121 protein-coding genes, 2 tRNA genes, 1 rRNA gene, 1 other RNA gene and 1 riboswitch (1 of these 126 running past the window's edge) are annotated in these 115,343 nt (G+C 29.6%); of the genes, 90 read left to right on the forward strand and 35 right to left on the reverse strand.

The window, feature by feature from the left end; all coding sequences use genetic code 11:
• The first annotated feature begins 192 nt into the window (after positions 1-192).
• The 15 genes from ACTTAU_RS06315 (at position 193) to ACTTAU_RS06385 (ending at position 11,598) form a co-directional block, all read left to right on the forward strand.
• On the forward strand, positions 193-378 hold the full coding sequence (locus tag ACTTAU_RS06315) for a hypothetical protein (protein WP_440632924.1): 186 nt from the start codon (positions 193-195) through the stop codon (positions 376-378).
• 374 nt (positions 379-752) lie between these two features.
• Positions 753-2,450 carry a hypothetical protein gene (locus ACTTAU_RS06320; RefSeq protein WP_438304387.1) on the forward strand — a complete coding sequence of 566 codons (1,698 nt, stop codon included), beginning with the start codon at positions 753-755 and terminating at the stop codon, positions 2,448-2,450.
• Positions 2,440-3,171, forward strand: a complete 732-nt coding sequence (locus tag ACTTAU_RS06325) for an FkbM family methyltransferase (protein WP_438304386.1) — start codon at positions 2,440-2,442, stop codon at positions 3,169-3,171. The genes ACTTAU_RS06320 and ACTTAU_RS06325 overlap by 11 nt, the downstream gene beginning before the upstream one ends.
• The gene (locus ACTTAU_RS06330; protein ID WP_438304384.1) at positions 3,155-3,943 is read left to right on the forward strand and encodes a glycosyltransferase; all 789 of its coding nucleotides are present in this window, start codon (positions 3,155-3,157) and stop codon (positions 3,941-3,943) included. Before ACTTAU_RS06325 ends, ACTTAU_RS06330 begins: the two co-directional genes overlap by 17 nt.
• Entirely contained in the window at positions 3,936-4,733 is a 798-nt protein-coding gene (locus ACTTAU_RS06335; RefSeq protein ID WP_438304382.1) for an NAD-dependent epimerase/dehydratase family protein, read from the forward strand. The genes ACTTAU_RS06330 and ACTTAU_RS06335 overlap by 8 nt, the downstream gene beginning before the upstream one ends.
• 58 nt (positions 4,734-4,791) lie before the next feature.
• Positions 4,792-5,838, forward strand: a complete 1,047-nt coding sequence (gene gmd / locus ACTTAU_RS06340) for a GDP-mannose 4,6-dehydratase (protein WP_438304381.1) — start codon at positions 4,792-4,794, stop codon at positions 5,836-5,838.
• Positions 5,825-6,775, forward strand: coding sequence for a GDP-L-fucose synthase family protein (locus ACTTAU_RS06345; protein ID WP_438304380.1), 951 nt, complete (start codon positions 5,825-5,827; stop codon positions 6,773-6,775). Before gmd ends, ACTTAU_RS06345 begins: the two co-directional genes overlap by 14 nt.
• Positions 6,762-7,661 carry an NAD-dependent epimerase/dehydratase family protein gene (locus ACTTAU_RS06350; RefSeq protein WP_438304378.1) on the forward strand — a complete coding sequence of 300 codons (900 nt, stop codon included), beginning with the start codon at positions 6,762-6,764 and terminating at the stop codon, positions 7,659-7,661. Before ACTTAU_RS06345 ends, ACTTAU_RS06350 begins: the two co-directional genes overlap by 14 nt.
• 54 nt (positions 7,662-7,715) lie before the next feature.
• Positions 7,716-7,830: ribosomal RNA gene (gene rrf, locus ACTTAU_RS06355) — 5S ribosomal RNA — on the forward strand.
• 10 nt (positions 7,831-7,840) lie between these two features.
• The gene (gene ykgO / locus ACTTAU_RS06360; protein ID WP_438304377.1) at positions 7,841-7,966 is read left to right on the forward strand and encodes a type B 50S ribosomal protein L36; all 126 of its coding nucleotides are present in this window, start codon (positions 7,841-7,843) and stop codon (positions 7,964-7,966) included.
• A 4-nt stretch (positions 7,967-7,970) separates the two neighbouring features.
• A complete protein-coding gene (locus ACTTAU_RS06365; protein ID WP_438304375.1) occupies positions 7,971-8,081 on the forward strand; it encodes an aa3-type cytochrome c oxidase subunit IV in 111 nt (36 codons plus the stop codon).
• A gap of 15 nt (positions 8,082-8,096) precedes the next feature.
• On the forward strand, positions 8,097-9,185 hold the full coding sequence (locus ACTTAU_RS06370; RefSeq protein ID WP_438304374.1) for an NAD(P) transhydrogenase subunit alpha: 1,089 nt from the start codon (positions 8,097-8,099) through the stop codon (positions 9,183-9,185).
• Between the two features lie 3 nt (positions 9,186-9,188).
• A complete protein-coding gene (locus tag ACTTAU_RS06375) occupies positions 9,189-9,497 on the forward strand; it encodes a proton-translocating transhydrogenase family protein (RefSeq protein WP_438304372.1) in 309 nt (102 codons plus the stop codon).
• Between the two features lie 3 nt (positions 9,498-9,500).
• Positions 9,501-10,895, forward strand: a complete 1,395-nt coding sequence (locus tag ACTTAU_RS06380; RefSeq protein WP_438304370.1) for an NAD(P)(+) transhydrogenase (Re/Si-specific) subunit beta — start codon at positions 9,501-9,503, stop codon at positions 10,893-10,895.
• A 4-nt stretch (positions 10,896-10,899) separates the two neighbouring features.
• Entirely contained in the window at positions 10,900-11,598 is a 699-nt protein-coding gene (locus ACTTAU_RS06385; protein WP_438304368.1) for a transaldolase family protein, read from the forward strand.
• Here ACTTAU_RS06385 and ACTTAU_RS06390 read toward each other — a convergent pair.
• From ACTTAU_RS06390 to tkt, 12 genes are all read right to left on the reverse strand, one after another.
• The gene (locus ACTTAU_RS06390) at positions 11,583-12,674 is read right to left on the reverse strand and encodes an O-antigen ligase family protein (protein ID WP_438304367.1); all 1,092 of its coding nucleotides are present in this window, start codon (positions 12,672-12,674) and stop codon (positions 11,583-11,585) included. The two genes, ACTTAU_RS06385 and ACTTAU_RS06390, sit on opposite strands and share 16 nt — an antisense overlap.
• A 157-nt stretch (positions 12,675-12,831) precedes the next feature.
• A tRNA-Met gene (locus tag ACTTAU_RS06395) sits at positions 12,832-12,908 on the reverse strand.
• A gap of 6 nt (positions 12,909-12,914) precedes the next feature.
• Complete coding sequence (gene rpsU / locus ACTTAU_RS06400; protein ID WP_075484443.1) at positions 12,915-13,109, reverse strand: 30S ribosomal protein S21; 195 nt, start codon at positions 13,107-13,109, stop codon at positions 12,915-12,917.
• A gap of 63 nt (positions 13,110-13,172) precedes the next feature.
• Positions 13,173-13,754 carry a cell cycle transcriptional regulator TrcR gene (locus tag ACTTAU_RS06405; RefSeq protein WP_438304366.1) on the reverse strand — a complete coding sequence of 194 codons (582 nt, stop codon included), beginning with the start codon at positions 13,752-13,754 and terminating at the stop codon, positions 13,173-13,175.
• Entirely contained in the window at positions 13,755-13,985 is a 231-nt protein-coding gene (gene rpmE / locus ACTTAU_RS06410) for a 50S ribosomal protein L31 (protein WP_085114705.1), read from the reverse strand.
• Positions 13,986-14,020: 35 nt separating this feature from the next.
• Positions 14,021-14,761 (reverse strand): inositol monophosphatase family protein, encoded by a 741-nt coding sequence (locus tag ACTTAU_RS06415; RefSeq protein ID WP_438304364.1) that lies wholly within the window; start codon positions 14,759-14,761, stop codon positions 14,021-14,023.
• A gap of 4 nt (positions 14,762-14,765) precedes the next feature.
• Positions 14,766-15,326, reverse strand: a complete 561-nt coding sequence (gene efp, locus ACTTAU_RS06420) for an elongation factor P (protein WP_438304361.1) — start codon at positions 15,324-15,326, stop codon at positions 14,766-14,768.
• Positions 15,323-15,937 (reverse strand): thiamine phosphate synthase, encoded by a 615-nt coding sequence (locus tag ACTTAU_RS06425; RefSeq protein ID WP_438304359.1) that lies wholly within the window; start codon positions 15,935-15,937, stop codon positions 15,323-15,325. The genes efp and ACTTAU_RS06425 overlap by 4 nt, the downstream gene beginning before the upstream one ends.
• The gene (locus ACTTAU_RS06430; protein WP_438304356.1) at positions 15,927-16,934 is read right to left on the reverse strand and encodes a class I fructose-bisphosphate aldolase; all 1,008 of its coding nucleotides are present in this window, start codon (positions 16,932-16,934) and stop codon (positions 15,927-15,929) included. Before ACTTAU_RS06430 ends, ACTTAU_RS06425 begins: the two co-directional genes overlap by 11 nt.
• A gap of 2 nt (positions 16,935-16,936) precedes the next feature.
• A complete protein-coding gene (locus tag ACTTAU_RS06435) occupies positions 16,937-18,115 on the reverse strand; it encodes a phosphoglycerate kinase (protein ID WP_438304353.1) in 1,179 nt (392 codons plus the stop codon).
• Positions 18,115-19,122, reverse strand: coding sequence for a type I glyceraldehyde-3-phosphate dehydrogenase (gene gap / locus ACTTAU_RS06440; RefSeq protein WP_438304350.1), 1,008 nt, complete (start codon positions 19,120-19,122; stop codon positions 18,115-18,117). The genes ACTTAU_RS06435 and gap overlap by 1 nt, the downstream gene beginning before the upstream one ends.
• A 3-nt stretch (positions 19,123-19,125) precedes the next feature.
• Positions 19,126-21,084 carry a transketolase gene (tkt, locus tag ACTTAU_RS06445; RefSeq protein WP_438304348.1) on the reverse strand — a complete coding sequence of 653 codons (1,959 nt, stop codon included), beginning with the start codon at positions 21,082-21,084 and terminating at the stop codon, positions 19,126-19,128.
• Between the two features lie 53 nt (positions 21,085-21,137).
• On the opposite strand from tkt, the gene ACTTAU_RS06450 reads away from it, so the two are divergent.
• From ACTTAU_RS06450 to ACTTAU_RS06535, 18 genes are all read left to right on the forward strand, one after another.
• Positions 21,138-21,461, forward strand: a complete 324-nt coding sequence (locus ACTTAU_RS06450) for a 5-formyltetrahydrofolate cyclo-ligase (RefSeq protein ID WP_085114697.1) — start codon at positions 21,138-21,140, stop codon at positions 21,459-21,461.
• Positions 21,449-21,892 (forward strand): cell division protein ZapA, encoded by a 444-nt coding sequence (gene zapA / locus ACTTAU_RS06455; RefSeq protein WP_085114696.1) that lies wholly within the window; start codon positions 21,449-21,451, stop codon positions 21,890-21,892. The genes ACTTAU_RS06450 and zapA overlap by 13 nt, the downstream gene beginning before the upstream one ends.
• A gap of 6 nt (positions 21,893-21,898) precedes the next feature.
• The gene (locus tag ACTTAU_RS06460) at positions 21,899-22,444 is read left to right on the forward strand and encodes a 5-formyltetrahydrofolate cyclo-ligase (protein WP_438304346.1); all 546 of its coding nucleotides are present in this window, start codon (positions 21,899-21,901) and stop codon (positions 22,442-22,444) included.
• On the forward strand, positions 22,441-23,247 hold the full coding sequence (locus ACTTAU_RS06465; RefSeq protein ID WP_438304344.1) for a TIGR00282 family metallophosphoesterase: 807 nt from the start codon (positions 22,441-22,443) through the stop codon (positions 23,245-23,247). Before ACTTAU_RS06460 ends, ACTTAU_RS06465 begins: the two co-directional genes overlap by 4 nt.
• A 3-nt stretch (positions 23,248-23,250) precedes the next feature.
• Entirely contained in the window at positions 23,251-23,973 is a 723-nt protein-coding gene (locus tag ACTTAU_RS06470; protein ID WP_438304343.1) for a YebC/PmpR family DNA-binding transcriptional regulator, read from the forward strand.
• Between the two features lie 3 nt (positions 23,974-23,976).
• A complete protein-coding gene (locus tag ACTTAU_RS06475; RefSeq protein WP_438304341.1) occupies positions 23,977-24,471 on the forward strand; it encodes a crossover junction endodeoxyribonuclease in 495 nt (164 codons plus the stop codon).
• A gap of 51 nt (positions 24,472-24,522) precedes the next feature.
• The gene (gene tolQ, locus ACTTAU_RS06480) at positions 24,523-25,197 is read left to right on the forward strand and encodes a protein TolQ (protein ID WP_438304338.1); all 675 of its coding nucleotides are present in this window, start codon (positions 24,523-24,525) and stop codon (positions 25,195-25,197) included.
• Between the two features lie 8 nt (positions 25,198-25,205).
• Complete coding sequence (gene tolR / locus ACTTAU_RS06485) at positions 25,206-25,622, forward strand: protein TolR (protein WP_085114691.1); 417 nt, start codon at positions 25,206-25,208, stop codon at positions 25,620-25,622.
• 7 nt (positions 25,623-25,629) lie between these two features.
• Positions 25,630-26,439 (forward strand): cell envelope biogenesis protein TolA, encoded by an 810-nt coding sequence (locus ACTTAU_RS06490; protein WP_438304336.1) that lies wholly within the window; start codon positions 25,630-25,632, stop codon positions 26,437-26,439.
• 2 nt (positions 26,440-26,441) lie between these two features.
• Positions 26,442-27,794, forward strand: coding sequence for a Tol-Pal system beta propeller repeat protein TolB (tolB, locus tag ACTTAU_RS06495; RefSeq protein ID WP_438304335.1), 1,353 nt, complete (start codon positions 26,442-26,444; stop codon positions 27,792-27,794).
• Between the two features lie 84 nt (positions 27,795-27,878).
• The gene (gene pal / locus ACTTAU_RS06500; protein WP_438304334.1) at positions 27,879-28,358 is read left to right on the forward strand and encodes a peptidoglycan-associated lipoprotein Pal; all 480 of its coding nucleotides are present in this window, start codon (positions 27,879-27,881) and stop codon (positions 28,356-28,358) included.
• Positions 28,359-28,447: 89 nt separating this feature from the next.
• Positions 28,448-29,425, forward strand: coding sequence for a tol-pal system protein YbgF (ybgF, locus tag ACTTAU_RS06505; RefSeq protein ID WP_438304332.1), 978 nt, complete (start codon positions 28,448-28,450; stop codon positions 29,423-29,425).
• Entirely contained in the window at positions 29,388-30,410 is a 1,023-nt protein-coding gene (gene tilS / locus ACTTAU_RS06510; RefSeq protein ID WP_438304331.1) for a tRNA lysidine(34) synthetase TilS, read from the forward strand. Before ybgF ends, tilS begins: the two co-directional genes overlap by 38 nt.
• Before the next feature lie 43 nt (positions 30,411-30,453).
• A complete protein-coding gene (gene ftsH / locus ACTTAU_RS06515; RefSeq protein WP_438304330.1) occupies positions 30,454-32,343 on the forward strand; it encodes an ATP-dependent zinc metalloprotease FtsH in 1,890 nt (629 codons plus the stop codon).
• Between the two features lie 6 nt (positions 32,344-32,349).
• A complete protein-coding gene (folP, locus tag ACTTAU_RS06520) occupies positions 32,350-33,396 on the forward strand; it encodes a dihydropteroate synthase (protein WP_438304328.1) in 1,047 nt (348 codons plus the stop codon).
• Between the two features lie 6 nt (positions 33,397-33,402).
• Positions 33,403-34,728 carry a phosphoglucosamine mutase gene (gene glmM, locus ACTTAU_RS06525; protein ID WP_438304326.1) on the forward strand — a complete coding sequence of 442 codons (1,326 nt, stop codon included), beginning with the start codon at positions 33,403-33,405 and terminating at the stop codon, positions 34,726-34,728.
• Positions 34,729-35,541, forward strand: coding sequence for a bifunctional hydroxymethylpyrimidine kinase/phosphomethylpyrimidine kinase (gene thiD / locus ACTTAU_RS06530; protein WP_438304323.1), 813 nt, complete (start codon positions 34,729-34,731; stop codon positions 35,539-35,541).
• Positions 35,541-36,833, forward strand: a complete 1,293-nt coding sequence (locus tag ACTTAU_RS06535; protein ID WP_438304321.1) for an adenylosuccinate synthase — start codon at positions 35,541-35,543, stop codon at positions 36,831-36,833. The genes thiD and ACTTAU_RS06535 overlap by 1 nt, the downstream gene beginning before the upstream one ends.
• Here ACTTAU_RS06535 and rpoH read toward each other — a convergent pair.
• Both rpoH and ACTTAU_RS06545 read right to left on the reverse strand, forming a co-directional pair.
• Positions 36,830-37,711, reverse strand: a complete 882-nt coding sequence (gene rpoH, locus ACTTAU_RS06540) for an RNA polymerase sigma factor RpoH (RefSeq protein ID WP_438304319.1) — start codon at positions 37,709-37,711, stop codon at positions 36,830-36,832. The genes ACTTAU_RS06535 and rpoH overlap by 4 nt on opposite strands.
• A 52-nt stretch (positions 37,712-37,763) precedes the next feature.
• A complete protein-coding gene (locus tag ACTTAU_RS06545; RefSeq protein WP_438304317.1) occupies positions 37,764-38,744 on the reverse strand; it encodes an RluA family pseudouridine synthase in 981 nt (326 codons plus the stop codon).
• Positions 38,745-38,767: 23 nt separating this feature from the next.
• Here ACTTAU_RS06545 and ACTTAU_RS06550 point away from each other — a divergent pair.
• Positions 38,768-38,844: transfer RNA gene (locus ACTTAU_RS06550), tRNA-Arg, on the forward strand.
• Between the two features lies 1 nt (position 38,845).
• Here ACTTAU_RS06550 and ACTTAU_RS06555 read toward each other — a convergent pair.
• From ACTTAU_RS06555 to ACTTAU_RS06565, 3 genes are read right to left on the reverse strand one after another with little or no spacing between them, the layout of a single operon-like run.
• Positions 38,846-39,637 carry an ABC transporter permease gene (locus tag ACTTAU_RS06555; protein WP_438304315.1) on the reverse strand — a complete coding sequence of 264 codons (792 nt, stop codon included), beginning with the start codon at positions 39,635-39,637 and terminating at the stop codon, positions 38,846-38,848.
• A complete protein-coding gene (locus tag ACTTAU_RS06560) occupies positions 39,627-40,358 on the reverse strand; it encodes an ABC transporter ATP-binding protein (protein WP_438304313.1) in 732 nt (243 codons plus the stop codon). Before ACTTAU_RS06560 ends, ACTTAU_RS06555 begins: the two co-directional genes overlap by 11 nt.
• Entirely contained in the window at positions 40,348-41,289 is a 942-nt protein-coding gene (locus ACTTAU_RS06565; protein ID WP_438304311.1) for an L-threonylcarbamoyladenylate synthase, read from the reverse strand. The genes ACTTAU_RS06560 and ACTTAU_RS06565 overlap by 11 nt, the downstream gene beginning before the upstream one ends.
• Positions 41,290-41,309: 20 nt before the next feature.
• Between ACTTAU_RS06565 and ACTTAU_RS06570 the strand changes: the two genes are divergently transcribed.
• From ACTTAU_RS06570 to dxs, 3 genes are read left to right on the forward strand one after another with little or no spacing between them, the layout of a single operon-like run.
• Positions 41,310-41,555, forward strand: coding sequence for an exonuclease VII small subunit (locus ACTTAU_RS06570; RefSeq protein WP_438304310.1), 246 nt, complete (start codon positions 41,310-41,312; stop codon positions 41,553-41,555).
• Entirely contained in the window at positions 41,545-42,417 is an 873-nt protein-coding gene (locus ACTTAU_RS06575; RefSeq protein ID WP_438304309.1) for a polyprenyl synthetase family protein, read from the forward strand. The genes ACTTAU_RS06570 and ACTTAU_RS06575 overlap by 11 nt, the downstream gene beginning before the upstream one ends.
• A complete protein-coding gene (dxs, locus tag ACTTAU_RS06580) occupies positions 42,417-44,327 on the forward strand; it encodes a 1-deoxy-D-xylulose-5-phosphate synthase (RefSeq protein WP_438304308.1) in 1,911 nt (636 codons plus the stop codon). Before ACTTAU_RS06575 ends, dxs begins: the two co-directional genes overlap by 1 nt.
• Before the next feature lie 3 nt (positions 44,328-44,330).
• Here dxs and aroC read toward each other — a convergent pair whose 3' ends face one another.
• Entirely contained in the window at positions 44,331-45,413 is a 1,083-nt protein-coding gene (gene aroC, locus ACTTAU_RS06585; protein ID WP_438304306.1) for a chorismate synthase, read from the reverse strand.
• A 33-nt stretch (positions 45,414-45,446) separates the two neighbouring features.
• On the opposite strand from aroC, the gene pdxH reads away from it, so the two are divergent.
• Positions 45,447-46,073, forward strand: a complete 627-nt coding sequence (gene pdxH / locus ACTTAU_RS06590) for a pyridoxamine 5'-phosphate oxidase (protein ID WP_438304305.1) — start codon at positions 45,447-45,449, stop codon at positions 46,071-46,073.
• On the opposite strand, the gene ACTTAU_RS06595 is transcribed toward pdxH, so the two are convergent.
• The gene (locus tag ACTTAU_RS06595; RefSeq protein WP_438306234.1) at positions 46,070-47,083 is read right to left on the reverse strand and encodes a polyprenyl synthetase family protein; all 1,014 of its coding nucleotides are present in this window, start codon (positions 47,081-47,083) and stop codon (positions 46,070-46,072) included. The two genes, pdxH and ACTTAU_RS06595, sit on opposite strands and share 4 nt — an antisense overlap.
• Before the next feature lie 111 nt (positions 47,084-47,194).
• Between ACTTAU_RS06595 and ACTTAU_RS06600 the strand changes: the two genes are divergently transcribed.
• From ACTTAU_RS06600 to ppdK, 4 genes are read left to right on the forward strand one after another with little or no spacing between them, the layout of a single operon-like run.
• Positions 47,195-48,001, forward strand: coding sequence for a S49 family peptidase (locus tag ACTTAU_RS06600; protein WP_438304304.1), 807 nt, complete (start codon positions 47,195-47,197; stop codon positions 47,999-48,001).
• The gene (locus ACTTAU_RS06605; RefSeq protein ID WP_438306232.1) at positions 47,991-48,869 is read left to right on the forward strand and encodes a glycine--tRNA ligase subunit alpha; all 879 of its coding nucleotides are present in this window, start codon (positions 47,991-47,993) and stop codon (positions 48,867-48,869) included. Before ACTTAU_RS06600 ends, ACTTAU_RS06605 begins: the two co-directional genes overlap by 11 nt.
• 5 nt (positions 48,870-48,874) lie before the next feature.
• Positions 48,875-50,947, forward strand: coding sequence for a glycine--tRNA ligase subunit beta (gene glyS / locus ACTTAU_RS06610; protein ID WP_438304303.1), 2,073 nt, complete (start codon positions 48,875-48,877; stop codon positions 50,945-50,947).
• A complete protein-coding gene (gene ppdK, locus ACTTAU_RS06615) occupies positions 50,940-53,603 on the forward strand; it encodes a pyruvate, phosphate dikinase (protein ID WP_438304302.1) in 2,664 nt (887 codons plus the stop codon). Before glyS ends, ppdK begins: the two co-directional genes overlap by 8 nt.
• Positions 53,604-53,911: 308 nt before the next feature.
• Here the strand turns inward: ppdK and ACTTAU_RS06620 are convergent, their stop codons facing one another.
• The gene (locus tag ACTTAU_RS06620) at positions 53,912-54,928 is read right to left on the reverse strand and encodes a methyltransferase domain-containing protein (protein WP_438304301.1); all 1,017 of its coding nucleotides are present in this window, start codon (positions 54,926-54,928) and stop codon (positions 53,912-53,914) included.
• 103 nt (positions 54,929-55,031) lie between these two features.
• Positions 55,032-55,331, reverse strand: a transfer-messenger RNA (tmRNA) gene (ssrA, locus tag ACTTAU_RS06625).
• Positions 55,332-55,335: 4 nt separating this feature from the next.
• Here ssrA and thyX point away from each other — a divergent pair.
• Positions 55,336-56,283, forward strand: a complete 948-nt coding sequence (thyX, locus tag ACTTAU_RS06630) for an FAD-dependent thymidylate synthase (RefSeq protein ID WP_438304300.1) — start codon at positions 55,336-55,338, stop codon at positions 56,281-56,283.
• Here thyX and ACTTAU_RS06635 read toward each other — a convergent pair.
• On the reverse strand, positions 56,264-57,088 hold the full coding sequence (locus tag ACTTAU_RS06635; RefSeq protein WP_438304298.1) for an Mrp/NBP35 family ATP-binding protein: 825 nt from the start codon (positions 57,086-57,088) through the stop codon (positions 56,264-56,266). The genes thyX and ACTTAU_RS06635 overlap by 20 nt on opposite strands.
• Before the next feature lie 50 nt (positions 57,089-57,138).
• Between ACTTAU_RS06635 and hflK the strand changes: the two genes are divergently transcribed.
• From hflK to msrB, 19 genes are all read left to right on the forward strand, one after another.
• Positions 57,139-58,242, forward strand: a complete 1,104-nt coding sequence (gene hflK, locus ACTTAU_RS06640; RefSeq protein ID WP_085114664.1) for an FtsH protease activity modulator HflK — start codon at positions 57,139-57,141, stop codon at positions 58,240-58,242.
• Positions 58,243-59,115, forward strand: a complete 873-nt coding sequence (hflC, locus tag ACTTAU_RS06645) for a protease modulator HflC (RefSeq protein WP_085114663.1) — start codon at positions 58,243-58,245, stop codon at positions 59,113-59,115.
• Between the two features lie 3 nt (positions 59,116-59,118).
• Positions 59,119-59,310, forward strand: a complete 192-nt coding sequence (locus tag ACTTAU_RS06650; RefSeq protein WP_438304295.1) for a DUF2065 domain-containing protein — start codon at positions 59,119-59,121, stop codon at positions 59,308-59,310.
• A complete protein-coding gene (locus ACTTAU_RS06655; protein WP_438304294.1) occupies positions 59,307-60,710 on the forward strand; it encodes a Do family serine endopeptidase in 1,404 nt (467 codons plus the stop codon). The genes ACTTAU_RS06650 and ACTTAU_RS06655 overlap by 4 nt, the downstream gene beginning before the upstream one ends.
• A gap of 3 nt (positions 60,711-60,713) precedes the next feature.
• Positions 60,714-61,622 (forward strand): tRNA (adenosine(37)-N6)-dimethylallyltransferase MiaA, encoded by a 909-nt coding sequence (gene miaA / locus ACTTAU_RS06660; RefSeq protein ID WP_438304291.1) that lies wholly within the window; start codon positions 60,714-60,716, stop codon positions 61,620-61,622.
• Positions 61,623-61,675: 53 nt separating this feature from the next.
• Positions 61,676-63,442 carry an acetolactate synthase 3 large subunit gene (locus ACTTAU_RS06665; RefSeq protein WP_438304290.1) on the forward strand — a complete coding sequence of 589 codons (1,767 nt, stop codon included), beginning with the start codon at positions 61,676-61,678 and terminating at the stop codon, positions 63,440-63,442.
• On the forward strand, positions 63,442-63,990 hold the full coding sequence (gene ilvN / locus ACTTAU_RS06670; RefSeq protein WP_438304289.1) for an acetolactate synthase small subunit: 549 nt from the start codon (positions 63,442-63,444) through the stop codon (positions 63,988-63,990). Before ACTTAU_RS06665 ends, ilvN begins: the two co-directional genes overlap by 1 nt.
• 17 nt (positions 63,991-64,007) lie before the next feature.
• Positions 64,008-65,030, forward strand: a complete 1,023-nt coding sequence (ilvC, locus tag ACTTAU_RS06675; protein WP_438304286.1) for a ketol-acid reductoisomerase — start codon at positions 64,008-64,010, stop codon at positions 65,028-65,030.
• 76 nt (positions 65,031-65,106) lie between these two features.
• Complete coding sequence (locus tag ACTTAU_RS06680; RefSeq protein WP_438304284.1) at positions 65,107-66,678, forward strand: 2-isopropylmalate synthase; 1,572 nt, start codon at positions 65,107-65,109, stop codon at positions 66,676-66,678.
• A gap of 1 nt (position 66,679) precedes the next feature.
• On the forward strand, positions 66,680-67,714 hold the full coding sequence (locus tag ACTTAU_RS06685; RefSeq protein ID WP_085114656.1) for a rod shape-determining protein: 1,035 nt from the start codon (positions 66,680-66,682) through the stop codon (positions 67,712-67,714).
• Between the two features lie 5 nt (positions 67,715-67,719).
• Positions 67,720-68,928: a rod shape-determining protein MreC gene (gene mreC / locus ACTTAU_RS06690; protein WP_438304282.1), complete on the forward strand. Its 1,209-nt coding sequence runs from the start codon at positions 67,720-67,722 to the stop codon at positions 68,926-68,928.
• Entirely contained in the window at positions 68,929-69,435 is a 507-nt protein-coding gene (mreD, locus tag ACTTAU_RS06695; RefSeq protein WP_438304280.1) for a rod shape-determining protein MreD, read from the forward strand.
• Positions 69,428-71,302, forward strand: a complete 1,875-nt coding sequence (gene mrdA, locus ACTTAU_RS06700) for a penicillin-binding protein 2 (protein ID WP_438304278.1) — start codon at positions 69,428-69,430, stop codon at positions 71,300-71,302. The genes mreD and mrdA overlap by 8 nt, the downstream gene beginning before the upstream one ends.
• Positions 71,303-72,427 (forward strand): rod shape-determining protein RodA, encoded by a 1,125-nt coding sequence (gene rodA, locus ACTTAU_RS06705; RefSeq protein ID WP_438304277.1) that lies wholly within the window; start codon positions 71,303-71,305, stop codon positions 72,425-72,427. It abuts the gene before it with no gap.
• 50 nt (positions 72,428-72,477) lie between these two features.
• A complete protein-coding gene (locus ACTTAU_RS06710) occupies positions 72,478-73,719 on the forward strand; it encodes an NAD(P)/FAD-dependent oxidoreductase (protein WP_438304274.1) in 1,242 nt (413 codons plus the stop codon).
• Complete coding sequence (locus ACTTAU_RS06715; RefSeq protein WP_438304273.1) at positions 73,720-74,622, forward strand: DMT family transporter; 903 nt, start codon at positions 73,720-73,722, stop codon at positions 74,620-74,622.
• On the forward strand, positions 74,615-75,565 hold the full coding sequence (locus tag ACTTAU_RS06720; protein WP_438304271.1) for a D-2-hydroxyacid dehydrogenase family protein: 951 nt from the start codon (positions 74,615-74,617) through the stop codon (positions 75,563-75,565). The genes ACTTAU_RS06715 and ACTTAU_RS06720 overlap by 8 nt, the downstream gene beginning before the upstream one ends.
• Positions 75,566-76,462, forward strand: coding sequence for a histone deacetylase family protein (locus ACTTAU_RS06725; RefSeq protein WP_438304269.1), 897 nt, complete (start codon positions 75,566-75,568; stop codon positions 76,460-76,462). It abuts the gene before it with no gap.
• A 2-nt stretch (positions 76,463-76,464) separates the two neighbouring features.
• A complete protein-coding gene (gene msrB, locus ACTTAU_RS06730; RefSeq protein ID WP_085114647.1) occupies positions 76,465-76,836 on the forward strand; it encodes a peptide-methionine (R)-S-oxide reductase MsrB in 372 nt (123 codons plus the stop codon).
• Here the strand turns inward: msrB and grxC are convergent, their stop codons facing one another.
• Positions 76,837-77,091, reverse strand: coding sequence for a glutaredoxin 3 (gene grxC / locus ACTTAU_RS06735; protein ID WP_438304267.1), 255 nt, complete (start codon positions 77,089-77,091; stop codon positions 76,837-76,839).
• A gap of 3 nt (positions 77,092-77,094) precedes the next feature.
• Positions 77,095-77,391, reverse strand: a complete 297-nt coding sequence (locus ACTTAU_RS06740) for a TIGR03643 family protein (RefSeq protein WP_438304265.1) — start codon at positions 77,389-77,391, stop codon at positions 77,095-77,097.
• A gap of 116 nt (positions 77,392-77,507) precedes the next feature.
• Between ACTTAU_RS06740 and ACTTAU_RS06745 the strand changes: the two genes are divergently transcribed.
• The 16 genes from ACTTAU_RS06745 (at position 77,508) to ACTTAU_RS06820 (ending at position 90,806) form a co-directional block, all read left to right on the forward strand.
• Positions 77,508-78,122, forward strand: coding sequence for a LysE family translocator (locus ACTTAU_RS06745; RefSeq protein ID WP_438304263.1), 615 nt, complete (start codon positions 77,508-77,510; stop codon positions 78,120-78,122).
• An 82-nt stretch (positions 78,123-78,204) separates the two neighbouring features.
• Positions 78,205-79,446: an amino acid ABC transporter substrate-binding protein gene (locus ACTTAU_RS06750; protein ID WP_438304261.1), complete on the forward strand. Its 1,242-nt coding sequence runs from the start codon at positions 78,205-78,207 to the stop codon at positions 79,444-79,446.
• Between the two features lie 62 nt (positions 79,447-79,508).
• Positions 79,509-80,402: a branched-chain amino acid ABC transporter permease gene (locus ACTTAU_RS06755; protein ID WP_085114642.1), complete on the forward strand. Its 894-nt coding sequence runs from the start codon at positions 79,509-79,511 to the stop codon at positions 80,400-80,402.
• Positions 80,402-81,451 (forward strand): branched-chain amino acid ABC transporter permease, encoded by a 1,050-nt coding sequence (locus tag ACTTAU_RS06760; RefSeq protein WP_438304259.1) that lies wholly within the window; start codon positions 80,402-80,404, stop codon positions 81,449-81,451. The genes ACTTAU_RS06755 and ACTTAU_RS06760 overlap by 1 nt, the downstream gene beginning before the upstream one ends.
• A complete protein-coding gene (locus tag ACTTAU_RS06765; RefSeq protein ID WP_085114640.1) occupies positions 81,448-82,188 on the forward strand; it encodes an ABC transporter ATP-binding protein in 741 nt (246 codons plus the stop codon). The genes ACTTAU_RS06760 and ACTTAU_RS06765 overlap by 4 nt, the downstream gene beginning before the upstream one ends.
• Complete coding sequence (locus ACTTAU_RS06770) at positions 82,188-82,973, forward strand: ABC transporter ATP-binding protein (protein ID WP_438304258.1); 786 nt, start codon at positions 82,188-82,190, stop codon at positions 82,971-82,973. Before ACTTAU_RS06765 ends, ACTTAU_RS06770 begins: the two co-directional genes overlap by 1 nt.
• A gap of 1 nt (position 82,974) precedes the next feature.
• Positions 82,975-83,679 (forward strand): AzlC family ABC transporter permease, encoded by a 705-nt coding sequence (locus ACTTAU_RS06775; RefSeq protein WP_438304257.1) that lies wholly within the window; start codon positions 82,975-82,977, stop codon positions 83,677-83,679.
• The gene (locus ACTTAU_RS06780; protein WP_438304256.1) at positions 83,669-83,992 is read left to right on the forward strand and encodes an AzlD domain-containing protein; all 324 of its coding nucleotides are present in this window, start codon (positions 83,669-83,671) and stop codon (positions 83,990-83,992) included. Before ACTTAU_RS06775 ends, ACTTAU_RS06780 begins: the two co-directional genes overlap by 11 nt.
• Before the next feature lie 10 nt (positions 83,993-84,002).
• Positions 84,003-84,914, forward strand: a complete 912-nt coding sequence (gene glaH, locus ACTTAU_RS06785) for a glutarate dioxygenase GlaH (protein WP_438304254.1) — start codon at positions 84,003-84,005, stop codon at positions 84,912-84,914.
• Between the two features lie 150 nt (positions 84,915-85,064).
• Entirely contained in the window at positions 85,065-85,709 is a 645-nt protein-coding gene (locus tag ACTTAU_RS06790; RefSeq protein ID WP_438304253.1) for an outer membrane beta-barrel protein, read from the forward strand.
• A gap of 92 nt (positions 85,710-85,801) precedes the next feature.
• On the forward strand, positions 85,802-86,569 hold the full coding sequence (locus ACTTAU_RS06795; protein ID WP_438304251.1) for a pyrroline-5-carboxylate reductase: 768 nt from the start codon (positions 85,802-85,804) through the stop codon (positions 86,567-86,569).
• Between the two features lies 1 nt (position 86,570).
• Positions 86,571-87,356, forward strand: a complete 786-nt coding sequence (locus tag ACTTAU_RS06800) for an ABC transporter ATP-binding protein (protein WP_438304248.1) — start codon at positions 86,571-86,573, stop codon at positions 87,354-87,356.
• 1 nt (position 87,357) lies between these two features.
• Complete coding sequence (locus ACTTAU_RS06805; protein WP_438304247.1) at positions 87,358-87,720, forward strand: DUF2306 domain-containing protein; 363 nt, start codon at positions 87,358-87,360, stop codon at positions 87,718-87,720.
• On the forward strand, positions 87,720-88,427 hold the full coding sequence (locus ACTTAU_RS06810) for an ABC transporter ATP-binding protein (RefSeq protein ID WP_438304246.1): 708 nt from the start codon (positions 87,720-87,722) through the stop codon (positions 88,425-88,427). Before ACTTAU_RS06805 ends, ACTTAU_RS06810 begins: the two co-directional genes overlap by 1 nt.
• 1 nt (position 88,428) lies before the next feature.
• Positions 88,429-89,439, forward strand: coding sequence for a branched-chain amino acid ABC transporter permease (locus tag ACTTAU_RS06815; RefSeq protein WP_438304245.1), 1,011 nt, complete (start codon positions 88,429-88,431; stop codon positions 89,437-89,439).
• A gap of 35 nt (positions 89,440-89,474) precedes the next feature.
• Positions 89,475-90,806 (forward strand): branched-chain amino acid ABC transporter permease, encoded by a 1,332-nt coding sequence (locus tag ACTTAU_RS06820; protein ID WP_438306230.1) that lies wholly within the window; start codon positions 89,475-89,477, stop codon positions 90,804-90,806.
• Between the two features lie 130 nt (positions 90,807-90,936).
• On the opposite strand, the gene ACTTAU_RS06825 is transcribed toward ACTTAU_RS06820, so the two are convergent.
• From ACTTAU_RS06825 to ACTTAU_RS06845, 5 genes are all read right to left on the reverse strand, one after another.
• On the reverse strand, positions 90,937-92,133 hold the full coding sequence (locus ACTTAU_RS06825; RefSeq protein ID WP_438304244.1) for an ABC transporter substrate-binding protein: 1,197 nt from the start codon (positions 92,131-92,133) through the stop codon (positions 90,937-90,939).
• Positions 92,134-92,217: 84 nt separating this feature from the next.
• Positions 92,218-93,075 carry a DMT family transporter gene (locus ACTTAU_RS06830; RefSeq protein ID WP_438304242.1) on the reverse strand — a complete coding sequence of 286 codons (858 nt, stop codon included), beginning with the start codon at positions 93,073-93,075 and terminating at the stop codon, positions 92,218-92,220.
• A gap of 19 nt (positions 93,076-93,094) precedes the next feature.
• Positions 93,095-93,706: a YjbE family putative metal transport protein gene (locus ACTTAU_RS06835; RefSeq protein WP_438304241.1), complete on the reverse strand. Its 612-nt coding sequence runs from the start codon at positions 93,704-93,706 to the stop codon at positions 93,095-93,097.
• 62 nt (positions 93,707-93,768) lie between these two features.
• On the reverse strand, positions 93,769-94,260 hold the full coding sequence (locus ACTTAU_RS06840) for a tetratricopeptide repeat protein (RefSeq protein ID WP_438304240.1): 492 nt from the start codon (positions 94,258-94,260) through the stop codon (positions 93,769-93,771).
• Between the two features lie 2 nt (positions 94,261-94,262).
• The gene (locus ACTTAU_RS06845) at positions 94,263-95,036 is read right to left on the reverse strand and encodes a 5-oxoprolinase subunit PxpA (RefSeq protein ID WP_438304239.1); all 774 of its coding nucleotides are present in this window, start codon (positions 95,034-95,036) and stop codon (positions 94,263-94,265) included.
• A gap of 28 nt (positions 95,037-95,064) precedes the next feature.
• Between ACTTAU_RS06845 and ACTTAU_RS06850 the strand changes: the two genes are divergently transcribed.
• From ACTTAU_RS06850 to ACTTAU_RS06895, 10 genes are all read left to right on the forward strand, one after another.
• On the forward strand, positions 95,065-95,736 hold the full coding sequence (locus ACTTAU_RS06850; RefSeq protein WP_438304238.1) for a 5-oxoprolinase subunit B family protein: 672 nt from the start codon (positions 95,065-95,067) through the stop codon (positions 95,734-95,736).
• Positions 95,729-96,673, forward strand: a complete 945-nt coding sequence (locus ACTTAU_RS06855) for a biotin-dependent carboxyltransferase family protein (RefSeq protein WP_438304237.1) — start codon at positions 95,729-95,731, stop codon at positions 96,671-96,673. The genes ACTTAU_RS06850 and ACTTAU_RS06855 overlap by 8 nt, the downstream gene beginning before the upstream one ends.
• Positions 96,673-97,554 carry a DMT family transporter gene (locus tag ACTTAU_RS06860; protein WP_438304236.1) on the forward strand — a complete coding sequence of 294 codons (882 nt, stop codon included), beginning with the start codon at positions 96,673-96,675 and terminating at the stop codon, positions 97,552-97,554. Before ACTTAU_RS06855 ends, ACTTAU_RS06860 begins: the two co-directional genes overlap by 1 nt.
• 22 nt (positions 97,555-97,576) lie before the next feature.
• A riboswitch (glycine riboswitch) is annotated at positions 97,577-97,667 on the forward strand.
• A gap of 77 nt (positions 97,668-97,744) precedes the next feature.
• On the forward strand, positions 97,745-98,848 hold the full coding sequence (gene gcvT, locus ACTTAU_RS06865) for a glycine cleavage system aminomethyltransferase GcvT (RefSeq protein WP_438304234.1): 1,104 nt from the start codon (positions 97,745-97,747) through the stop codon (positions 98,846-98,848).
• The gene (gene gcvH, locus ACTTAU_RS06870; protein WP_438304232.1) at positions 98,848-99,228 is read left to right on the forward strand and encodes a glycine cleavage system protein GcvH; all 381 of its coding nucleotides are present in this window, start codon (positions 98,848-98,850) and stop codon (positions 99,226-99,228) included. Before gcvT ends, gcvH begins: the two co-directional genes overlap by 1 nt.
• Position 99,229: 1 nt before the next feature.
• The gene (gcvP, locus tag ACTTAU_RS06875) at positions 99,230-102,088 is read left to right on the forward strand and encodes an aminomethyl-transferring glycine dehydrogenase (protein WP_438304231.1); all 2,859 of its coding nucleotides are present in this window, start codon (positions 99,230-99,232) and stop codon (positions 102,086-102,088) included.
• 14 nt (positions 102,089-102,102) lie between these two features.
• Positions 102,103-103,350: an NAD(P)/FAD-dependent oxidoreductase gene (locus ACTTAU_RS06880; protein WP_438304230.1), complete on the forward strand. Its 1,248-nt coding sequence runs from the start codon at positions 102,103-102,105 to the stop codon at positions 103,348-103,350.
• Entirely contained in the window at positions 103,343-104,107 is a 765-nt protein-coding gene (locus ACTTAU_RS06885) for a DUF1365 domain-containing protein (protein WP_438304229.1), read from the forward strand. The genes ACTTAU_RS06880 and ACTTAU_RS06885 overlap by 8 nt, the downstream gene beginning before the upstream one ends.
• Positions 104,107-105,285: an SAM-dependent methyltransferase gene (locus ACTTAU_RS06890; protein WP_085113927.1), complete on the forward strand. Its 1,179-nt coding sequence runs from the start codon at positions 104,107-104,109 to the stop codon at positions 105,283-105,285. Before ACTTAU_RS06885 ends, ACTTAU_RS06890 begins: the two co-directional genes overlap by 1 nt.
• Positions 105,286-105,296: 11 nt before the next feature.
• Positions 105,297-105,842 carry a DUF3833 domain-containing protein gene (locus ACTTAU_RS06895; protein ID WP_438304227.1) on the forward strand — a complete coding sequence of 182 codons (546 nt, stop codon included), beginning with the start codon at positions 105,297-105,299 and terminating at the stop codon, positions 105,840-105,842.
• Here the strand turns inward: ACTTAU_RS06895 and ACTTAU_RS06900 are convergent, their stop codons facing one another.
• Entirely contained in the window at positions 105,843-106,601 is a 759-nt protein-coding gene (locus tag ACTTAU_RS06900) for an SDR family NAD(P)-dependent oxidoreductase (RefSeq protein WP_438304225.1), read from the reverse strand.
• A 23-nt stretch (positions 106,602-106,624) separates the two neighbouring features.
• Here ACTTAU_RS06900 and ACTTAU_RS06905 point away from each other — a divergent pair, with 23 nt between their 5' ends.
• Positions 106,625-107,092 (forward strand): TspO/MBR family protein, encoded by a 468-nt coding sequence (locus ACTTAU_RS06905; protein ID WP_438304224.1) that lies wholly within the window; start codon positions 106,625-106,627, stop codon positions 107,090-107,092.
• Position 107,093: 1 nt separating this feature from the next.
• Positions 107,094-108,197 (forward strand): NAD(P)/FAD-dependent oxidoreductase, encoded by a 1,104-nt coding sequence (locus ACTTAU_RS06910; RefSeq protein WP_085113931.1) that lies wholly within the window; start codon positions 107,094-107,096, stop codon positions 108,195-108,197.
• Here ACTTAU_RS06910 and ACTTAU_RS06915 read toward each other — a convergent pair whose 3' ends face one another.
• The 5 genes in view from ACTTAU_RS06915 to ACTTAU_RS06935 are tightly spaced (at most 20 nt apart) and all read right to left on the reverse strand, a layout consistent with a single transcriptional unit that may run on beyond the window.
• Positions 108,198-109,649, reverse strand: coding sequence for a protein adenylyltransferase SelO (locus tag ACTTAU_RS06915; protein WP_438304221.1), 1,452 nt, complete (start codon positions 109,647-109,649; stop codon positions 108,198-108,200). It abuts the gene before it with no gap.
• Between the two features lie 5 nt (positions 109,650-109,654).
• Entirely contained in the window at positions 109,655-112,423 is a 2,769-nt protein-coding gene (gene fdhF / locus ACTTAU_RS06920) for a formate dehydrogenase subunit alpha (protein WP_438304220.1), read from the reverse strand.
• Positions 112,423-114,078, reverse strand: coding sequence for an NADH-ubiquinone oxidoreductase-F iron-sulfur binding region domain-containing protein (locus ACTTAU_RS06925; RefSeq protein ID WP_438304218.1), 1,656 nt, complete (start codon positions 114,076-114,078; stop codon positions 112,423-112,425). Before ACTTAU_RS06925 ends, fdhF begins: the two co-directional genes overlap by 1 nt.
• Positions 114,079-114,098: 20 nt before the next feature.
• Positions 114,099-114,932, reverse strand: a complete 834-nt coding sequence (gene fdhD / locus ACTTAU_RS06930; RefSeq protein ID WP_438304215.1) for a formate dehydrogenase accessory sulfurtransferase FdhD — start codon at positions 114,930-114,932, stop codon at positions 114,099-114,101.
• A protein-coding gene (locus tag ACTTAU_RS06935) for an HPP family protein (RefSeq protein ID WP_438304213.1) crosses the window boundary here: on the reverse strand, positions 114,932-115,343 show its 3' portion. 65 nt of this gene lie beyond the right edge of the window; the window shows 412 of its 477 coding nt (coding positions 66-477); its start codon lies beyond the right edge, outside the window — the gene reads right to left on this strand; its stop codon occupies positions 114,932-114,934. The genes fdhD and ACTTAU_RS06935 overlap by 1 nt, the downstream gene beginning before the upstream one ends.

Below are 115,343 nucleotides of genomic sequence, written 5' to 3' on the forward strand. Positions count from 1 at the left end.
GCAGATTTATTTATAAAATTTACATCAAGTATAAAAATATAATATATTGCGGGAAGTGAGATTAGAATATTTAATATTATAATGATTAATATTTTTTTATTTTTAAATCCATAATACAAAATAAAATTTATTAGAAAAAAAATTGAAAAAACAGAAAAATTCGGACTTATATAGGAAGCCAAAGCACATGAAATGACATTAAATATTACAAATTTAAAACTTCTTTTATTTAAAAATTTGACAAAGAAAAATATACTTAAGCTAAAAATGGTAAGACCCAATAATCTGCTATCTGGCCAGATGGATAAAGACCTAAATGTTGGTGATAAAAATAGTATGCTGGATAAAACTAGGGCAATTTTTTTATTTTTTGTATAATCTTGTTCTCTAATTATTTTATAAAAAATATAGGGTAATATAAGGCAAATATGTAAGTGCAAAAGTCTTATAAAATTGTCATCAAGGTTAATTTTTTCAAGGAATGATAGAAAAATGATTAATACAGGAGAATGTCTTGAAGAATATTTGTCGTAATTTAATAAGCTATCAAGAAAATTATTTGAGAAATGTATACTAATATTTTTTTGATTATAATAATCAGTAATCGCACCTCCGGTCGAATTTTCAGAAAGAAAAAATCCAGTTATTAGAGACAAATAAAGAATTGAAAAAAAGACTATTTCTTTATAAGAAAAATTGTTATTTAGATTGTATTTTTGCATTAACTTAATAAATAACTATCAATATACAAAGTGGCTGAACATATAATTTTTTTATCTTATATATTAATTTTTATTATATCCATAATCGGACATGGTGAAATTTTTTCCAGAATAATTTACAAAGATTTACTTGAATTAAATGTTGGATATTTGGGTATAATAGGTTTTTTTTCACTTTCAGTTTATTCGATTTTATCATCATTTTTATTTTCTCATAATTTTGCACATAATATTGTTGTTCATTTTATAGGCTTTATAGGTTTTTATTTTTATATAAGAAGAGATCAAAATAACATAATGCATATTAGATATTTATTATTGTTATTGTTGATTTTTTTAATTGGAGCATATGTTTATAAAAATCATGATGATTTTCCTTATTATCATTTAACATACACACTAAACTTATCAGAAAATAAATTCATAATTGGTACAGGAGTTTTTAGTCATGGTTTTAGAACATTTTCAAGTCTGTTTCACTTTCATTCACTTCTGTATATGCCTTATATAAAATTTTATTTATTTCACATCGGACCTTTTTTAATATTACTATTTTTTAACTATATCGTAATCTACAGATTGATAAAAAATAATATCAAAAATAATTTTACAAGTTATTTCTCACTACTTTCTGTTATTTTTGTTAACATAGTTTTTTATAGGCTTGGAGAACACGGAACTGATAGATCAGCTCAAATTTTACTTTTGTTAATTTTTTTATTTTTTGCAGATCTAATGTATTTTGAGGAAAAGAATAAAAAAATATCATTATATTTAAATTTATTACTGATTATTATTTTTTTAGCATCATCCATGAAAGCAATTTATTATATGTATTTGTTGCTGGTGCCCATAATACTTTTTAAAAAAAAATTTTTTAAAAAATTTTTTGTAAGAAAAAACTTTCTAATAATAATTGTTTTATCTTTCAGTCTTTTTGGAAATGTTGCTACTAATTATTTGACAACAGGTTGTATTTTATATCCAGCTGAAAAAACATGTATAGGAAACAATGAATGGTCGATTCCAAAAAAAGAGGTAAAAAGAATGAAACTGCATTATGAATGGTGGGCAAAAGCAGGAGGTGGGCCTGGCTATGTTTCTGAAATGCCTCAAAAGGATTATGTAAAAAATTTTAATTGGCTCAAAAATTGGATTGATCGACATTTTTTTAATAAAGTATCTGATACTCTTTTTGGATTAATTTTTGCGTATAGCCTGATATATTTCTTCTTTTATATTTCTTCCTTTAAAAAAACAAAAAAAATAAAAAATAGAACATATTTAGCGATTTTAATAATACCCATAATTTTTCTACTGGAGTGGTTTTTATTTCATCCTGCTATGAGATATGGAGGATATGTTTTAATAGCATTACCCTTAATAATATTCACTAGTATAATGATTGATAAATTAGATATTAAAAAAAAAAAAATTACTTCTTTAACAGTTATATTTTTGTCTATATCTATTTTTTTTTATTTAGGCAGAAATATTATTAGACTTAATAAGGAAATAAATTTTTATAATTACCCAATTTTAGAAAGTCCATATTTTTATATTGAGAAAAATCAATCTTTTAAAGTTTTGCAGAAAGCAGATTTTAGAATTTACTCTGTACCCAACGGCAAAATGTGCTGGGCTGCAAAAACACCATGTTCATACAATAAAAAATTAAATATAGATAAATTTTTAGGATTAAATATGGTTTACAGAAATGATTGGTAATCTTGTATTAAAAGCTCTAATGTTTTTTATTAATCTAATAGATTTAAAAAATAAACTTACAGTTATAAATTTTTTTAAAAAACGATTAAACAATAAATCTGTTTATGTATTTGATATTGGAGCACATAAAGGAGAAACTATTGATTTATTTTGTAAGAATTTAAACGTAAAGACAATCTATTCTTTCGAACCAAATATTAATTTGTTTAAAAAATTAAAAAGTAAAAAAAAATATTCATCAGATAATATTAAACTATTCAATATAGGCTTTGGAAAAAAAACTGAAACAAAATACTTAAACATATTTGAAGATACATCATCTTCAACCCTTAATATTCTTAACAAGAATACAGAATATTTTAAGAGAAAAGAAAAATTATTTTCATTATTTCAAAAAAAAGAAATTTTTTTAGCTAAAAAACAAAGTGTAAAAATTTCTAATTTTTCAGAATTTATTTCTGAAAAATTATTAGATCAGATAGATATTTTAAAAATTGATACGGAAGGTTATGAATATAATATTTTGTCTGGAATAAATACAAATGATTTCAAAAAAATTAAATTTATATATTTTGAACATCATTATGATTTGATGATTAATAAAGGCTATAAATATTCTGATGTAAAAAAACTTTTAGAGAAAAATAATTTTAAAATGAAACTTAAAATAAGAATGAAATTTAGAAAATCATTTGAATATATTTATGAAAATAAAAGCTAGTGTTATTATTGTGAATTACAACAATGCAATTTTTTTAAATAAAAGCATTAATTCTATATTAAGTCAGAGCGCTAAATCTTTAGAAATAATTGTGGTTGATGACATTTCATCAGATAATTCAATGGATGTACTAAAAAAATATAAGGGCAAAATAATTTCACTAAAAAACTCAAATAAAACAAAGCATGGTAGTTATAATCAGATGAATTCTTTCTACAAAGGTTATTTAAAATCAAAAGGTGAGTATATTTTCTTTTTAGATAGTGATGATTTTTTTAAATTTAATAAGGTAAAAATTATCACTGAAATATTTGAAAAAAATGAAAATATAGATTTAATTTTTGATCTTCCAATTTATAAATATAAAAAAAAAAATATAAAAAAAAAATTTTATCAAAAAAATTTTTTAATTTCAAATTGGCCAAGATTTTCACCACAAAGCTGCATGTCAGTGAGAAGAAAATTTGCAAAGGAAATATTTGAGAAAATAAAAATAAAAAAATTTGAGTCTATTTGGTTTGATTTTAGAGTTGCTTTATATTATTTCTTAAAAAACAAAAATATTTTTGTAATTAATAAATACCTAACGTATTACAGACAGCTAGATAATTCTGCATCAAAAAAATACAAATTATTTTCCAAACATTGGTGGTACAGGAGAAACCAAGCACATGATTTTGTAAGTGTTTTTTCAAGAAAGCTAAAGTTAAGTAACAGGTTAACAATTGATAAGATAATTACAAAATTTATTTGCTTATTTGTAAATGACTAGAATATTAATAATTGGAAAAAAAAGCTTTTTAGGCTCTAATCTAAATAGATATTTATCTAAAAAATTTGAAACAGTAAATCTATCATTTAAAGATATCAAAAAAAAAAATGTTGAATTTTTTAAAAAATTTACTCATGTGATTAACACTTCTATATCTCCTAATTATGTAAATAAAAAATATAATTCAAAACATGATACAGATTTTAATTTTATTGAAAAATTCAAAAAAATAAATTTTTATTATATTTTTTTTAATACAAGAAAAATTTATGCTCTAAAAAAAAATATAACTGAAAAATCAAAAATAAGACCTAAAGATAACTATGCAAGAAATAAACTTATTACTGAAAAATATTTAAGAAAGAAAATTAAAAAAAGATTAGTTTGTTTAAGAATTTCAAATGTAATTGGTCATAGAATTTTCAAAAATTCAGCTAATAGCCACAAATTATTTTTTGATAATTTTTTAATTTACAGAGAAAAATATCAAAAAAAAAAAAAGATTAATGTTTATAACGATTTTAAAGACTTTTTAAGTATTGATCAGTTTTGTAAAATAATTCTTAAGATAATAAAACTAAAAATATATGGAGTTTTTAATGTTTCTATTTCTAAAAAAATTTACATTTCTGAAATCATATCATGGATTGATCACACTTTTTTGCAAAATGTAAGACTTTTAAAATCGACAAACGACTCTTTTACATTATCTAATAAAAAATTAATTAATAAAATTAAAATAAAAATTTCAAAAAATCAGCTTAAAAGATTTTGTAAAAACCTAATTTAATTATTATTATATATTTAACTTTCTTTACTAAATGAGATAAATAACATATCAAAAAAATATGAAAAAAAAATCTGCATTAATTTTTGGTATAACAGGACAAGATGGATCTTATTTAGCTGAGTTATTATTAAAAAAGAATTATATAGTGAATGGAGTTAAAAGAAGGTCATCTAGTATTAACACTTTAAGGGTAGATCATATTTATCAGGATCCCCATGAAAAAAATTATAATTTTAGACTTTTTTATGGAGACATTACTGACTCACTATCAGTATCAAACATAATTAAAAAAACAATGCCGGATGAAATTTATAATCTAGCTGCCCAATCCCATGTTGCTGTTTCATTTGAAGTACCAGAGTATACAGCAAATGCTGATGCTTTAGGTGCATTAAGAATCCTTGAAGCAATAAAGTTCCACAAACTTGAAAAAAAAACAAAATATTATCAAGCTGGAACTTCAGAAATGTTTGGAAATGTTCAATCAATCCCTCAAAATGAAAAGACTGAATTTTATCCTTTAAGTCCTTATGGAGTTGCTAAAGTATATGCTCATTGGATTACTAAAAATTATCGTGAAGCGTATAAGATTTTTGCCTGCAATGGAATTTTGTTTAATCATGAAAGTCCTAGAAGAGGTGAAACGTTTGTTACAAAAAAAATAGTCTCAGCCTTATGTAGAATAAAAATAGGTAAACAAAAAAAATTATTTTTAGGAAATATTTATGCAAAGAGAGATTGGGGACATGCAAAAGATTATTGTGAGGCAATGTGGAAGATATTACAACAAAAGAAACCAGAGGATTATGTTATTGCTACAGGTAAACAATATTCTATAAAAGAATTTATTAATTTGACTGCTAAAAAATTGAATATGAAATTATTTTGGAAAGGAAAAGGAATAAAAGAGAAAGCATATGATATCAACAACAAACCTATTATTGAATGTGATAAGAATTATTTTAGACCACTCGATGTAAATACATTGTTAGGAGACTCTAGAAAAGCAAGAAAAAAGCTTAAATGGAAACCTAGAATTAATTTAAGCTCATTAATTGATGAAATGATATATGCTGAGTATAAAATTCTAGATGAATTTAAATAAAAAAAGCAAGATATTTATAGCAGGCCATAATGGCATGGTTGGATCATCTATTCTAAGATATTTTAAAAAAAAAAATTATAAAAATTTAATAACTAGGACAAGAAATTCCCTTGATTTATTAAGCCAAAAAAAAACTTATAATTTTTTTTTAAAAGAAAAACCAGAATTTGTGATTATAGCAGCTGCGAAGGTTGGAGGAATACTAGCTAATAATTTAAACAGAGGTGAATTTATTTATGAAAACCTGATGATACAAACTAATTTAATTCACTCTTCTTATCTTTGTGGTGTTAAAAAACTCATTTTTTTAGGATCTAGTTGTATATACCCAAAATTTTCTCAACAACCAATTAAAGAAGATTATTTATTATCTGGCAAATTAGAGGGTACAAATGAACCTTATGCAATAGCTAAGATTGCAGGATTAAAAATGTGTGAAGCATATAACAAACAATACAATACAAATTTTCTATGTTTAATGCCAACAAATTTATATGGTCCAAATGACAATTATAATCCAAAAAATTCACATTTTTTTCCTGCGCTACTAAGAAAAATACATGATGCAAAAAAAAATAATAAAAAAGATATAAGATTATGGGGTGATGGAACTCCAAAAAGAGAATTGATGTTTGTAGATGATATGGCTGAGGCTACAGAATTTTTTTTAAAAAAAAGAACCAAACATTCATTAATAAATATTGGCAATGGAGATGAAAAAACTATCAAGCAATTTTGTGTTTATTTGTTAAATGAATTTAAATTAAATTTAAAAATTAAATTTGATAAATCAAAACCTAATGGTACTCCTAGAAAAATATTAGATATTTCTAGGGCAAGAAAATATGGATGGAAAGCAAAATATAAATTAGATGAGGGTTTTAAAATAACTTATGAGAGTTTTTTAAAATTAGAAACAAAAAATGAAAAAAAATAAAAAATATTTAGTTGTTACTGGTGGAAGTGGTTTTGTCGGATCAAATTTAATAAATTATTTAATTTTGAAAACTAAATTTAATATAATATCTATTGATGATTACTCATCTGGATCAAAAAAAAATGAGCAAAAAAATAAAAGAATTACTTATATTAAAGGCAATACCTCCGAAATAAATAAAATCCTAGGTAACAAAGCTAATAAGATTCATTCTTTATTTCATTTTGGAGAGTTTTCTAGAATTTATCAAAGTTTTGTTCAAATGGATAAATGCATTCAATCAAACACTATTGGTACAAATGAGGTTTTTAAATTCTGTCTAAAAAATAATATTAAATTGATATATTCAGCGACTTCAGCATCTCTTGGAAATAGTGGAAATGATAAAAATCTTTCTCCATACTCTTTTAGTAAAACACAAAATTTAGAGTTTTTAGAGAATTTAAAAAAGTGGTTTAATTTTAAATTTGAAGTAATATTTTTTTATAATGTTTATGGCCCTGGTCAAATAAAGACTGGTAAAATGGCAACTGTAATTGGAATTTTTGAAGATCATTTTTTAAAAAAGAAATCACTCCCTGTTGTTAGACCAGGATCACAATCAAGAAGATTTACTCATATTCAAGATACAATTGAAGTATGTTACTTAGCTTGGAAAAAAAATAGATGCAAATATTACAGTATTACAAATACTAAAAGCTATAAAATATTACAGGTCGCTAAAATGTTTAGTAATAAAATTAGATTATTACCCCCGAGAAAAGGTGAGAGATTTGCCTCATCTTTGACGAAATTAATTTTGTCAAATAAAATTTTAAGATTTTATGGCAAGATAGATTTGAAAGATTATGTGAGAAATTTAATTAAAAATGAGCATAAATTTTAAAATTTTCGATTAAATCAGTGTTTACATTACAAATTTTTAAGTTATAAAACCTTTGCCGGTAATTATTGCGAAAGTGTTATACCCGATCCCATTCCGAACTCGGAAGTCAAGCCTTTCAGCGCCAATGGTACTTTGTCTTAAGACACGGAAGAGTAGGTCATTGCCGGCAATTAAAAATTATGAAAATAAAAAGTTCACTTAAATCCGTCAAAAAAAGAGACCTTAACTCTAAATTAGTCAAAAGAAGGGGTAGGGTTTATATAATAAATAAAACCAACCCTAAATTTAAAGCAAGACAAAAATAGTTTTATGGATAATGAAAACCATAAAAATACTTGGAATAATTTTACAAAATTTGTTACGTGGGGAACAGTTGCCGTAATATTAGTTTTAATTTTAATGGCAATATTTTTATTATAATTTTAAAAATCTTTGATGAACTTAGCTTCCATTTCAGAAGATAAAGATAAGGAAAAAAGAATTGCTGTTACTCCTGAAATTGCAAAAAAATATATTAGTTTAGGCTTTAATTTATCTTTACCAAATAATTATGGATCTCATTTAGGTTTTAGTGATGAGGAATATAAAAATTTAGGTGTTAGTTTTTCAGATAGCGAAGAGGAGATAATTAAAAACTCAGATATTATTATCCAGTTAGGATTATTAAGTGATGAAAAACTATCATTATTAAAAGAAAACCAAACATTAATTGGATCTTTAAATGCTTTTTCAAATAAAGAAAAATTAGACAACTTAAAATCAAAAAAAATTAATTGTTTTTCATTGGAACTGCTTCCAAGAATTACGAGAGCGCAATCAATGGATATTTTATCCTCACAAGCAAATTTGGCTGGCTATAAGGCAGTTGTTGAGGCTTTTCAAGTTTATGAAAGAGCAATTCCCATGATGATGACTGCAGCAGGAACTGTCCCCGCAGCTAAAGTTTTAGTAGTTGGCGCAGGGGTTGCAGGATTACAAGCAATTGCAACAGCAAAGAGGATGGGAGCAGTGGTGTTTGCAACAGATGTAAGGATGGCTTCTAAAGAGCAAGTGGAAAGTTTAGGTGGTAAATTTTTAAATGTTGAAGGTGCTGAAAATTTAGAGACAGAGGGTGGTTATGCAAAAGAAGCTTCAGATGATTTTAAAAAAAAACAAGAAGAATTATTAACTGAGACTTTAAAAAAAATTGATATTATTATTTGTACAGCCTTAATTCCAGGCAGAGAGGCACCTAAAATTGTAAAAGAAGAGATGTTTAAAAATCTACAATCAGGCTCCATTATTTATGATTTAGCAGCTATTCAAGGAGGTAATACTGCTTTTACAAAAGTAGATGAAATTGTTGAAAAAAATGGAGTAAAAATTTTAGGAGAGGCAAATATTTTAAATAAACTGCCAGTTTCGGCATCAAATTTATATGCTAAAAATGTATTTAATTTTATTTCAAATTTATACGATAAAGAAAATAAGAAATTAAATATTAATTTAGAAGATGAAATAATTGAAAAAACTTTAATAAAATAAATTATGGAAATAGACCCTTTTATATTCAGATTAAGTATATTTATATTATCAATATTTGTTGGTTATTATGTGGTGTGGAGCGTGACACCTTCATTGCATACACCTTTAATGTCTGTAACTAACGCAATTTCATCAGTAATCATAGTGGGTGCAATTATTGCAGCTTTATCTGGTGGAGATGGAGTTGTATTTTCTTCATCAAGTATTTTTGGTTTTCTAGCTATTGTTTTAGCAGCAGTTAATATATTTGGTGGATTTTTAGTTACTCAAAGAATGCTTGCAATGTACAAAAAAAAGAAAAAGGATAAATAATTAATGTCTGCAAACCTTTCAGCAATTTTATATCTTATATCTGGAGTATTATTCATTTTAGCTTTAAGAGGATTGTCATCTCCAGAAACTTCAAGACAAGGAAATTTATTTGGAATTATTGGAATGGTGATAGCAGTATCAGTCACTTTCCTATCAGTTGGTAATTTTTCATCTGGATTTATTTATGTACTTATTTTTTTAGCAATCGGCGGAAGCATTGGAGCGTTTATTGCTTACCGAATTCCAATGACAGCAATGCCAGAATTAGTAGCTGGTTTTCATAGTTTAGTTGGATTAGCTGCCGTATTTGTTGCAATCTCAGCTTTTATTAATCCTGAGGCTTTTGGACTTGGAACCCCTGGAAATATAAAACTTGCTAGTTTAATTGAAATGGCAATTGGTGCTGCAGTTGGTGCAATTACTTTTTCAGGTTCTGTTATTGCTTTTTTAAAACTTCAAGGAATAATGTCAGGTGCACCCATAACCTTTAAAGGTCAACACGCATTAAATGCATTAATTTTAATCTCAATTGTAATTCTAACTTATTATCTTTGTTCAACTCAGTCTGCTAATTTGTTTTGGATATTAATTGCAGTATCTTTTTTAATTGGGTTTTTAATTATTATTCCAATTGGAGGAGCAGATATGCCGGTGGTGATTTCAATGTTAAATTCTTATTCTGGTTGGGCAGCAGCTGGAATTGGTTTTACTTTAGAAAATACAGCATTAATTATTACAGGTGCTTTAGTTGGTTCATCTGGAGCAATTTTATCATATATAATGTGTAAAGGAATGAACAGATCATTCTTTAATGTTATTTTAGGAGGCTTTGGTGCAACAGAGCAATCAGCAGGAGATAAAAATAAAGAACAAAGACCTGTTAAAAGTGGGAATGCTGATGATGCAGCTTTTTTAATGAAGAATGCTTCATCGGTAATTATTGTGCCAGGTTATGGAATGGCAGTAGCACAAGCTCAACATGCTTTAAGAGAAATGGTGGATACTTTAAAGAAAAATGATATCAAAGTATCTTATGCCATTCACCCTGTTGCAGGAAGAATGCCAGGTCATATGAACGTATTATTAGCTGAAGCAAACGTTCCTTATGATGAAGTTTTTGAGCTTGAAGAGATTAATAATGATTTTGCAAATGCAGATGTCGCATTTGTAATTGGAGCAAATGACGTAACAAATCCTGTTGCAAAAACAGATCCTCAAAGTCCTATATATGGCATGCCAGTTCTTGATGTAGAAAAATGCAAGTCAGTGTTATTTGTTAAAAGAAGCTTATCTCCTGGATATGCTGGAATAGATAATGATCTTTTTTATAAAGAAAATACTTTGATGTTGTTTGCTGATGCAAAAAAAATGACAGAAGACATTACAAAAAACCTATAACTCAATGAATACCAAAATTTTTTGTGATATTGCAGATTTATCATCGATAGCTCAATTTAATAAAAAAAGTATTGTAAAAGGTTTTACTACAAACCCAAGTTTAATGAGAAAAGCGGGTGCAAAAGATTATAAGTCTTATTCTGAGCAAATATTAAAAGTTTGCAAAAAAAAACCTATTTCTTTTGAAGTTTTCGCTGATGATCAAAAATCTATGATCGATCAGGGAAAAAAAATCAGTACTTGGGGTAAAAATGTGTATGTAAAAGTTCCTATTGTGAATACAAAAAATAAATTCATGGGTAGAGTTATTAAAGAATTAAACAATAAAGATATTAAACTTAATATAACAGCTGTTTATAGTGCAAAACAAACTGAAAAGATTTTGAAAGTTATTAATAAAGAGACAAAAGTGATTATATCAATTTTTGCAGGAAGAGCAGGTGATGCAGGTAAAGATCCAATTCCTGAATTTAAAAAAAGTATTATTTTAGCAAAAAAATTTAAGAATGTTGAAATACTTTGGGCGAGTGTGAGAGAGCCATATAACTTTTTACAAGCTAAACAATTGGGTTGCCACATAATTACAATACCACCATCAATAATTGAAAAAATTGAAAAATTTGGAAAGTCTTTTAATCAATTGACTAAAGAAACTGTAAAAGCTTTTTTAGTTGATAGCAAAAAATCTCAATTTAAACTTTGATTAGATTTAAAAATTTTGTAGTTCCCCATAAGTAAGGTATAATTTATCCAAAATAACCCACTCGAAAATGTTGCAAAAAAACTACCAGATGGAATGAGTGGTATTAAATTTACAACTATAAATAGCAAACCAGAAAGTTGATATAAATTCAAATTTTCTCTTAATTGTTTGAGAGCAAATGTTAATGAGAAAAACATAAAAAGTAAGAAAAAAAAATAACCGAACAAACCAGTTTCAGCTAAAAATTCATAATGTAACTGATGTGGATGAGTATTTGCTCTTCTATCATTTAGTTTATGATTAGTCACATATTTTTCATCATAACTAGCTATTCTAAAATTTTTTATACCAACTCCAAAATAAATGTTTTTTTTGAAAATTTCTTTAGCAACACTATAGTGAGCTCCATATATAGAATTTTCAAGATAATAACCTATACCTTCTTTTGTTATTGACGATAGTTGAGAGATATATCTAGTTTTATAATTATTATTATAATTTAAGATAATTAATAAAAAAAAACTTATCAAAATTATTGTTGTTAAAAGATATCTTTTATTAAAACTTAAGATGAAATAACTGAATATTATTATCATTATAAATGTTTTAATAAAATTAGCTCTTTCACCAATCAGAAAAGAAATAACTAAAAATAAAAAAACTAATAGAAAATTGAGCTTTTTACTTCTATATTTATTATTAAAAAAACTTAGAACTATCAAAACAAATGCTGAAAAAAAATTTCCAATATTCATATCATCACCTGTAAAACTAGATATTCTCCCAGGTATAAGTGCTGTATTTCCGATGATATTTCTACCAAATAAAATCTCAAAAACTATATCAAATAAAACAAAAAGAAATATCCAAACCCAAAATTGAAATAAATTTTTTTCTAAATCATAATTATTTTGTAAAATTTTAAAAGTGATAATAAAAATTATAATTAATAAAAACTTTAAAACTCTTGGAAGAGATAAGTATAAATCTTCAGAGAAGAAAAGATTAATTAATAAAGAAATAAAAAAAATTAATAATAAAAAAATTTGATTTTTATTCTCATTAATAATAGACAATTTCAGATTATAGGGAAAAATTAAAAATAAGACTCCAATAAAAATAAATGCAAGATTAATAAATAAATTACCTATCAAAAATGTTATGGGGTAAATTGCAAAAATAAATAGTGAAAACTTGATGGGTAAGAGGCTTGATTTAATCACAATATTTTTTTGGTTGCGGGGGACGGATTTGAACCGCCGACCTTCAGGTTATGAGCCTGACGAGCTACCAGACTGCTCCACCCCGCGGTATACTTAAATTCTATTTTTAAGTTTATTAAGTTTTTTAACTCTTTTAATATTTTCTTGAAGAATTCTTTTTTTCTTCTCAGAAGGTTTTTCGTAAGTGTTTTTGAGCTTTATCACCTTAAAAAAGCCATCTCTCTGAAGTTTTCTTTTTAAAACTCTAAGAGCTTGTTCAACATTATTATCTTTGACTTCTATTTTAATAACTACCTCCAAAAAAACGATTAAATAACACTTTTAAAAATTTATGTCCATTCATTTTATTCATTAACTAACTGATTGTTGTTCTAATTTAGCTTTTTCTTTTTGTTTTTTTTCTCTTTTTACTCTTCTTTCAGCTTTTTCAATTGCTTCAACTAAATCTTTTTGAGTAAATAAATTTAAAGCCACAGGATCTTTGGGATTTAAATTATTATAATTCCAATAACTTTTATTCCTAATTGCTGTCACAGAATTTTTTGTAATTCCTACCAATTTTGCTATTTGAGAGTCTTTTAAAATATTGTGTTGTCGAATTAACCATAGCGCCGAATCTGGTTTATCCTGCCTTTTTGATAATGGAATATATTTCTTAGTTTTTTTTTCTGAATTAGAAATTTCAATATCAGAGCTCTTAATAATCAAAGGTCTATTTTGATCTTTTGATGAAAGTTCAATTTCTTCACGAGTTAATTGTCCTGATATAATTGGATTATAAGCTTTTATTCCCTTAGCTACCTCTCCGTCTGCAATTCCTTGGATTTCTACTTCATGAAGTTTACAAAATTCAGCAATTTGTTTAAACGTCAAAGTGGTATTTTCAACAAGCCAAACAGCTGTCGCCATTGGCATTAATGGTGCGTTTGACATTTAATTTTTTTTCTCTGCTTTAAAGTTTTGGAATTTTTTGTTGAATTTACTTATTCTACCTTTATCCATCAATTTCTGTTTTCCACCTGTCCATGCAGCGTGTGATTTTGGATCAATTTCTAGTTTAAGAACTTCTCCTTCTTTGCCCCAAGTAGATTTAGTTTCAAACTGCGTGCCATCAGTCATTTCAACTTTAATAGAGTGATAGTTTGGATGAATATTTTTTTTCATGACGAGACTTATAGCAAAAGAATTTACTAAAACAATTAAAAGTTATTCAATTTTTCAAGTAATTTTGAGTTAATATCGGGGCTAGAAGCTATAATTTTAATATTTTTATTATTGTTTAAATCAATTTCATTAAGTACACCACCAGCCTCTTTTACCAGAATGAGTCCAGCAGCAATATCCCAAAGATTTAGATCATGCTGAAAATATCCATCATATCTTCCAGCTGCAACATAGGCCATATCAAGTGCTGCACACCCTGATTTTCTGTAAGGTAAATCTAGTTCTTGTTTAGTTTTTCCTCCAGTTACAAACAAACAGTTGTTTAATTCGTTTTTTTTTGAAACTCTAATTCTGTGATTATTAAAAAAAGCACCATTTTCTTTTTCTGCAAAAAAAATTTCATTTTTAATAGGATCAAAAATTAATCCAGATATAATTTCTTCATTAGATTTTAAAGCAATTGAAATTGCAAAATGAGGTATACCGTGTAAAAAATTAATTGTTCCATCAATTGGATCAATTATCCAAGTATTATTTTTGTCCTTATTATTTTCCGCTCCGTTTTCTTCACTGATGATAGAGTAATTAGGTCTAGCTTTTTTTAATTCTTCAATAATGATCTTTTCAGCCTTTAAATCTGAATTAGTAACAAAATCAGATGGCCCTTTTTTTGAAACTTGTAGTTTTTCAATTTCACCAAAATCTCTGATAAGAACTTTTGAAGCCTTTTCACTTGCCTTTATCATTATATTTAAATTTGCAGAAATTGAATTCACAACTTTAAATTTTTTTGATGTATTCTAAATTTCTTGTATCAACAACAACTTCATCTCCAGCTTCAATAAAGGGTGGTACTTGAATACTTAATCCATTGTCTAATATTGCAGGTTTATAAGACGAGGATACCGTTTGACCCTTTAAGGCAGCATCTGTTGATTCAATTTTGCAATTTACTTGGTTGGGTAAGTCTATTGATATAGGTTTTTCATTGTAAAAACTCACAGAGACTTCAAGATTTTCTGTAAGTAATTTTCCTTTTTCACCAACTATGTCTTTTTTAATTTCAATTTGTTCAAATGATTTTGGATCCATAAAAAAATAATTATTTTCATCATCATACAAATAATTAAAACTAGTTTCTTCGACTGATGCTTTTTCAATAGTTTCACTTGATCTAAATCTTTCATTTAATTTTGTGTTTTTATTGACACTTTTCATTTCAACTTGAGCAAAAGCTCCACCTTTACCAGGTTTTACGTGTTGAGTTTTTAAAACTTGCCACAAATCATCTTTGTATTCTAAGAGCATCCCAACTCTTATTTCATTTGCATTTATTTTCATTTTAGTAGTTTAATAGTTTCAGTTGGTTTTAATATTTTATTATTCCAAACGTAGCCTGAAATAGCTAAAAAATCTGCCTTGTTCAACAAAAGTTTTTTATAATTTAGATTATTAATACCTCCAATAGCTACAACTGGAATATCAGACAATTTTTTGAGTTTTTTAATAACTCCCACGTTAGCTCTAAATCTAACTTTTTTAGTTTTTGTTATATTAAATGCACCAAAGGCTAAATAATCAGCTTTTTGTTTAATAGCAATTTTAGCAAACCTTATTGAGTTATGACAAGTAACACCAATTATCTTTTTTTTTAAAATTTTTCGAGCATCATTTAGCGCCATATCATTTTGACCTAAATGACATCCATCGGCATTTACTTGATAAGCTAGTTTGGGATCATCATTAATTAAAAATTTAACTCCAAATGCTTTGCAAATTATTTTAACTTTTTTCGCTACTTTAATTTTATTATCATAACTATCTTTTTTTAATCTTAACTGAAAAAAAGCTATTTTATTAGTTTTTAAAACTTTTCGTAAATCCCTGTAAAAATTTTTATATATTTTATTTGGAGAGATTAAGTATATGAACTTTTCTTTATTAGTTCTCAAGTTCCTTAGACCATTTGCCTTGTGCAGCCAAAGTATTCATCTTCGCTCTATGATTAAATACTTTTTGAGTTCCTTCAATATCGCTGATATTTTTTGACCAATGTTTTAACGCACTTTGTTGTAATGCTCTTCCATAAGAATAGGACATTATAAAATTTGTATCATTTACTTTATTTATTAAATTTAAATTTTCAGTAGATTCTATTTCTGATTGTCCACCTGATAAAAATGCTACACCTGGAACTTCAGATGGGACTGAGCTTTTTAAACATTCAACAGTTAGTTTTGCAACTTCATCACCATTAATTTTATTATCAGACTCTGATCCAGCTAAAATCATATTTGGTTTTAAAATTACACCTGTTAGATCAATTTTATGGAGTATTAATTCCTCAAAACATTTTTTAATTACTTCAGAAGTTTTTTTAAAACAGTCTTCAGCTGAATGATTTCCATCCATTAAAACTTCAGGTTCAACTATTGGAACCATATTGCATTCTTGAACTAATGCTGCGTATCTTGCAAGAGCATGCGCATTAGAATGTACAGCAAGTTTACTAGGATGATCTTTTGTAATATTGTAAACACCTCTCCATTTAGTAAATCTTGCCCCCAATTTGTAATATTCTTTTAATCTATCTCGTAGACCATCCAATCCTTCTGTAACTTTTTCATTTGGTGATCCAGCTAAACTTTTTGCACCTGTATCAACTTTAATACCTGGTATTGAGTTCACTGATTGCAATAGATCTGGAATATCTTTTTTATTTGAGGTTTGTTGTTTAATCGTCTCATCATAAAGGATTACTCCTCCAATACATTCTGACATGCTGCTTGATGAAAAAAGAGTTTCTCTAAATGATAATCTGTTCTCGGGAGTAGAAGGAACATTAACAGAATCTAGTCTTTTAGTCATTGTAGCCGTACTTTCGTCTGCAGCTAATATTCCCTTACCATTTGATAAAATTTTTAATGCTATTGTATTTAATTCAGACATGATTAATTGAGAGCGCTTATACCAGGAATTTCTTTTCCTTCAAGATATTCTAAAAAAGCTCCACCTGCAGTTGAAATAAAATTAAAGCCTTCAATTGCATTAATTTTGTTAAGTACCGAAATTGTATCACCTCCACCTGCAACTGAATAAATAGAATTTGATTTATGATTTTTAACAATAGATTTTGCGATTTGAAAGCTACCATTAGCAAAATCATTATTTTCAAAGTATCCAGCAGGACCATTCCACAAAATTGTCTTACTCGAATTAATTAAGTTATCAATTTTTTTAATAGTTTTTTCGCCTATATCTAAAATCATATCATCATCACTTATATCATTTAATTCTTTTGGCTCAGGTTTTCCATCTAAGCTTTTTGAAGTAATTACATCTTCTGGATAAATTATCGAACAAGAATATTGTTTTGATGTTTCAAAAATATTTTTAACAATTTCATTACAGTTTTCTTCATAAATTGATTTTCCAATCTTAATATCTCTATAACTTAAAATATTATTAGCCATCCCACCCACAATAATAATATTATCAAACTTAGGAATTAAATTTTTTATTATACCAATTTTTGTTGAGATTTTTGATCCACCAATTATGCAAGTAATTGGTTTTTCAATTTCTGATGTTACTTTTTTTAATGCTGTAACTTCTGAATTAAATTGCAGTCCACAATAGGAAGGCAAAAATTTTGTAATACTTGTGACTGATGCATGTGCTCTATGAGAACATGAAAATGCATCATTAATGTACACATCAGCAAATGACGCTAAATGTTGGGAAAAATTAGAATTATTCTTCTCTTCTTCTGGGTAAAATCTAATATTTTCTAATACTAAAATATTTCCATCAATATTTCTAAATAAATCTTTATTTTCTATTTTTCTAATATCATCCGTTATTAAATTTATTTTCTGGTTTAATTTCTCTGTTAGATTAGTGCAAATCGGTCTCATAGATAAAGCTGGAACTATTTTCCCTTTTGGTCTACCAACGTGAGAAATAATTATAATTTTTGCTTGTTTTTGTATTAGAAATTTTAAAGTTGGTAGGATTTTATTTATCCTTGTATCATCTTTAATAATACCATCTTGTAAAGGCACATTTAAATCTAATCTTAATAATACCTTCTTACCCAAAAGGTTTTTTTGGTCTTCAATATTTTTCATTAAGTATTTTTGTGTAAATACTCAGCTATATCACACATTCTATTTGAAAAACCCCATTCGTTATCATACCAAGCTGAAATTTTACCCATATAATCTCCAACAACATTTGTTAATGATCCATCTATTATTGATGATGCAGAGTTGTGATTGAAATCTATTGAGACAAGTTTTTCAAAAGTTAAATCTAAAACAGATTTTTTTTGTTTATCTATATATTCTTGAAACGAATTATTAATTGAGTTTACAGTTAAACTTTTCTTTGTACAAAAAACTAGTTCGACTAAAGAAACGTTTGGCGTAGGAACTCTCATTGCAACACCTTCTAATTTACCTTTAAGTGAAGGAATGATTTCCCCAATAGCTTTTGAAGCACCTGTAGACGTTGGAACTATTGATTGGCTTGCAGATCTTGCTCTTCTTGGATCTTTATGAGAATTATCTAATATTCTCTGATCACTTGTAAATGCATGAATTGTGGTCATAAAACCTTTTTCAATTTCAAATTTATTATTCAAAACATAAGCTGCTGGAGCCAAACAATTAGTTGTACATGATGCTGCAGAAATTATTTTATCCTCGACATTTATCTCACTCTCATTTACTCCAAACACAACAGTTTTATCAGCATTTTTACATGGTGCGGATACAATAACTTTTTTTGCCCCATTATTTAAATGTGGTAGAAGTTTATCTTTGGAATTAAATTTGCCAGTGCACTCAAACACATAGTCAACTTCTGATTTTTTCCAATCAATATTTTCTAAGTTAGTTTCTTTTGTAAATAATATCTTAGTCCCATTAATTATTAGATGATTTTCATCAAATTTAATTTCAGCATTGAATTTTCCATGAATAGAGTCATATTTTATTAATGTTGAGCATGCTTCAGGACCAGTTCGGTTATTTATATGCTTAATTTCTATATTTTTATTGTTGCTTTCTATAATTGATCGCAAGACCATTCGTCCAATCCTGCCCATTCCATTAATTCCAACTTTGATAGTCATAACTTATCTCCTTAAAAAATTTTTAATTTTAGATGAAACATTTTTTACTGATAAACCAAAATGATTATAAATATCTTCAAAAGGTGCACTTTTACCAAAATCTTCTATACCAAAAGTTAATCCATTTTTACCAACATATTTATTCCAACATTCTGTTCTTCCAGCCTCAATTGAGAAAATATATTTTGTTTCTTTCAAAATTTTGTTTTTATAACTTTGACTTTGATCATCAAATATCTCTTGGCATGGAACAGATATTACTTTTGAATATATTTTATGTTTTGCTAAGTTTTTACAAACTTTTTTAGCAAGATTTACTTCTGAACCACTTGCTAATATTGCTATAGTAATTTTCTTGTTTGATCTTAGAATTTCATATGCACCTAGTGCACACTTATTGGTATTGGAAAACCTCAATCTTACTGGGTCTAAATTCTGTCTAGTCAATGATAATACGCTAGGTGTATTTTTATTCTTTAACGCAATTTCCCAACATTCGATTGTCTCCATTCTATCTGCAGGTCTTAATACATTTAGATTTGGAATAGATCTTAAACCAGATAATTGTTCTATCGGTTGATGAGTTGGCCCATCTTCTCCCAGACCAATTGAGTCATGTGTCATTACATACACAACCTGCTTTTCCATTAAGGCTGACAATCTAATGGAAGGTTTACAATAATCTGAAAAAATTAAAAAAGTCCCACCATATGGAATAAATTTACTATGTAACGCTAAACCATTCATGATGGCTGCCATCGCGTGTTCTCTAACTCCGTAATGAATATAGTTTCCAGCAAATTTACCAGGTTCTATTATTTTTTGAGTTTTTGTTTTAGTATTATTAGAACCAGCTAAATCTGCTGATCCACCTACTAATGAATTTTCTTTATTTGTTAATGCTATTAAAGTTTTCTCAGAAGCCTTTCTTGATGCTAGTGGTTTTAATTCTTGAGCTGCAATTAATTTTTCTTTTTTAAATTCTTTTGTAAAATTTTGATTTAATATTTTATTAATTCTGGATTTGTTTTTTTGATAAATTTTATTCCATTTTTTTTCTATAATAGAACCTCTTTGACCAATCTTCCTCCATTCATTTAATAATTTTTTGGGTATGTCAAATGGCTTGTGAGGCCATTGAAGTTTATTTCTAACAAGACTAATTTCATCAGTTCCTAAAGGACTTCCATGCGATGAAGCCTTTCCAGATTTATTTGGTGATCCATAACCAATTTTTGTTTTACATGAAATTACTGTTGGTTTTTTTGCATTTTGCACTTTTTTTAATGCTCTAAAAATTTCTTTAGGATTATGTCCATTAATATTAATGTAATCCCAACCATAGCTTTCAAATCTTTTTTTAAAATTATCTGAAACAGCTAAACTTGTTGGTCCATCAATTGAAATTGAATTATTATCAAAAAGCATGATCAAGTTTTTAAGTTTAAGATGTCCTGCCAAACTCATAGCTTCGTGGCTTATACCTTCCATTAAACATCCATCACCAGCTAGAACATATGTTTTATGGTTAAATATATTTTTTCCTATTTTATGATCTAATATTGATTGTGCTAAAGCCATTCCAACAGCATTGCCAATCCCTTGTCCAAGTGGTCCTGTAGTTGTCTCTATTCCACTACCTGAATGATATTCAGGGTGTCCAGCACAAATGGAATTAAGTTGTCTAAAGTTCTTTATGTCTCTTAGAGAGATGCTTTTGTAGCCAGTAAGATATAGAAGAGAATACAGCAACATTGATCCATGACCTGCAGATAATACAAATCTGTCTCTATTTAACCAGTTTGGATTTTTAGGATTAAACCTTAAAAATTTTTGAAACAAAACTGTAACAACATCTGCCATACCCATTGGCATTCCAGGATGCCCTGAATTTGCCTTTTGAACCGCATCAATAGATAAAAATCTTATACAGTTAGTTAGGTTATGGTGTTGTTTGCTCAAAATTATCCTGTGTAGACTTAGAAGAATCTATTTAATATTATAAATATATATATATGAATTCCTTAACTGAAAAAGAAAAAAAATTAAATACAGTTTTAAATAAACTCAAAAATTTAAGTTTTAAAAACCCAGAATTAGACAACAATATTGAAGAATTAAAAAATAAAAAAAATCAATTAGAAATTGAAAAGAAAGAAATTGAGGACAAATATAAAATTTTAAAAGAGGACTATGAGTTATTGTCAAAGAAAATAGAAGAAATAAAAAATAATCAAAAGCTAGAAGAAAGAAAACAAATTGAATTTTCTGAAAAAATAGATGAATTAAATCAAGAAACAGATACCTTGTTAGAGGAAATAGACAAATGGCAAACGTAAGTATTAAATTTAATGGTAAAGAGTTTTTGCTATCATGTGATGATGGGCAAGAAGAGCATCTAGAAGAGCTTTTGATACAATTAAATAAAAAATTTAATGAGTTGAAAAATGATCTTGGAAATTTAGGAGAAAATAAATTGCTTTTGATTACAGCTGTTAAAGTTATGGATGAATATCATGAAACAAAGAAAAAAGTTGAACAAAAAAAAAATGAATTGAAGGAACTTTCAAATAAATTTAGAGAATTAAAAAGCTTGGTCTATGACTACAGAGATAAGAAAGAAGAGGAAATAAATCAACTAAAAGATAGACATGATAATTTAAAAATTGAAATTGAAAATAATCAAAAAAATTATGAAAAAATAATAGATCAAACTACAGACGAGATTTCAAATTTTATAGATAAAACTGATTTAGAAAGATTATCTTAATTTCCAGTGAATAAGTCAGCTATTAGAAAAAAATTAATAAATTTAAGAAAAAAAAATTACATAACTAATATTTCACTAAATCCCAATAAACTTTTTAAGTTAATAGAAAAACAAAATTTAAGTTCGAAAGTAATTGGTTGTTATTATCCATTTAATTATGAATTAGACATCTTAAATATTTTAGAGGCATTAGATAATGAGAATTATATTCTTTCGCTGCCAAAAATTTTAAAAAATAATGAAATGAATTTTTTTCAATGGTCTAAATCTGATCCTTTAAAAATTAATAGTTATGGAATACCTGAGCCAATTTCTAACAAAAAAATTGATCCAGATATTTTGTTAATACCTTTAGTGGGTTTTGATAGTCAGTTTAATCGACTAGGTTATGGTGGTGGATATTATGATAGATATTTATCAAAAGTAAAATTAGATAAGAAAATATTCAAAATTGGTGTGGGCTTTTCTTTTCAAGGTGTTAAAAATTTACCAATAAATAAATTTGATCAAAAACTTGATTGCATAATTACAGAAAAAAAGATTATTTTATGAAAATATTATTTTTAGGCGACGTGGTTGGGATATCTGGGAGCTCAAAAATTTTAAATAATCTCAAATCAGAAATTCAAAAAAAAAAAATAGATTTTGTTATAGTAAATGGTGAAAATTCTGCAGAACCTGGAGTTGGACTTACAGAGGATAATTGTAAAGATTTTTTTAATTGTGGTGTAGACGTGATTACATCTGGAAATCATGTTTGGGATCAAAAAGAAATAATGAGCTTTATTGAAAAAGAAAATAGACTTTTAAGGCCATATAATTTGTTTGAACCATCTCCTGGAAAAGGTTTTGAAATTTATAAAACCTCTGAAAATATTAATATTGGTGTTTTAAATTTAATGGGAAATGTGTTTATGAAAAAATGTGACGATGTTTTTGAAACTTCAAAAAAGTTTTTAAAAGAACATACACTAAAAGAAGACTATGATTTATTGATCGTAGATTTTCATGGAGAAATAACTAGTGAAAAAAATGCTATTGGTCATTATTTTGATGGAAAAGCAACTTTAGTAGTTGGAACACACACCCATATTCCAACTAACGATGCTCGGATTTTAAAAAATGGAACTGCTTATCAAACTGATGCTGGTATGTGTGGAGATTATGATTCTGTAATTGGTATGAATAAAGAGAATTCAATTAATAGATTTCTTAAAGAAAATTCAACAAAACATTTCCCTGCTGTTGGAGAAGCAACTTTGAGCGGTGTTATTGTTGAATGTGATTTGAAAACTGGTCTTTCAAAACATGTAGAAAGTTATATCTTTGGCGGACAATTAAAAAACACATTATAAATCATGGCAGGACATTCACATTGGGCAGGTATTAAACATAAAAAAGGAAAAGCTGATAAACAAAGATCAAAAATATTTTCAAAACTCTCAAAAGAAATTACTGTAGCAGCTAAGCTTGGAGATAAAGATCCAGCAATGAATCCAAGACTAAGATCAGCAATTCAAGCTGCAAGGTCTGCTAACATGCCTAAAGATAATATAGAAAGAGCAATTGATAAATCTTCAGTCAATACAGCTTCAAATTTTGAAGACCTTAGATATGAGGGATTTGGGCCTGAAAGAGTTGCTGTAATAGTTGAGACGTTAACTGATAATAAAAATAGAACAGCGTCTAATATAAGAACAATTTTTCAAAAAGCTGGAGGTAGCCTTGGTACTCAAGGATCAGCATCACATAATTTTAATCAGATGGGAGTAATTAAAATTGATAAAAAAGAAATTTCAGAGGAAGAAATACTTGAGTTAGCAATAGAAGCTGGAGCAGATGAGTGTATAACAAAAGAAAACGTTCATGAAATACAGTGTCCAATGAATGAAATTTACAATGTAAAAAAAAATTTAGAAAAAAAAATAATGAATTTCATTTCAACTGAAATTGAATGGGTACCTCTTAATAATGTTAAAGTTGTAGGCGAACAAAAAGAAAAACTTATTGAATTTTTTGAAGCACTTGATGATGACGACGATGTTCAAAATATTTTTTCAAATGCAGATTTAGGAGAGTAACTAATGCTAATAATTGGAATAGATCCAGGTATATCAGGATCAATTTGTTTTCTTATAGACGGAAGAATTTTAGATGTAGTCGAAATGCCAACTATGACAGAAGGAAAAAAAAATAAAAAACAAGTTAACGGATCTCAGATTTATAATGAGATAAAAGATAGAACAGAAAAAATAGATAAAAACGATATCAAAGTCGTAATTGAACAGGTTTCAGCTATGCCTGGTCAAGGAGTTACCAGCATGTTTAATTTTGGACAATCATTTGGAATATTAAAAGGAATATGTTCGGCTATGCAACTTCCTATGTATTTTGTAAGACCTGCAAAGTGGAAAAAATATTTTAATTTGATTAATTCAGAAAAAGATGCCAGCAGAACAAAGGCTATTGAGATATTTCCCTATTTTTCATCTAATTTAGCAAAAAAAAAAGATTCAAATAAGGCTGATGCAATATTGATTGCTAGCTTTTTCTTTGAGACATTTAGAAATGAGGAATAGTCAAAGTTTTTAGAACAAATTGATGACACATTTCAGTGTGAATAGTTTTGAATGGAAGCAGATATATCATCTCAAGCAGTAGGCTTAGCATCTAGTGCAGATTTCTCTTTAATAAACTTATTTTTAAAAGCAGATATAATTGTAAAAACAGTAATTATCTCTTTGATTGCTTGCTCAATTTATTCTTGGGCGATCATTTTTGATAAAATAAAGATGTTTAAAAAAATAAATCTTTCTTCAGAAGAATTCGAAGAAAAGTTTTGGAGATCAAAATCTGCAGAAACTTTTTATAATAGTCTGCCTTCTGATGTAGAAGATCCCATGGCGGCTTTATTTAAAGAATCTATGCAAGGTTTACTTAAATCTAAATCAAAAACAAATTTAGTAGAAAAAATGGGTGGAATTTTAGAAGTTGGAATTGAAAAACAAATTTCTAAAATTGAAAAAGGTTTTACTTTTTTGGCAACAGTTGGATCAACAGCTCCCTTCATAGGTTTATTTGGAACTGTATGGGGGATCATGAATTCTTTTCAATCCATAGCAATATCCAGAAATACCAGTCTTGCAATTGTTGCACCTGGAATAGCAGAAGCGTTATTTGCAACAGCGCTTGGATTACTAGCAGCAATACCTGCAGTTGTTGCTTATAATAGATTTAATAATGATAGTAGAAAATACTCTCAAAAATTAGAAAGTTTCTCAAAAAGATTTCTATCAATTATTTAGTTTACCAAATGGCTTTTAAATTTAATCGTTCATCAAAAGAACCAATGAGTGAGATTAATGTAACACCATTTGTAGATGTGATGTTAGTTTTATTAATTATTTTTATGGTTACAGCTCCCCTATTAACTGTTGGTGTTCAGGTTGATTTGCCAGAGAGTTCCGCAGACTCATTACCAGAAGAACAAGAGCCACTAACTTTGACTATAAATTCAAAAGGAGAAATTTTTATTCAAGAGTCTAAAGTTGAGTATGAAAAGATAATAGCTAAAGTTCTGGCTGTATCTAAAAATAGAACAGATACTCGTATTTATGTTAGAGGCGATAAAACAATAAATTATGGAAGAGTTTTAGAAATCATGGGACTTCTTTCAGGATCCGGTTTCACTAAAGTAGCGTTGATTTCAGAGCCTTATAAAGAGAGGTAATAATTTAATGAATAGAAGCATAATCTTATCTTCTGTTTTTCATTTATTCATAATAATTTTAACAGCAATTAGTCTTCCGTTTTTATCCAAAAAAGCAATTGATTTACCCCCAATAGTTTCTGTTGAACTAATTCAAATCACAGAGAAAACTAATATACCTTTTGCTCCAAAAGCTAAGAAAATTATTGAGAAAGTTAAGGAAAAAGAGAAGAAATTAGTCTCTGAGCAAGCCCCTCCCAAGAAAGTTAAGAAGAAAAAACCAGATTCTGTTCCAATGCCAGAAGAAAATGTAAAAAAGGTTGAGAAAGTAAAAGATGATACTCAAAATCCAGAGAAAGTTGATAATGAAGTAAAACAAGTATCTGAGTTTGAAAAAGAAGAATTATTTGATCCTAATAATATTGCTGCATTAATAGATAAATCTAAAGAGGAAACAGCTTTAGAGGTAAATAATACAGACCAAGTTACTCAAGATCAGGTTAAAAATTTTGAAAATACAGGACTTACTTTAAGTGAAGAAGACGCATTAAAAGCACAGATTTTTGGTTGTTGGAGTATTCCACTTGGTTTACCTTATAATGAAAATTTATTAGTGAGAATTAAACTTGAATTAAAACCTGATGGATCCGTTAGCAAATCTGAAATTTTAGATCATGCTAGAATGAATAGGCCTGGACAGGGATTTTATAAAGTTTTAGCTGAAAGTGCACTTAGAGCTGTTAAATTGTGTCAACCTTTAAGAGTACCAACAACTGGTTATGAAAGATGGAAAGAGCTACAATTAAATTTTGATGCAAGGGAAATGTTAGAAGGTTAATTATGAAAAACTTAAAGCTTATCTTATTGTCAATTTCAATACTATTACTAACAATAATAAAATCTTACAGTTTAATTGAAGTAGATATTACAAGAGGAAATCTAAACCCACTTCCTTTAGCAGTATCTCCATTATCAATAGATGATGAATCAAAAAAACGTTTCGAAAAACTACTTAAGAAAAAAAATATTGGTGATGAAATCTCTATGATTGTTGAAAACAATTTAAGAACCTCAGGACTATTTAATCCACTTAATAAAGATGCTTTTTTACAAGCTCCTGATATTGCAAACTTAAAACCTAGATTTGAAGATTGGAATTTAATTAAAGCCCAAGCATTAATTACAGGTAAAGTGACTAATGTTGAAGACAAATTAAGAGTAGAATTTAGATTATGGGATGTATTAGCTGGTAAAGAAATGATGGCTCTTGCTTTTACAACTGTTCCAACTAACTGGAGAAGGGTTGGTCATATAATTTCTGATAAAGTATATGAAAGATTGACTGGTGAAAAAGGATATTTTGACACAAGAATTATTTATGTAGCCGAGGAAGGACCAAAAACCAATAGAATAAAAAAACTAGCTATAATGGATCAAGATGGTGCAAATAATAAATTTTTAACTTTAGGTAATGAATTGGTTTTAACACCAAGATTTAATCCAACTAGCCAAATGGTAACATATCTATCTTATTTTAGAAATTTACCTCGAGTTTATCTTTTAGATATTGAAACTGGCATGCAAGAGGTTGTGGGAGATTTTCCAGGTATGACTTTTGCACCACGTTTTTCTCCTGATGGAAAAAAAATTATTATGAGTTTTGCTAAGGATGGAAATTCTGATATTTATACAATGGACCTTGAAAATAGAATTGTAGAAAAAATTACCAATCATCCTTCTATAGACACCTCACCATCATATTCACCTGATGGAAAGTTTATTTGTTTTAATTCTGATAGAAGTGGTTATCAGCAAATATATGTCATGAGAGCTGACGGCAGTAATGTTAAGAGAATTTCTTTTGGAAATGGAATTTATGGAACACCTGTTTGGTCTCCTAGGGGTGACTTAATAGCATTTACAAAACTACATAAAGGTAAATTTTATATTGGCGTGATGAGGACGGATGGAACTGGCGAAAGACTGCTAACAGAAAATTTTTATCAAGAGGCTCCCTCGTGGTCTCCAAATGGAAGAGTTTTAATTTTTTATAGAGAAACAAAAACAGATGCTAATGGAGAGGGATTTTCCGCTAAATTATGGTCTATTGATCTAACAGGTTATAATGAGAGAATGGTAAAAACACCATCAGATGGGTCTGACCCATCATGGTCATCATTATTAACTAATTAATCCTAAAACACTTGATTTTTAAGCTTGAAACGTCTAGTTAGGTGTGAAATTATTATATTTAGAAATATTGATTAAGGAGCAATAATGAAATTAAACAAAATTTTAAAAAATACACTTTTAATTCTTTTAGCTTGTTTTGCACTAAGTGCTTGTGCAACAAAAAAAGTTTCAACAGGACAAATGCAGAGTGATGTTTACACAGGAACAGATACAGTTGAATATTTAGCATCAGGTGTTCCAGATAGAGTTTTCTTTGCAACGAATGAGTCAGTTTTAACGACTGCTTCAAGAGAGACTTTAAGAAAACAAGCTGCATGGTTAAGAAAAAATTCAGATGTAACAGTGGTACTTGAAGGTCATGCTGACGAAAGAGGTACAAGAGAATATAACTTAGCGTTAGGAGAAAGAAGAGCAAATGCTGCTAAAGATTACCTAATGACCTATGGTATTTCTTCTGACAGAATCTCTGTTCTAAGTTATGGTAAAGAGAGACCAGTTGACTCAGGATCTAACCCATTAGCTTGGTCAAAAAATAGAAGAGCCGTTACGGTTAAAGCAAATTAATAAATATTTCTAAAAATTTTAAGACCTCTTACACCAAGTTAGGTTAAGGGGTCTTTTTTTTGCCATCATTATAAACATAACTAAATGTAATGAGACTTAAAAAGTTATTTTTAATTAAATCATTAATCTTATTAAATTTTTTTGGGGCGCAAAGTTTATTAGCTGATAACCATAATATTTATGAAACACTAGAATTAATTCAAAAAGATATAAAGACATTAGAAAAAGCAGTTTATTCAGGTTCAATAGAACTTAATAATAACACAACAACTTCTTCAAATTTTGAAAATAACTCAGAAGATGTTTTAACTAGACATTTATTAAAACTTTCAGAGATCGAAAATCAATTTCAACAGCTTACAAATAAGTTTGAAGAAATAAATTTTAAACTTGATAAATTATCTAATAGATTATCAAAAGTTCAAGCAGACAATCAAATTAGATTTCAAGATATAGAAATGGCTATGAATTCTGGTGAAGGAATAAAAAAAATTACAAAGAATACAACTCAGGAAAATATTTTGCCTGGCTCGTCAACACCACAAGATTTAGGTTCCATATCATATAAAGATACAGCCTCAAATGAAACATCTCAAAAAATTGAGTCAGTCGAAACAACTGCTTCTATAGTTACTGAAACTTTTCAGGCGGAGGAAAAAATTTTGCCCAATGAATCTCCAGATAAGCAATATGAATTTGCAACTAGTTTCTTAAAAGTTGGGGATTATCCAACAGCAGAAAGAGCCTTCAGAGAATTTGTTGTATCTAATCCAGAGCATCAGTTAGCTGGTAACGCTCAATATTGGTATGCTGAAACTTTTAGAATTAGACAATTATATACAGATGCAGCAGCAGCTTATTTAGAGGGATATCAAAAATATCCACAGGGTGAAAAAGCTCCAGTAAATTTACTTAAACTTGGAGTTTCGATGGTGCAAATTGGAGAAAAGGATCAAGGATGCAAAATGATTAATGGTGTTGAAAAACAATATCCAAAAGCAAATCAATCTGTTATCCAAAAAGCAAAATATGAGTCTCAAAAATTTGAATGTAACCAAAACTCATAACTTAGTATTAAAATTATCTAACAAAAAAATAAAAGATTTATTTAAAAAATTTGAAAAAAATTTTCAAATTAAAGAAAATTTTGCTGTAGCCATATCAGGAGGTCCAGACAGTCTTGCTTTAGCTTTTCTTACTAAGATTTTTGCACTTAAATATAATTTAATCTGCAAATATTTTATTGTTGATCACAGGTTAAGAAGAGAATCTGAATTAGAAGCCAAAAAAGTAAAAAAAATTTTAAAAAATTTTGCTATTAATCTTGAAATACTTACCTGGAGAGGAAAAAAACCTTCGAGCAATATTCAATCTTTAGCAAGAAAAAAAAGGTATAAATTATTATTTTCAGAATGCAAAAGTTCAAAAATTTCAAATTTGATTTTGGGACATCACTCAGAAGATTTGATTGAAAACTTTTTTATAAGAATGATAAGAGGTAGCGGCTTAAGAGGGTTAGTTTCTCTTGAAAAAAAAACAACCATTAATGAGATAACCTTAATCAGACCACTGCTTGAATTTGAAAAAAAACAATTGGAATATATTTCAAATCATGTTTTTAATTTTTTTGTTAAAGATCCATCAAATGAAAACATTAATTTTACAAGAATAAAAGTCAGAAAAATAATTGAAAAGTTTAAAAATAATGGTCTCAAAAATGATAAATTATCTTTGACCTTAAAAAATTTGAAAAGTTCAGATCAAGTTATTAAATTTTATACTGAGCAAAATAAAAAACAAAATTCGTATTTTGATAAAAAAAATAAAAGATTAATTTTAAATGAAGCATTCTTTAAAACTCCTTATGAGGTTGTTTTTAGATCTTTTTCAGACTCTTTAAAAAATATAGGAGGAAATTATTTTTCTCCTAGAGGAAAGAAAATTGATTATATTCTTCAATTAATTCAAAAGAGGGCTTTTAAAAAGGAAACTTTGGCAAATTGCATTATTAAAAAGGTAAATCAGACTGTAATAATTGCTAAAGAATACTAATATTCACTCTTGTTTAATTTAGAATAATTCTTATCTTAATCCTATGAATTTAAAAAATTTAGCTATGTGGGCTATAATAGTTTTTTTGACTATTGGACTTTATAATATGTTCAAAAATCCTCAGTCCAATATTAGAGGTGGGAATCAAATTATATTTTCAGAATTCTTAACATCAGTTGATAACGGAGAAATTTTAAAAGTAGAAATTCAAGGTAATAATATAAAAGGTGTATATTCAAATGGAAATAGTTTTTCTACATATGCTCCAAATGATCCAAATTTGATTGAAAAATTATCTGATAAAGGCGTAAGTATTTCCGCTGCTCCTATTGAAGAAAAAATGCCTTCATTATTTGGAGTACTTTTATCGTGGTTTCCAATGTTATTACTAATTGCTGTTTGGATCTTTTTCATGCGTCAAATGCAAGGTGGTAAAGGTGGTGCAATGGGCTTTGGTAGATCCAAAGCTAAAATGATGAATGAATTAAAAGGTAAAGTAACTTTTAATGATGTTGCAGGAGTAGAAGAGGCAAAAGAAGAAGTAGAGGAAATTGTTGAGTTTTTAAAAGACCCTAAAAAATTTAGCAGACTTGGTGGAAAAATTCCTAGAGGTGCATTGCTAGTGGGTCCTCCAGGTACAGGTAAAACATTATTAGCTAGAGCAATTGCTGGTGAGGCAGGTGTACCTTTCTTTACTATTTCTGGATCTGACTTTGTTGAAATGTTTGTTGGTGTAGGAGCATCAAGAGTTAGAGATATGTTTGAACAAGGAAAGAAAAATTCTCCTTGTATAATTTTTATAGATGAAATTGATGCAGTAGGAAGAAGTAGAGGAGCCGGTTTGGGAGGTGGTAATGATGAAAGAGAGCAAACATTAAACCAGTTGTTAGTTGAAATGGACGGATTTGATACTAACGAGGGTGTAATTATCATTGCAGCAACAAATAGACCTGATGTTCTTGATCCTGCTTTATTAAGACCAGGAAGATTTGATAGACAAGTAGTTGTCTCAAACCCAGATATTATTGGAAGAGAGAAAATATTAAAAGTGCATGTAAAAAAAATAAAGATGGCACCAGATGTGAATTTAAGAACTATCGCAAGAGGCACTCCAGGATTTTCAGGTGCTGATTTAGCCAATTTAGTAAATGAAGCCGCATTATTAGCAGCTAGAAAAAACAAAAGAATAGTTACATTGAACGAGTTCGAGGAGGCAAAAGATAAAGTAATGATGGGATCTGAGAGAAGATCTATGGTTATGACAGAGGAAGAAAAAACTCTGACAGCTTATCATGAAGCCGGCCATGCGATAGTAACTATAAATGAGAGTGCAGCCTATCCTATACATAAAGCTACAATTATTCCAAGAGGAAGAGCGTTAGGTATGGTGATGCAATTACCCGAAAGAGATGAGCTTTCACAAACAAGAGAACAGCTACATGCTCAATTAGCTATAGCAATGGGTGGAAGAGTGGCTGAGGAAATAATTTTTGGAGATGATAAAGTTACAACTGGAGCTGCAAGCGACATAGAACAAGCAACAAGAAGGGCGCGAGCAATGGTTATGAAAGCAGGTTTAAGTAAAGAACTTGGCCCTGTTGCTTATGGAGAAAACGAGGAAGAAGTTTTTCTTGGAAGGTCTGTTGCAAAACAACAAAACATGTCTGAAGAAACTGCTAGAAAAGTGGACTCTGAAATTAGAAAAATTGTTGATAAAGGCTATGAGAGAGCAAGAAAAGTATTAACAGAAAAAATTGATGACCTTCATAAACTCGCAAAAGCGCTTTTAACCTATGAGACTCTTTCTGGTGAGGAGATAGAGAATTTGATTAACAAGAATATATATCCTGCTGATAAGCAAGATTTAAAAATTGAAGATGAAAAAGGTTCTGCTTTGAGTGCAATGGGTCTTAAGCCTAAAATTGTTCATTAAAATTTTATGACTAGATATTACACAAGAGCGTGTAATTTCTATTATGGTAAAAATTCAAAAAATAAAATCAAATTAAAAAAAGCTTTACCATTAAACAATAGAGCAGACATCTCTTTTGATCATATTGAAATCATATCAAGAAAAAAAGTAAAGAAGATAACAATTAGTCAAATTAATAAATTACCAAAAAAAATAAAATTAAAAGTTAAAAAAGATCTTTTAACAATAACAAGAAAAATCAAAAATTTTGATAATTTAGATTTCAATAAATTTCATCTAATGGGAGTTTTAAATATTACTCCTGATAGTTTTTCTGATGGTGGAAAATATATAAGCGCTGCGAAAGCAAATAAACAAATGTTAAAGTTATTTAAAAATGGCGCAAGTATTGTTGATATTGGAGGAGAGTCAACACGACCTGGCTCTAAAGCGATTAGTGAAAAATTAGAATGGAGCAGAATAGATAAAGTTTTAAAAAAGATTAAAAAAAATAAACTAATTTCTATAGATACACGTAAATCTGCAATTATGAAAAAAAGTTTATCATTAGGAGCAAAGATTATAAATGATGTTTCTGGACTTAATTATGATCAAGAAACAATCAATGTTCTAAGAAAATCAAATGCTCCGTTTGTCTTACAGCATTCATTAGGTGATCCCGAGGTTATGCAATCAAATCCAAAATACAAAAATGTTATATTAGACATCTATGATTTTTTTGAACAAAAGATAGAATATTTAAGAAAATCAGGAATAAAACATAATAAAATTATCCTAGATCCAGGTATAGGTTTTGGAAAAAATTTAAATCATAACCTTAAAATACTTAAGAATATTTCAATATATCATAGTTTGGGATTTCCAATATTACTTGGAATTTCTAGAAAAAGATTTATTAAGGAAATATCAAAGGAAAATGACAGTCACAACAGATTAGGCGGAACAATAAGCTCTGGATTGTTTGCTTTGAAACAAGGTGTTCAAATATTGCGAGTGCATGATGTTAATGAGATGAGGCAGAGTTTAAAAGTATATCAAGAACTAATTAGATAAATAATAATGAAATACTTTGGTACAGACGGGATAAGAGGCAGAGTTAATAGCAAACATATTAATGGTGATATGTTTTTTAAATTTGGTTTAGCAGCTGGCAAATATTTCACAAATTTGAGGAAAAAAAAACAAACAGCAATTATTGCCAAAGATACAAGATTATCTGGATATACATTGGAACCTGCTTTAGTTTCAGGTTTGACTTCAGCGGGCATGCATGTTTTTACAATGGGGCCTTTACCCACCAATGCATTAGCGATGTTAACAAAATCTATGAATGCAAATATGGGAATAATGATAACAGCATCACATAATCAATTTTATGATAATGGATTAAAATTGTTTGGTCCTGATGGATTAAAGTTATCCAATAAAATTGAAAATAAAATAGAAAGATTAATTGATCAAGATATCAGAAAAAATCTAACCTTTAATAATTTGCTTGGTAGGGTTAAGCGATTAGAGACAGGCACAAATGTTTATTTAAAAATTATAAAAAAAAGAATTAATAAAAAAATCAATCTTAAAAGAATTAAAATAGTATTAGATTGCGCAAATGGAGCTGGTTACAAGGCAGCACCGAAATTATTTAAATCATTAAATGCTAAAATCATACTTATAGGCGATAAGCCAAATGGTTTTAATATAAATAAAAAATGTGGCTCAACATATCCTGAATTAATCCAGAAAACAGTAATAAAACATAAAGCAAATCTTGGCATATCTTTTGATGGAGATGCAGATAGAATAATTATGTGTGACGAAAAAGGCTCAATTATTGATGGAGATCAAATAATAGCAGCAATTGCTTTACAATGGAAAAGGAAAAAAATTTTAAAAGGAGGAGTAGTTGGAACTCTAATGTCTAACTATGGATTAGAAAAATTTTTTAAACAAAATAACATAAAGTTCATAAGAGCCAAAGTTGGAGATAAATATGTTAAAGAACTTATGCAAAAAAATAAATTTAATTTAGGTGGCGAACAGTCAGGACATATTATTCTTGGTAAATATGCAACAACTGGTGATGGTCTATTAGTTGCTCTTGAGGCAGTTAAAGCGTTAAATGGAAAAATAAAAGCTAGTACTTTTTTTAATGTTTTCAAAAAAACACCTCAAATTTTAAAGAATATTAAATGTAAAAAAGAAAATGTTCTAAATGAACCAAAAGTAAAAAAAGCAATTAAATCTTCCAAAGAAATTATAAAAGGCCAAGGAAGAATTTTGGTGCGAAAATCAGGAACTGAACCTGTAATCAGAGTAATGGGTGAAAGTGAAAATATAAATCTCTTAAAAAAATCTATAAAAACAATAACTGATAAGTTGATATAATTGAAAATAAAATCAAAAATTTTGATAATAGCAGGTTCTGACTCATCAGGTGGTGCTGGTATTCAGGCAGATATAAAAACTGCAACTTGTTTAGGGTCTTATGCAATGACAGCGATAACGGCTGTGACAGTGCAGAATACCAAAGGTGTAAAGTCAGTAGTACCTTTGCCGCCTCAAGAAATATATGATCAAATTATTCATACAGGAAAAGATATTAGACCAGATGCTATAAAAATTGGTATGCTACACTCATCTGAAGTTATTAAAAAAGTTATTCTTTCATTAAAAAAATTGAAAATAAAAAATATTATTTTAGATCCAGTGATGGTTGCTAAAGGTGGCGCTAAACTAATAAGTGATGATGCTATTCAATTGATGAAAAAAAAACTTTTAAAAGAAGTTTCTTTGATAACACCCAATATTCCAGAAGCTGAAATTCTAACAGGTGTAAAAATAAATTCTAAAGAGGACATGATATTTGCAGCTCATAAGCTGATGCAATCTGGTGCATCAAATATTCTTATTAAAGGTGGTCATTTAGAGGCTAAAAAAGTTCATGATATTTTTGTAAATAAAGAAGAGATTAAAATATTTAACAGCAAAAGAATAAAAACTTTTAACACTCATGGCACTGGTTGTACTTTGTCAACGGCAATCACTTCATTTTTCTCATGTGGAAAAGCCATAAAGAAATCTTGTGAGCTTGGAATTAAATATGTAAATTCTGCAATATTAACAAACCCAAAAATTGGAAAAGGTAATGGTCCAATAAACCACCTGACTTCAATTGAGTTAAATAGACTGTATAAGTAATGAAAAATATTGTAGTTGTTGGTTCACAGTGGGGAGACGAAGGCAAAGGAAAAATAGTCGATTGGCTGTCAGAACAAGCTGATGTAGTAGTTAGGTTTCAAGGTGGTCATAATGCTGGCCATACTCTTGTAATTGATGGAGTGACATATAAGCTTCGACTTTTACCTTCAGGTATTGTTAGAAAAAACAAAACATCAGTTATTGGTAATGGAGTGGTTATTGATCCATGGGCTCTTTTGGATGAAATAGAAGAGATTAAGCAAAAAGGTGTAGATGTAAGTCCAGAAAACTTAATGATATCTGAAGCAGCAAATTTAATTTTGCCATTCCATAGAGAGATGGATGAAATAAGAGAAGACGCTGCTGGAAAAAGTAAAATTGGAACCACTAGAAGAGGAATTGGTCCTGCTTATGAGGACAAAGTGGGTAGACGCTCAATCCGAGTTATGGATTTAAGATCTGAAAAAAATTTAGATCAGAGGCTAGAAACAGTTCTATTGCACCATAATGCAATCAGAAAAGGTTTAGGAAAAAAAATTTTTGAAAAAGATCAATTAAAAAAAGATTTATTAAAAATAGCTCCAGAAATACTAAAATTTTCTCAACCAGTATGGTTAAAGATTGATCAATTTAAAAAACAAAAGAAAAGAATTTTATTTGAGGGTGCTCAAGGTATCTTGCTTGATGTAGATCATGGTACTTATCCGTTTGTTACATCTTCAAACACTGTAGCTTCGAGTGCTGCTACTGGTACTGGTTGTGGACCAAACTCAATTAATTATGTTCTTGGTATAACAAAAGCTTACACAACTAGAGTTGGGGAGGGACCATTTCCGACAGAACTTGAAGACAATATAGGAGAGTTACTAGGAACTAGAGGCAAAGAATTTGGTACAGTTACAAGTAGAAAAAGACGATGCGGTTGGTTTGATGGAGTTTTAGTACGACAAACTATGAAAGTGTCAGGTATTGACGGTATAGCACTTACTAAACTTGACGTATTAGATGAGTTAGATGAGATTAAAATTTGTGTAGAGTACGATTTAGATGGAAAAAAAATAGATTATTTACCTGCAGCTGTTGAAGATCAATTAAAAATTAAACCTATTTACAAAACTTTTTCAGGATGGAAAACTTCGACAAATGGAATTAAAAATATTAATGACTTACCAGATAATGCAAAAAAATATATTTTTGCAATAGAGGAATTTATTGGAGCAAAAATATCTAGCATCTCAACTAGTCCAGAGAGAGATGATACAATACTTGTTGAGAATCCTTTTGAAATTTAATTTACTGGTAGAAGATTTTTAGATTTAGCTAATAAAAGCATGTGCTTTTGTAATTTTTCAAAAGCTTTATTTTCTATTTGTCTAACTCTTTCTCTACTTACTTTGTACTTCTTACTCAAATCTTCCAAGGTAGTCGGATTATCATTTAATCTTCTGGAATAAAGAATTTCTCTTTCTCTTTCATTTAAAACTTTTATTGAATTTTTAAGTAGATCTTTTCTTTGCTCCATCTCTTCTTGATGAGCAAATTTAAGGTCATGATCTAATTCTTTATCTACCAACCAGTCTTGCCATTCATCTCCATCTTCTCCAACTTGAGCATTTAAGGAAAACTCTTTACCAGAAAGTCTCCTATTCATTGAAACAACCTCATCTTTACTAACATCAAGTTTGTTGGCTATCTCATTTACATGCTCATCCCTAAGATCACCTTCAGATTGAGGTGCAATTTGATTTTTGAGCTTTTTTAAATTAAAAAATAGTTTTTTTTGGGCTGTAGTGGTTCCTATTTTAACCAAGCTCCAAGATCTAAGAATGTATTCTTGTATTGAGGCTTTTATCCACCACATTGCATATGTTGCTAGCCTAAAACCTTTTTCAGGTTCAAATTTTTTAACAGCTTGCATTAATCCTACATTTCCCTCTGAAATCATCTCATTCACAGGCAAACCATATCCCTTATAACCCATCGCTATTTTAGCAACTAATCTAAGATGACTAGTAACTAGTTTTTCAGCAGCTTTAATATTTCCTGTAGTTTTCCAATTTTTGGCCAGCATATATTCTTCCTCAGCATCAAGCATTGGAAATTTTTTTATCTGATCTAAGTATGCAGATAATCCACCTTCATTACTTAGAATTGGTAAATTATTGTTCATTGCTATGCTCATTGACTGTCTATGTAATTAATTATTTAGTTATTTCAATAATTTAGTTATTTAGTTTTCTCAGCTTTTTTATAACTATATCAAGCTCATGTGGCAAATTTGAGGTAAAAACCATCTCTTCATTTTTTTTTGGGTGAAAAAAACCTAATGTTTTTGCATGCAAGAATTGTCTGTCTAGTCCTAAAAGAAGATTATTTAGTTCTTCATCAATATTTTTAATTTTCTTGAATTTTTTTTTGTACTTATCATCTCCAACTATACTATTACCTAAATAATTCATATGAACCCGAATTTGATGTGTTCTACCTGTTTCCAATTTACATTCTAAAAAAGTTAAAGTGGGTGTGTTTTTATTTTCAAAAATTTCTAATGTTTTGTAATTTGTAATTGCTTTTTTTCCTTTTGTAAGGCTTGCTTCCATCATTTGTCGATTTTTTGAACTCCTTGTAATAAATGTTTCAATTCTACCTGTGCTTGGTCTTAGCTTTCCCCAAATGAGTAATTGATATGATCTTAAAATTGAATGTTTATTAAATTGATTGGATAAATTTTCATGTGTAAAGTTATTTTTTGCAATGACTACTAAGCCAGAAGTATTTTTATCAATTCTGTGAACAATTCCAGGTCTAAGCTCATCTCCAATACTAGTTGATAACTCTTTATCATAATTTATTAAAGCGTTTACTATTGTATTATCATAGTTGCCAGCTCCAGGATGCATTACAATACCAGCTGGTTTATTTATTACTAAAAGATCATCATCTTCATAAACAATATTAAGATTATAATTGAAAGGTTTTAAAGAAGTTTTTTTAGGTTCTGGAATTTGAATAGAAATTTTATCATAAAGCATTAATTTTTTAGATGGATCTTTAATAATTTTGTTATTAATCTTTAAATTCTGATCTAAGATTAAATTTTTTATTCTAGTTCTACTAATTTCTTTGTTGTGCTTATTGATAAAAGTATCAACTCTGGTGTTTTGATCTCCATCACATACAATTAAAGTTATTTTTTTTTCCATAAAATACTATATTAATATTATATGCGCTTGTAGCTCAACTGGATAGAGCGCCTGACTTCGGATCAGGAGGTTCTGGGTTCGACTCCTAGCAGGCGCGCCATTTACTCTCCCATATTAATTAAAGTACCTTTTTCTCTAGCTTTGTTAAATGAAATATAAAATATAATGATACTTAAAATAAGATAAAATAAATTTAAAAGGTATGCATTGAATATATTTTTAAAATCTACAGACCCATTTATCAAAATATTTCGAGCCTCATCAAAAATATAAACTAACGGTAATCCTTTAGCTAAAAGTTGAAAAAAATTTGGCAAAATTTCAATTGGATAATAGATACAACCTAATGGAGCCAATAGAAAAAGGGATGACCAGGCAATATTTTCAAATGATGGTCCGAACCTTAACAGTCCAGCACTTACTAACAATCCAAGTGTGATGCCAAAGATATATAGACTTAAAAATAAAAATAGCAGAGGCAATCCTAATTTTAAAATTGAAATACCAAATAATGGTGAAGTTAGAATGATTGCAGGAATAAGACCAATTAATGTTCTAACTAAAGATGTAAATATTAATGAAATAATAATTTCCTTAATTTTTAAAGGAGAAATAAAGAGATTGGTGAAATTTCTACTCCAAATTTCCTCTAAAAAAAGCATGTTAAAACTGATGCTTGATCTAAATAAAAAATCATACAAAATTGCACAAGTTAGAATTATACCAACAGTATTATTATAATAGTCACTATAAGCAGTAAAAAATTTAGAAATAAATCCCCATAAAATTATTTGTATTGAGGGCCAATAAATTAAATCAAGAATCCTTGGAAAGGAGCCTCTAATCAAATAAAAGTGTCTTAAAAAAAGACCATACATTCTATTAAAGTTCATTTTTTCTAGTAAGTTTTAAAAATACTTCCTCTAAATTTTTGCGACCATGTTTTAAAATTAATTCTTCAGGTTTTCCAGAGTCAATAATTGATCCATTTTTCATCATCATCACAGATGTACACAATCTTTCTACTTCACTCATATTATGTGATGCCAGTAAAATAGAACTCTCTTTTTCTTTTTGAAAATCCTCCAAAAATTCTCTAACAAAGTCTCCAGTCTCAGGATCTAATGATGCTGTTGGTTCGTCTAGAAGGAGTAAAATTGGATCATTAATAATAGCCTTTGCTAAACTAACTCTATTTTTTTGGCCTGAGGATAACTCACCAGTTATACAGTTTAAAATTTCATTCAGTCTAAGCTTTTCAGTTAAGTAATCTATTTTATCATCAAGATTTTCAACATTATATAGTTTTCCATAAACAAATAAATTTTGTTTTACCGTGAGTTTTTTAGGAAGTTCAATATATGGAGATATGAAATTAATTTTTTTTAAGATATCAACTCTATTTTTTTCAATATCTTGATTATCAATTAAAACTTTACCACTAGAGGGTTTTAATAAACCTAAAATCATTCCAATTGTTGTTGTTTTTCCACAACCATTAGGTCCTAGTAGTCCAATGATTTCATTTCTTTTTATTGTAAATGAAATACTCTTTACCGCCTCTACTCCATTGTAAATTTTACTTAAAGAGTCTATTTGAAGATTATTGTCCATCGAATTTTGAGGCTCTTAACAAGCGATCATTAATAGTTTTTCCTAAGCCATGGTTTTTTATTTTTTCAACAGCTAGTGATTTAAAATTATCCTTTTTTATCTTTCTAAGTGTTGAGTACAAATTTTTTGCTGCTTCTTTTAAATCACCTTTTTTTGAGAGATAATAATAGAAATCTTTATGTTCTTTTTTTTTCTTTAATGATAAATATGCTTCATTTTTATTTGGTTTTTTAACGTTTAGTCTAATAGGAATTCCAGGTGAATAATGCAGCTTCATTTGACCAGGTGAAAATATTCTTTTTGAATTTAACTTTAAGCTTAGTTTCTTATTTAAACAATTTTCAATATCTAAAACTTTCAAACCTCCAAGCCTCAATATTTTTGGTTTATTTACCAGTGAAATAATAGTTGATTCAACACCAACCTGTGATCTGCCACCATCTAAAATAAACTTTATTTTATTACCAAAGTCTTCTTTAACATCTTGATAACAAACTGAACTAACTTTAGTTGATATATTTGCACTTGGAGCTGCAAGTGGATATTTGAGTAATTTAAGTAGTTTTCTAGTTAAATTGTGTTTAGGAAATCTTACAGCCAGAGTATTTTTCTTGTTGGTAACATTATTGGATATTTTTGAAGTTTTTTTCAAATTTAAAACATAAGTGATGGGGCCTGGACTAAATTTTTTAAATAGTTTTAAGAAATCTGAGTTAATTTCACAGTCTTTTGTTAAATCATTAATACTATGATAATGAACTATCAATGGATTATTTTGTGGTCTTTTTTTTAATTTAAAAATTTTTTTTACACCTTTATTAGAGTAAGCATTAGCTGCCAAACCGTACACAGTCTCAGTTGGTATTGCCACGCAGTCTTGATTATCAAGGATGTTTTTTGCTTTTTTAATATTTGAAAGATTGTTTTTCATGTAATATCAGAAATTAATATATGAAAGAAGAAAATAAACAAATTTATTATCAAAACATGAGTCTTGAAGAATTAACTAACGAAGCAAATAGAATTATTGATTATTTAGAAAAATGTGAAAATATTGAGACAGAAACTGAGACTTACCAAAATCTAATCAAATTGAATAATTTAATAGAAAAAAAATTTCATAATTCGTCAAAAAATATTAACCTTAAAACAAAAGAAAAAATAATAGAGATTTCAAAAAAAAATAATGCAAATTAATCTAAAAAAAATAGCAACTGATACAGATTTTTTTTTAAAAAAATTTTTCAAGACACAAAAAAAATCTCCATTATTGAACCCTATGAGCTACGGTTTGTTTTCTGGTGGAAAAAAAATAAGATCAAAAATTTTGCTGGATGTAGGAAAAATTTTTGATGCTGAATATAAAAAACTTATAATTGTTGGGTCAGCTGTTGAATGCATTCATTCTTACTCACTAATTCATGATGATTTGCCTTGTATGGATGATGATAAATTAAGAAGAGGTAAACCTACAGTTCATGTTAAATTTGGAGAGTCAACTGCGGTGCTAGCTGGTAATTCACTTTTGACTTTATCATATGAGATTTTAACAAGTGATTTACTTAAATTAGATAACTCAATAAAACTTAATCTGGTTAAAAAAATTTCTGAATGCTCTGGTCACCTTGGTATTGCAGGTGGTCAGTACTTAGATTTGAGTTACGAACATAAAAAAGTCTCAAAAAAAAATATTTTACAAATGGAGATAAAAAAAACTGGTAAGTTATTTAGTTTTTGCTGTATGGCACCGCTATTAATTAAAAAAAAGGATAGCAAACTAGTTAAAAAATTTGATCAAATCGGCTCTGAAATTGGTTTGTTATTTCAGATTGTTGATGATTTAATAGATTACAAAGGTCAAGCATCTGTAGCTGGAAAAAGAACCAAAAAAGATGAAAAGAAAGGAAAAGCAACCCTTATCAGTTTACTTGGTTATGAAAATACTGTTAAGTACAAAGATGATTTAATAAAAGTGTTATATAAAAAATTAAGTTACTTTGGATCCAAATCTAAAAATCTTATTAGCACTTTAAATTACATTGCAACAAGAGATAAGTAATGAGAACATATAAATTTTTAGATCAAATCAACTTTCCCTTAGATTTAAAAAAAGTATCTGAATCTGATTTACAAAAAGTTGCTGACGAACTTAGAGAAGAAACTATTAGTGCTGTTTCAGAAACTGGTGGACACCTTGGAGCAAGTTTAGGAGTTGTGGAGCTTACAGTTGCACTTCATCATGTATTTAATACTCCTAAAGATAAAATAATTTGGGATGTTGGGCATCAGTGTTATCCACATAAAATAATTACTGGTAGAAAAAATAAAATAAGAACCTTACGTCAAGGTGGAGGTATTTCTGGATTTACAAAAAGATCTGAAAGTGAATACGACCCATTTGGTGCAGCACATAGCTCAACTTCTATATCGTCAGCCTTAGGAATTGCAGAAGCTAATAAATTATCAAATAAGAAAGATAATGTAGTTGCTGTAATAGGCGATGGTGCAATAAGTGGAGGGATGGCTTATGAGGCTATGAATAATGCTGGGGCATCTAAAACAAAGATGATCGTCGTTTTAAATGATAATGATATGTCTATTGCAAGACCCGCAGGTGCAATGGGAACTTACCTTGCAAAAATCTTTTCAGGAAAAATATATTTCAGTTTTAGAGAAACTATCAAGATGATAATTTCATCTTTCTCTAAAAGATTTAGTGCAAAAGCTGGAAAAGCAGAAGATTTGTTTAGATCTGCTATTTCTGGTGGAACTTTATTCAACTCGCTTGGTTTTTACTATATTGGACCAATCGATGGTCACGATATGGAAAGTTTAATCCCGATATTAAAAAATGTCAGAGACTCAAAATATCAAGGACCTATATTAATTCATATTAAAACAAAAAAAGGTAAAGGTTATTCATTCGCAGAAAAAGCAAAAGATCATTATCATGGAGTTTCAAAATTTAATGTAAAAACTGGCGAACAATATAAAGCAAAAAGCAAGCAACCCTCATATACTAAAGTTTTTTCGAATACTTTAATTCAACATGCAAAAAATGATAGCAAGATTGTTGCTATAACTGCTGCTATGCCTGATGGAACTGGCTTGACAGACTTTGCAAAAGAATTTCCAGATAGAACATTTGATGTAGGTATTGCAGAACAGCATGCAGTTACTTTTGCAGCAGGGTTAGCTACAGAAAATTATAAACCTTATGCTGCTATTTACTCAACATTTTTACAAAGAGCGTATGATCAAGTTGTTCATGATGTAGCAATACAAAGCTTACCAGTACGTTTTGCAATAGACAGAGCTGGTTTAGTTGGTGCAGATGGTCCAACACATGCAGGTTCTTTTGACACAACTTACCTATCTACGCTTCCAAATTTTGTTGTGATGGCTGCAAGCAATGAGGCTGAACTGGTGAAAATGATAAATACATCTATAAATATAAATGATAAACCTAGTGCATTTAGATTTCCAAGAGGTACGGGTTTAGGTGTTGATCTACCATCAATAAATGAAACAATTGAAATTGGAAAAGGTAAAGTAGTTCAGGAAGGAAAAAAATTGGCTGTATTAAATTTTGGTGCTAGGCTTAATGAAACTTTCAAAGCCTCTGAAAATTTAAAGAAAAAAGGGATCAATATAACAATCGTCGATGCTAGATTTGCAAAACCTTTAGATGAAAATTTAATTTGGCAATTAGCGACAACTCATGAATCTATTTTAACTATTGAAGAAGGTTCTATCGGAGGTTTTGGTTCACACGTAGTTGATTTTTTATCAAAAAAAAGCCTATTAGACTCTAATTTAAAATTTAGATCAATGACTTTGCCAGACTCTTTTCTAGATCAAGATACACCTGAAAATATGTATAAATCTGCTGGACTAGATGCAAAATCTATTGAAGATAAAATTTTAGATTTAATAAACTCGAATATTATTTTACAAAAACAGAAATAGAATTTAACTACACTGTGCTTTATTCATTAGATAGTGGTCTAGTAAAACACAAGACATCATTGCCTCTCCCACCGGTACAGCTCTAATACCAACACATGGGTCGTGTCTACCTCTAACTGAAATAGAGGTATTTTTTCCAAATTTATTTATAGTTTTTTTTGTAGTTAGGATTGATGATGTTGGTTTTACTGCAAATGACACAATTATTTCTTGACCTGAAGAAATACCCCCTAAAATTCCACCAGCATTATTTGATTTGAAATTAATTTTTTTATTTTTTGAAAAAATTTCATCAGAATTATTTTCTCCTGTTAATTGAGCTGAATTCATTCCTGAACCAATATTAACTCCCTTTACAGCATTTATGCTCATCATTGCGGAAGCAATATCTGAGTCTAATTTAGAATATATTGGAGCCCCTAGGCCAGCAGGTATACCTTTTGCTCTTACTTCAATGACAGCTCCACAGGATGAGCCTGATTTTCTTATACCTAATAAATATTTTTCCCATAACTTGATCATTGATTTATCAGGACAAAAGAATGGGTTTTTACCAATAATTTTTTCATCCCATTTTTTAGTATCACAACCTAAAATACCTAACTGAGTTACAGCACCGGTTATTTTAAATTTTTTTCCAATTTTACTTTCTAGAACTTTTTTAGCTATAGCTCCAGCCGCAACTCTTGCAGCAGTTTCTCTTGCTGAAGATCTTCCTCCACCCCTGTAATCTCTAATTCCATACTTTTTAAAGTATGTATAATCTGCGTGACCTGGTCTAAATTTGTCTTTTATATTACCATAATCTTTTGATCTCATATCTTCATTGTATATAATTAATGAGATAGGGGTTCCTGTAGTTTTTCCTTCAAATACACCCGAAAGTATCTTCACCTTATCACTTTCTTTTCTTTGAGTAGTAAATTTAGATTGTCCTGGTTTTCTTTTATTAAGTTCCTTTTGAATATCTTCTTGCTTTAAATTTATTAATGGAGGACAGCCATCCACTATGCAACCTATTGCTGGTCCATGAGACTCTCCCCATGTTGTGAAACGAAATAGCTTTCCAAATGTATTAAATGACATTATTTATATTGTATAAGTTATTTTGTTAAAATTATGAATGAAAAAAACTCATTGGGTTTGGATAGATGTTTTTTAGAGACTGATGGACCATTTGATTTATTTGAAAAATGGTATCAAGAGGCAAAAAAAAAAGAAATTAACGATCCAAACGCTTTGGCATTAGCCACATCATCTAAGAATGGAGTCCCATCTGTAAGAATGGTTTTATTAAAAGATTTCAGCAAAAATGGTTTTGTATTTTACACAAATCTTAATAGTCAGAAAGGGAATGAGATAAAAGAAAATCCTTTTGTTTCAATGTGTTTTCATTGGAAATCACTACTTAGGCAAGTCAGAATAAATGGAAAAGTAAGTCAGGTAGAAAATTCTGTTGCTGACGAATATTATAATTCTAGAGCTTATGAAAGTAGGATTGGAGCTTGGGCTTCTAAACAAAGTTCTGTTTTAACTAATAGACAACAACTTGTTAATTCTATCCAGGAATTCAAAGAAAAATTTAATGATAAAGATAAGGTACCCAGACCTGATCATTGGTCTGGATGGAATTTGAAACCAGATAGTTTAGAGTTTTGGTTAGATGGTGATAATAGAATTCATGAAAGACTAAAATTTATTTTAGATCATAATGGTAAGTGGAAAAAAGTTTTACTAAGTCCTTAAAAATTTCTTGCTAAACTAAAAGAAGTTAAGTTGTTCAATATTTCTTTTTGTTCGCTATTTTTAAATATTGATAAAGAGCTTGATGCTAACTCAATATAGTGTTGAGCCTTTTTATAGCATTCATTGATTACACTATATTTTTTGATTAATTTTAAAACATATTCTAAATCATTTTTTTCTCTTTTTGTCTTAGAAAAAATATTATTAATTAATTCTTTTTCTGTCTCATTAATTTTTTGAAAAAGAAGTATAATAGGCAATGTAACTTTTCCCTCATAAAAATCTTGACCAATTTCTTTTCCAAAAATCTTTAAATCAGAATTATAATCAAGAGTATCATCTGCAATTTGAAATGTTAGACCAAGATTTCTACCATAAAATTCCAAAGCCTCTTTTTCTTTTGTACCCACTTCAGCTAAGATCGCACCAACTTTTGTTGCAGCTGAAAACAATTCAGCTGTTTTTGCAGAAATTATTTTAAGATAAGTTTCTTCAAGCATATCAATTTCACCTTTATGCTGTAATTGAAGTATCTCTCCTTGAGCTATAGTAGATGATGTTGCTGAAAGTAATTTTAAAATTTCAATATTTCCATCTTCAACCATCATTTCAAAACATCTACTAAGAAGATAGTCTCCCACTAAAATAGATGAATGATTGTTCCAAATTTTATTTAAAGTTTTTTTGCCTCTTCTTACCTCACCGTTATCAATAACATCATCATGCATTAAAGTTGCACCATGAATTAACTCAACACATGCAGCCAGATTAATATCACGAGAACCTTTCGTGTACCCACATAGTTTTGCTGCTCCTAATGTTAAAAGAGCTCTTAATCTTTTTCCACCTGTATCAATATGATAATTAGTCATTTTATTTGCTAAATCGACATCACTAGAAAGTTTTGATTTAATTTTTTCTTCAACCAAAACAAGTTTTTCATCTACAGAATTTTTTAGCTCAAAATAAGTATTATTAATTTTATTTTGAAGTTTAATGACTGAACCCATAGGCATAAATTAGTTTATAAAAATAATATTATTACTTATCAATTGACGCACCCTAATCTTCAATTATAAGTAGTCTTTAATTAACTTTTAAAACTTCTATAATAATCAAAAATGCTATCGTTTTTTAAAAAAAAAAGAATTGTTTCACACATTAAGCTTAATGGTGTTATTGGAAATGCTGGAAAGTTTAAACAAGGAATAGATTTTTCTGGTCAGGAAGAATTAATAAAAAAAGCTTTTTCATTAAAAAAATCAATTTGTGTTGCAATTTCAATTAATTCTCCAGGTGGTTCGCCGGTACAATCTCATATGATTTATAATTTCATAAGAAATCAAGCGAAAAAACATAAAAAAAAAGTAATATTTTTTGCTGAAGATGTTGCGGCCTCAGGTGGATATTTGATTTCTTGTGCTGGAGATGAGATTTATGCCAATTCAAGTTCAATCATTGGTTCTATTGGAGTTATTTATTCTTCATTTGGTTTTACAGAGTTAATTAAAAAAGTTGGAATAGAAAGACGTGTTCACACTGCTGGAAAAAATAAAAGTACTTTAGATCCTTTTTTGGATGAGAAAAGTGAAGATGTTGAACGGTTAAAAAGAATTCAGCTTGATTTGCATGAAGATTTTATAAATGTTGTTGAGAATAGTAGAGGCTCAAAACTTCAAAAAAAAGATATTGAATTATTTTCTGGAGAATTTTGGTCAGGTAAAAAAGCTAAAGAATTAGGTTTGATAGATGGAATTGGCGATGCTATTCAAATTTTAAAAGAAAAATATGGTGAAGATGTTGTTATTAAAAAATTCGAAAAACCTAAAAGCTGGTTGAGTAACAAATTATCATCATCAAATGATAAACTTGATCAATTAGCAAATATTTTTGATGAAAGATCCATTTGGCAAAGATATGGTCTCTAAGAAAAAAAAATTAAATAATAATTCATTTCAAGAGACAATATTTAATTTACAGAAATTTTGGAGTAAGGAAGGATGTACAATTTTACAGCCTTATGATCTTGAGGTAGGAGCTGGCACCTTTCATCCAGCAACAACTTTAAGATCTTTAGGGCCAAAACCATGGAAGGCAGCTTACGTGCAGCCTTCAAGAAGACCAACAGATGGTCGTTATGGAGATAATCCAAATCGATTACAGCATTATTATCAATTCCAAGTAATAATAAAACCATCAATTGATAATATAAAAAATCTGTACCTAAAAAGTCTATCCAAGATAGGTATAGATCATTCATTACACGATATTAGATTTGTCGAGGATGATTGGGAGAGTCCAACTCTTGGTGCAGCTGGTTTAGGCTGGGAAGTTTGGTGTGATGGTATGGAAATAACTCAATTTACATACTTTCAACAAATGGCAGGTATAGATTGTAATCCAGTTTCTGTAGAAATTACTTATGGTTTAGAGAGAATATGCATGTTCATTCAACAACAACAAAATGTTTATGATCTAGACTGGAATGAGAAGGGTGTGAAATATAAAGATGTCTTTCATCAGTCTGAAATGGAATTTTCAAAATATAATTTTGAGTTTGCGAATATTGAAAATTTATTTAAAAATTTTGATATGCACGAGTTTGAAGCTCGGTCATTAGCTGAAAAAAATATTTCTCTTCCCGCTTACGATCATTGCTTAAAAGCTAGTCATGTTTTTAATATTTTAGATGCAAGAGGAGCAATTAGTGTAGCTGAGAGAGCAGATTACATTAGCAGAATAAGAAATATTGTAAAATTAGTTGCTGAAGTTTGGATTGAAACACAAAAAAATTAATTAAAATGTCTGAATTATTTTTAGAGTTATTTAGTGAAGAAATTCCAGTTTCACTTCAAAAAGATATAAGAGAAAATTTGATTTTAGATATTAAAAAAGTTTTTGAGGAAAAATCAATTAAATTTAAAAAATATTTCTCATTATCAACACCAAACAGACTTGTTGTTGTTTTTCAAAATCTGGATAGAGAAGTTAAAATTAAATCTGAAGAAATAAAAGGTCCAAGCACAACATCTCCACCTCAAGCTTTAGAAGGTTTTTTAAAATCTCAAAAAATCTCTAAAAAACAAGTTTTTAAAAAGAAAAATGACAAAGGTGAATTTTATTTTTACAAAACCAAGGAAACTAAATTAAAAACCCCAGATTTAATTAAAGAACGTCTTCCAAAAATTTTAATTGAATTTAAGTGGAAAAAATCAATGAAATGGGGAAGCTATAACTTAAATTGGGGCAGGCCATTAAAATCAATATTGTGTATATTTGATAAAAAAGTAATAAATTTTTCAATAGGCCATTTAAAATCTTCAAATTACACATTTTTAGATAAAGATTTTGAAGAGAGAAAAAAAACTTTTAATGATTTTAAGACTTATCAAAAATCTCTAGAACAAACTGGCACAATTATAGATCAAGATAAAAGAAAAGATCATATCAGAAAAGAAATAGAAAAAATTTTAGAAAAAAAGAGTTTAATTATTGATGAAAATGAGAAATTATTAGATGAAGTCAACAATCTTGTAGATCAACCACATATTATAGAATGTTCATTTGATAAAAAGTTTTTAACAATACCTCAAGAGATATTAGTTTTAACAATGCAATCGCATCAAAAATATTTTCCTCTTTTTACTAAAAAAAAGGAAATTACTAATGAGTTTATAGTTGTTGCAAATAAAAAAGATAACAAAGGATTGATTAAAATTGGGAACGAGAGAGTTGTTAAGGCAAGACTAGAGGATGCTGAATTTTTTTGGAATAAAGATAAATCTCAAAATTTAGTGAAAAAAGTTTCTGGACTTAAGAATATGAATTTTTTCAAGGGTCTTGGTACATATTTTGACAAGGTTCAAAGAATGCGAAAATTAGCTGCTATGATTTCTGATGAACTGCTAATTAGTAAAGAGAAAGTTGAACTTTCAGCAACAATTTGTAAAACGGATTTAATCTCAGAAACTGTGGGTGAATTTCCAGAGTTGCAAGGAATTATGGGTGGTCATCTTTCCCATGTTCAAGGGTTTGACAAAGAAATTTCTGAAGCTGTTAAGGAACAATATTTACCGACAGGCCCTCATTCAAATGTTTCAAAAAAGCCTTATAGTATAACTATTTCTCTATCAGACAGAATTGACACTCTAGTAGGTTTCTTTGGGATAAACGAAAAACCTTCAAGTTCAAAAGATCCTTATGCTTTAAGAAGAGTTGCGTATGGTATTATCAGGATGATTATTGAGAATAAAAAAGATATCAAGATTAATGATATTATCTCCTATTCTTTAAATATTTATTTAGATCAAGATTTTAAATTTTCAAATAATAACATAATTAAAGACATTTCATTTTTTTTAAAAGATAGATTTAAATACTATTTGAAAGATAAAAATTTTAGACCAGATATTATTGATGCTGCAGTTAAAATTTTAGATTTGAACAAAATTTCTACAACCCATGAGAAAGCAAAAAGTCTTAATAAAATAATCGAAAAACCCCTTGGTATGGATGTTGTATCTTCTTATAAAAGAGCTTTCAATATTATTAATTCAGAAACAAAAAAAGCTGGCGAAAACCTTACCAATACAACTGATCCTGGAATTTTTAATAATGAATATGAAAAAGCCTTATTTAAAAAAACTAATGAATTAAAACAACATTTTGCCATGGTTGAAAATAAACAAAATTTTGATGAGATACTAGGCTCTCTTGCGTCAGCAAAAAAAGAGATTTTTGATTTCTTTGATAATGTAAAAGTAAATGATGAAAGTGAAATTATCAAAAAAAATAGATTGGAACTATTAAGTTTCTTCTGTAAAACCTACGAGAATTTTATAGATTTTCAATTGATCAAAGATGCCAATGAATAAGTTTATTTTTAATTTTAGCTCTAAAGAGGTTAAAAAAATTAAAAATCCTAAAAATATTTTAGGTGGAAAAGGTGCAAATTTATCAGAGATGGGAAGAATGGGATTTCCTGTACCTCCAGGTTTTACAATTTCGACTAATGTTTGTGATTTATTTTATAAAAATAAAAAAAAACTCAATTCTAAAATAATTAATCAAATCAAATCTGAGCTTAAGGTAATTGAAAAAGATGTAAAAAAAAGATTTGGAGACCTAAAAAATCCTTTATTGCTCTCTGTTAGATCTGGAGCAAGAGTTTCAATGCCAGGTATGATGGATACAATATTAAATCTGGGACTTAACGATGAAACTGTAATAGCTTTATCCAACAAAACTTCAAATGGTAGATTTGCAAAAGATAGTTATAGACGATTTATTCAAATGTATGGAAATGTTGTATTGGGTGTGGAAAGTCATCATTTTGAAGAGTTAATTGAAAATTATAAATTAACTAAAGGTGTTCTTTTAGATACTGAACTAGATGAAAGTGATTGGGATGGTTTAATTAGTGATTTTAAAAAAGTAGTTAAAGAAAAAACTCAAAAAGACTTTCCTCAAAATGTATATGACCAACTTTTAGGCGCAATTAGCGCGGTATTTTTATCATGGGAAAGCAATAGGGCAAAAATTTATAGAAAATTAAATCAAATACCTTCCGAATGGGGCACTGCTGTTAATGTTCAATCAATGGTTTTTGGAAATATGGGAAACGATTGCGCAACCGGAGTAGTGTTTACAAGAAATCCTTCTGATGGTTCCAATGATATTTACGGAGAATATCTGATTAATGCCCAAGGTGAAGATGTTGTAGCTGGTACTAGAACGCCACAATATATTACTAAAAAGGCTCGCGAAGATGCAAATGTAAAAGATCCATCAATGGAAGAGTCTATGCCTAAAGTCTATAAACAATTAGAAAAAATTTTGATTAAGCTGGAAACTCATTACAAAGATATGCAGGATGTCGAGTTTACTGTCGAAAACAATAAACTTTGGATTTTGCAAACTAGGTCAGGAAAAAGAACTTCTAAGTCAGCAGTAAAAATAGCTGTTGATATGGTTAAAGAAAAATTAATTTCTAAAAAACAGGCTATTCTGAGAATAGATCCAAGTTCTTTAGATACTTTGTTACATCCAACATTAGATGAAAAAAGCGAAATAAACGTAATAGCAAATGGTCTTCCAGCATCACCAGGAGCAGCAAGTGGCAAAGTAGTTTTTACTTCAGAAGAGGCTGAAAGATTAAACGATATGATGCAGGATACTATATTGGTTAGAGTAGAAACTTCTCCAGAAGATATTCAGGGAATGCATGCTGCTAAAGGAATTTTAACTGCAAGAGGAGGTATGACTAGTCATGCCGCTGTAGTAGCAAGAGGTATGGGTAGACCTTGTGTTTCTGGATCAAGTGAAATTGATATTAATTATGAAAGTAAAATTTTCAAAACTTCTGAGCTTGAAGTTAAAGAGGGTGATATTATTACAATTGACGGCTCAACAGGAAGAATAATCCTTGGGAAGGTACCAACAGTTAAACCTGAAATTTCTGGTGATTTTTCAAAATTAATGAGCTGGGCAGATGATACTAGAAAATTAAAAGTAAGAACAAATTCAGAAACTCCTATTGATACAAAAACAGCAAGGGATTTTGGTGCAGAGGGAATTGGTCTATGCAGAACAGAACATATGTTTTTTGATGAGGAAAGAATTTTATCCGTAAGAGAGATGATTTTATCAAAATCAAAAGAGGACAGGGCAAAAGCATTAGCAAAATTATTACCACATCAGAAAAAAGACTTTGTAGAGATTTTTAAAATAATGGGTGGATTGCCTGTAACTGTAAGATTATTAGATCCACCATTACATGAGTTTTTGCCTCATTCAGACAAAGAAATTCAAGAAGTGGCAAATGTGGTCGGAGTAGACTTAAAGGAAGTTAAATCAAGAATATCTGAATTACATGAGCAAAATCCTATGCTTGGTCATAGAGGTTGTAGATTGGGCATTTCTTATCCTGAAATATATGAAATGCAATGTAGAGCAATTTTTGAGGCTTTAGTTGAATTAAAAAAGAATAAAGTAAAATCAGCTTTTCCTGAAATCATGATTCCTTTAGTCTCTACAGAAGTTGAAATTAAGATTATGAAAGAATTAGTTAATAAAATTGCAAAAACTGTTCAAGAGGAAAACAAAGTTAAAATTGATTTTATGGTTGGTACTATGATTGAGCTTCCAAGAGCAGCAATTAAAGCAAAAGATATCGCAAAACATGCTCAGTTTTTTAGCTTTGGAACTAACGATTTAACTCAAACCACATTTGGAATAAGTAGAGATGATAGTGGTAAATTTTTAAATGATTACATTGATAATAAAATTTTTGATATTGATCCATTTGTTTCAATTGACGAAGGTGTTGAAGATTTGATTGAGATTGCAGTTTTAAAAGGCAAGAAGCAAAATAAAAAAATTAAATTAGGTATATGTGGTGAGCATGGAGGTGATCCTAAAAGTATAGCTTTTTGTTCTAGGGTTGGATTGAATTATGTCTCTTGTTCTCCATATAGAGTTCCAATTGCAAGACTTGCAGCAGCTCAAGCTGAAATAAATAAAAATAAATAAAATATTTCAGGGGCGTTCTGTTTCTCGTCCCAAGACAGATAATTAGCATATTTACTTACTAATTGGAATTTCTTCGTTGTCTTCTTCGTTGTCATATTGCTCTATTTTCTTTTCACTTTCTTTTCTGACTTCGTTGTCTTCGTTGTATTGAATAATTTCTTATGTTCAGACACTAGCATTTCATTACTCTCGTCTAGGTAGTTAGATTGGATAATCTCTGGCGAATTATTAGAGTGTCTAGAGATAACTTGAAGAGGGGTATTTTGGTTATATCTTTGAGTTATGAGGATAAATTTTATAACTCATATTTAATTAAATATTAAATTGATATCATTGATACTTTTTGTAAGTTCTTGTTGCGTTAATTTGTGATTTTTAAAGAAAATATTTTTTATTTTAAGTTTAATGAATTCCAATTTTACAACAATATTAAATATATCAATATCTTTTTTTATTTTTTTATTACTAATAATGTTTTTAAGATCATGATATTTTTTATTTTTATATAGTATAGTTTTTAATACATTTTCTTGCCTACTTTTATTTAATCCATTAATAGAGATCTTTGAAATATCTCTTTTTTTTTTTAGAAAAAATACTACAGACTGATGATAATTTAAGAAATCAACTTTGTGAGAATAATTTTTTAAAAATGTATTTCCAAAGTTTATTACAAAATTTTTTTTATAATTGTCAGGGTAGAATAATTGAAAATTTGGCACATAGCAATCATCCATTATTTTGTCTATGAAGTTTCTTTCAAATCTCTTCTGTAAAAAATTTTGAAACTTTTTTATTTTAATATTTTTCAATAATTTTCTTTGCAAACTAGCTAAAAAAACGTTTAACGACCCTGGTCGATAAAAGTAAAACCACATTTTTCCATTCAATTTCATTGATAGAATTAAATTTTTTACTGCTTTATCAACATGATCAACATGTTGAATAATTCCATGCAAGTAAATAAAATCAAACTTTTTTCTTGGCAAACTATTTTTTGAGAGATCAAGTCGTCTAGATTTTATTATTCTATTTAGATTATTTGTCTTAATATATTTTTTAAATCTTATAATATTATAGTGCGATATGTCGTAATGAAATATTTCTTTTGGTTTAAAACTTAATAATCCTAACGCTTCTCTTCCAGACCCCACATTCATAATAGTTTTATCTTTTAGATCATTGTTGGTAATTGACATTTTCTTTAAATTTTTCTTAATTAGTTTTGATGTTATTAAAATATTTTTTTTATTAAAAAAATCATCATCCATTTTTTCAAAACTCGCACCAGATGAATGCTTTCCATAAAAATTATCTATTTTCATTATCTTTAAGATTTTTTGTTTAAATTTTTTAGTTAATTAAATTTTATATAAATGAATAAGAAACAGTATAAAGTAACAATTATATTATATTAATTAAAATTTAAAAGGGGCGTTCTGTTGCCAGGTGCCCCAAACCCCGTCTACTTAATTAACCGAAGTTAATTATGCAGCAAGTGCGTAACTTTCGTTAGCAATTATAAATTAGCCCTTTACGGAGGAACAATTCCGAACGAAAGAATAGCCTTTAGACATTCGTCGATTCTGGTTCACCCCCATAAGTTGTAATGGTGGAGGTGGTGGGTACTGCCCCCACGTCCGCAATGGTTATTACGAAATTCGTTTATCGTCATAGTTGGAAAACCAACTTTATTAATATAAAAGGAATTGCAATAGATTCAATAACAATCATGAAATTAACTAAAGAGCAAACAGAAGAAATAAAAAATCAGCAAGCTCAAAGCAATCAAACTAAAAGAGTTACATCGCCTGAGCTTGAAAAAGTTTTGTATGAGGCAATTCCAGCTCTAGACCATGGGTTTGTTAGAGTAGTTGATTATATGGGTGATGATACCTCCATTGTTCAGTCTGCTAGAGTTTCATATGGAAAAGGCACAAAACAAGTATCTACTGATAAAGGTTTAATTAAATATTTAATGAGACATTGGCACAGCACTCCATTTGAAATGTGCGAAATTAAATATCACATTAAGCTTCCAATTTTTATTGCTAGACAATGGATAAGACACAGAACAGCAAATGTTAATGAGTACTCTGCTCGATATTCAATTTTGGATAAAGAATTTTATTTACCCGCTAAAGAAAATTTAGCTGCTCAGTCTAAAAGTAATAGACAAGGTAGAGGAGAGGTTCTTGAGGGCGAACAAGCAAATGAGGTATTGGAGCTTTTAAAAAATGATGCAGAGAGAACTTATGATAATTATGAAACTATGTTGAATGAAAGATATGATGGTTCAACTATTGATGAAAATAAAAAGGGATTAGCAAGAGAACTTGCAAGAATGAATTTAACTTTAAATACATACACACAGTGGTACTGGAAAACAGATTTATTAAATTTGATGAATTTTTTAAGACTAAGAGCTGATAGTCACGCACAATATGAAATAAGAGTTTATGCTGACCTAATGTTAGATACCTTAAAAAAATGGGTTCCTATTACTTATGAAGCATTTATGGATTATCGAGTTGGAGGTACTGAGGTTTCAGCTAAAGGTAAAAATATAATTCAAAAATTGATAAAAGGAGAAGACGTTTCACCTGATGACTCTGGTCTTTCTAAAAGAGAATGGAATGAATTAATGGAAGCTTTTGAGCTTAAAGATAAGTTGATTTAATTTTTTCCGCAAACTCTAAATATATTTTAGAAATTTCATGATTTGGGTTTTCTTCTACAATTGGCTTCCCATTATCACCAGCTTTACCAACCTCAGGATTAATTGGTATTTCACCTAAAAATTCTTTATTGAATTCTTTAGCTGTTCTTTTAACACCTCCCTCACCAAAAATTTTATAATTTTTTCCATCATCGCCTTTAAAATAACTCATATTATCTACCAATCCTAAAATTTTAACATCTAGTTTATCAAACATTTTAATACCTCTTACAACATCAAGTAATGCTACCTCTTGGGGAGTAGAAACAATTATGGCTCCATCTATTTTGATTTCTTGGGAAAATGTTAGCTGCGTATCTCCTGTTCCTGGAGGCATATCAATAATAATAAAATCTAAATCTTTCCAATTTACTTTTTGAGTAAAAGTTTTAATTGCACTTGTAACCATAGGGCCTCTCCAAATCATAGGAGTTTGCTGATCCGCCAAAAATCCAATCGACATACATTGAATGTCATATTTCATTACAGGTTCAAGTTTTTGACCATCACTTTTTGGTTTTTCATTTATATCAAACATTTTTGGTATTGAGGGTCCGTAAATATCAGCGTCAAGCAATCCAACTTTACAGCCAACACTTTTAAGGGCTAAAGCAAGATTTGTTGCAAAAGTAGATTTACCAACACCACCCTTCGCACTGGAGACTGCGATTGTAAACTTTGTTCCAAGTATAGGGTTTTTAGTAAAGTTTTTTGGCTCTACTTTTTTTTTCATTGCGTCACTTAGTTCTGGCTTTTTTTCAGACATATTTTGATCTTAACTTGTTTTTGAGTTCAAAGACACTATATACATAGTGTATGTCTGACAATTTTCAACAAAGAGGTGGAAGTCCTTGGGGGTCTCCTCCAGGAGGCGGAAATGGCAATGGATCAGGTCGAGGTCCAACACCACCAGATGTTGATAAAATTATAAGAGAGTTCCAGGATAAAATAAAAAATTTTTTACCAGGTGGAAAATCTTCAAGCACTAAATCTTTAATTTTAGGATTGATAATTTTAGCATTTGTTTGGTTAGCAAGCGGACTTTATAGAGTGCTTCCTGATGAGCAAGGTGTAGTTTTAAGATTTGGAAAATTTGTAAATACAACACAACCTGGATTAAATTATCATATTCCATTTCCAGTGGAGAGTGTTTTGACTCCAAAAGTTACAAAAGTTAACAGAATAGATATTGGTTTTAGATCTGAAAGAGAAAGTGGTTTCTCAAGTGGTGGTGGAGTAGCGGATGTACCACAAGAAAGCCTAATGTTAACTGGTGATGAAAATATAGTTAATATTGATTTTTCTGTTTTTTGGGTGATTAAAGATGCTGGAAATTTCTTATTTAAAATTCAAGATCCTGAAGGAACAGTAAAAGCTGCAGCAGAAACAGCTATGAGAGAAGTTATTGCAAAAAGTGATATTCAACCAATTTTAACTGAAGGGAGATCTAAAATTGAGGTTGAAACACAAGATATAATTCAAACTATATTGGATGACTATGAGAGTGGTATTCAAATAACTCAAGTACAAACTCAAAAAGCAGATCCACCTGATCAAGTAATTGATGCTTTTAGAGATGTTCAGGCTGCTAGAGCTGACATGGAAAGAGCAAAAAATGAAGCTGAGGCTTATGCTAATGATGTAATTCCAAGAGCGAGAGGGGAAGCTCAAAAAATTTTACAAGCTGCGGAAGCATATAAAAAAGAAGTTGTAGCAAAATCAGAAGGGGAAGCTAGCAGATTCCTTGCAATTTATAACGAATACAAAAATGCTAAAGCTGTAACTCAAGAGAGAATGTATTTAGAAACAATGGAAAAAGTTTTAGCAGATATAGATAAAGTTATTATTGAAAATAATGGAGGTTCAGGTGTTGTTCCATATTTGCCGCTACCAGAATTAAAAAAAAAGGCGACTAATTAAATGAAAGCTGGAAAAATATTATTAGGTATTATTATTGCAATAGGAGCTCTTGCTTTCTTATCAGTAATTATTGTTAAAGAAGTTAACCAAGCAATCATACTTCAATTTGGTGACCCTAAAAGAATTATAACAAAACCTGGATTAAATTTTAAAATACCTTTTATCCAAAATGTTGTTTATCTTGATAAGAGGATTTTAAATTTAGATACACCACCAGAAGAAGTTATTGCATCAGATCAAAAACGTTTAATTGTAGATGCTTTTGCCAGATTTCAAATTGTTGATCCTTTAAAATTTTATATTTCAGTTGGAGATGAAAGAGTTGCGAGATCAAGATTATCTACAATTATCAATTCAAGAATTAGAAATGTTTTGGGTCAAGAAGAACTTCAAACTTTATTATCAAAAGATAGATCAAAACAAATGGCTTTAATTAAAGAAGGCGTAAACAATGAAGCACAAAATTTTGGAATAAATATTGTTGATGTTCGGATTAAAAGAGCAGATTTACCTCAAGCTAATAGTGATGCTATTTATAGAAGAATGCAAACCGAGAGGGAAAGAGAAGCAAAAGAATTTAGAGCGGAAGGTGCAGAAATGGCCGTAACTATTACTTCAACAGCCGATAAAGAAGTTACAGTTATTTTAGCAGAGGCACAAAAAGAATCTGAGATTATGAAGGGTGAAGGTGATGGGGCAAGAAATAAGATATTTGCTGACGCATTCGGTCAAGATCCAGAATTTTTTGCATTTTATAGAGCGATGCAAGCTTATGAAAAAGCTCTAATTGGTGGTGAGACTTCTTTAATTTTATCTCCAGACTCAGAGTTCTTTAAATTTTTTGGAAATATAAAGCCAGAAATTAATCAGTAGAAAATGAAAGAGCTATTTATAGCTTTTGGTTTATTTTTATTTATCGAAGGAATTTTATATGCCTTATTTCCATCAAAAATGAGAAGTATGTTAAGCAAACTTGAATTGTTAAAAGATAGTCAATTAAGGACTGGCGGATTAATCTTTGCAATTTTAGGATTTGTAATTATTTACTATTTAAAGACTATTACATGAAAAATTTAAAAATATATTTACTTACATTATTAATACTTATTAGTTTTAATGCTAAATCTTTTTCAAAAGGTGTGCCAGAGTCTTTTGCAGATCTTGCTGAAAAGTTGATGCCATCTGTTGTAAATATCTCAACAACACAAACTGTAGTTACAAATACTAATCCTTTTCCATTTCAATTTCCTCCAGGATCACCATTTGAGGATATGTTTAAAGAATTTGGAGCTCCTCAAGAGAGAAAATCTTCAGCACTCGGGTCTGGTTTTATAATTGATGAGAAAGGAATTGTTGTAACAAACAATCACGTTATCCAAGATGCCGAAGATATTATTGTTAGAGTAAATGGCGATAAAGAATTTAAAGCAACAGTTATAGGTGCAGACCCTTTATCAGATATAGCTGTTTTGCAATTAGAAACTAAAGAAAAATTTATTCCTGTTTCATTTGGAAACTCTGATAAAGCTAGAATTGGGGATTGGGTGATTGCAATTGGAAACCCTTTTGGATTAGGAGGAACAGTCACTTCAGGTATCATTTCTGCCAGAAATAGATCGATTGGTCTTTCAAGATATGAAGACTACATTCAAACTGATGCTTCGATTAACTCAGGAAATTCAGGTGGACCATTGTTTGATATGAATGGAAATGTGATTGGAATTAATACAGCAATTTTAGGAAGAAACGGATCTATAGGAATTGGTTTTTCAATACCTTCCAATAGTGCACAAATTGTTATCGATCAATTAATTGAATTTGGGGAAACCAAAAGAGGTTGGTTAGGTGTAAGAATTCAAGATGTTACTAAAGAGATAGCTGAAGTTGAAAATTTAGATGAGCCAAGAGGAGCTTTGGTTGCAAGTGTTGCTGATAATAGTCCGTCCGATAAAGCAGGAATTAAAGCTGGAGATATAATCTTAGAATTTAATAATGAAAGAATTAAAGAAATGAAAGAGCTGCCAATAATAGTTGCTCGAACTGAAGTTGGAAAAAAAGTTGATGTAAAAATTTGGAGAAATAAAAAAGAACTAGTCAAAAAAGTAACACTAGGTAGATTAGAAACATCAGAAGATTTCAAAGTTACTGAAAAATCTTCACCCACAGAGAATAAAATTGATGATTTAAAAATCACAGTAAGAACACTTAACAAAGAAGACATTAAAGAAAGAAATCTTCCAAATCAAACCAAAGGATTAGTAATAACTAAAATAGAAAATGATAGTCCATTAATTAATTCAATTGAAGTTAATAGTATAATAATTGAAGCACAAAAGAAAAAAATTGATAGTGCAAATGATCTAAAACAAATTGTAAAACAAGTTTTAAATACCAATCAAAAAACAATCTTGCTTGTAATCTACAACAGCCAAAATCAAAGAAGATACATAGGTGTTAAATTAAAATAGATAATGGATTTAAAATCCAAAATCATTTTAATCTATGGTCCAACAGCATCAGGTAAATCTAATTTTGCAGTCAAACTAGCAAAAAAAATTGGAGGTGAAATAATTAATGCTGATAGCATGCAGCTTTACAAAGATTTAAAAATTTTAACTGCCAGACCTTTTAAAAAAGAATACCAAGATATCAAGCATCATCTATATGGATTTCAAAGTGGAAAAAAAAACTTTTCAACTGGTGATTGGTTAAAGTTAGCAATTAAAAAGATAGGAGAAGTGAAAAGAAGAAAAAAAATCCCAATTTTAGTTGGTGGAACTGGATTATATTTTAAAGCATTAATAGATGGTTTGGTTGAAATTCCAAACATACCGATGGCTTTTAGAAATAAAATAAGAAAACTACAAAAAGATCTTGGTCAAAAAAATTTTTATAAAAAACTTTTAAAACTTGATCCTAATTTAGTTAAAACAATAAAACCTACTGATACTCAAAGATCGATAAGAGCTTATGAGGTAAAACTATTTACAAATAAATCAATTAACGAATGGTATGATAATACAAAATCACAATTTAAAAAAAAAGATTTTTACAAATTAATTATTGATTTCCCAAGATCAGATTTAATTGAAACGATTAACCAAAGAGCATTTAAAATGTTTAAATTGGGGGCTGTACTTGAGGTTAAAAAATTTTTAAAGCTCAAGATTAATAAAAATAAAAGTATATCAAAAGCAATAGGAGTTGCAGAAATAAAGGAATATTTAACTAAAAAAGTGGATGAAAAAGAAGCAATTGAAAAAATATCAATAAAGACCAGACAATATGCCAAAAGACAGATGACTTGGTCACGAGGCCACATGTCAAATTGGATAAAATTAAACCCCAAAAGAATAAATAATTTTCTAAAAAAAATTTAATTATTCTTCACTATAGCTTGACCAATTAGTACAACTTCAGCTAGATTGCTTTGATGTCTAAATTATATTCAGGAGCGGAGATCGTATTCAAATGTCTTGAGGATCAAGACGTTAAATTTATTTTTGGTTATCCTGGAGGAGCAGTATTGCCAATTTATGATGAGTTAAAAAATCATCCATCAATAAAACATATTTTAGTAAGACACGAGCAAGGAGCTGGTCATGCTGCAGAAGGATATGCAAGATCTACTGGAAAGCCAGGTGTAGTCCTTGTAACTTCTGGGCCAGGTGCAACCAATATAGTTACTGCTTTAACAGATGCTTATATGGATTCTGTTCCATTAGTTTGCATTTCAGGTCAAGTTCCAACTCATTTGATTGGCACAGATGCATTCCAAGAATGTGATACGACAGGAATTACAAGACCGTGTACCAAACATAACTGGCTAGTAAAAGATATTAAAGACCTTCCAAAAATTTTACATGAAGCATTTCATGTGGCAACTACAGGAAGACCTGGACCTGTGTTAATTGATATTCCAAAAGATGTCCAATTTTCAAAAACTAATTATTCAAAACCTAAAATGCAAAAAAGATTAAATGGAAAATCCCATAATCATTTTTCACAAGATGATATAGACAAATTAGTTGACCTTATTTCAAAAGCAAAAAAACCAGTAATTTATTCTGGTGGAGGAGTAATAAATTCAGGACCTGAAGCAAGTGAATCTCTAAGAGAATTTACAAGATTAACTGGGTTTCCAATCACATCAACTTTACAAGGGCTTGGAGCTTTCCCAGGAGATGATGATCAGTTTTTAGGTATGCTAGGAATGCATGGAACTTACGAAGCTAATAATGCAATGCATGATTGTGATTTATTGATAAATATTGGTGCAAGATTTGATGATCGTATAACTGGTAAAATTGATGAATTTTCTCCAAATTCAAAAAAAATTCATATTGATATTGACCCATCATCAATAAATAAAATTATAAAAGTTGATCTTGCAATTGTTGGTGACGTAAATGATGTAATCCAATCATCAATCAAAACAATCAATAAAAAAAATAAAAGTTTAAAAAATTCTAATAAAGAAAAGATTTCAAAATGGTGGCAGCAAATCCAAAAATGGAGAGAAAAAAATTCTTTAGGTTTTATCAATAGCAATGAAACTATAAAACCTCAACATGCTGTCCAGAGACTTTATGAATTAACAAAAAATCAAGATACTTTTATTACAACTGAAGTTGGTCAACACCAGATGTGGGCAGCTCAACACTATAAATTTAATAAACCAAACCGATGGATGACATCAGGTGGTCTTGGGACGATGGGATATGGTTTACCAGCAGCTGTTGGTGTTCAGATAGCACATCCAGATAAATTAGTTATTGATATTGCCGGAGAGGCTTCAGTTTTAATGACGATGCAGGAAATGTCCACAGCAGTACAATATAATTTACCAATAAAAATATTTATTTTAAACAACCAATACATGGGAATGGTAAGACAATGGCAAGAGCTTTTACATGAGAAAAATTACTCAGAGAGTTATTCAGAAGCTTTACCAGATTTTAATAAAATGGCAGAGGCTTATGGGTGTAAGGGAATAAGAGTAGAAAATTATGGTGAATTAGATGAAAAAATTCAAGAAATGATTGATTATAAAGGTCCGGTGATATTTGACTGTCAGGTAGATCCAGGAGAAAACTGTTTTCCAATGATACCATCAGGCAAACCTCATAACCAAATGATACTAGGTCCAAATGATCAAGCAGAGAATAAAATAACTGGCAAGGGTAAGTCTTTAGTTTAATGGTAAAATCTAAGTCAGCTTATAGTGTTTCAACTAAAAAGGAAAAATCAGATACACACATATTTGTTTTATGGGTGGATAATGAAGCTGGTGTATTAGCAAGAGTTGTAGGTTTATTTTCTGGAAGAGGCTACAATATAGAGTCTTTAGCTGTTGCAGAAATCGATGCTAAAAAAAATATTTCAAGAATTACAATTGTAACTACTGGTACTCCACAAGTAATCGATCAAATTAAGTTACAATTAGGTAAGCTAGTGCCAGTACACAAAGTGGCAAACTTCAAAAGAGAAGATAAGCAAGTAATTTTCAAAGAAATGGCACTTTTAAAAATTGTTGGTGCCAAGGTCAAAATTGATAAATGTTTAAAAGCTTGTAAAAATTATAATCCAGTAATAATAGATAAAACAAAAAAATCAGTAGTTCTTCAAATTACAGCATTAAGAAGAGAAATTGACAAAATGAATTTAAAATTAAAACCTCTAGGTCTAATTAGCACTTCTAGAACAGGGGCGATCGCGATGACAAGAGGTGCTGAAGTTTTTAACTAATTAAAAAGGAGAAAAAAATGAAAATGTTTTATGAAAAAGATGCTGATGTAAATCTAATAAAAGAAAAGAAAGTTGCAATATTTGGTTATGGAAGTCAAGGACACGCACATGCTTTAAATTTAAAAGATAGTGGTGTTAAAGAAGTAGTTGTTGCTTTAAGAGATGGTTCTGCAAGTAAGGCAAAAGCTGAATCTAAAGGTTTAAAAGTTATGAATTTATCTGATGCAGCTGAATGGGCTGATGTTTGCATGATATTAACTCCAGATGAATTGCAGGCAACAATATATAAAAATCATATTGAGCAAAGAATTAAAGAAGGAACAAGTTTAGCTTTTGCGCACGGTTTAAATATTCATTACGATTTAATTAAAGCAAGAAAAGATCTTGATGTTTTTATGGTGGCACCAAAAGGACCTGGCCATTTAGTGAGAAGTGAATTTGAAAAAGGTGGTGGTGTGCCATGCTTAATGGCTGTTCACCAAGATGGAACTGGTAAGGCAAGAGATTTAGCTTTGTCTTATGCATCAGCAATTGGGGGAGGTAGATCAGGAATTATTGAAACAACATTTAAAGATGAATGTGAAACTGATTTATTTGGTGAGCAAACAGTTCTTTGTGGTGGTTTAGTTGAACTAATTAAAAATGGATATGAAACATTGGTTGAAGCTGGTTATGAACCTGAAATGGCATACTTCGAATGTCTCCATGAAGTAAAACTGATTGTTGACTTAATTTATGAAGGTGGAATAGCTAATATGAACTACTCAATTTCTAATACTGCAGAGTATGGTGAATATGTTTCTGGTCCAAGAATTATAAATAAAGAAGAAACAAAGAAGAGAATGAAAGAAGTTTTAGCAGATATTCAGTCTGGTAAGTTTACAAAACAGTGGATTGAAGAGTGTAAAAATGGACAAAAAAACTTTTTAAAAACTAGAGAGGATTTAGCTAAACATTCAATTGAAACTGTAGGTGCCAAACTAAGAGATATGATGCCTTGGATTGGTAAAAAGAAGTTAGTTGATAGTGACAAGAGTTAAAAGATAAGAAATTCTAACAATTATTTTGCAAAATCTATTATAGATTGTATTATCCATTTTCTTAAATTTTAAGATTATGGCTGATAAAGATAGAGTTTTTATATTTGATACAACAATGCGAGATGGTGAGCAATCACCTGGAGCCTCTATGAGTCTTGAGGAAAAAATTCAAATTGCGAGAGTTTTTGATGAACTTGGTGTTGATATTATTGAAGCTGGTTTTCCAATTGCATCCCCTGGAGATTTTGAAGCTGTAACAGCAATTAGTAAAGTTTTAAAAAAATCAATTCCGTGTGGTTTAGCAAGACATTCAAAAAAAGATATTGATAGATGTTTTGAAGCATTAAAACATGCTCCAAGATTTAGAATTCATACATTTATTTCTACGAGCCCCTTACATATGAAGCATAAACTTAACAAAACCCCTGAGCAAGTTTATGAGTCAATCAAAGAACATGTAAGTTATGCAAGAAATCTTACAGACGATGTAGAGTGGTCGTGTGAAGACGGAACAAGAACTGATATGGATTACATGTGCAAGACAGTTGAGCTTGCAATAAAATCAGGTGCTAAAACTATTAATATTCCAGATACAGTTGGTTATACTGTGCCTTCTGAATTTACAAAAATTATAAATACTCTTTTAAATAAAGTTCCAAATATTGATCAAGCAATTTTATCAACTCATTGTCATAATGATTTAGGATTAGCTGTTGCAAATTCTTTAGCTGGAATACAAGCGGGTGCAAGACAAATTGAATGTACGATAAATGGTATTGGTGAAAGAGCGGGGAATGCAGCTCTTGAAGAAGTTGTTATGGCTATAAGAACTAGAAATGATTTAATGCCTTTTGAAACTGGAATTAATACATCATTATTGAGTAAAGCTTCTAAGTTAGTTTCAAATGTTACTGGTTTTCCAGTTCAATATAATAAAGCAATAGTTGGTAAAAATGCTTTTGCTCACGAGTCAGGTATTCATCAAGATGGAATGTTAAAAAATAGAAATACTTATGAGATTATGACACCTGAAAGTGTTGGAGTTAAACAGACTTCTTTAGTAATGGGAAAACATTCTGGAAGACATGCTTTTAAAGATAAATTGATTAGCTTAGGCTATGCTGATTTGACAGATGATGTTATTGAAAATGCCTTTGGGAAATTTAAAGTTTTGGCTGATAAAAAGAAGCATATTTATGATGAAGATATTATAGCATTAGTAGATGATAGTTTAGTTTTAGACAACAAAGCTAATACGATAGTTTTAAAATCACTAAAAGTTTTTGCAGGAACAGGTGAACCTCAAAAAGCTGAAATGAAATTAGATGTCAGTGGGGAAATAAAATCTGCTTCTGAAACAGGCGATGGTCCTGTTGATGCAATATTTAAATGTATTAAAAAATTATATCCACATGATGTGAATTTACAATTGTATCAAGTACATGCTGTAACAGAAGGAACAGACGCTCAAGCAACAGTAAGTGTTCGTATTGAGGAAAATGGTAAAACTACAGTTGGTCAAGCTGCAGATACTGATACATTAGTTGCCTCAGCTAACGCATATATAAGTGCTTTAAATAAGATGATTTTAAAAAGAGGAAAAACTGCACCAATGGAACAAGAAAATCAAAAGGTAAGAGGAATATAATATGGGTTTATTTGATAGAGTGAAGAAAATTTGGAGCCAAGATATGGCGATTGATCTTGGAACAGCAAACACATTAGTTGTTGTTAAGGGTCAAGGTGTGGTTCTAAATGAGCCCTCTGTGGTTGCAATTGTGGATCAGGGTGGAAAAAAAACAGTTCTTGCAGTTGGTGATGAAGCCAAAACTATGCTTGGAAGAACCCCAGGTAATATAAGTGCTATCAGACCATTAAGAGATGGAGTTATTGCAGACTTTATAGTTACAGAAGAAATGATTAAACATTTTATAAAAAAGGTTCATAAAGGAAGCACATTTGCAAATCCAAGAATTTTAATTTGCGTACCAACTGGTTCGACCCCGGTTGAAAGAAAAGCTATTCAAGACAGTGCACTTGCAGCAGGAGCAAGACGTGTACAACTTATTGAAGAACCAATAGCTGCTGCCATTGGAGCAGGTTTACCGATATCTGAAGCAACGGGTTCAATGGTAGTTGATATAGGTGGAGGAACAAGTGAGATTGCAGTTATGTCCTTAGGTGGATTAGTTTATTCAAAATCACTAAGAGTAGCTGGTGATGCAATGGATACAGCCCTAGTAAATTATATGAGAAAAGAATACAATTTAATGATTGGAGATAGTACTGCGGAAAAAATTAAAAAAGAAATTGGTACTGCAATACCTTCAAATGACAATACCTATCCAGTTAAAGGTAGGGATTTAAGATCTGGAACACCTAAAGAAGTAAATATTACAGAAGAAGATACTGCAGAAGCTTTAAATGATATTTTAAAAGAAATGGTATCAGGAATAAAAGATGCATTAGAGTCTACTCCACCTGAATTATCTGCTGACTTAGTTGATATGGGTTTAACTTTAACTGGTGGTGGTGCGTTACTTAAAAATATAGATAAAAGATTTGCTAAAGAAACAGGTTTACCAGTTCATATTGCTGAGGACCCATTATCATGTGTTGCAATTGGTACTGGAAAAGCTTTAGATCAAGAACAAACTTTCTCTACGATGCTTACTGAGTACTAAGATCAATGGCCTCAAGCAGAGATGATTTTGTCATAGCATTTAGATCTGCTTTTTTAAGGAAAGAAACTAAACAAAAATTTTCGTTATTAACATTATTATTTGTATCTATTCTTATAATTGTTTCATCAAATTTAAATTTTAAAATTATCAAAGATTTAAAAAGTATAATTAACGAAGCTGTATATAGATCTTCTTTTATTGTTTCTGTACCAGAAAACTTAATAAAAAATTATTATTTAAAAATTAATGAATATTCGAACTTTTATGAAGAGTATTTAAGAATCAAAGAAGAGTCGAAAAATTTTGAAGCAAAAGAAATATTAAATGAAATTATTATAAATGAAAACGAAGAATTAAAAAAATTAATTGAAGATTTTACTTTTACAAAAAATAAAATTTTAGCAAAGGTAATTGTTGATCATGATAGTCCTTTTTCAAAAACAATTATAATTAACAAAGGTAGTAAAGATGGATTAAAAATTGGTACAAATATTTTTGATAAAAATTACTTAATTGGAAGAGTTATTGAGACAAATTTCAAAACATCTAGAGTATTATTATTATCAGATCTTAATTCAAACGTTCCAATATCCATAGTGCCGGGAGATATTCAAGCGATTGTGGTGGGTGACGGGGTAGATTCTGGTAAAATTAAATACATCAAAAATAATTTAATTGAAGAAATTCAAGATCAAAGTATTGGCTATACTTCAGGGACAGGTGCTCTATTTAGAAGCGGTGCTCCAGTTGGAAGAGTATCCTTCAATCAAAATGAATTTTTTGTAAATTTTTATAGCGATTTTAGCCAACTTAAATATGTTTTGGCTGAAATTGAGACTAAAACTAACAATGTTGTATTAAGTAATAATGCTGAAGCAAATGTGGATTCTGCTCAGAATGGAGAGTCTATTAAACTTAACTTATTAAATGATCAGATTAATATTTTAAACGAAACAAATAAAAAATTTATTGAAGAAAATACTGAATTGGCCTCTCAGAATAAAGATCTATTAATACAAAATAATAAATTAGAAGATAAAATAAAAAAGCAAACTAAAGAAATTAATCAGAATAAATTAGATCAAGAGGAATTTGAATTCCTGAGATTAAATTTATTATACAGTGCAAAATGTCAAAAAACTATTTTTAAGAAAGGTTATAAAGTAGGTACGCCAGAATATAAAAATTGTATTCTAAAAAGAGGAAGAGAATAAATGATCATTTTTAAAAGAAATAAATTTTTATACAAGCTTTACACATGGTTACCAATTTTATTTCTTTTCTTTTCAGTTTTAAATGAATTTGATTTAAATTATTTAAAAATTGAATATTTTTCATTTAATTTTCCTTTTGTATTAATTTTTTATTTTACACTTAAAGAATATAAAAGATTTGATTATTTATTGGTTTTTTTTGCAGGTCTAGTGAATGATACTGTAATTGGGACACCTTTAGGATTGAGTTCATTTTCATATATCTTTGTTTGTATATTTTCAGCCTATTTAAGAAATATAACTATAAGGCCAAATTTAATTAAGGATTGGTTTTATTTTTTATTTGTCATCACTTTAATTAATTCAATGAATTACCTAATTTTATTTTTTTTCTTTTCTTATGAGCTGGATATAATGTTTTATGTGATTAATAATTTGTTCACGTTTTTGTTATATATACCAATTTCATTTATTTTTGATAAGTATTTAAAATCTGTAAATGATTAACCAAAGCGACAACGTTTTAAAATTAAATTCTATTAATAGAAGAATGTTTATTTTAGCTGCTGCTAAAGTAGTTATATTAGGTGGTATAGTTTCAAGGTTATTTTTTTTGCAAGTTAAAGAAAATAAAAGATATCTAACTCTTTCTGATAAAAATCGAATTAGAGAATGGAAATTACCACCTATAAGAGGAAATTTTGAAGATTACTTTGGTAACACTATTGCTGGAAATTTTGAAGCATATGAACTTCATTTAATTCCAGAAGAAATAGAAAATTTTAGATATACAATTAATAGAGTTAGAAATATTCTTCAATTATCGGATAGTCAATTTCAAAAAATTTTAAAGAAAAAAAATCAAATTAAACCTTGGGAAAATTTAATAGTCTCTAATAATCTTACTTGGGAGAATTTTTCTAAAATTAATAATAATTTATATGATTTAAATGGTGTTAAACCAGTAATTTCTATTTCTAGAAGTTATCCATTTAAAGAAAATTTTACACATGTATTAGGGTATGTGAGTCAAGCAAATGATGAAGATATTCTGTCTAATGAAATTATTAAAGAGAAGTTTGTTCAAGGTCTTAAAGTTGGGAAAATTGGTTTAGAAAAAACATTTGAGAATGACCTTATTGGAAATAATTCTATAGAGAGATATGAAGTTAATGCTTATGGCAGAAGAATTAGCCAATTAGAATTTCAAAAAGGCAACAAAGGAAAAACAATAAAGCTTACCATAGATACTGAGGTGCAAAAATTGGCTAATGAATTATTGAAGGAAAAAGCAGGATCTATATGTGTTATGGATATTTTTACAGGTCATGTGGTTGCTATGCATTCTTCGCCATCTTTTGATGCTAATAAATTTGTGTTTGGAATCAGTAATGATGATTGGCAATTGATTAGAAATGATCCAATGAAACCACTTGTTAATAAATCATTATCTGGAAATTATTCACCTGGTTCAACTATTAAACCAATTGTAGCTTTATCAGCATTTGAAAATAAAGTTGTAAACTCAAATTTTAGAGTAAATTGCAGAGGGCACAAGAACCCTCTCGAACTTTATGGACAAACTTATCATTGCTGGAAAAAAGAAGGTCATGGAATTGTAAATATGAGAGAGGCAATGAAACAATCATGTGATACCTATTTCTATGAGATTGCAAGAAAGCTTGGTGTAGATAAATTAAGTGATACTGCAAAAAAATTTGGTCTAGGAAAAAAAGTCTTTGGGGATTTATTTGAAATTGAAAAATCTGGTTTAATACCAAGTACATTTTGGAAAAAAAATGCCCTTGGTAGAAATTGGTTGCTTGGAGAAACTATTATTACAGGTATTGGGCAAGGGTATATTCAAACAACACCTATTCAACTTTGTTTAATGACAGCCCAAATTGCAAACGGGGGGCATAAGATAATCCCAAAAATAATTTTAGATAGTAAAAGTGAAGAAGAAGATAAATTTGCACCTATTGTAGAAGACGCAAAAAATATGAAATTAGTACAAGATGCTATGTTTAGCTCAACTAACGAAGTTAGAGGAACTTCATATAGATCAAGAATAGATGATCCAAAATATCAATTTGCTGGGAAAACAGGAACGGCTCAAGTCAAAAGAATTACAAAACAAGATCGAAAGTTAGATCTTGATACTTCTGAAATACCATATGAGGAAAGAGATCATGCTTTATATGTAGCGTTTGGGCCTTACAAAAATCCCCGATATGCTGCAAGTATTGTCATAGAGCATGGAGGGTCAGGAGGAAGTGTAGCCGCACCGCTTGCAAAGAAATTATTTAAAAAGATAATTGACCGACACGAAATTAGAAAAAATTTTGAAAGTAACAAATATTTAAATATTTAAATGTATCTCCACAACAGATTAGAAAATAGAAATAATTTTTTTCAAAAGATAAAGGATATTGATTTTATTTTATTGATAGGGATTTTACTTCTTGGATTCATAAGTGTTTCAACAATGTACTCTACTGATGGAGGTCAAATATTATTTCATACTAAAAGTCATTTTATAAAATTTGTAGTCTTTACAGGATTAATGTTAATAATCTCTTTTTTAAATATAAGGTTTTGGTTTTCTATTAGCTACATTGCATACCTAATTTTAATTCTAATGTTAATTTGGACTATAAATTTTGGTATAACTGCCTCAGGTTCTCAGAGGTGGATAAATTTATACTTTATTAATCTTCAACCCTCTGAGCTAATGAAAATTTTTATAATTTTATGCTTGGCTAAATACTTCCATAGAAAAAGATTAGAAAATGTTAATTCATTTTATTCTATCATTGTTTCAATGATTATTATTTTGTTACCTATGAGTTTAGTAATTATTCAGCCTGACTTGGGAACTTCAATTCTAATTTCAGTAAGTGGAATTTTGGTTTTATGGTTTTCAGGCTTAAATCATAAATATTTTTTTTACTCATTTTTGATATCTATTTTGTCTCTTCCTTTCATTATATCTTTTTTAAAACCCTACCAAAAACTGAGAGTGTTGACATTTTTAAATCCTGATAGAGACCCACTTGGCGCCGGATATCAGATTATCCAATCGAAGATTGCCGTAGGTTCTGGAGGATTATTTGGAAAAGGTTTTTTACAAGGAACCCAGAGTTATTTAGAATTTTTACCTGAAAAACATACAGATTTCATATTTACTTTATTTTCTGAAGAATTTGGATTTTTAGGGTCAGTTTTTCTCTTATTATTATATGCGATTATAATTTATCGGATTATTAAAATAGGCTCTATATCCAGAAGTTATTTTGCCAAATTATTTTGTTATAGTTTTGGTGGTTCACTATTTGTGTTTATTGTCATTAATATGAGTATGGTTTTAGGTTTATTACCTATAGTTGGTTCTCCATTACCAATCATGTCTTACGGAGGATCATCCATGCTTGCGACAATGATAGGCTTTGGGATTGTTATGAGTGCTAAAATCCATAGTAAGCAGTCAATCGCTTAAGTATAATTTGTCGCTTAAAAAACAATCATAAAAAGAAGTATACTTTTTTTATGAGTAGCAATCCCAAAATTGGAATAGTAGGTGCTGGAATTCAAGGAGTATCAAATGCACTTTTTTTACAAAAAAAAGGCTTTGATGTAACTTTGTTTGATAGAGATGAACCTGGAAGCCCAGCTGCTTCATATGGAAATGCAGGTCATTTTTCTCCTTATGCCTCTCTTTCATTGAATAGAACAGATGTACTTGCAGATGTACCCGCAATGCTTTTAAGTTCTACTGGTCCTTTAGCACTTAAGTGGAATTATGTGCCAAAAATGATTCCATGGTTTATCAAATTTATTTTAAATACATCAAAAAGAAAAATGATGCATACAGCAAAATATATGCATCAAATTTTAGATCTTGCTTTACCAGCTTATGATGAATTATTTGATGAAATAGATTTAGAGGGGCTAGTTGAGAACAAAGGGATTTTGTATATTTGGAATGACAAAGATTTAAAAAGTAGAGAATTAGAAATAAAAGTAAGAGATGAATTAGGCGTTAAACAACAATTGGTAAATAAACATGAAATTCATGATTTAGAACCAAATATAAGACCATTTTATCATGCTGGTGTTTATTATCCTTATGCAAGGCATGCAAGAAATCCAAAAAGAATACTTCTAAAACTATTTGAACTTTTTTTAAAGAAAGGTGGAAAATTTGAAAAATCTAATATTGAAGAAATAAAATTTGAAAATGAAAAACCTATTTTTAAAACAGAAAAAGATGAATATAAATTTGATAAAATTGTTATCGCATGTGGTGCTTTTTCTAAAAAGTTGACAGATAATCTTGGAGAAAAAATTCCACTAGACACCGAAAGAGGTTATCATGTTCATTTCAAAGACTGTGATCATCTTTTGTCTAGACCAGTTATTTTTTCTAATAGAGGATTTGGTATAACACCAATGGAGCAAGGCTTACGAGTAGTTGGCACTGTTGAATTTGGAGGTTTAGAAAACCCTTTATCAAAATCTAGAATTAAAAATTTAATCAATAATGCAAAATATATGTTAGGTGATTTACCAGAGCATGAGGATGAATGGTTAGGGTTTAGACCTACTTTGCCAGATTTTTTACCTGTCATGGGACCTTCAAAAAATTATAAAAATGTATTTTATTGTTTTGGACATCATCATTTGGGCTGGACACTTGGACCAATATCTGGGAAGATTGTGTCTGGAATGGTAGCTGAAGAAAACACTAACTTAGATTTAAATCCATATAGCTCACATAGATTTGCTTAAGTGAGTAAATCATCAAATTTCTTTGCTTATATATATCTATTATTAACTGTTAGCTTTTGGGCTGGTAATTTTATCGTTGGAAAATTTGCCAGCTTTTATGAAGTTCCTCCATTTTCATTAAACTTTTATAGATGGTTTTTTGCATGGTTGATACTCGCCCCATTTACACTTCCAGAACTGTTTAAAAAAAAAGATTATATTTTAAAGAATTATAAACTTTTTATCATTCTTGGGATAACCAGTATTACAGTATTTAATTCAATTGTTTACTATTCATTAAATTTTACTCAAGTCATCAGTGGTGTGTTGATGATTTCAACAATACCTGTCATGATTATGTTTTTTTCTTCAATTTTAAAAACTGAAAAAACAAATATTTTTCAATTGATTGGAGTAATTTGTTCTTTTACTGGAGTAGTTTTAATCATTACCAAAGCAAATTTTGAAATTTTGTTAAAATTAGATTTTAACAAAGGGGATTTAACAATGGTTGTTGCTATGCTTTCATGGGCAATTTATTCAGCATTACTTAAAAAACAATCTTATGAGATTTCTCAATTAGGGTTGTTAGAAATTATCATTACTTTTGGCCTATTATTTTTGATACCAATTTATTTTATTGAATATCAAATGGGTTTTAGGATTACATTAGAAAAACCTTTTTTCTTTATTCTTGGGTATGTAGTTTTGTTTCCTGGCCTTGCATCATTTATACTTTGGATAAAAGGTATTTCCATGATTGGTGCAAATAGATCAGGAGTTTTTCTTCATTTAATGCCAATTCTAAGTGCAGTAATGGCAATAATTATTTTTGATGAAAAATTTATGTTTTATCATATTTTAGGAGCAGTATTTATTTTAACAGGAATAATTCTTTCAAATCAAAAGAGGTCAAATGCTTAAAGTTGCTATATTAGATGATTATCAAAATGTTGCTCAAGAATTTGTAGATTTAGAAAAATTATCTGGAAAGTATGAATTTAAGATATTCAGCGAACCATTTGTAGATGAGGCAGATGCTCTAGATCAGTTATCAGAATTTGAGGCACTTTTAATTATGAGAGAGCGAACTCCTATGACAAAAAATTTAATTGATAATTTAACCAAACTTAAATTTATTATAACAAGCGGTTCAAGGAATAAAGCAATTGACTTAGAAGCAGCTAAAAAAAGAAAAATAGTTGTTTGTGGTACCGAAATAAATTTTTATCCAACCTCAGAATTGACTTGGGCACTAATGTTGGGTTTAGCAAAAAATTTTAAAGAAGAAATAGATAATATGTATCAAGGTTATTGGCAAACATCAGTCGGTATTGATCTGAGAGGAAAAATTCTAGGACTAATTGGATTAGGTCGTGTTGGGTCAGAAGTTGCAAAAATTGGGAAAGCATTTGGAATGCAGGTAATGGCTTGGAGTGAAAATTTAAATCTAGATAAGTGTAAAGAGCTAGATGTTCTGCCTTGCAGTAAAGAGGATTTAATTAAAACTTCAGATTTTTTATCAATTCATGTGCAAGGCGGTGAAAGATATAAAGATTGTATCACACTTAAAGAGTTAGATAAAATGAAGAAAACTGCTTTTATAATTAATACTTCACGTGGTCCCATTATTAATGAAGATGATTTGATTATTGCATTATCAACCAATGTTATTGCTGGTGCTGGAATTGATGTTTATGAAAAAGAACCTTTACCAGAAAATAATAAATTAAGGTTTTTACCAAATGCATTACTCACTCCACATATTGGATATGTAACTGCAGAAAATTATAGTATTTTTTATACTCAAATGATCGAAGACCTTGAGGCATGTGTTAATGGTAAGCCTATTCGTGTAATTGAGTAAATGGAATTAGCAGTAATTAATCACGATGACTATTTTGCAAAAATTGGTGATGATCATAAGTTTCCAATAAATAAATTTGGAGAGTTGGCTAAATATCTCTTAGAAAAAAAAATAATTAATAATTTTCATAAGCCATATCCGTGCTCAGTTGATACACTTAAAGGAGCTCATTCTGAAACTTATATAAATAATATAATCAATAAATCACTAGACCAAAATCAGGTTAAGAAAATTGGTTTTCCATTAGTTGACAGTGTTGTCAAAAGATCTTTAGTTGCAACAGGTGGAACAGTTTTAGCCGCAAAATTAGCATTAGATACTAGGATAGCTTGTAATACTGCTGGAGGAAGTCATCATGCAAATTTTGATGAAGGAGCAGGATATTGTGTATTCAATGATGTTGCAGTGGCCGCTCAATATCTACTAAAAAGAAGTCTAGTTAAAAAGATAATTATAGTTGATTTAGATGTTCATCAGGGAAACGGAAACTCAGATATTTTCAAAAATAATAATGATGTATTTACTTTTAGTATTCATTCTAAATCTAATTATCCAGCTAAAAAATCAAAAAGTGATTTGGATATTGAATTAGAAGACAATACTGAAGATCAGAAATATATAGAAATTCTTAAAAACAATCTTCATGATTTAAATAAGGAAAAATTTGATTTCGCCTTTTATATTGCAGGAGTTGATGTTCATTACAATGACCGTTTAGGTAAATTGAAATTAACCGATGAAGGGATAAAAAAAAGGGAAGAGTTAGTAATTGAAAATTTTTTTTCTAAAAAAATTCCTTTCTGCGGTGTATTAGGTGGCGGTTACAACAAAGATTTTAAAAAACTTGTAGAATTACATTCAATATTACATGAAACATGTGCTAAATTTGTTAATTAATTATGAATAAAAAAAATCCAAACCTAACAGCTGAACAAAAATTAGTGATGTTTGAAGATGGTACTGAAGCACCTGGATCTAGTGAATTGAATAATGAAAAAAGAGTTGGAAGTTACCACTGTGCAAACTGTGGGATAAAACTTTTTGACTCTGATGCAAAGTACGAAAGTGGTTCAGGTTGGCCATCTTTTTATCAATCATTACCAGATGTTTTTGATACAAAAACAGATCATCTATTAGGTTATGGAAGAACTGAATACCACTGCAAAAATTGTAATGCACATCATGGTCATATTTTTGATGATGGGCCGAAACCTACTGGAAAAAGATTTTGTAATAATGGTGTGTGTTTAGTTTTTAAACCAAAAGAATAATTATTTTAATAGTTCCTGAAGCTTATTTTCTTTCTCTAATGCACGAATATCATCATATCCGCCAATGTGTTGATCATCAAAAAATATTTGTGGAACTGTTCTTCTGCCATTAGCCTTTTTAATCATTTCATCTATCGCACCATCTGTTGTTGCAATATTAATTTCTTTGTATTCAGCATTATTTCTAGCTAATAATCTTTTAGCTGCATCACAAAAATTACAAAGTGGACCTGTATATATAGTTACTGATTTCATGATTTATAAATAGTCACTTTTTTTTATTTTACTAGCTATTTCTTTTCTTGAGTATTCAAACTTTTTTTTATGCTTAATACTTTTTTCATGAACTCTTCTTCTCCACAATCTGAATGATGACGGTTTAAGAGTTTTTCTCATAATCTTGATTACTTCAGATTCTGATTTTCCGGTTTTTTGTTTAATTTCTTCAAAAGTTATTCTATCTGCCCACGCTGCCCATATGATCCAGTCGGGATCATCAATTTTAGGTTCAGGATTTTTAACTTTTGTGACTGGGCTATAGCCTTTTTTTTTCATAAATCCTTTATATTTGAAAAAAATCTATAATGCATTTTTTTTGAGATTTGCTATATTGGTTTAGATAGTCCTTCTTAGCCATCTTTAGCTCCCGGTTTTTAAGGACTATCCAAATAATGCTTCCTTTAGATTTTATACTCTATCTTCAGATTATAATTTTTTTGTTCATTACCCCAGGAACACCAAGAGTAGTTATAATTTCTTACTCGATGAATTATGGAGTTGGGAAATGTATATGGTCAGCTTTTGGAGACGTAACTGCAAATTTTATTCAAGCAGTTTTAGTTGTATTCGTCATAGGTTCTTTTTTTTCTGAAAACTCAATCATACTGAATATATTTAAGTGGATTGGGGTTTTTTATATCCTGTATCTTGCTTATGATATTTTTAAGTCACGTCCAAAAAATCTAACTGAAAAAAGTATAATTAAAAAAAGCAATTTATCTTTTTTTAAAGATGGTTTTTTAGTTGCTGGCACAAGTCCTAAAGCTTGGATGTTTTTTCCTTTTATATTTCCTCAATTTATAGATTTTAACTCAAATCTTTTAACACAGTTTGTAATTCTTATTACATCATACATCGTGTTGGATTTTTTATCTTTAATTGGTTATGCAGTGCTCGCACAAAAACTAATTAAATGGATAACAGCCAATCCGAAAACAATAAATACAATTTCTGCGAGTGTTTTAGTTATAATTGCTTTTATTATTGTTATTTCACAACAATATTAACTTAATTTTTGTCTTCTTGAACTATTACGCAAAGTAAGTTTTAATTAATCATTAATTAATTAATAAACCAAAGGAAATAAAAATGAAAATAACTAAAATTATTTTAAGTTTTGTTTCTGCAGTTGCAATTTTATTATCTTCTTCTGCAATATCTTTTGCAAAAGTTGTTGGAGATAAGATAATTTTAGGATCTGCGATTTCATTAACTGGTAAATATTCATCTAATGGTGTTCATACTCAAAACGGTTACAATATGGCTGTTGATAGAATTAATAGCATGGGTGGAGTTAAAGTTGGTGGAAAAACTTATAAGTTTGAAATCATTTATTATGATGATGAGTCAAACCCAAAAAGAGCAGCACAACTTGCAGAAAGATTAATCTCTCAAGATGGAGTTGAGTTTATGCTTGGCCCATATTCTTCAGGATTAACTAAAGCAATAGCTCCTGTAACAGAGAAATACGGAGTGCCAATGGTTGAAGCTAATGGTGCATCAAGATCTTTGTTTACAAAAGGCTACAAATATTTATTTGCAGTGCTTGCACCAGCAAATTTATATCTTGATGTTGCAATCGATTTAGCTGTAGAGAAAAATGGTGGTAAACCTGTAAGAATAGCACAAGCATTTGAACAAGATGCTTTTTCTCAAGATGTAAGATTAGGTATTCTTGAAGCTGCTGAAAGAACAGGATCTAAAATCATTATTGATGATAAATTACCCAAAGAGCTAAATGATATGGCTGCAACTTTAGCAAAAGTTAAAGCTGTAAAACCAGATGTTTTAGTTGTTTCAGGTCACACAAAAGGTGCATTGACTGCAGTAAGACAAATTGCTGAGATGAAAGTTGATGTTCCAATGTTAGCAATGACGCACTGTGATGCGGCTAAGCTTTCTAAGCAACACGGTAAAAACTCTGAGTTTGCTCTATGTGCTTCTCAATGGCATAAAACATTAACTTACAAAGATGATTTCTTTGGTAATGGCATGAAGTATGCTGCTGACTTTGATAAGGAGTTTGGTTACGACCCTCCATATCAAGCTGCAGAATCTTCTGCTGCATTGTTAGTGTTTAAAGATGCTTTTGAAAGAGCAGGATCTTTCGATAAAAAGAAAGTTAGAGATGCTCTAGCAGCAACCAACATGCAAACATTCTATGGAAACATCAAATTTGCCGAAGGTGGTCAAAACGTTGACAAACCAATGGTACTTTTCCAAGTAATGTGTAACGATGATGGAAGTAAATGTGAGAATAAAGTTGTGGCTCCTACTAAATGGGCTTCAGCTGAGTTAATACATCCAATTCCAAGTTGGTCTTCAAGATAATTTAAAACTAAAGAATGCCCTCTAGTAATAGAGGGCATTTTTTTATAAAAGAATTTTTATTTATGGATTTTTTAATATTCCAAGTACCTATGCTTACATTACAAGCAACCTTAGATGGTTTGCTACTTGGAATTTTATTTGCATTAATTGCTTATGGTATGGCTCTTCAATGGGGCGTGATGAACATTATCAATATTGCTCAAGGTGATTTAGTAATTTTAGGTGGATATATTGCTTACTTTATGTATCTTTCTGGAATTCATCCAGCATGGGGAATTATCGTGTGCCCTATAGTGATGTATTTTGTTGGTGTTGGGATTTATAAAACAGTTATTAATAAAGTAGTTGATAGAGATTTATTTATCTCAATTTTAGCAACGTTTGGAATTAGTATTTTAATGATGCAATTAATGAATTTTGCATTTGGTGCTGATGTTGTGCTTGCAAACTCAGAATTTGGTACAACTATGTTATTTAATAATTCGGTAACACTACCAAATTCTAAAATATTTTCTGCTGTTGTAAGTATTGTCTTTGCTATTTGTTTAGTTTTATACATGAAAAAATCAAAATTAGGACGAGCAATTAGAGCAACAGCTCAAAATGCAAGAGCTGCAAAGATTTTAGGTGTTGATACAGAAAAAGTTTATGCAGCAACTTTTGGAATTAATGCTGCTTTATGTGGTGTAGCAGGCGCTTTGATTGCAATTACTTTTACAATTCATCCTTATATGGGACTTCCATATACAATAAGATCTTTTATGATTGTAATAGTTGCAGGACTTGGAAATTTACCAGGTGTTGCTATGTCTGGAATGGGACTTGGAGTTTTTGAAGAATTTGCAGATTATATCTTTGGAACAGAGTTTAGAATTGGGTCTGTATTTTTATTACTGGTTTTAATATTAGTTTATAGAAGATTTAAACTTTCAAGAAAAAGGGAGTATTTAAAATAATGAATAGAAACTTATTATTATATGGATCAATATTAGTTTTTGGTTTAGTTGCCCCATTTATATTTCCAGCTTTTAAAGTTCAATTATCAATTCTTTGTATCTTAATTATTTTAGCAACTACCTGGAATATTCAAGGTGGTGAAATGGGGTATAATACTTTTGGTAATATTCTTTTTTATGGACTTGGGATGTATCTCTGCGCCTCAGTTCAGGTTGGAATGTTTTTTCCATTAGCTGAATGGACAGAAGGTGGTGGAGAAAAAACATTTGTTCATACACCTGCACAGTTTTTCCAAGGTATGGGAGTTGGATTATTAGTTGCAGCTGTAGTTCCAACTATAGTTGCAGGTTTAATTGGTTATTCAATACTTGGATTAAGAGGTCATTATTTTGCGATTTGTACATTAGGACTAGGAGTGGCTGCTGGAGAAATTTCAGGTGGTATTGAAATCATTGGAGCTGGTCAAGGTTTTACAACACCTCCTTTTCCAAACATTGGAAGTACTGAAGCAAGAGGAGAATTCTTTTACTATCTAAGTTTTTTAACTCTTGTTCTTACTTTTGTAGTGGTCAAAGCTATTTATTCAACAAGGTTCAGATTAGTTTTAAATGCAATAAGAGATAACGAAGATAAAGCTGAAGCAATGGGTATTCAAACTATGAAATATAAAATTACTGGTTGGATGATTTCTGCTTTCTTCTGTGGTTTAGCAGGTGGAATTATGGGTGGTTTAGTTGGCTATATCGATTCTACTGATGTTGCTTTTGATGGAAGAGAAATGGGAGTGTTTATGGTTTTAATGGCAATCCTTGGAGGTAAAGGAACTTTATGGGGACCAGTAATTGGTGCAACATTGTTTCATTTTTTCAAAGAAGGTTTTTGGACTTTCTTTTTAGGTTGGCAGTATGTTGCTTTAGGCGTTTTGATTGTAGTTATAGTAATTTACTTTCCAGAAGGTTTAATGGGTTGGTTAAGAGAAAAATATCCTGAGAAATTTGGTGAAGTAGTTGATGAAGAAGATCGTAGGGCACAGGTGGAATTAAAGTGAGCATATTAGAAGTAAATAATGTCAGTAAATCTTTTGGAGGCGTAAAAGCCAATGTTGATATTTCAATGTCAGTTGAAAAAGGTTCTATTGTTGGTCTAATTGGTCCAAATGGATCAGGTAAAACAACATTATTTAATTCGATTGTTGGGACTTACCCGATAGACTCTGGCTCAATAAAATTTAATGATAGAGAAGTATCTGAATTACCAGTTCCGGTAATTGCAAAACTTGGCTTACTTAGAACTTTTCAACAAACTAGAATTTACAGCAAGCTAAATTGTATAGATAATATGTTAATTAGTCACAAAGCTAGTGATGAAAGTTTTAAAGCTATATTTTCCAAAGTTCCAGCAGAGTTAACAGATAAAGCTGAAAATTTATTGAGTTTTGTTGGGTTATTTCAAAAAAGAAAACTAAGAGCTGGAGACTTGTCATTTGGTCAGCAAAAATTATTAGAACTTGCAATGGCTTTAATGAATGAGCCAGAAATGCTTTTATTAGACGAACCAACAGCAGGTATAAATCCAACTTTAATTAATGGAATTATTGATAGATTAATAAAAGTTAATCAAGATTTTGGAATAACCTTGTTAGTTATTGAACATAATATGAGAGTTATTATGCAATTAGCTCAGAATATATTTTGTTTAGCACATGGCAAAATGCTTGCAAATGGAACTCCGGATGAAATTAGAAATGACAAAAGAGTAGTTGATGCCTACTTAGGAGCGCAATAATGGCAAATCAATATGAAGTCTTAGGGAAAGCACCAGAAGCAGAAGATTTAAAAAGATTATCACCAAATAATATTCATTTAACCATAAACGGACTTAATGCAGGTTATGGCAAAATGGAAATACTTCATAATCTCGATTTATTTGTCAGCAAAGCACAATCACTTTGTTTAATTGGACCAAACGGAGCAGGTAAGTCTACGATTTTACATTCAATATATGGTTTTACTAATATTTTTAGTGGAAAAATTGAAATAGATGGCAAAGAAATCACCAATCTAACACCTGCCGAAAAATTAAAGTCTGTAGGAATTGCATATATCCTTCAAGATAATTCTGTATTTCCAGATATGACTGTAGAAGAAAATTTATTAATGGGTGGTTATATCAAAGACAAAACAGAAGAATCATATGAGGAAGCTGAAAAGATATTTCAAAAATATGAAAGATTAAGAAATAGAAGAAATCAACCTGCAAAAGTTTTATCAGGAGGTGAGAGAAGATTATTAGAAATATCAAGAGCATTAGTGATGAAACCATCAGTATTGTTAGTAGATGAACCATCGATTGGACTTGAACCAAGATATATTGATATGGTTTTTGAAATACTAAAAGATCTTCAGCAAAATGAAAAAAAAACTATCATTCTAGTTGAGCAAAATGCAAAGAAAGGTCTAGAATTTGCAGATATTGGTTACGTTTTAGTTTCAGGCCAAACTGCAATCGCTGGAAAGGGTGATGAATTATTAAATAACCCAGATGTTGGTCGCTTATTCTTAGGCGGTTAATTTGATTAATCAAAAGTATTTTCTAAAAGGTTTTAAATCAATTTTAAAAATTGATAGTCCAGCTATCGCTTTAGGTTGCTGCTTTATTGCTATAGGTGCACTTTTTAAAAATTTAGGTTTTAATATTCAAGAAAGTGTTTTTTCAACAATGTTAACTTACGCATTACCAGGCTCTTTGGTAATGGCCGAGTCACTTTTGGTTGGTGCTTCTTTATTAAGTATTTTTATTGCTGTTTGGTTTGTTAATGCGAGGCTTTATCCAATGGCAGTTTCTCTATTTCCATTAATGATGACTGAAAAACAGCCAAAATGGAAATATGTCTTATCGTGTCATTTTATTGCAGTTTCTGCTTGGCTTATTATGAAAAGTAATTATCAAACTATAGAAAAAGAAAACAGAGTAGATTTCTGGATTGGTATTGGCACTGCAACTTGGACAGTTTCAGTTTTAGCAACAATTTTAGGTTTTTATATTTCAGACTATCTTAACAAAGATATGTTGATGGGCTTAGCAATTTTAAATCCAGTGTATTTTATTTGTATGATGGTTGGCGCAATGAAGACACTGCAAATAATTCTTTCAATTGTATTTGGATTTATAATGGGTCCAATTTTTTATTTTTTTTCCCCTCAATGGTCAATATTACTTGGAGGTTTTGTTGCTGGGTCGGTTGCTTTTTTAATTGGAGAACTTAATGGCAATTAATATATTTTTAGCAATTTTGGTTACTTCTTTAGCCACTTTTCTATCAAGATTTTTAGGATTCATATCTTCAGTAAAAATTAAAGAAACCTCAAAACTTTTTAGATGGTTTAATTGTCTTGCATATTCAACTTTGGCAGCTGTCATTGCAAGAACAATAATATTTCCTGTTGGTGTGTTAGAGGAGGCAACATATTTGAGTAGATTGTTAGTTGTAATTTTTAGTTTAATTATTTTTTTTATTTCAAAAAAAAATTATGTTTACCCAACAATTTTTTCAGCTATTAGTATGGCATTATTAAATAATTTGTTTTAAAATATTGTGAATGAAAAATATTCCTGGTTTAGAAATCACTGAAAATAGTTCTTCTAAGCGTATTTTTAATATCAAAATCAAAAAAAAAATTACTAGTGAATTAGTAGATTTATTTAAACGATTTGATTTAACTGCAATTGAATACAAACCATTTACCAGATTTACTATTGCAAAATTTTTAGATGACTTAACTAAGAATGAACTTAGCAAATTCCTTAATGATATTTTAAGAGACAGAAAAACTGGATGTTTTATTATTGGACCAGAAACAGTTACCAATGAAACTAATGATGTTTTTTTAGTAAAATTATCAACAGCAGTAACTCATTTGATTGGGAGACCAAATCATGACTCTATGGCTGGTAAATTCTATGCTCGTTTTCATGTAAAGCATGAAGATAAAAGCGACTCTTATTTAAGAAAAGCCTACACAAATATGGATCTTCATACTGACGGAACATATGTTAAAGAAATTACAGACTGGTTAATGATGACTAAATTAGAAGAAAAAAATGTTGAAGGTGGAGAAAGTGTAATGCTTCATTTAGATGACTGGGAATACTGCAAAGAATTATACGATGATCCAACAGGAAGAGAAAACTTTTACTGGTCTTCACCTAAAAGCAAAAATGTTAATTATAAAGTTGAACACCCAGTTTTTTTTGAAGATAGCAAAGGTTTACCGCAAATTTCTTATATAGATCAATTTCCTGAACCAAAAAATATGAAACAAGGTCAATTTTTACAAAAATTATCTGATGCACTAGAGGGCAGTAAAAATAAGGTTATAACAAAATTACCAGTTGGTTCAGCAATTGTCGCAAATAACTATTTTTGGCTTCATGGTAGAAAACCTTTTAAAGAAAATAAGAGCTTAAAACGAGAGTTATTAAGAATTAGAGGAAGTTTTTTTGCTAATTAATACAATTCATAATTGTAGAAAAAAGATAAATTTGTTGCAAAAATACAACAAATTATAAAAAACAATTTTTTACTATTGTAAAACCTTTTTATTTTCTAATAACTTTAATATAAGTGCTTTAAAGTTAACTTAAATTTATAAGGAATATTCATGAAAAAAATAATAACAATTTGCTTTTCTCTATTATTGTTATCCACTAGTGCTTATTCAGCAACCTTTTCTATCGGTGCATCAGGAAATATAGCTGCATATGCTGCATCAGGTACTGAATCGGAATTTGATGCTGGCGCAATAGTGAGTTCTAATAGAGAAACTGGAGCTTTCACGACTGAATATGGATCGGTGTTTGGAGAAATCGGGATAAACGAGATATTTTCAGTTGGTGTAGATTACGTTCCAATGACGTTTGAAACACCTGTGAATAAATCTAACGAAGATCAAACTAACGAAAACAGAGTACACGCTGAATTTGAGGATCTTACTACGATTTATGCTAAGATAAATATACCTCTTGGTGGAACATACCTTAAAGTTGGTTATTCACAAGTAGATGTGCTAACAAAAGAAGCAATGAGCTCAGGTTCTACTTATGGAAATGATACAACACAAGGACCAACTTTAGGCTTAGGATATAACCATGATGTTTCAAATGGTTTTTCAATAAGAGCTGAAGTCTCAGCATCATCTTTTGACGATGTTTCTGCTAATAGCGGAGCAGGTGCAAATAGAACGCAGTATGATATTACTGATATGATTGGTGCTAGAGGTACAATTTCTTTAGTAAAAACATTTTAATTAAAAAGTATTTACTTTAATTTAGAAAAAGCCCTCATTAAAGAGGGCTTTTTTTTTGCTTAATTTGTAATTTAATCACTATAATACTAGTTATGAAAATTGGTTTTATAGGTATAGGAAAAATAGCTTCTTCAGTAATTATTGGAATTTGTAATTCAAAGATTAAATATAAAAAAATATATATTTCATCCAGAAATAAAAAAACATCATTAGCTTTAAAAAAAAGATTTAAAAAAATAATCATCTCTAAAACAAATCAAGATATTGTTGATAAATCAGATTGGGTTTTCTTATCTGTCACACCTACAGTTGGTGAAAAGATTATTAAAGATTTAAAATTTAGAGCAAATCAAAAAGTCATTAGTTTCATTTCCACAATTACTTTATCTGATCTCAAGAAGATGATTAAAAAAAATATAGATATTGTAAGAGCTATACCATTACCTCCAATTTCTCTACAAGAGGGTCCCATACCTATTTGCCCACCTAACAAAAAAGTTAAGGCTTTTTTTGATAAACTTGGCTCAACAGTTGAAATTAAAAATGAAAAATTATCAATTAATTTTTGGTCCACATCTGGCATGATGGCATCTTATTACAACATATTAGATACGATGAGTGTATGGCTTAATAAAAGAGGTGTGAAAAAATTAGATGCCCAAAAATATGTAACTTCATTATTTTTAGCATTATCAAAAGATGCAGTAATAAATTCTGATAAAGATTTGAAATTATTAGTTAAAGACTCTCAAACACCAAAAGGTTTAAATGAACAAGGTTTAAAAGAAATGATTAAAAAAGATGTTTATAAATCATTAATAAATTCTCTAAATAGTATTTACAAAAGACTAGATAAATAAAGTGTCAGAAAACATTTTAGAAATTAAAAGTTTATCAAAAAATTTTGGAGGATTGTCTGCAGTATCTAATTGTTCTATTTCTGTTAAAAAAGGAAGTATAACAGGAATAATTGGACCTAATGGCTCTGGTAAAACTACACTATTTAATTTAATAGCTGGCAATCTTAAATGCTCATCTGGAAATATTCATTTTAATAATGAAGATATTACTGACATTCCTTCATATGAGCTATTTTCTAAAGGATTACTTAGGACATTTCAAATTGCACATGAATTCAGTAATCTCTCAGTTTTAGAAAATCTTATGATGGTTCCAGCTAATCAGTCTGGTGAAAATTTAATGAATAATTTTTTAAAACCAAATCTTATAAAACAAGAAGAACAAAAAGTTAAAGATAAAGCTATAGAAGTAGTTGAATTTTTAAATCTTGGTCATTTAACAAATGAACTTGCTGGAAATTTATCTGGGGGACAAAAAAAATTACTTGAGCTTGGAAGAACTATGATGGTCGATGCAAAATTAGTTTTACTAGATGAAGTGGGAGCAGGGGTGAACAGAACATTATTAAAAGATTTAGGAACAGCAATTGAAAAACTAAATAAAGAAAAAGGTTATACATTTTGTATGATTGAGCATGACATGGATTTTATCGGAAGATTATGTGACCCAGTAATTGTGATGGCCGAAGGATCTGTTTTATTTGAAGGTAAAGTAGAGGATGCAAAAAAAGATGAAAAAGTCATCGAAAGTTATTTAGGCAGAGGTTCAAAATTAAAAGATAATTAATATGACAATAACTTCACACCTATTATTAGCAATTTTAGCTGTTGGATTTGGTTTTAAAAATCTTCTATCAAAAAAAGGTGGATTAACTCATAAGATAATAGGTTGGATTTGGGTAACTTTAATGATGTATGTAGCCATATCTTCTTTTTGGATCAAAGAATTGAATAATGGATTATATAGTTGGATACATTTACTAAGTATTTGGGTAATAATCTCTTTAACTCTTTCAATCTATTTTATTAGAAAAAAAAAGGTACTTCTGCATAAAATTTTTATGGTTGGAAATTTTATTGGTTTAACTTTAGCAGGTATTTTTACTATTTTACCAGGAAGATATATTCCTGAAACTCTAGGCTTATTTTAATGGCATATTTTGAAGGAAAAAATATGACAGGAGGATATGGTAATGGACCAGATATTATCAATTCTTGTTCAGTTAAAGTTGAGAAAGGTGAGATTGTTTCAATATTAGGTCCAAATGGAGCAGGAAAATCAACAGCAATGAAAGCTATGCTTGGTTTATTAAACTTAAAGTCGGGATCAATAAAAATAGATGGAAAAGATATAACAAAACTTTCACCACAGGATAGAGTTAAAGAAGGAATATCATTTGTCCCCCAAACAAAAAATGTATTTGCAGGTATGACCGTAGAAGAAAATTTAGAGATGGGTGCTTTCTTAATATTAGATGATTATAAAATAATTATTGATGAAATTTATTCTTTGTTTCCAATCCTTAAAGAAAAAAGAAATCAATTAGCAGGAGAATTATCAGGAGGACAAAGACAACAAGTTGCACTAGGTAGAGCTTTAATGATTAGACCTTCTGTTTTGATGCTGGATGAACCTACTGCAGGTGTTTCCCCAATAGTAATGGATGAATTATTTGATCATATTGTGAAAGTAAAAAGAACAAATGTTGCTATATTAATGGTTGAACAAAATGCCAAACAAGCTTTAAATATTTCAGATCGTGGATATGTGCTTGTAACTGGTGAAAATCGTTATTCTGGCTCAGGTCAAGAATTATTAAATAATCCAGAGGTGAGAAGATCTTTTTTAGGTGGTTAATATGGATATTTTAAACGCACTTATACTTTTACTTAATTACATATTTATTCCAGCTTTAACTTATGGTTCTCAACTTGCGCTCGGTGCAATTTTTGTGACATTAATTTATGGAATTTTAAGATTTGCTAATTTTGCAACAGGAGACATGATGTCATTTGGAACTATGATGACCATTTTATTTACTTGGTATTTTCAATCATTGGGCATTTCATTAGGAGTTCTACCAACTGCACTTTTAGCAATTCCTTTAGCAGTAATATGTATGATTTTTTATATGTTATTTATCGACAAATTTGTTTTCAAATATTATCGATTTAATAAAAGCCCTCCAGTTATGCTTGCAATGGTAAGTATTGGAGTGATGTTTGTAACTCAAGCTGTTGTAAGAATTATTATTGGACCAGATGATAGAAGATTTTTTGATGGAGAAAGATTTTTAATCAAGGCTGGTGAATTTAAAGAGATGACAGGTTTAAATGAAGGTTTAGCCCTTAAATCAACACAAGTTATGACAATTTTAATAACAGTTGTTTTAGTTTCTATTCTTTTTTGGTTTTTAAATAAAACCAAAACTGGAAAGAGCATGAAAGCTTATTCTGATAATGAAGACCTTGCACTTTTGTCTGGTATAGATCCTAAAAGAATAGTTATTATTACCTGGATAATTGCAGGAATACTAGCAACAATTGGTGGTGTTTTATATGGACTAGATAAGAGCTTTAAACCTTTTACTTATTTCAATAACATGCTTCCTATTTTTGCTGCAGCAATAGTTGGTGGAATAGGAAATCCTTTTGGAGCATTTTTAGGAGGATATGTAATCGCTTTTTCTGAAATATTTTTAACTTATGCTTACAAAAAATTTTTTATGTATGTATTACCAGTAAGTATGGAACCAGAAAGCTTAGTTCAGTTATTATCTACGGATTATAAATTTGCAGTATCTTTTTCAATATTGGTAATAGTACTACTTTATAGACCATCAGGAATTTTTAAAGGTAAGGTTTTATGATGAAAAATTTGAATGTTATTTATGCCTATGCAATCATGATGGGCTTAATAATTTTAGTTGGCTTTTTTCAATCTTGGAACGTTGCATTATCAATATTTAATTTATGTCTAATATCAGCAGTAATGACTATAGGTGCAAACATGCAGTGGGGTTATGCTGGTCTCATAAACTTTGGAATAATGGGTTATACAGCACTTGGAGGTCTTGCTGCAGTTTTAATCTCCGTTGATCCAGTTCAAGAAGCTTGGCGTGCAGGTGGTTTTGATATTCTAATGTGTCTATGGCTAATTATTGTGATGATATTAGTCATAAGATTTATTTTAAAAAATTATGAAAAAAGTCAAATTAGAACATATTCAATTATTGGAATAATAGTTGGTGGAATTATAGCAATAAGAGTGACTGCAGCTCCTGGAATTGAAGCCATTGAGGCAACAAATCCTGCATCAACTGGTTTTCTAGGTGGTTTTGGTTTGCCAATAATCTTTTCTTGGATAGTTGGAGCAATTTTTGCAGGTGGACTTGCTTTTATTGTTGGTAAAGTAGCGCTTGGTTTAAGAGCTGATTATTTAGCAATTGCCACATTATTGATTTCAGAAATAGTAATAGCAATAATTAAGCATGAAGATTGGTTAACTAGAGGTGTAAAAAATGTAATTGGTCTTAAAAGGCCTGCACCCTATGAAGTGGATCTTCAAGCAAAAGAATGGTTTATAAATTTAGTTGAAAAATTTAATTATGGAAAATTAAATCTAATTTCTGATCTAACTGAAAGACAACAAGCTGTTAATCAATTAGTTATCGAAGGGTCATCTGTATTTGTAAAACTTTGTTATTCAGGCTTATTTTTAATTATTGTTATTTTATTGTTAATATTTACTCAAAAAGCATTGTACTCACCGTGGGGAAGAATGATGAGAGCTATAAGAGATAATGAAGAAGCAGCAAATGCTATGGGTAAAAATGTAGTTAAACATCATTTATTTATTTTCATATTAGGATCTGCAATTGTGGGAATAGCTGGAGCAATGTTAGTCACTCAAGATGGATTATTTACGCCGGGTAGCTACCAACCGATGAGATACACATTCTTAATTTGGGTTATGGTTATTGTAGGCGGAAGTGGAAATAATTTTGGAGCTGTTTTAGGTGGTTTTGCAGTATGGTTTTTATGGATTGAAGCTGCTCCAATTTCTTTATATTTAATAAATTTATTTACATCAGGTTTAGATGATGGAAATGCATTTAGAATTCATCTAATTGAAAGTGTTCCTTATTTTAGATTCTTATTAATGGGAATAGGTCTGCTATTAATTATGAGATATAGACCAAAAGGTATACTACCTGAAAAAATTGAAATAAAATAATCTTAGTTATGAAATATATTATTCTTGGTGCTGCAATAGCTTGGACGATGTATATGGCTGATAAGTATATTTTTTAAATAAAAAAAAACCCCAGCACTATATAGCACTGGGGTTTTCTTAAAAGATTTTATTATCTTTGTTTTTTAGTTTTAAATTTGCCGCCTTTTACTTCTTGTTCTAAGAATGAACCTTGAGCCTCTCCAACATCAGTAAAAGTTACACCAGTAGCACCTTCATAATCTATTTTTTTACCTTGAGCTAATAAATCTAAACCTTTTTTTAACTCACCTGGGTAAATTTTTGTACCGGGTGCATTAGCAACATCCATTACATTTTTTGCAATTGATGCTCTGTCAGCAGAATTTCCTGCTTGCATAGCAAGTACAATTAATGCTGCTGCATCATACGACTCAGATGTATAAGGGCCAGAACTATCAATTCCAGCAGCACTAGCAACATCAGCGAAAACACCAGCACCTTTTCCAGTTGAACCAGGCATTGATCCAAAAGACTTTCTTAAATCTTTTCCAAATGCATCAACTAAAGATTGACCAATCATACCATCTGATAAAATAAATTTATCAAAGGCACCAGAGTCTAATGATGCTTGAATTATACCTTTTCCACCTTGATCAAGATATCCAATAACTGCAACTGCATCACCGCCTGCAGAAGCTAAAGTTGCAACTTCAGATGAATAGTCAGCTTTACCATCTTCGTGTGCAGCAACAGTTGTTACTTTGATACCGTGAGCTTTTACTGCAGCTGCATAAACATCAGCTAAACCTTTACCATAGTCATTATTTGTGTAACTTATTGCAACACTTTTTACTCTTCTGTCTTTAGTTATATCAGCTAGAATTTGGCCACCTCTTGCATCTGATGGTGCAGTTCTAAAAAAGTAACCATTATCATCTAAAGTAGTTAATCCTGGTGAAGTTGCTGATGGTGAGATCATTACCACACCATTTGGTACTGCAACGTTTGAAGCAATTGCACCTGTTACACCTGAACAATCCGCTCCCATAATTGCAGCTACTCCCTGAGAAATTACTCCTTCGGCAGCAGCAGTTGCAGCAGCTGAGTCAACACAAGTTGAATCTGCTCTTACTGTTTCAATTTTTGATCCATTTAAAAGTGATCCTGAATCTGACGCTTCTTTAAAAGCAAGTTCTGCAGAAGCAGCCATTGCCGGTGTTAAAGACTCAATAGGACCAGTAAAACCCAAAATGATACCCATTTTGATTGTCTTACTATGAGAACCTGCCATTGCATTTGCTCCTAAGCTTAAAGCAAAAATAGTGGCAGCTGTTAATATTTTTTTCATTATACTTCCTCTATTATGTAATTGTTTTTAATTAATTAAAAAAAGTGAATTAAAGACAAATAGCAAAATTATTCAATGGAAAAATTATCTTATTTTTTGCAAGAAAAACACGGATGAAAGAACAATCGCACCACCTATAAATGTTAATAAAGGTGGAATTTCATTAAAAATCAAAAATGTCTGCAATATACCAAAAATTGGAAACAATGTATAAAAGGGCATTACATTTCCAACAGTATAAAATTTGTAAAGATAAAACATAGATATATGTGCTATTAAAGAAATTATTATTGCACTATGTAAAATTAACAACCAAGTTGTTAGATTTATATTACTTAAATGAAAAGCAGTATTTCCCTCAAATATCACAGATATAACTATTAAAGTTAAAAAACCTGCTAAACCCATAAATGCATTAGTTAGCTTAACACCGAGTTCTTTAAGGTGTCTTGAAAAAACTTGTGCAAGCGCATAGCATAAAGACATTAATGCGGTATAAAGTAATGCTAATTTTTCATCTTTAAGATTAGGGTCATAACCAATAATTATTATTCCAATAAATGCCATCACTACTAACATCCATTTATTAAAACTTATTTTTTCATTTATAAAAATTGAGCTTATAATTATTGCAAATGGAACAGCAAGCTGGGCTCCAATAATAATAGGGGATACAATAGAGGCTTTTTGAAGAGCCAAATTCATAAAAGTAAAAACACCAGCACCCATAGATAATGAAAAACCTAACAAAGGAATATAGTATTTTCTTTCAGGAATTCTAAACCTCCAAAAAGGAATTAGGCATAAAAAAACAATTCCCATTCTAATAGATGCCATTAACATTGGTGGGAGTGAAGTATTTAGAATAAGCTTACCAACTGGATAGGCGCTTCCAAAAATAGCCATTATTAGTAAAACTAAAAAGTAATGTTTAGTACTCATAAAAATCTACTAATAATAACTAAAAGAATTTTTTGAAACTTTCGTTGATAGTTATAATATCTAGATCATTTAATCCTCCAATTATTAGTTGAAGGGCTACAACCAAAATAGCTATTAATCCAATATATCCAATCCATTTATAATTTTGAATTTGTTTAGCAAAAAATCTTGCTAGAGTTCCAACTAATACAACAGATAGAAATAATCCAAACATTAGAAGATTAATGTTATTTTTTGCAGCACCAGCTACGGCGATAACATTATCAAAACTTAAGGTTAAATCTGCAAAAAGTACTTTATATACTCCTTGAATATATGAAGGTTCTTTTGATACTTTTGTTGGAGATTTTATTTTTTTTGTTTCAAATAAATCTCTTCTTAGATCATTAACGATCCAAACTAAAAGCAATCCCCCAAATATTTTAACATACGCAAATCCAAACAAATAAGATGCGAAAACTGCAAAAATGATCCTAAAGACCAGTGCACCCAAAAGTCCCCACATAATAATTTGATATCTATGTTTTGGTGCAAAATTTGCGGCAATCATTCCAATAATGATTGCATTATCTGCAGACATTATAACGTTAATGATAATTATTTGTGATAGTATGAAATAGTCTTCGAACAAGGTTTTTTTATATTATATAAAAATTTTTATTATTCAATATGTTGGAATTTTAGAGCGCGTGATTAGTATTTAGATTTTTTTGTACCTTCAATAATTTCTTTAAGTTCTTGAAATTCTTCACAATTACAATCTTTTAAAACATTTAATCTTTCTTTTGCAAGATCCATTCTATTAGTTACAACGTAAAGTTCTCCCAAATATTCATTAATACCATTATGTTTTGGTTCAATTGCCAACCCTTGAAGATAATATTCTTCTCCCAAATTGAAATCTCCAAGTTTTCTAGTTGTAAATCCCAAATAATTTAATGTATCCGCATTATTTGGTTTGCTTTCATTTAATTTAATTAAAATTTTTTGTGCTTTTTTATACTGTTTTTCAGCTTTTTCTTGTTTTCCATCTAATTCAAGTTTTTTAGCTTTATCAATATAAGAAACAGCTTTTTCATAATTAGTTTTTTTAACTGTATTCGAGCTATCGCTTGATGAACTGCCGGCTCCGTAAGCATTGAAGCTTAAAAATACAAAACTAATAGCAATAAGAATTTTTTTCATGGTTAATTAAATTTACTCATACTAGCTAATGACTTTAAATCAAGACCATTTTCTTTTAAGTTTTCTTTAATTGATCTAGCTGTAGCTAAAGAGCTTATATTATCTCCATGTATACAAACAGAGTCGATCTCACAAGGTATTTTTTTTCCACTAAAACAATTTAAAGCTTGTTCTTGAACCATAGTTAAAACATGTTTTTTAGCCTCTTCAGGATCAGTTATAAGTGCATGGGGTTTTTTTCTTGAAACTAAATTCCCATCTTCTTCATAATTACGATCTGCAAATATTTCACATGCAATATTCATATTAAATTTTTTGGCTGCAATTTCCATTTTAGACCCAGTCGGAACTAGATAAATTATATCTTTATTAAGTTCTTGAATTACTTTTGCAAGTGTTGTTGATAATTCTATATCTTCACAAGCCATATTATTTAATGCTCCATGTGGTTTGATGTGTGTGACTTTTTCTTGAAATCCATCAGCTATTTTTTGCAAAATTTCATATTGATCAATAATTAATTTTCTTATCTCATTTGAATTGAGGTTCATTCTTTCTCGTCCAAAATTATCCGGATCATTAAAAGAAGGATGAGCTCCAATACTTACCCCATTTTCTTTGGAAATTTTAACAACCTCTTTCATTGTCTCTTCATCTCCCGCATGATAACCACAAGCTATATTTGCTGAGTTAACTATCTTCAGAAGTTCAGGATCATTTTCATTAGAATGATGAGGTGATTTTTCACCTAAATCGCAATTTATATTAATTTCCATAATTAATGATGATTAAGTATAACATGACATGATTAAAAATATATTAAATCTTGGTGACGCAGCTTTGTATTGCGACTTTGGACAAGATGTTAATAAAAAAATAAATTCAAATGTAATTAAATATTATAACAAAATTCGAAAACTAAATATTAAAAGCATAAACAATATTACTCCCTCATATAATAAATTGATAATTTCTTTTGATTTAAACCAAATTAAGTTTCGTGAGCTTAAAGATATTATAGAAAATATCCATATTGACGATGAGGAGAGTTCATCAACAAAAAAAATAGAAATTCCTGTTTGTTGTGATGAACCATATTCTTTAGATTTGTCTGAACTTGAAAAAAAATTAAATTTAGAAAAAGAAACAATTTTAGATAAGTTTTTTAAAAATGAGTATTTTTGTTATATGACAGGTTTTATTGCTGGAATGCCTTTTTTGGGTGATATAAATGAAAACCTAAGAGCGAAAAGATTAGAAACTCCAAGAGTTAAGGTACCAAAAGGATCAATTGGTATTACTGAACAATTTACAAATATTTATACGTTTGAAAGTCCAGGTGGCTGGAACATTATTGGCAATACGCCTTTAAATATTTTTGATAGTTCAAAAGAAGTTGAGCCCAATTTAATTAATCAAGGTGACACCGTAACTTTTAAAAGAATTAGCAAGGATGATTATCTAAATTATGAGTAAGAATAGCTTTAAAGTAATAAGACCAGGTATAAATACTACGTTCCAAGACAAAGGTAGAGCAAATTTATATCATTTAGGAATACCTTTAAGTGGAGCTATGGATAATAGAAATTATTTATTAGCAAACAAACTTGTTGGAAATAATTTAACAAATCCAGTTTTAGAATTTGCACTACAAGGACCTCTTTTAAAATATTCTGGAGAAAAAATTAATTTTGCAATAACTGGTGATGTTTCATTTAAGATAAAATCTAAAGAGGGTGAGATTGAAGGAAATTGTTATGAGACATACGAAATTCATGATGGAGATGAATTAGATCTATTATCTACAAATAAATCTGTTTATGGCTACTTATCAATTTCTGGAGAATTTGATGTGGATTATCAATGGGGAAGTTGTTCCACTAACACCAAATCTAATATTGGTGCAAATAAGGGAAAAAAATTACAGGCTGATCAAATTATAAATATATCTGAAATAAATAATAATTTAGGCAAAAAAAAAATTAATTACATTAATTCTAAAATAGAAAAGATTAGAGTTATTAAAGGAACTAATTTTGATTACTTTTCTAAAACTACAATTTCAAATTTTTTTGAAAAAGAATTTAAGGTATCAAAGTTATCTGACCGTATGGGCATGAGACTTGAAGGAATGACATTAGAAAACATAAAAAGTTCTAATATTAAATCTGAGGGATTAATTAAAGGTGTAATTCAAGTTCCTGGCGATGGAAATCCAATTATTATGTTATCTGATCATGGAACTATTGGAGGATATCCTAAAATTGGAGTGATTATTAGTGCGGATTATGATCGACTAGTACAAATACCACCAGGATCAAATATAAAATTTCAGCAAATTGAATTATCAGATGCAGAAACTCTTTTTAAGATGTATGAAATGAACACCCAAAATTTATTAAGCCAAATATAATGAATATTATTAGAAAACTACCTGGTCCACTTCTTGTCTTTTTAGGAGCGTGTAGTTTAAGTTTTGGTGGATTGATTGTTAAATCTTTTGAAGGTGCAACCTTATGGCAAATTCTTTTTTGGAGAACAGTATTTTTTTTAGTAGTAATAAGTCTCTATCTAATAATTACTTATAAGAAAAAAGTTTTTAAATCTTTTTACGACTCGGGTATCCCAGGATTTTTAGGTGGATTTGTTTTATCATTTGGTTTTTGCGGTTATGTTTTTGCAATGTATAATACTACAGTTGCTAATGCTAATTTCATTATACAAACTCAAACAATATTTTTAGCAATTTTTGGATATTTTTTTTTAAAAGAAAAAATTTCTAGTATCACTTTAGCTTCAATCATCTTAGCCATTTCAGGTATTCTTCTAATGGTAGGTAGTTCTTTGTCACCAGGTCAGATGACAGGGAATATAGCTGCTTTTTTAATGCCCATTTCTTTTGCAGTGTTAATTTTAGTTGTAAGAAAATATCCCAATGTGGATATGGTTCCATCTCAGTTCATTGCAGGAATATTTGCTTTGTTAATAGGATTTTTAATGTCAGATAAAATTTTAATTTCTGGACATGATATTTTCTTAGGATTTTTAGCAGGCTTTATTCAGTTAGGGTTTGGTTTTATTTTAATTACAATTGGTGCTCAAAGAACACCCTCAGCTATGGTTGGAATCATCATGTTAACTGAAGCTGTTTTAGGTCCAATATGGGCATGGTTGTTTGTTAATGAGCAACCACCATTTATTGTATTAATTGGAGGTTCAATCGTAATATTCGCAGTATTATTGCAGTTTTACAATTTATACACTGCAGATAAAAAGCAGATTAATACTAATTGACATTACTACTATATTAATAGAATATTTTCTTACGGGAGAGACTACAGACTACCGTAGCGCCGAAGGAGCAACCGCCCAGGAATCTCTCAGGCAAAAAGGACCGTAACATATTAACTCTGGAAAGAGATTAAGTTCTCGCCGAAGGAGCAAAACTCTCAGGCAAATATACAGATGGGTGTTTTGAGTTAATATGGATATAAAAAAAACATCGCTTCATAAACTTCACCAACAACATAACGCAAAGTTCGTTGAATTTGCAGGTTATGAAATGCCAATTCAATATAAAGAAGGGATTGTTGAAGAGCATAAGTTTACACGAACTCATTGTGGTATCTTCGATGTATCTCATATGGGCCAACTATATATTTATGGCGACCATCAATTATTAGAAGATTTAGAGAAAATTTTTCCAATAGATTTAAAAAATTTAAAAGTAAACCACTCAAAATACAGTTTTTTAATGAATGCAGATGCTGGCATTCATGATGATTTGATCGTTACTAAAATAGAGGGTGGAGTAATAATTATTCTTAATGCTGCTTGTAAAGATACTGACTTTGAAATTTTGCAAAAAACTTTAGGTGGTAAATATAAAATGGTGTTAGATGATGAAAAATCATTAATAGCTATTCAAGGACCACAATCCTCAAAAATTTTGGAAGAATTAATTCCTGGAGTAAATGATTTATCTTTTATGTCTGGTAATTGGTTTGAATTTTTAGGTTCAAAGACATTTATCACAAGATCTGGTTATACAGGTGAAGATGGATTTGAAATTTCATTAGATAATAGCAAAATAGAACAACTTACTAATAATCTAATTGAAAAAGGTGCAAAATTAATCGGACTTGGTGCAAGAGACACTCTTAGGTTAGAAGCAGGGTTATGTTTATATGGTCATGAATTAGATATTCATAAAACACCAATAGAAGCTAATTTAAAGTGGGCAATCTCAAAAAAAAGAATTGAAGACAAAAACTTTTTAGGAAGTGAAAAAATCCTAGCTCAAATTAATGAAGGAGTTCAAAATATCAGAGTTGGGATTAAACCTGAAGGAAGAATTATTGCTCGTGAAAAAACAAAAATTTTTAATGAGGAGGATAATTTAGTTGGTGAAGTTACAAGCGGTACATTTGGTCCAAGTGTTAACGGTCCAGTTGCAATGGGTTACGTTAACAAAGAATTTTCAAAAAAAGATACAAAAATTTTTCTAGAGGTGAGGGGAAAAAAGTATCCTGCAAATATTTGTGGGTTACCATTTTATAAAAAAAGCTATGTGAAAGGAGTGAACTAATGAGTGAAGTTAAATATTCAAAAGAACATGAGTGGATTAAATTAGAGGGAGATGTTGCAACTATCGGGATTACTCAACATGCAACAGAAATGTTAGGTGATATTGTTTTTGTTGAACTTCCTGAAGTTGGTTCCTCTGTTGAAAAAGATGGCAATGCTGGTGTAGTAGAGTCTACTAAAGCAGCAAGTGATGTTTACACACCTGTATCTGGAGAAGTGGTTGAAAACAATCAAGCTATTGTTGATGATCCTGGAAAAGTAAACTCAGATCCAGAAAACGATGCATGGTTTTTTAAATTAAAAATAAAAGATAAAGCAGAATTAGACTCCTTAATGAACAAAGACGAGTACGATAAATTTGCAAAGGAAAGTGGTAATTAATATGCTTAAAAGTTCTCAAAGAGATTTTATAAGAAGACACATTGGTCCATCAGAGGAAGATCAAAATAAAATGTTAAGTGAACTTGGTTTTAAATCATTAGATGATTTGATTTCAAAAACAGTTCCTGAAAATATTTTATTGAAAGAGGAGCTAGAAATTGGTGAACCAAATTCTGAGTATGAAGCTTTGAGAAAATTAAAAGCTATTTCAAAAAAAAATAAGATTTACTCTAATTTTATTGGAATGGGTTACTACGGAACTTTCACTCCATATGTAATTTTAAGAAATATTTTAGAAAATCCAGGTTGGTATACATCGTATACTCCATATCAGCCTGAGGTTGCACAAGGTAGATTGGAAATGTTGTTAAATTTCCAGCAGATGATTTGTGATTTTACAGGCATGGATATTTCTAATGCTTCATTATTAGATGAAGGAACAGCTGCTGCAGAGGCGGTTGGACTTAGTTATAGACTATGTAAAAACGACTCTAATACTGTTTTTGTTTCAAAAGATTGTCACCCACAAACTATTGATGTGATTAAAACAAGAGCAGAACCATTAGGACTAACAGTTATCGTTGGTGATGAAAATTCAGAAATAAAAGAAGATATTGTTTGTGGGATTTTACAATACCCAGGAACACTAGGGGATATTAAAGACCCAAGTGAAGCAATAAGTAAAATTCACAAAAATAATGGAAAAGCTGTACTAGTTTGTGACTTATTAGCTTTAGCTAAACTGAAAACCCCAGCTGAGCTAGGAGCTGATATTGCCGTTGGAAGTTCACAGAGATTTGGAATTCCAATGGGATATGGCGGTCCTCATGCAGGTTTCTTTGCAACAAAAGATGAATTTAAAAGATCAATGCCTGGAAGAATTATCGGTGTCTCTGTAGATAGACATGGCAATAAAGCTTACAGACTTTCACTTCAAACAAGAGAACAGCATATAAGAAGAGACAAAGCGACGAGTAATATTTGTACAGCTCAAGCTTTGCTTGCAATTGTATCTGCAGCTTATGCTGTTTATCATGGACCTGAAGGAATTAAAAAGATAGCAGAAAATACATCTCAATTAGCAAAAAACTTTGCTGATAAGATTAAACAATCTGGTTATGAAATTTATTCAGATCATTTCTTTGATACAATTACTATCAAAACATTAGATAAAACTGAATTAATTTATCAAAATGCACTCGCTCAAAATGTAAATATCAGAAAAGTAAATTCTGAAATGTTGTCAGTTGCATTTGATGAGAGAAAAAATGTTTATCGTGCAAATCAATTATTAAAGATCTTTAATTGTTCAGAAACAATTAAAGATAAGATGAATGAAAATTTATCTAACTTACCAAAAAATTTATTAAGATCTTCATCTTATTTAACTCATCCTGTTTTCAATAGTTATCATTCAGAAACGGAAATGTTGAGGTATTTAAAGAAATTAGAAGACGCAGACATTGCGCTAAATAGATCAATGATTGCTTTAGGGTCATGTACTATGAAACTAAATGCAGTTGCTGAAATGATCCCAGTTACTTGGAGAGAATTTTCAGAACCACATCCATTTGCACCTGTTGAACAAATGGAGGGATATAGAACTCTTTTCACAGACTTAAAAAATTGGTTAAGATCTGTCACTGGATTTTCTGGTGTATCTTTACAACCTAATGCTGGTGCACAAGGTGAGTTTGCTGGTTTAATGGTAATTAAAAAATACCACGAGCAAAACGGTGAAACGAATAGAAATGTTTGTCTAATACCAAGTTCAGCGCATGGTACAAATCCAGCGAGTGCACAAATGGTTGGTATGAAGGTTGTGGTTATTAAATGTGATGAACATGGAAATGTTGACATTGATGACTTAAAAGAAAAAGCAGAAACTCACAAAGATAACCTTGCTGCATTGATGGTAACTTATCCTTCTACCCATGGTGTGTTTGAAGAAAAAATTACTGAAATATGTGAATTGATACACAATAATGGTGGTCAAGTTTATATGGATGGTGCAAACTTAAACGCCTTAGTAGGTGTTGCAAAACCAGGTAAATTCGGTCCTGATGTTTGTCATATTAATTTGCATAAAACTTTTTGTATTCCACATGGTGGAGGTGGACCAGGTATGGGTCCAATTGCATGCAAAAGACATTTAGAAAAATATCTGCCTAAACATTCTGTTATTAAAGATTGTGGACCTGTTACCGGTATGGGAGCAGTGTCAGCTGCACCTTGGGGTAGTTCAAGTATTTTATCTATTTCTTGGATGTATATTAAAATGATGGGCTCAGAAGGACTTAAAAAAGCTTCACAAGTAGCGATATTAAACGCAAATTACCTAGCTCATAAGCTTAAGGATGCGTTTCCAATTCTATATAAAGGGAAAAACGGAAACGTTGCCCATGAATGTATTATTGATATTAGAAAAATTAAGTCTGAAACTGGCGTTACAGAAGAAGATATAGCTAAAAGACTAATAGATTTTGGTTTTCATGCACCAACAATGTCTTGGCCTGTAGCTGGTACAATGATGATTGAACCAACCGAAAGTGAAAACTTAGATGAAATCAATCGTTTTTGTAATACATTGATCACAATTAAAAACGAGATTGATAAAATTCAATCTGGTCAATTCGATAAAATTGATAACCCTATTAAAAATGCACCTCATACACATGTTGAAGTGGCTGCAAATAAATGGGATCATAAATATGAAAGAGAAGAGGCGGCATATCCAACAGAAATTTTGAAATCAACTAAATATTGGCCACCAGTTGCAAGAGTAGACAATGTTTATGGCGATAAAAATTTATTCTGTACATGTCCATCCATAGATGAGTATAAAGATACCGCAGCATAAAGGTATTTTTATAAATGAAAATTGCAGTAGTTGGATCAGGGATCTCTGGATTAAGTTCTGCATATTATCTATCTAAAAAACATAAGGTTGATCTCTTTGAAAAAGAAGATCGCTTTGGTGGTCATTCACATACTTTAGATATTCATTACTCTGAAAAAGAAAAAGTTGCAGTGGATATTGGTTTTATGGTTTTTAATAAACAAACCTATCCAAACCTTATCAACTTTTTTTCTGAAAATAATATTGAAATTGAAAAAAGCGATATGTCTTTTTCAGTTACTGTTAAAGGAACTAATATTGAATATTGTGGGAAAGGCTTAGGAGGTATTTTTTCAAATAAACAAAACTTATTTAATCTAAAATTTGTTAAAATGTTTTTTGAAATTATAAATTTTTATAAAAACTGTGAAAAACTAAATTCAAATTCATTAGATAAATCTCTGACATTAGGTGAATATTTAAAGCAAATTAAAATTTCAGATTATTTTATAAACTATCACATAATTCCAATGGTATCTGCGATTTGGTCAATGCCCCCTTATGAGGCATCACAAATGCCATTAAGCTTTTTTTTAAGTTTTTTTAAAAATCATGGATTGTTTAAGTTGAAAGATCGACCTCAGTGGTACACCGTAACCAATAGAAGTAAAACTTATGTAGATAAAATTTTATCTAAAATTAATGGTGAGTACTACATGAATTATGGGATTAATAAAATCACTAGAGGCAACAATAGTGTTAAAGTTTATTATGGTTCAGAAAATGAGTTTTTTGTTTATGACAAAGTAGTTCTTGCAACTCATGCAGATGATACATTGGATATTTTAAATGACGCAACTGATTTAGAAAAAGATATTTTAAGTAATTTTAATTATAAAAGTAACACTGCCATTATTCATTCTGATCAATCTGTAATGCCATTAAATAAAAAAGCATGGTGTTCGTGGAATTCAGCTCTTAATCCAAAAGATCACAAACAATCTTCAGTAACTTACTGGTTAAATCAATTACAAAATTTAAAAATAGATAAAGATATCTTTTTAACTCTTAATCCATTTTTTGAGATTGATAGCTCAAAAATATACAATCAAATTGAATTCACTCATCCATATTACGATGAAAAAGCCTTGAATAATCAATCAAAACTAAAAGATATTCAAAATATTAATAACACTTTATTTGCCGGTAGTTATTTTGGTTACGGATTTCATGAAGATGGCATAAAATCTTCAATAGAAATGCTCAAAACCATTAATGATTAATTCAGCTATTTATAACGGCAAAGTAATACACAAGCGTTTTAAACCTAAAGTCCACTCATTTAAATATAGTGTCTTTTCGTTATTTATAGATTTATCAGAACTAGAAACTCTAGATAAAGAGATCAGTTTTTTTTCATTAAATAAATTTAATCTTATTAGTTTTTTTGAAAAAGATCATGGGGATAGAGATGGTTCGTCTTTAATAGGCTGGGTCACTAAACAATTACAGAACTATGAAATTAATACTGACAATATAAAGATTAAACTTTTGTGTTATCCAAGAATTTTTGGATATGTTTTTAACCCACTGAGTGTTTTTTATATCTATGATAAAAATGAAAATATCATTGCAATTTTATATGAAGTTAAAAATACTTTTGGTGAACAACATACCTATGTATTTAAAGTTAAAGATGATCAAAAACTTCTACAACATAATTGTAGTAAAAAATTTCATGTCTCACCTTTTATTGAAATGAATTGTAGTTATTTTTTTAGATTATTAAAACCAGGTGAAAAGATTTCAGTAGTTATTGATCAATATCAAGACCAAGATAAAATTCTTTATGCATCTCAAGATGGTGAAAGAATAGACTTTAATTCTAAAGAACTATTAAAATCATACTTAAAACATCCCATTATGACATTTAAGATAATTATAGCGATACATTATGAAGCCTTTAATTTGTGGATAAAAGGAATTAAATTTATCAAAAAAAAGATAAAAATAAGAAACAATATAACGATAGAAAATTAATGATCTTAAATAATATTTCAGACAGAATTGTTTTTTCATTATTAAAAAATATTGATTATGGTCATTTGGAAATTAAAACAGCTAAAAATAATTTATTAAATTTTGGTGACACTCAATCAAAATTAAAAGCTGATATGACAATTAAAAATCCAGCATTTAATTATAATTTAATAAAAGGTGGAAGTATTGCATTTGCTGAATGTTATATGCGTGATGAATTTGAAACATCTAATCTTTCTAATTTAATTGAGTTAACAGCAAGAAATATTAAAACAGTTCACAAATTTTCAGGTGTTTTTGATTTTCCATTATTTAATTATATTAAGAACAAGTTTGTTAAAAATACAAAAAGTCGAAGTAAAGAAAATATCGCTAAACATTATGATCTTGGAAATGAGTTCTTTTCTTTATGGTTAGATAAAACTCTTACTTATTCGAGTGCTATCTTTGATGAACAAAATAAAGATTTATCTTCAGCACAAAATAATAAATATCAAAAATTAATAGATTTAATGAGACCCAATCATGGAGATAAGGTTTTAGAAATTGGTTGTGGCTGGGGTGGTTTTGCAGAATATTTAGGTAAAAATTATGATGTTAAATTAGACTGCATCACTATCTCAAAAAAGCAATTTGAATATGCAAAAGAGAGAATTCAAAAATGTGGTTTAAATGAAAAAGTTAATATTGAGATTAAAGATTATAGAGACCTTAAAGGAAAATATAATTCAGTTGCATCAATTGAAATGATTGAGGCTGTCGGACAAAACTATCTTCAAAGCTATTTTAATACTATAAAACAGAATTTATCAGATGGTGGTAAAGCCGCTATTCAGGCAATCACAATTGATGATAGCATCTACGAAAGGTATAAAAATAAACAAGATTTCATTCAAAAGTATATTTTTCCGGGTGGATTTTTACCTTCCAAAAACAGTTTAGAAAAATACGCTTCTGATAATGGTTTATTTTTTAATGGTTATAACTCTTATGCTGAGGATTATTCTAACACTCTTGCTATCTGGAGAGATAAATTCAATGAAAAATGGGAACAAATAAAAGAACAAGGATTTGATAATACTTTTAAAAGAATGTGGGAATTTTATCTCTCGTATTGTGAGGCTGGTTTTAAATCGAGGAATATAGATTTGATTCAATTCTCATTACAAAATAAATAAAAGGAACAATAATGATTATAAAAACAATGAGATCTATTTTATTGATAATATTAGGATTCTTAATTACAAGCTGTTCAAACAATAGTGCTATGAAACCAGAAGATTTTAAAAATAAAGAGCCAAGATTAATTATTGAAGAGTATTTATCAGGTAACGTAAAAGCTTGGGGCGTTTTACAGAACAGATCGGGTAAAGTAACTCGTCAGTTTTCAGCCGATTTAGATGGAACTTGGGACGGCAAACAATTAATTTTGAAAGAAAAATTTAATTGGGACGATGGTGAAGTACAAAATCGTGAATGGACTATAAACAAAATTGACGAAAATAACTATGAGGGAACCGCAGGCGACGTTGTTGGAAAAGCAATTGGTTACTCATATGGTCCTGCTTTTAAATTTGAATATGTTTTATTAGTACCAGTTAAAGGTAAAGAGTTGAAAATTACTTTTGATGACTGGATTTTTAAACAAGATGAAAGAGTTGCAATTAATAGAGCAACCATGACTAAGTTTGGGTTTAAAGTTGCAGAGCTTACTGTTGTTTTTGTAAAAGATTAATTATTTCTTTTGATGTTTGGTCATTTGACCCACTAAACTAAAATAAAGTTTACTTGGCAAGAAACTTAATATTTTCAATATAACAGTTAATGATTTTGGAAAATGTATTTCAAAAACATTTTTATTAATTAAACCATCATAAATTTTATCTGCAGCATAATCAGTAGTTTTAATAAATGGCATTTTAAAATCATTTTTATCAGTCATTGGAGTTTTAATAAATCCTGGAGAGACTAAGCAAATACGAACACCAAATCTTTTAAAATCAAAATACAAACTTTCAGCTAAATTATTTAATGCTGATTTTGAAGGACCATAGCCGGTTGAGTTAGGTAAACCCCTATAACCTGCTATTGAAGATACAATTGTTATTGTACCTTTTTTTCTATCTCTAAAATATTGCTCTACTGCTTTTATAGTATTAACTGTTCCAAAGAAATTAATTTTAAACACATCTTCTATTTGCTCTACATCAATTTCTTTTTCTTTTTTAGGGTTCCAAGTTCCTGTAGAAAAAAAACAAATATCAATATCTTGATATTTATTTTTTATTTGTTCAAAAACCTCTGCACACTTTTGTTTATCAGTGACATCTAATGGAAAAGCAGAAATATTTTCGTATTGATTAGATAGTTCATTTAATAATTCTTCTCTTCTAGCTGAAACAGCAACATTCCAACCCTTATTTGCAAATTTGATTGCTAAGGCTTTACCTATTCCAGTACTTCCACCTGTGATCCAAATAGTTTTTTTATTCATAATTTTTTGTATATATTCTTAACATGCTCAGAAATAAATATTTAACTTTTATTTTATTTTTTATTATCACTTTCAGTGCCTCATTAATTGGGGGGTTAGCTACAGTTAGTTTTAAAGAACCTTGGTATTCAACATTAATCAAACCTTCTTTTAATCCACCTGATTGGGTCTTTGGTCCAGTTTGGACTATCCTTTATTTAATGATGACAATTGCAATTTGGTCGTATTGGCATTCAAAAAATAAAGAGATGAATACAGTCTGTATCTATTTTATACATTTAGTTTTTAATTCAGCTTGGAGCATAGTCTTTTTTGTCTATCACAATATATTTTTAGCTTTGATTGTATTGTTAATATTGATTTCTTTAATCTTAGTTCTCATTGTTAGATTTAGACGTGTCAAAAAGATGAGTAGTTATTTAATGGTGCCATATTTACTATGGATCATCTTTGCTTTGATTTTGAATGTAAGCATACTAATATTAAATTAATATGGATGACGTTGTTATAATTGGTGGTGGAATAATAGGTGCAGCAACTGCATATTTTCTATCTAAAGAAGGAAGAAAAGTTAAAGTCATAGAGCGAGATCCAACTTATAAAACTGCTTCTTTTCCATTGTCTTTAGGAGGTTTTAGAAGACAGTTTTTCCAAAAAGAAAATATATTACTAGGTAAATTTGCTAGAGAATTTATTTTTCAAATCCCTGAATTATTAAAAACTGAAAAAAATCCAAATCCAACTGCAAGCATGGTGCCAAATGGATATTTATTGATGTTTGGTAAAGAACATGCGGAAGAGCAATATAGAGCATTAGAAAATCATAAAGCCTGTGATGCGGGTACAAAAAATATTTCAGGAGAAGAGCTTTCAAAAATTTTTCCTTACATAAACTCTGAAGGCATTGAAACCGCTACTTATACTGATGATAAAAGTGAAGGTTGGATTGATCCTTTTTTATTTCATAGCGCTTTAAAAAGTAAAGCTATTGAACTTGGAGCAGAATTTATCAAAGGTGAAGTAAAAGACATTTCTGAAATTAATGCAAAAACAATTGTCTCAGCAGCAGGTTGTTGGACTAAAAAATTATTAGAAGATATACCGGTTGTTCCTCAAAAGCATACTGTCTTTAGAGTTAAGTGCCCAACACACATTAAAGAGATGCCTTTGTCTGCTGATTTAACAACTGGAGTTTATTGGAGACCTGAAGGAAAAGAATATTTAGCAGGATCCCCTAAATGGACATTCGATGATTCAAATCTTGAACCAGCATGGGATGACTTTGAAGAAATTGTCTGGCCTGCTTTAGCAAAAAGAATACCCGCATTTGAAGAATTAAAGTTAACAGGAGCGTGGGCTGGTTTTTATGATCACAATAAATTAGATAGTAATGCTATCGTTGGAAAGCATCCTAAATATGAAAATGTTTATATGGCTTCAGGGTTTACCGGTAGAGGTTTGCAACAAGCGCCAGGTATAGGTAGAGCTTTAACAGAATTAATCACCACAGGTTCTTATCAAACTATAGATGTAAGTGTGTTTGCTGTTGAAAGAGTATTAGAGCAAAAGGCTAGGCCAGAGCCTTACGTATTGTAATTAAGTTCCACAAAAAGTTTGATATTTGCCATTTTCACTAGGCATTGGTTTTTGGTATTCCTCTAACATGTTATTGTCTTTATATGGATCTTTAATTACCTCTAGTAATTTATTAAGTGTTTCTAAATTACCTTCACTCCCATCTTTTAAAGCTTCTTCAACTTTATGATTTCTTGGAATAAATATAGGATTAACAGATCTCATAAGTTCTAAGTATTTTTCTTTGTCAGTACTATTTTTCTCTAATCTTTTTTTCCACTTAGTTTTCCAATTTAAATATTCCTCATTTTGATAAACAGGATCTTTAATGGATTGAATTTTCATTAAATTACAAAATGTATTGGTAAAATCAGCCTTATTGTTTTCCATCCAAGTTAATAGCTCAAAGATTAAATTTTTATCTTCTTTATCCTCACCAAATAATCCTAATTTATCCCTCATCATATTGAGCCATTTTTCTTCATAAAGTTTTTCAAAATTGTTTATCGTTTCTGTTGCAATTGAAATTGCTTTTTGCTCATCCTTATCAATTAAAGGTATTATACATTCTGCAAATCTTGCTAAATTCCATTTAGTAATTCGAGGTTGGTTATTATAGGAATATCTTCCATGCTGATCGATTGAACTGAATACAGTTTGTGGGTGATATTGATCCATGAAAGCACAAGGGCCATAATCAATAGTTTCACCGCTAACTGTCATATTATCTGTATTCATTACACCGTGAATAAAGCCAACCCGCATCCAATTGATCACAAGTTCACATTGTTTTTTCATCAATAAATTCAATAAATCTAATGCTTTTGTCTCAGATTGTTTAATCTCAGGATAATGACGATCAATTGTGTAATTGAATAATGTTTTTAGATCATCTGGATTTTGAGTAGCTGCAATATATTGAAAAGTGCCAACTCGTATATGACTAGAGGCTACCCTTGTGAGTATCGCACCAGGTAACATTTGCTCTCTCACAACTTCTTCACCAGTTGAAACTACTGCAAGACTTCTAGTAGTTGGAATATTAAGTGCATGCATTGCTTCACTAATTATATATTCTCTCAGCATAGGACCAAGCACAGCTCTGCCATCTCCACTTCTTGAAAACGAAGTTCTGCCTGATCCTTTAAATTGAATATCATAACGCTTTTGATCTTTATCTAAATGCTCTCCAAGCATGACAGCTCTACCATCGCCAAGCATTGTAAAATGACCAAATTGATGACCTGCATAAGCTTGTGCTATTGTTTCACTTCCATTTGGTAAATCATTACCAGCAAAAATTTTTGCTAAATTATTTTCTGAGAATTTTGAGAAATCTAAATTTAATTGCTCTGCTAAATTTTTATTTAAAATTACTAACTTTGGATTTTTAACAGGAACAGGTTTGATATTTTCTAAAAAGCTCTTAGGTAACTTTGAGTATGTATTATCAAAATGCCAACCTACGGTCATTTTAATTATTTAACTTCAGCTTGATAATCTTTAGGCTCAACTGTTGTTTTGAATTGATTGGAAATTTTTTGTACTTCAACTGATGAAACTTTGTATTCAGCACACATTGTTTCTTCATCTTTTCCATGACCAGTAACCATATTGACCATATGCTCAGGGAAATGGAATGTAGTAAATACAATTCCTTCTTTGACTTTATCTGTAACCTCAACTTTTAAGGCAACTTCGCCTCTGCCAGAATATAATCTTCCAATATCGCCTGTATTTAAATCTCTAGCAGCTGCATCTTTAGGATGAACTAATAATAAATCTTCATTTACAATATTAATATTACTTGTTCTTCTTGTCATTGTCGCAGCATTGTAATGTTGTAATACTCTACTGGTTGTTAAAATTAATGGGTATTCTTTTTTATTGGTTTCAACTTCTGTAGACTCTTTCCAATCAAAATTTTTCAGTCTACCTTTTCCAAGTTTAAAAGTTTCAGTATGTAAAATTTGAGTATCAGTTCCATCTTCTTTAACTGGCCACTGTAAACCAAATTTTCCCAATCTTTCTCTTGTAACTCCTTTAAAGAATGGAACTACATCAGCGATCTCAGCTAACATTTTATCAGAATCATAAGTTGTTTGATCAAAACCTAACTTTTGCATCATATCAGTAACAATAACTCCATCAGGTTTTGTTCCAGGGAGTGGAGGCACTGCTCTATTTACTCTTTGAATTCTTCTCTCTGTATTAGTGAATGTTCCATCTTTTTCTAAGAAAGTTGTTCCAGGCAAAACAACAGTTGCAAGTTTTGCTGTTTCACTCATAAATATTTCTTGAACAACTAGTAACTCTAATGAGTTCATTGCTTCAATGACGTGAGAACTATTTGGATCTGTTTGAACAATATCTTCACCAATAATCCAAAGTCCCTTTAATTCTTTCTTAATTGCAGCATCAAACATTTGAGGGATCTTTAATCCAGCTTTTGTTGGGTGTGTTACCCCATATTTTTCGCTGTAAAATCGTTGATTTTTCTCATCAGCTACCTCAAAATAACCAGCACCTTGGTGTGGTTGACAACCCATATCGGCAGCACCTTGAACATTATTTTGTCCTCTAAGCGGATTTACTCCAACACCTTTTCTACCAATATTTCCAGTAATCATTGCAAGGTCAGCAATTAACATTACCGTTTTTGATCCTTGTTCATGCTCAGTTACTCCTAGGCCATGGAACTCCATTGAATTTCTAGCAGTTGCATATGCAATAGCAGCTTCTTTAACTAATTGTTTATCAACTCCTGCAACTTTAGCTAATTGATCAACATCTTGTCTTTCGATTTCTTTGATAAAATTATCAAAACCTTCAGTTCTATCTCTTACAAAATCTTCATTATATAATTTTGATTTAATAATAAAATGTAACATCATATTAAGAACTGCAACATTCGTTCCAGGTCTTAACTTGATATGGTAATCAGCAAGCTTAGCTAATTCAGTTGTAATTGGATCAAGGACAATTAATTTTTTACCCTTCATGACTTGTTGTTTAATTTTTGCACCTGTCACAGGATGTGCATTAGTTGGATTTGCTCCAATAACTAAAAATAAATCTGCATGATAAATATCTTCAGTAGAGTTTGTTGCAGCACCTGTTCCAAAAGTTTGTTGCATACCCCAAGCAGTAGGTGAGTGACAAATTCTTGCACAACAATCTACACTGTTGGTTCCAACAACAGCTCTAATCATTTTTTGAAAAATATAATTCTCTTCATTAGTACATCTAGCTGATGAAATACCAGCAAATGCATCAGGTCCATAGTTCTTAGTAATTCTTTGCATTTCATCTTTAATAAAATCATAAGCCTCATCCCAGCTAGCTTCTTCAAATTTTCCATTTCTTTTTATTAGAGGAGTTTTTAATCGATCTGGATGATCATAAAAACCAAATGCATATCTTCCTTTAATACAAGTGTGCCCTGCATTTACTTCTGTTTCTTTTGGAGTATCAATTGCAACAACTTTGTCATCTTTAATTGATGTCTCTAAATTACAACCAACTCCACAATACGAACAAGTGGTTCTAACTTTTTTATCAACCGCTGCAGATTTAGATTGGTATACATCTGATATTGCATCCGTTGGACAAGTATGAGCACATGCACCGCAAGATACACATGAGCTGTCACCAAACATCATGTCATTATCTGTAGTAATTCTACTTTCAAATCCTCTACCAGACATAGTAAGCACAAATGAACCTTGAATTTCATCACACGCTCTTACACATCTTCCACAATTAATACAGTTATCAAGATTCATTCTCATATAATCATGAGAAGTATCTCTTGGAATTCCTTTATGTTGTTTAGGACTGTTGTATCTATGATCTTTTATTCCTAAATCATTAGCAACAGTTTGTAATTCACAGTTATTATTTACTTCGCAAGTATCACACTCCATTGGGTGATCTGTTAAAACTAATTCTACAATATTTTTTCTAAGTGAATGTAAATTTTCATTAGTCGTAAAGATATGTTGGTTTTCAGCAACAGGTGTATGACATGAAGCAACAACTTTTGTAGGACCATCTTTTTCAAGTGCCACTTCAACTGAGCAAACTCTACAAGCACCATAAGGAGCTAAGTTTGGATCATCACATAATGTTGGTACTTTTTTTTCTCCAACATAACTTTTAACGAACTTTAATATTGATGTGTGATTAGCCCCAATTTCGTAGGGTTTTCCATCAATATATGCAATTTTTCTTTTCTCTGAGCTCATTAATTGTCTTTAACCATATCATTTTTCATTTCGTCACCAAAGTATTTAAGAATGTTCATAATTGGCGTAGGGATTGCTCCACAAAGTGCACATAAACAGCCTTTTTGCATTGTAACCAATAACTCATTTAAAAGTTTAAGAGGGATTTTAGCTGTTTTACTTTTGAATTGATCGAACATCTCTTTACCTCGATAAGATCCAAGTCTACCTGGAAAACATTTTCCACAAGACTCTTCAGCACTAAATTCAAATAAATGATGAATATATTCAGTCATTGGAAAATCTTTTGGAATACTAACAACACTTGCATGACCTAACATAAATCCTTTAGCAGTGAACTCTTGGAAATCTAAATTCAAATTTTCTATTTCACTTAAAGGAACAACACCTCCAAGTGGACCTCCGATTTGAAAAGCTTTAACAGGCTCTTTGTAACCCCCACCAATTTCTTCAAATATTTTTTTCATCGGTGTGCCCATTTCAATTTCATAAATACCAGGATTATTAAAAAAACTGTCTAGACAAACTAATTTAGTTCCAGCAGATTTTTTATTACCTATTGCAGCAAATTTTTCTGCACCATTTAAAAGTATTCCAGAAGCTGCTGCTAATGTTTCTACATTATTTACAACGGTTGGTTTTTTATATAATCCTTCAGTAACTGGAAATGGAGGTCTTACATCTACTTCAGCTCTTCTTCCTTCAATCGATGCAATAAGTGCAGTTTCCTCACCACAGATATAAGCACCTTGTCCAATACAAATATTTAAATCAAATTTAAAATTAGTTCCTAAAATATTTTCTCCAAGCAATCCTTCTTGTTTTAGTAAATTGATAGATCCATTTATTGCTTCAATTGATTTTGGATATTCACCTCTAATATATAAAACTCCCTCATTACTTCCAATGACATAACCACAGACGACCATTCCAAAAATAACTTTTAATGGTTGGTCTTCTAATAAATAACGATCAGAAAAAGCACCACTGTCTCCTTCATCTGCATTACAAATTACATATTTTTTATCTCCAGGTGCTTTACTACAAAAATCCCATTTCATTCCTGTTGGAAATCCTGCACCACCTCTACCTGTTAAATTAGAATCTAATAAACTTTGAATTATTTCTTTTTTATCTTTGTTTAGGATTAAATTTAATTGATCTTTAAACTTTTCAATCGTTGATAATTTATCATCCATTAAAAAACTTGTTGATGCAAAACTTTTCGAAAAATATTTATCTTGATCTATCTTTTCACCCTTTATGATCTGATCAATTTTCTCAATATCATTACCAGCATAATTTTCACCATCGTAATGAAACGCTTTATTTTCATAGCAATGTCCAAGACAAAACATTTCTCCAACTTTATCATCACCTAATTTTGATTTTAAAGTTTCTTTTAACTTGTCTTGAGTACCAGCACACATGCACGCACTCCCATTACAAACAAAAGCTTTTTTCTCGCGATGAGAAGGTCTTAGAAATTCGTAAAAACTCTCTGCACCATGAAGTGTTGAAACCCCTAAATTATATTCTTTAGCTATTTCTTTAATGTCTTTAGGTGATTTACTTAGAGAATTTTCAGAAATTTTTTGAAAAAGATTGTCTTTAAGACCAATTCTTCCAGATAAGTTACTTATGTTTTTTGACACTAAAATCCTTATGTTTCGTCTTAAATAACTTTTTGGCTATTTGTATAAACATTATAGCTGTCCTTTTTTACGAAACCGATCAAGGTCATGTCAAACTTATTCGCTAAATCGATAGCTAGACTAGTTGGCGCACCAACACCGATTACAATTCCAATATTGGTCATTAGAATTTTTTGTATCAACTCAAAATTTAGCCTTCCAGAGCAGCTAATAAACTGGTTGTTTGGATCAATTTGTCCTTTAAGTAGTGCATTTCCAATTAATTTATCTAAAGCATTGTGCCGACCAACATCCTCCATCACATTAATTAACAACCCATCTTTATTGAATAATCCGCTCGCATGAATTCCACCCGTTTGTGCAAATTCAGTTTGATTGTTTCTCAAAGTATCTGGTGCTGAAATTATAATTTTTGAACTAAGCTTAGGTTCAAGTTTTGGAGTTTTATCTTGTTTGATAACCTCTAAAGCATCTAATGAAGATTTGCCACAAACCCCACAAGAAGAGTTCGTTAAAAAGTCTCTTTTTATTTTTGTAATATTTACATTTGAAGCATCATTTAAAGTAACCAGAATTTTATTTTGAAGATTATATTGTCCAACTTTTTCTCCAAATTTTTCAATTAAAGATATGTGTTTAATATCTTTGATAATTTGTTCATTAAACAAGAAACCTCGAACTAAATCTTCATCTTGTCCTGGTGTTCTCATCGTAATGGATAATAATTGAGTTACAAATTTATTTTCATTTTCATATTTTAATGAAATCTCTAAAGGCTCTTCTATCGAAATTAAATCATTTATTTCTTCAAGTTTATCAGACTTAAACTTATTAACTTTATATTTAGAGTGCATTATTTCTTAAGTGGATAATTTTTCTTTAACAAAAATTTATTAACTATAATTGCAATCAATAAAATTAGGATACATCCGAAGATAATAGGATTAATTAAATATTCAAATGAAGCACTTCCTATGATAACCATTATTGGATTTCCCCCAGCAGGTGGATGCACTACATCTAAAATGATCATAAGAAAAATTCCAATTCCAACTGCACCAGCGATTGAAATATAAATAGGTAAAGGGATAAAGTTTACAAAAAATACGCCAACTAATGCAGTTACCAAATGACCAAAGAAAACATTTTTAGGTTGGGCAAATGGACTTTCTGGAAATCCAAATAATAAAACCATACTTGAACCAAATGAAGCTGCTATAAATAATCCTAAAGTAGTTTTGTAAGTTAAAACAGTTAATACTCCA

Origin of the sequence: Candidatus Pelagibacter sp. HIMB1505 (assembly GCF_052047915.1) — a bacterium.
In the GTDB taxonomy this organism is placed as follows: Bacteria; Pseudomonadota; Alphaproteobacteria; order Pelagibacterales; family Pelagibacteraceae; genus Pelagibacter; species Pelagibacter communis_A.

Coding starts and splice junctions, on each gene's coding strand:
- ACTTAU_RS06315 (WP_440632924.1), top strand. CDS start 193: ATGACATTAAATATTACAAATTTAAAACTTCTTTTATTTAAAAATTTG.
- ACTTAU_RS06325 (WP_438304386.1), top strand. CDS start 2,440: ATGATTGGTAATCTTGTATTAAAAGCTCTAATGTTTTTTATTAATCTA.
- ACTTAU_RS06330 (WP_438304384.1), top strand. CDS start 3,155: ATGAAAATAAAAGCTAGTGTTATTATTGTGAATTACAACAATGCAATT.
- ACTTAU_RS06335 (WP_438304382.1), top strand. CDS start 3,936: ATGACTAGAATATTAATAATTGGAAAAAAAAGCTTTTTAGGCTCTAAT.
- gmd (WP_438304381.1), top strand. CDS start 4,792: ATGAAAAAAAAATCTGCATTAATTTTTGGTATAACAGGACAAGATGGA.
- ACTTAU_RS06345 (WP_438304380.1), top strand. CDS start 5,825: ATGAATTTAAATAAAAAAAGCAAGATATTTATAGCAGGCCATAATGGC.
- ACTTAU_RS06350 (WP_438304378.1), top strand. CDS start 6,762: ATGAAAAAAAATAAAAAATATTTAGTTGTTACTGGTGGAAGTGGTTTT.
- ykgO (WP_438304377.1), top strand. CDS start 7,841: ATGAAAATAAAAAGTTCACTTAAATCCGTCAAAAAAAGAGACCTTAAC.
- ACTTAU_RS06365 (WP_438304375.1), top strand. CDS start 7,971: ATGGATAATGAAAACCATAAAAATACTTGGAATAATTTTACAAAATTT.
- ACTTAU_RS06370 (WP_438304374.1), top strand. CDS start 8,097: ATGAACTTAGCTTCCATTTCAGAAGATAAAGATAAGGAAAAAAGAATT.
- ACTTAU_RS06375 (WP_438304372.1), top strand. CDS start 9,189: ATGGAAATAGACCCTTTTATATTCAGATTAAGTATATTTATATTATCA.
- ACTTAU_RS06380 (WP_438304370.1), top strand. CDS start 9,501: ATGTCTGCAAACCTTTCAGCAATTTTATATCTTATATCTGGAGTATTA.
- ACTTAU_RS06385 (WP_438304368.1), top strand. CDS start 10,900: ATGAATACCAAAATTTTTTGTGATATTGCAGATTTATCATCGATAGCT.
- ACTTAU_RS06405 (WP_438304366.1), bottom strand. CDS start 13,754: ATGTCAAACGCACCATTAATGCCAATGGCGACAGCTGTTTGGCTTGTT.
- rpmE (WP_085114705.1), bottom strand. CDS start 13,985: ATGAAAAAAAATATTCATCCAAACTATCACTCTATTAAAGTTGAAATG.
- efp (WP_438304361.1), bottom strand. CDS start 15,326: ATGAAAATAAATGCAAATGAAATAAGAGTTGGGATGCTCTTAGAATAC.
- ACTTAU_RS06430 (WP_438304356.1), bottom strand. CDS start 16,934: ATGTCTGAATTAAATACAATAGCATTAAAAATTTTATCAAATGGTAAG.
- ACTTAU_RS06435 (WP_438304353.1), bottom strand. CDS start 18,115: ATGAAAAATATTGAAGACCAAAAAAACCTTTTGGGTAAGAAGGTATTA.
- gap (WP_438304350.1), bottom strand. CDS start 19,122: ATGACTATCAAAGTTGGAATTAATGGAATGGGCAGGATTGGACGAATG.
- ACTTAU_RS06450 (WP_085114697.1), top strand. CDS start 21,138: ATGAATTCCTTAACTGAAAAAGAAAAAAAATTAAATACAGTTTTAAAT.
- zapA (WP_085114696.1), top strand. CDS start 21,449: ATGGCAAACGTAAGTATTAAATTTAATGGTAAAGAGTTTTTGCTATCA.
- ACTTAU_RS06465 (WP_438304344.1), top strand. CDS start 22,441: ATGAAAATATTATTTTTAGGCGACGTGGTTGGGATATCTGGGAGCTCA.
- ACTTAU_RS06470 (WP_438304343.1), top strand. CDS start 23,251: ATGGCAGGACATTCACATTGGGCAGGTATTAAACATAAAAAAGGAAAA.
- ACTTAU_RS06475 (WP_438304341.1), top strand. CDS start 23,977: ATGCTAATAATTGGAATAGATCCAGGTATATCAGGATCAATTTGTTTT.
- tolQ (WP_438304338.1), top strand. CDS start 24,523: ATGGAAGCAGATATATCATCTCAAGCAGTAGGCTTAGCATCTAGTGCA.
- tolR (WP_085114691.1), top strand. CDS start 25,206: ATGGCTTTTAAATTTAATCGTTCATCAAAAGAACCAATGAGTGAGATT.
- ACTTAU_RS06490 (WP_438304336.1), top strand. CDS start 25,630: ATGAATAGAAGCATAATCTTATCTTCTGTTTTTCATTTATTCATAATA.
- tolB (WP_438304335.1), top strand. CDS start 26,442: ATGAAAAACTTAAAGCTTATCTTATTGTCAATTTCAATACTATTACTA.
- pal (WP_438304334.1), top strand. CDS start 27,879: ATGAAATTAAACAAAATTTTAAAAAATACACTTTTAATTCTTTTAGCT.
- ybgF (WP_438304332.1), top strand. CDS start 28,448: ATGAGACTTAAAAAGTTATTTTTAATTAAATCATTAATCTTATTAAAT.
- tilS (WP_438304331.1), top strand. CDS start 29,388: ATGAGTCTCAAAAATTTGAATGTAACCAAAACTCATAACTTAGTATTA.
- ftsH (WP_438304330.1), top strand. CDS start 30,454: ATGAATTTAAAAAATTTAGCTATGTGGGCTATAATAGTTTTTTTGACT.
- folP (WP_438304328.1), top strand. CDS start 32,350: ATGACTAGATATTACACAAGAGCGTGTAATTTCTATTATGGTAAAAAT.
- glmM (WP_438304326.1), top strand. CDS start 33,403: ATGAAATACTTTGGTACAGACGGGATAAGAGGCAGAGTTAATAGCAAA.
- ACTTAU_RS06535 (WP_438304321.1), top strand. CDS start 35,541: ATGAAAAATATTGTAGTTGTTGGTTCACAGTGGGGAGACGAAGGCAAA.
- rpoH (WP_438304319.1), bottom strand. CDS start 37,711: ATGAACAATAATTTACCAATTCTAAGTAATGAAGGTGGATTATCTGCA.
- ACTTAU_RS06545 (WP_438304317.1), bottom strand. CDS start 38,744: ATGGAAAAAAAAATAACTTTAATTGTATGTGATGGAGATCAAAACACC.
- ACTTAU_RS06555 (WP_438304315.1), bottom strand. CDS start 39,637: ATGAACTTTAATAGAATGTATGGTCTTTTTTTAAGACACTTTTATTTG.
- ACTTAU_RS06560 (WP_438304313.1), bottom strand. CDS start 40,358: ATGGACAATAATCTTCAAATAGACTCTTTAAGTAAAATTTACAATGGA.
- ACTTAU_RS06565 (WP_438304311.1), bottom strand. CDS start 41,289: ATGAAAAACAATCTTTCAAATATTAAAAAAGCAAAAAACATCCTTGAT.
- ACTTAU_RS06570 (WP_438304310.1), top strand. CDS start 41,310: ATGAAAGAAGAAAATAAACAAATTTATTATCAAAACATGAGTCTTGAA.
- ACTTAU_RS06575 (WP_438304309.1), top strand. CDS start 41,545: ATGCAAATTAATCTAAAAAAAATAGCAACTGATACAGATTTTTTTTTA.
- dxs (WP_438304308.1), top strand. CDS start 42,417: ATGAGAACATATAAATTTTTAGATCAAATCAACTTTCCCTTAGATTTA.
- aroC (WP_438304306.1), bottom strand. CDS start 45,413: ATGTCATTTAATACATTTGGAAAGCTATTTCGTTTCACAACATGGGGA.
- pdxH (WP_438304305.1), top strand. CDS start 45,447: ATGAATGAAAAAAACTCATTGGGTTTGGATAGATGTTTTTTAGAGACT.
- ACTTAU_RS06595 (WP_438306234.1), bottom strand. CDS start 47,083: ATGGGTTCAGTCATTAAACTTCAAAATAAAATTAATAATACTTATTTT.
- ACTTAU_RS06600 (WP_438304304.1), top strand. CDS start 47,195: ATGCTATCGTTTTTTAAAAAAAAAAGAATTGTTTCACACATTAAGCTT.
- ACTTAU_RS06605 (WP_438306232.1), top strand. CDS start 47,991: ATGGTCTCTAAGAAAAAAAAATTAAATAATAATTCATTTCAAGAGACA.
- glyS (WP_438304303.1), top strand. CDS start 48,875: ATGTCTGAATTATTTTTAGAGTTATTTAGTGAAGAAATTCCAGTTTCA.
- ppdK (WP_438304302.1), top strand. CDS start 50,940: ATGAATAAGTTTATTTTTAATTTTAGCTCTAAAGAGGTTAAAAAAATT.
- ACTTAU_RS06620 (WP_438304301.1), bottom strand. CDS start 54,928: ATGAAAATAGATAATTTTTATGGAAAGCATTCATCTGGTGCGAGTTTT.
- thyX (WP_438304300.1), top strand. CDS start 55,336: ATGAAATTAACTAAAGAGCAAACAGAAGAAATAAAAAATCAGCAAGCT.
- ACTTAU_RS06635 (WP_438304298.1), bottom strand. CDS start 57,088: ATGTCTGAAAAAAAGCCAGAACTAAGTGACGCAATGAAAAAAAAAGTA.
- hflK (WP_085114664.1), top strand. CDS start 57,139: ATGTCTGACAATTTTCAACAAAGAGGTGGAAGTCCTTGGGGGTCTCCT.
- hflC (WP_085114663.1), top strand. CDS start 58,243: ATGAAAGCTGGAAAAATATTATTAGGTATTATTATTGCAATAGGAGCT.
- ACTTAU_RS06650 (WP_438304295.1), top strand. CDS start 59,119: ATGAAAGAGCTATTTATAGCTTTTGGTTTATTTTTATTTATCGAAGGA.
- ACTTAU_RS06655 (WP_438304294.1), top strand. CDS start 59,307: ATGAAAAATTTAAAAATATATTTACTTACATTATTAATACTTATTAGT.
- miaA (WP_438304291.1), top strand. CDS start 60,714: ATGGATTTAAAATCCAAAATCATTTTAATCTATGGTCCAACAGCATCA.
- ACTTAU_RS06665 (WP_438304290.1), top strand. CDS start 61,676: ATGTCTAAATTATATTCAGGAGCGGAGATCGTATTCAAATGTCTTGAG.
- ilvN (WP_438304289.1), top strand. CDS start 63,442: ATGGTAAAATCTAAGTCAGCTTATAGTGTTTCAACTAAAAAGGAAAAA.
- ilvC (WP_438304286.1), top strand. CDS start 64,008: ATGAAAATGTTTTATGAAAAAGATGCTGATGTAAATCTAATAAAAGAA.
- ACTTAU_RS06680 (WP_438304284.1), top strand. CDS start 65,107: ATGGCTGATAAAGATAGAGTTTTTATATTTGATACAACAATGCGAGAT.
- ACTTAU_RS06685 (WP_085114656.1), top strand. CDS start 66,680: ATGGGTTTATTTGATAGAGTGAAGAAAATTTGGAGCCAAGATATGGCG.
- mreC (WP_438304282.1), top strand. CDS start 67,720: ATGGCCTCAAGCAGAGATGATTTTGTCATAGCATTTAGATCTGCTTTT.
- mreD (WP_438304280.1), top strand. CDS start 68,929: ATGATCATTTTTAAAAGAAATAAATTTTTATACAAGCTTTACACATGG.
- mrdA (WP_438304278.1), top strand. CDS start 69,428: ATGATTAACCAAAGCGACAACGTTTTAAAATTAAATTCTATTAATAGA.
- rodA (WP_438304277.1), top strand. CDS start 71,303: ATGTATCTCCACAACAGATTAGAAAATAGAAATAATTTTTTTCAAAAG.
- ACTTAU_RS06710 (WP_438304274.1), top strand. CDS start 72,478: ATGAGTAGCAATCCCAAAATTGGAATAGTAGGTGCTGGAATTCAAGGA.
- ACTTAU_RS06720 (WP_438304271.1), top strand. CDS start 74,615: ATGCTTAAAGTTGCTATATTAGATGATTATCAAAATGTTGCTCAAGAA.
- ACTTAU_RS06725 (WP_438304269.1), top strand. CDS start 75,566: ATGGAATTAGCAGTAATTAATCACGATGACTATTTTGCAAAAATTGGT.
- msrB (WP_085114647.1), top strand. CDS start 76,465: ATGAATAAAAAAAATCCAAACCTAACAGCTGAACAAAAATTAGTGATG.
- grxC (WP_438304267.1), bottom strand. CDS start 77,091: ATGAAATCAGTAACTATATATACAGGTCCACTTTGTAATTTTTGTGAT.
- ACTTAU_RS06740 (WP_438304265.1), bottom strand. CDS start 77,391: ATGAAAAAAAAAGGCTATAGCCCAGTCACAAAAGTTAAAAATCCTGAA.
- ACTTAU_RS06745 (WP_438304263.1), top strand. CDS start 77,508: ATGCTTCCTTTAGATTTTATACTCTATCTTCAGATTATAATTTTTTTG.
- ACTTAU_RS06750 (WP_438304261.1), top strand. CDS start 78,205: ATGAAAATAACTAAAATTATTTTAAGTTTTGTTTCTGCAGTTGCAATT.
- ACTTAU_RS06755 (WP_085114642.1), top strand. CDS start 79,509: ATGGATTTTTTAATATTCCAAGTACCTATGCTTACATTACAAGCAACC.
- ACTTAU_RS06760 (WP_438304259.1), top strand. CDS start 80,402: ATGAATAGAAACTTATTATTATATGGATCAATATTAGTTTTTGGTTTA.
- ACTTAU_RS06770 (WP_438304258.1), top strand. CDS start 82,188: ATGGCAAATCAATATGAAGTCTTAGGGAAAGCACCAGAAGCAGAAGAT.
- ACTTAU_RS06780 (WP_438304256.1), top strand. CDS start 83,669: ATGGCAATTAATATATTTTTAGCAATTTTGGTTACTTCTTTAGCCACT.
- glaH (WP_438304254.1), top strand. CDS start 84,003: ATGAAAAATATTCCTGGTTTAGAAATCACTGAAAATAGTTCTTCTAAG.
- ACTTAU_RS06790 (WP_438304253.1), top strand. CDS start 85,065: ATGAAAAAAATAATAACAATTTGCTTTTCTCTATTATTGTTATCCACT.
- ACTTAU_RS06795 (WP_438304251.1), top strand. CDS start 85,802: ATGAAAATTGGTTTTATAGGTATAGGAAAAATAGCTTCTTCAGTAATT.
- ACTTAU_RS06805 (WP_438304247.1), top strand. CDS start 87,358: ATGACAATAACTTCACACCTATTATTAGCAATTTTAGCTGTTGGATTT.
- ACTTAU_RS06810 (WP_438304246.1), top strand. CDS start 87,720: ATGGCATATTTTGAAGGAAAAAATATGACAGGAGGATATGGTAATGGA.
- ACTTAU_RS06815 (WP_438304245.1), top strand. CDS start 88,429: ATGGATATTTTAAACGCACTTATACTTTTACTTAATTACATATTTATT.
- ACTTAU_RS06820 (WP_438306230.1), top strand. CDS start 89,475: ATGATGGGCTTAATAATTTTAGTTGGCTTTTTTCAATCTTGGAACGTT.
- ACTTAU_RS06825 (WP_438304244.1), bottom strand. CDS start 92,133: ATGAAAAAAATATTAACAGCTGCCACTATTTTTGCTTTAAGCTTAGGA.
- ACTTAU_RS06830 (WP_438304242.1), bottom strand. CDS start 93,075: ATGAGTACTAAACATTACTTTTTAGTTTTACTAATAATGGCTATTTTT.
- ACTTAU_RS06840 (WP_438304240.1), bottom strand. CDS start 94,260: ATGAAAAAAATTCTTATTGCTATTAGTTTTGTATTTTTAAGCTTCAAT.
- ACTTAU_RS06845 (WP_438304239.1), bottom strand. CDS start 95,036: ATGGAAATTAATATAAATTGCGATTTAGGTGAAAAATCACCTCATCAT.
- ACTTAU_RS06850 (WP_438304238.1), top strand. CDS start 95,065: ATGATTAAAAATATATTAAATCTTGGTGACGCAGCTTTGTATTGCGAC.
- ACTTAU_RS06855 (WP_438304237.1), top strand. CDS start 95,729: ATGAGTAAGAATAGCTTTAAAGTAATAAGACCAGGTATAAATACTACG.
- ACTTAU_RS06860 (WP_438304236.1), top strand. CDS start 96,673: ATGAATATTATTAGAAAACTACCTGGTCCACTTCTTGTCTTTTTAGGA.
- gcvT (WP_438304234.1), top strand. CDS start 97,745: ATGGATATAAAAAAAACATCGCTTCATAAACTTCACCAACAACATAAC.
- gcvH (WP_438304232.1), top strand. CDS start 98,848: ATGAGTGAAGTTAAATATTCAAAAGAACATGAGTGGATTAAATTAGAG.
- gcvP (WP_438304231.1), top strand. CDS start 99,230: ATGCTTAAAAGTTCTCAAAGAGATTTTATAAGAAGACACATTGGTCCA.
- ACTTAU_RS06880 (WP_438304230.1), top strand. CDS start 102,103: ATGAAAATTGCAGTAGTTGGATCAGGGATCTCTGGATTAAGTTCTGCA.
- ACTTAU_RS06885 (WP_438304229.1), top strand. CDS start 103,343: ATGATTAATTCAGCTATTTATAACGGCAAAGTAATACACAAGCGTTTT.
- ACTTAU_RS06890 (WP_085113927.1), top strand. CDS start 104,107: ATGATCTTAAATAATATTTCAGACAGAATTGTTTTTTCATTATTAAAA.
- ACTTAU_RS06895 (WP_438304227.1), top strand. CDS start 105,297: ATGATTATAAAAACAATGAGATCTATTTTATTGATAATATTAGGATTC.
- ACTTAU_RS06900 (WP_438304225.1), bottom strand. CDS start 106,601: ATGAATAAAAAAACTATTTGGATCACAGGTGGAAGTACTGGAATAGGT.
- ACTTAU_RS06905 (WP_438304224.1), top strand. CDS start 106,625: ATGCTCAGAAATAAATATTTAACTTTTATTTTATTTTTTATTATCACT.
- ACTTAU_RS06910 (WP_085113931.1), top strand. CDS start 107,094: ATGGATGACGTTGTTATAATTGGTGGTGGAATAATAGGTGCAGCAACT.
- ACTTAU_RS06915 (WP_438304221.1), bottom strand. CDS start 109,649: ATGACCGTAGGTTGGCATTTTGATAATACATACTCAAAGTTACCTAAG.
- fdhF (WP_438304220.1), bottom strand. CDS start 112,423: ATGAGCTCAGAGAAAAGAAAAATTGCATATATTGATGGAAAACCCTAC.
- fdhD (WP_438304215.1), bottom strand. CDS start 114,932: ATGCACTCTAAATATAAAGTTAATAAGTTTAAGTCTGATAAACTTGAA.